Raw genomic sequence first — 111,964 nt, forward strand, 5'->3', positions numbered from 1 at the left:
CACACCGGAGGCACTGGGCCTGCCGCGGACCAATTTCTGGATCTATCCCAGCGCGGACCACGATGGCAACGTGCAACAGTTTCTGGATGACCCGGACAACACCGAGTTCCCGGTGGTCTACATCTCCTTTCCGGCAGCCAAGGATCCGGATTACCAGAACCGCTGGCCTGGCACCTCCACCATCGAGATCGTCGCCCCGACGACCTGGGAGATGTTCGAGCCCTGGCAGGACACCATCTGGGGCAAGCGGGGCGACGACTATGAGGCCCTGAAGCAGAAAATCACCGACCAGTTGCTGGAAGTGATGTACGAGAAACTGCCCCAGCTGCGCGGAAAAGTGGATTACGTGGAAACCTCAACCCCGCTTTCCACCGCCTGGTTCTGCCGTTACGGCCGGGGCGAGCTCTACGGCCTGGACCACAACCCCGAGCGCTTCGAACAGGAGTGGCTGAAACCCAAGACCGACATCCCCGGGCTCTACCTTACCGGCCAGGATATCCTCACCTGCGGTGTCGTGGGCGCAATGATCGGTGGACTGGTCAGCACCCTGGCCATTCAGGGCTGGCGCGGGGCCGGTCTGGCGAAGGGTATTTTCGTGGGGTAACAGGGGTTGCCCAGACCGATTTGCGCCGATTGCGGCATGCATCCGAATATCTGTGTTTGCGAAGCGTGTGCCCCCGTGCGGAACCGCACGGGGGTGACGATACTGCAGCACCCGACCGAGGTCGGCCATGCCAAGGGTACCGTTCGCATCCTCACCCGGTGCCTCGCAAATCTCAGGCTCTTCACGGGCGAAATGCCGCGCGATTTCCATCAGGCCGGGTTTGAGTCCGTCGCCGGCAGTCATCAACCGGCCCTGCTGTTTCCCGGGCCCGGCAGTGAGGCGCTCGAAACCTCAGACGTGCGCCAGTTCGATCACTGGATCATCCTCGACGGCACCTGGCGCAAGGCCGCCAAAATCCTTCACCAGAACCCGGAACTCTCTGCGTTACCGCGTTTCCATTTCGCCAGTCCGCCGGCCTCTGCCTACGCCATCCGAAAGGCGCCCGGAGAACACCGACTGGCCACGGCAGAGGCCGTTGCCTATCTGCTCAATGTGCTTGAGCCAGAGCTGGATACCCGGCCAATCGCCCGTGCAATGCGCACACTGGTAAACAAACAGCTGGCCCAGATCCCGGCCCGGCTGCACAGGCACTACCAATAAACCAGCCGGGTGAGACGACTGGCCAGCTCAAACGTACTCTGGGAACACGTTAGTCAAACAGAGAAACCCCATGTCAGAGCAGTTTGAACCGGCGGACCTCTCCCGCATCATCGAGATGGCGTGGGAGGACCGCACACCCTTCGAGGCCATCGAAGCCCTCTATGGCCTTCGCGAAAAAGATGTTATTCGCCTGATGCGTCGTGAGCTCAAGCCCGGTAGCTTCCGGCTATGGCGCAAGCGGGTAACCGGGCGCAACACCAAACATCGCCAGCTACGACCTGAGGGTGTAGACCGCGGCTATTGTCCGACCCAGTACAAGCACCGATAAACGCCTTGTCATTGGCATTGACGGCGAAGCTGCGCGATCATGAGCACTCAGGCATCAAGCAAGTGAGGAACCCTCTCGATGGCATTGTTCAACCAGAAAAACGCCCGGAAACAACTGGACGCCGAGGCGGGCAAGGTGCATCGGGCGGATCTGGAAACGCTGCTCGACCGCCAGCGCAGTATTGAAGAGAAAGTGAAAGAAAGCGGCAAACTGTCTCGCTTCAGCGCCGACATCAAGCTGATGTTTTCGATGATCCGCGACTACTGGTACGGCAATTACCGGAGCGTTCCGTGGAAAACGATCGCAGCGGTGGCCGGCGCGCTGATCTATGTCATGAACCCCCTCGATGTCATTCCCGACCTGATTTTCGGATTCGGTCTGGTGGACGACGCCGGCGTTGTTGCGCTGTGCCTGAAGCTGGTGGAGTCCGATATTCACCGCTATGCTGCCTGGAAAGAGCAGCAGGAAGAATCTCAAACAGGGCCAGTGCGAATTGATTAATTTCTGAACTGGCGGTATTCTCCCGCCCCTGCTGTTGGGATACCTGAATCAAATCTGGAGTTGTCGTGGATCTAGCCACTCTCATCGGTCTTGCCGGCGCTACACTGCTGATCGCGTCTGCCGTTATTCTCGGTGTTTCACCTGCTGTATTTATCAATCCGGCCTCGCTGTTGATCGTTGTGGGCGGCACCATGTTCGTCGTGCTCGCCAAGTTCAGCGTTTCGCAATTTTTGGGGGCTTTCAAAGCGGCCGCCCGCGCCTTCAAATTCAAACTGCCGGAAACCCAGGCCAGCATTGAGGAGTTGGTGGAGATCGCCAACGTAGCCCGGAAAGAGGGTGTGCTGGGCCTCGAAGGCAGGGAGATCAGCAGCCCTTTTTTGTCCCAGGGCATTCAGATGCTGGTGGACGGACAGGACAGCAAAACCATCAAGGAGCTTCTGAACAAGGAGCGTCTGATGACTCTCGACCACAATCGCTCTGGCGCCAAGGTCTTCACGGCCATGGCGGACGTGGCGCCGGCGATGGGCATGATCGGCACACTGATTGGTCTGGTTCAGATGCTGTCGAACATGGAAGATCCCAAATCCATCGGCCCGGCCATGGCGGTCGCCCTGCTGACCACGCTTTATGGCGCCATGATTGCAACCATGTTTGCAACCCCGATAGCCGACAAGCTTTCTCTGCGAATGACCGAGGAAGCACGCATGCAGTCCCTGTACATTGATGCACTGGTTGCCATCCAGGAAGGGACCAATCCCCGTATCATTGAGCAGATGCTTTCAAGCTACCTGCCACCCAAAGAACGTGAAAAAGTGGCCGAAGCAGAAGGCGCGTAACCATGGACGAGTTACCAGAAGAGGAAAAGCCGGGGATTCCGGCGTGGGTTGTCACCTTCGCCGATCTCATGTCCCTGCTGATGTGCTTCTTTGTTCTGCTGCTGTCCTTTTCCGAGATCGACGCCCAGAAGTTCAAGCAGATTGCCGGTGAGCTGTCCAAAGCCTTTGGCGTCCAGCGGGATGTGCCGGCCCTGGAGATCCCGAAGGGTACCAGCCCCATTTTTGACAAGTTTTCCCCTGCGCCGCCCGAGCCCACGGTGGTCAACGAAGTCAAACAGACCACCACGGACGAAGCGCCGGAGCTCCAGACCCTGAAGAGCCCCACCGACATGGCCGTTGAAGCCGCCATGGAGGAACAGATGCAGGAAACCATGGACGATATCCTGAAAGTCTTGGAGCCGGCGATCGCCGATGGGCGCATCAATGTGAGTGAGGATCAGCGGCGAATCGTGATTCGGGTTGAGGAAAAAGGTTCTTTCCCTTCGGGCTCGGCTCAACTGACCTGGGAGTTCGAGGGCTTGCTGCTGGATATGGCAGAAGTGATTGATGGCATCCCTGGTGACCTGACGATCGAGGGACACACCGACAACGTGCCTATCCGGACCGACCGTTTTTACAGTAACTGGGACCTCTCCGCCGCCCGTTCAGCAGCCGTTGCCAACGTTCTGGTTGCCCGGGACCAGGTGGAACCCACGCGTCTGTCCGTTACCGGTCTGGCGGATACCGAGCCGCGGGTACCCAACACCTCTGCGGAAAACCGCGCCAAGAACCGGCGCGTTGAAATCATCATTGATCTCTCCGGCCCGATGCAGGAGCAGGAAGTACGCCTTCGGGAACTGATCCAGTCCGAATCGGATGATGCCGAATCCAGCCTAGGGATCGAATCCGAATCCGACAGCTCGACACCAAACGAAATCAGTTGGTAAGCGCACTCTATTTTGGTGCGCTACACGCTAAACCGCACAGTATTAGTGCATTATTAGAGTGAAAATAGTACCTCACATTTCTAAAAGCCCCCTCAACTGCCCTTCAGCTCTTGATATGCCTTGTTTTGGAACAGCTCTTGCTTTAGCTGCACCTCAACAATGCACAAGTCAACGTAAACGGTCCGATAGAGGCCGGACACACAACATCAGGAGCGAAAACCCGTGGACATCACGAGTGCAGTACATACCCTGACAGAAAGCGCCAACACGCTGTTCATCCTTATCGGCGCCATTATGGTGCTGGCCATGCATGCCGGCTTTGCCTTCCTGGAAGTGGGCACGGTTCGCCACAAGAACCAGGTCAATGCCCTCGTCAAGATCATGACCGACTTCGGCATCTCCGCCGTGGCCTACTTCTTTATCGGCTATTACATCGCCTACGGCAGCCATTTCATGAGCGGCGCCGCCGAGCTCACTGCTGCCAACGGCTATGATCTGGTGAAGTTTTTCTTCCTGATGACGTTCGCCGCGGCCATTCCCGCCATCGTGTCCGGCGGTATTGCCGAACGCGCCAGGTTCTACCCGATGCTGATTGCCTCAGGCCTGATTGTCGCCTTTATCTATCCCTTCTTTGAGGGGCTGATCTGGAACGGCAACTATGGTTTCCAGGGCTGGCTGGAGAACCAGTTTGGTGCATCCTTCCACGACTTTGCCGGCTCCGTTGTAGTGCACGCGGTGGGCGGCTGGATCGCCCTGGCGGCCGTACTGGTTCTGGGTGCACGAAATGGGCGCTACCGCAACGGCAAGGTGGTGGCCTTTGCCCCCTCCAACATCCCCTTCCTCGCCCTGGGCGCCTGGATTCTGACCGTCGGCTGGTTTGGCTTCAACGTCATGTCGGCCCAGACCCTGGACGGCATCAGCGGCCTGGTGGCCGTGAACAGCCTGATGGCCATGGTCGGCGGCATCCTCGTCTCCATGCTGCTGGGCCGCAAGGACCCGGGCTTTATCCACAACGGCCCGCTAGCGGGACTGGTGGCGGTATGTGCCGGCTCTGACCTGATGCATCCGGTGGGCGCTCTCGTGACTGGCGGCGTAGCAGGCGCCATCTTCGTTTACCTGTTTGAATGGGCGCAGGCCAAGATCGAACGGCTGGACGATGTTCTGGGTGTCTGGCCCCTGCACGGTGTCTGTGGTGTCTGGGGCGCGATTGCCTGCGGCATTTTCGGCCAGCAAGCGCTGGGAGGCCTTGGCGGCGTCAGCCTGATGTCGCAGATCATCGGCTCAGTGGCCGGCGTGGTTGTGGCCTTTGTCGGCGGCCTGATTGTTTATGGCGCAATCAACGCCATCTCCGGCCTGCGCCTGACCGAAGAGGAAGAGTTCAACGGGGCGGATCTGAGCATCCACCGGATTGGGGCGACCGCGGTCGAGTAACACCGGTTGCGGTGCAGTTCACTCGCCGTATCCGGTCAGCTCCATATAGCCCACGCCACCATGGCTGCCGGATACTGACACCGGGCTCTCCCAGTACGGGTAGAGCCCGTTGTTTCGATAGTCCCCCGCTGGCGCAGCCACCTCCAGGTTCAGGCCAAAGTCTGGCACTTCCAGACGCCATGCACGGGGATAACCGTCGCTTTCAGTTAATGGCCTCAGGCTGAGCTGATCGGCGCCAAGGGCGATCGGCTTGCCATCAGCCGGAATCCAGGTTCCGGCACGAAAGCCACCGTCTTCTTCCCTGAGCTGGAAAGCCATCAGTTTGTCGCCCGAATCCAGGTGCAACGCAAACCAGTCCCAGCCCTGCTGGCCGGATTTCAGAAACTGGCTGCTCCACTCCCGGTCAAACCAACCCTTCCCACTTACGTCCAACGTCTGATCGCCCAGGGTGACCCTGCCGTCGATCTGAAGGTCCACCAGGCTGAAATACATGGAACCCTCGCCATCGGCGGATTTGGCGCTGAAACCCTGATCGCCATGGGCTACGGGCTTTCCGGTGATGCTCAGGGTCAAATCGTAGGACCAGTTATCCGCCGCGACCTGCAACCGCCATGAACTCTGCCCGGGTTCAGCCTCAAGCTGCCAGTCGTCCAGCCACACGGCGATCGGCTCTGCCCGGGCTCCGGCGTGGCCAACGTCTCCCCGGGCCAGCTTCTCTGCGAAGTAGTGCCGGGTATCAAAGCTTACTGCGGCGTGAGCCATCCAGGCGGCTTCCAAAGGCCAGTTATTTGCATCCGGAGGCTCAGCGTCTGCCGGCCTCGGCTCGATTGCTTGGCGGAACTGGGTCCATTGCAGGCCAAGGGGCTCGCCATCCTCTGTCTTCAAATTGGCGGTCAGGTACCACCATTCGATCCGGTGCTGCGGGTGGGGGCCATAATCCTCGGGAAACGACAGCCGGTCTCCCGGCCCGGGCTGCAGAAAGGGCACACCGGATTCGTTATCCGCGATGCCGGCCAGTCCGGCAAAGCCTGTCTCTTGCTGTGGCTCCGAACAGCCAGCCAGAACCACGGCGAACCAGAGGAAGATCCAGCGCCTCATCGTTCACCTCCTGCCAGGGCATTGGCGTTTACGGGTGCGACCGTCGGCGATTTCAACTGGCGGCTCATCAGTAAGGCGATGCTGAGACCGATCAGCATGCTGAGCACACCAAGCTCCAGCCAGAACCCCGGATAGACGGCCATGGGCAGGGACCAGCCAAACGCGATGGGATTGATCCGATGCACCAGCACCCAGGTCAGCCAGACACCCAATGGCAGGGCCAGCAGGGCAATGGCACCGGTCAACGACACTGACAACCGGACCAGTTGGGCCGAAGCCTGCCTTCGTGACAGCCCCCACACCACAAGCAGCCGGAAATACCAGGCACGGGTCGAGAAAAAGACCCAGCCCATCATCAGCAGGGCGATGGCCGACAGGATGAGTGTCAGGGTGGTCATGGCCCGGGTCAGCAGAAAGGTCTGGTCGAAAATGGCGGAGGCAAGCTCCTCAATCGCCCGGTTGTCCCGGACCGTCAACGAATCAACCTGCCAGACCTGCTTTAGCCCATTGGTCACCTCCTCGATGGAGAGATTGCCTGGCGATACCGACAGGCTCTGAAAGCCGGTGGTGAAATCCGCCGGCAGAACCGAAGGATGAATCAGGATCTCGCCGGCAGGACGCCCATAATCCGGATAGATAGCCAGCACGGGAAATTCGAAGGACTGGCTTCCGAAAAGTACCGTCAATGTCTGGCCGACCGCTATATCCTGCCGGCGCGCCAGCTGTTCATTCACCATCACGCCCTGGCCCTGTTGCAGTCGCTGCCAGGGCTGCGGCGCTGATTCAAACAACTCCCAACCGGTCACCAGTGGGCCAACGGGACCGATGGCAAAGACGTCTACCCTCGTTTCTTCCTCATCCTCGCCGCCCGGCAGGGTTGCCCGGCCACGAATGACCCGGTGCCACAGCCCGGAAGCAGAGAGCCCCGGCTGTTCAGCGAGCCAGTCGAGAGCCAGGGCAGCATCTGCTGATTCCGGGACTTCGACGTAATAGTCCGCTTCCAGTCTCTGCGCCAGCCACCGGTCAAACGTACTTTCAAAAGTCGTAACCAGTGCCTGCACCGCAAGGACCATCGCCATGGCGAACTGCAGGGCTACCAATGGCAAGGCCAGGCGACGAGCCAGCACGGCAAGCTCCCGATGGCGCCAGCGTGCCTGCAGATCCCTGTCGTGGCCGGACCGCCAGTCTGCAAGCGAGGCAATCAGCCTGGGCGCGAGAATTCCCGCCGCCACGAATACCATGGCCACGGCAATGAAAAGCCAGAGCAGATAGGTGACCCAAACCGTCAAGGCGAGGCCTGCGACCAGAACCAACAACACCAGGCCGCCGTATCGGCGGTTGCCTCCCCCAAGCCCCCGGAAAATTGGCCGGAGGAAATCCGCCAGACAGGCAACCAGAATCACGGCCATCATGGTGACAAGCGGCACCAGCCAGCTCCCGCCCTGGCCTGCGTATAACGGCTGATCGAAGAGCCCTTCAAGCGCCTGCCCGAAGCCGCTGCCCAGACCAGCCGCCAACCAGCGGCCAAGCCAGATTCCGGGCAGGACACAAACCGCAGCCAGCAAGAGGATCTCGACAACCAGCAAGCGGTTCACCCGGCCATGGGGAACGCCAAACCGATGCAACAGGGCAAAGCTGTCGCGACGTTGGGCCAGGCCGAGCAGGTAAACACTTCGCACCAGCAAAGCGGTAATGAGGAGAACCAGGACCCCGAGGGCATCCAGATTCAACAGGAAACTGTCACCCAGTTCACCGGTAGCCGGGCCAACGCTGAACGGCACCAGCTGATAGCCGGGTGGTAGATCGGCCTTGCTGTGGTCATCGGATACCAGCAGCGACAATTCGCTGCCCTGCTCACGGGCCAGCTCCGCCGCTTCACTGATATCGACAAAAGGCCGGCCATCCAGCTCCCCGTCCCAGGGCGACTCCTGCCCGCCGGGGGCCTGGAAGCAGCCCGCTGCCAGAGGGTCGACACCCACGACTCGACCGCCTTCCGGCTCGGAGACCTCCAGCCAGGGCATGACACAAAGCCCGGCTCGACGCAGCTCCACGAAGTCGTCCACAGTTACGGGGCTACCATCTGTGCGAGCCACCTGCTGGCGCTCGGCCACCGCCGACTCGCTCTGGTCGAGACTGGCCCGGGCCTGGCTGGTGAGATGATGGACGCCCGTCCAGAGCATAGTGGCAAGCACAATCATGGCGGCCAGGGCCAGCAACTGGAGAGGATGGCGACGGTAGTGGCTGAACAGGGCGGCCGGAAGAGTCATCGCGGGCTCAGGTTTCCGGGAGATGGCCCAGATCCAGGTGCTGGCTGCAGCGGGTCGCCAGTTCGGGATCGTGGGTGGCGAGGATCAGTCCGCAACCGTGACGGGCCTGCAGCTCGAAAAGCTGCCCGATCACCGCCTCGGCGGTATGCCGGTCAAGACTGCCGGTTGGTTCATCGGCAAGAATCAGGGCCGGCTTCATGGCAAAGACCATGGCAAGCGAGGCACGCTGGCGCTGCCCGCCGGACACCTGATCCGGAAAGCGGTCCGCAAGCTCGCCAATGCCCAGTCGCTCCAGCCAGTCCCGGCAATCGTCCTCGGGTTGACCGGCAAGCCGGGCCCGAAAACGCACATTATCCAGCAGCGACAGGGCAGGCATCAGATTGGCTTCCTGGAACACCACACCGATCTGTTGTCGGCGTAGACCGCCCCAGCGAGCGTCGGCCTTGCTTGCGGCCTCCGTTGACCGGGCATCAAATGTTTCTCCGAGCACCTGAACAGTGCCTGAATCGGGCCTTTCCAGGCCGCACAGGATGTTCAACAGGGTGCTTTTGCCGGACCCCGATCGGCCTGTCAGCGCCAGCGATTCACCCGCACCGAGTTGCAACGAGAAATCGGTAAGCACCGGCACCGGCTCATCGCCGCTGCGAAACTGCTTGTTCAGGCCTCGGGCCGATAGCAAAGAATCCACCATGCTTGTCCTGTCACTCGGGCGCCCCGATCGGCTCTGCCATCTCGCCATGCCGCCGTGCGCGCCATTCCCGGAATTGCTCCAGCCAAGAAAGCAAGGCAGGAACCACCAGCAACACCAGAAGGGTCGAAAGCCCCAGACCAAACGCGATGGACGTGGCCATGGGAATCAGGAACTGGGCCTGCAGGGACGTCTCGAACAACAGGGGCAGCAGACCACCGATCGTTGTCAGCGATGTCAGCATCACTGCCCGAACCCGCTGTACCGCCGCTTCGTTGAGCGCATCCGTGATGTCCAGCCCTTTTTTCCGCTGCTGGTTATAGAAGGCTACGAGGATGATCGCGTTATTGACCACAATCCCGGACAGACCGAACAGGCCAAACAGGGAGAGAATGGTCAGCTGCAGCCCCATCAGCCAGTGGCCCAACAATGCGCCCACCAGGGCAAAGGGAATGATGGCCATGACAATCAGGGGCAGGCTCCAGGACGCAAACACCCAGGCCAGCACCACGTACATAAGCGCCAGACCGATAACCAGGCCGGTTTGCATATCACCCAGGGTTTCCCGCTGGTCGGCCGCCCGGCCCTCGAAGCTGTAACGCACGTTATAACGACTGGCGATGTCGGGGAGGGCCTCGGCCTCAAGGCTGGTGAGGATCTGATCGGTGGTGCTGACCCGGGTGTTCAGCCCGGACGTAACCTCAACGGCCAGTCGCCCTTCAGCGTGTCGCAGGGCCTGAAAACCCTGCCGGTGATCCAGGTTCATAACCTGGGTCAGGGGCACAAAACGACCGTCCGGAACCCGGATCGTGATACGAGACAGGGTCGAAAGCCGCTCGCGCTGATCCTGTGGCAATTGGACACGAACTTCCACTTCATCCCGGCCATCCTGGTAGATCTGGGCAATACGGCCATCAAAGGCCGCCCGGAGCTGGCGACCCAGGTCCGACGTGGTCAGCCCCAATGCTTCACCATAGGCACTCACCTGGTAAATCAGCTGCTCACGCCCCCAGGGCATGTCATCTTCCACATCAAGCACGCCAGGCAGCGTCGACAGGGCCTGGCCCAACTCGTCGGCGGCCTGCTTGAGGCGTTCAGCGTTCTCACCGGTCAGCCGCACGTTAACGTCGCGGCCAGGAGGCCCGGCCTGGCGCTCGGAAATCGTCAGGTTGTCCAGCCCGGCGGGGGTCTCCAGCCGGCTGCGCCACTCGGTGATGAATTCCGGGTTACGCACCGAACGGCGGTCGGAAGGCACCAGTTCGATCATCATTGAGCCCAGTTCGTCACCACTTCGGGAACTGCCCTCGGCGCCCTGGGTTGCACCCCGTGTCGTTACGGCGTGAAGGATGAAATCGCCACCCAGGGCTTCTTCAGTCTCATTGAGCGTCGTCTGCATCTGGGTCAGGAAATCATCCACCGTGCCGCGATCGGTCCCGGCCACAAAGCTTGCGTTGGCATAGAAAACCGAGGGCTCTGGTGTCGGGAAGAAGTTGAAACCCAGCCGACCGCCGGCCAGCAGGCCGATGGTCACGATGGCCAGGGCCAGGGCACTGGCGACCGTGGCGCCTCGATGCTGAAGACTGTATCGGGAGAAGCGCCGGAACCGGCCTTCCCGGAACCGGTCGAACCGCTGTTCAAAGCCCTGCCGGAAACGTTCAATTGGGCCCGGCTTTTTCGGCTCCGACGCCTGAGATTTTTTCTTGCGCCGGGGTACAAAGGCATGGCGCAGGTGCGCGGGCAACACGATAAAACACTCAAGCAGCGAGGCGACCAGAACACAGATCATCACCAGTGGGATATCACCCAGGATATTGCCGATGACTCCGCCCACCACCAACAGGGGCATGAAGGCCGCAACGGTGGTTAACGACGAGGCCAGTACCGGCCAGACCATGCGCTTGGCCGCACCTTCCGAGGCATAAATAGACTCCTCCCCCATCCGGGCATGGGCATCGGCATCCTCGCCCACCACAATGGCATCGTCGACGATCACCCCCAGTGCCATGATCAGTGCAAACAGGGAAATCATGTTGATGGAACCACCGATCAGCCAGAGCACTGCCATGGCCGCCAGAAAGGCAGTGGGGATCCCGACGGCCACCCACAGGGCCACCCGACCCGGCAGAAACAGGTACAACAGACAGATCACCAGCACCAGACCGCCCAGACCGTTTTTCACCAGCAGGGAAATACGATCATCCAGCAGTTGCCAGGTCTCATCGTACACCTCCAGTTCCACCGTTGGCGGCAGCACCGGCCGAGTATCCGTCAGCCAGTTTTCCAGGACTTTGGCCGCTTCCAGCGAATTGCCGTTTTCCGATCGCTGCAACTGCAGCTCAACCGCCGGCTTGCCGTCCTTTTCCAGCGTTACCTGGCTCTCACGGGCCTCCTGACGAATGATGGCGACATCGCCAAGATGGAGCTGAACCCGCTCACCACTGAGCACCGGAATGTTTTCAAATTCCTGCGGGCTGCGTCGCTGCTCAACCGCGCGCAATTCCCGGGTGGCGTCCTGCTGCGCCATCATGCCGGCGGGCAGGTCGCGGGAAATGGCCGCCACACGTTCGGCTATCTGCTCCAGTGAAAGCCCCAGTGTCTCGAGCCGCTCCACCGGTACATCAATGCTGATCTGCTGTTCCGGCAGGCCCCGGATCGACACCCGGTCAATGCCGCGCTGGAGCAGTTCATCTTCAAACCGGTACGCCATCTGCCGCAACTCACTGCGATCGACATCCCCATAAACCAGCAACCGGGCCACCGGTTCATAACGCTCAATCCGGGTGACCTGGGGCTCCTCCGCCTCGGCCGGGAAGTTGGTGAATTCGTCCACCTGCTGGCGCACGTCATCCAGGGCCTGGATCGGGTTGGTGCCCTCCTCGAACTCAAGCGTGATGGACGAGACACTCTGGGCCGAGGTGGAGGTCATTTTCTTCAGACCATCGACGCTTCGCAGTCGCTGCTCAAGGGGGTTCGTGATGCCCTGCTCGACGTCCTCGGCGGAGGCCCCACTCCAGACCACGCGGACACTGACCACGTCCAGGGCAAAGGTCGGGAAAAACTGGATATTCATGCGGGTGAGTGCCAGTACGCCACCCAGTAGCATGACCAGCATCACCAGGTTGGCAGCGACCCGATGGTGAACAAAAAAACCGATGACGCCCTTTTTCCGCCTCATTGTGCCGAAGCTCCAAAATCCGCGACATCCACCTTGAGGCCGGTCACCGCATTGGGCAGGTGTGTGGTGATCAGTTGCGCGCCAGACACCAGGGCTTCGCCAGACACCAGAAGGCGACGCTCGCCATTGCTACCCCGGGCTTCGCCAATGCGCTCGATCCGGGCGCGCTCCATCCGGCCATCTGAGGACATCAGGTAGACGCTGTCGGCACCGTAGAGGGCGCTGAACGGAATCGACACGGTATTGCTGCGGGCGGCCCGCTCCAGGGTCACGGGCAACAGGCCCCCCGGCCGTATTCCCCCGGCCTCGCCCTCAAGTTCAAGAATGGCTTCAGTACCGGAGGCATCGCTGGTGCCGGCGAAGCGGGTGAGCCGGAACCGGTGCTGATCCCCCTCGCTGGTGGCCGTCAGGGTTTCCCCGCGGGCCAGCGCATCCAGGAGCTCGCCACGGAACATCTCCGGGACCCGGGCCCTGAGTTCAAGACCATCCACGGGATAGAGCGACAGCAGCGGTTCGTTTCGGCTTACCTGATCTCCCTCGGCAACCCGGATATCGGTCACCATGCCGTCGAAAGGCGCAACCATACGGGCTCGTTCGGCATCCCGCCGCGTGCTGAGCTGGTTTGCCTCGGCCTGGGCCAATTTTGCTTCGAGGCTCTGCAGCCGAGCCGGGTGCTCTTCAATCGCGCGCTGCCGGGTATTCACCGTCAGCTCGGCTCGTGCGGCAGCATCGGTAGCCGCCTCCAGCGCTTCGCGGGAGGCCAGGTTCCGGCTAACCAGCGATCTGGTGCGCTCGAGCTGTCGGCGGGCGTTCTCGAGAATCGCCTGCTCGCTGGCCAGCGCTGCCTGGTCATTCCGGTAGCGCACCTGCTCTGATCGGATCTGGGCTTTCAGATCGTTTACCTGAGCCTCGGCCTGAGCCAGGGCGGGTTGGATATCGGCCTCATCCAGAGCCACCAGAAGCTCTCCCTGACTGACACGCTGCCCCTCCGTTACCGGTCTGGCACCGATACGGCCCGCCAGGGTGGCGGTCACCGTCAGTTGCTCAGGCGCAAGAACCTCTCCGTAAAGGGGCAAAACCGGCGTGTGGGTACCCGGCTCAATCTGCTGAACCTGAACGCGCCAACTACGCTCGGTGGCACTGACCTCTGCAGGCTCCGGGCGGGTCATCTTGAGAATCATGAAACCGGCGATACCGACGGCGAGAATCAATACGGGAATGAGTCGTTTGGACATTACTTGCAGGCCAGCTAAGGTAAATAAAGCCCTTCGGGCTGTTCGGTTCAGACTACTATACAATCAAGGCTCGTTTTCGGATCGGACAAGCCTGGGTCCTGCGTCAATTTTACGCGGTGTATCCTCCATTCATGGCAACGGAGAGTATCTGTCTTGGCAGTAGAACATCATGTCAATCTCCTGAACGCAACGCTGATCAACGGGTTGATCGTTGCCGTCGTGGTCCTGATCCACCACGAAGTACTGATTAATTTGAGTGGACTCCTGTCGAAAATGCGGCAGAGCCATCGGTTCCGGTTGATTGCCGCCGTATTCGGCGTTCTCGCCGCACACACCCTGCAAGTCTGGATCTTTGCCGGTGCTTTTTATCTCATGCACCATGCCGAGGGCTGGGGCGAACTTGGCGGCAATTTCAGCGGCAGCATCCTGGACTGCGTCTACTTCTCCTTCACCACATTTACCACCGTCGGCTACGGGGATGTCGAACCCTTCGGCATACTGCGTTTCCTCACCGGCATAGAAGCGCTTTCCGGGCTGGTTCTGATCACCTGGAGCGCCTCCTTCCTGTTCGTGGAAATGCAGCGTTACTGGCCCACCCGCTAGACTTTAGTCTAAGATCGACGGTTACTTTGCATAGATTCTGATCTAATACCCGGATCTTGCGGCATGTGCACTGTCTTTGTACATATCGCCCCAGAGCGCCGGACATTCAGACCAGACCCATGGAAAGCTACAGGGAATCACAGAAGCACCTTGCCCGTCCTTACCGCAAAGCGGTACTGAAGACGCTGCTGATCTTTACCGCCATCAGCGGCCTGCTGTTTTTTACCCTCAACGTCCAGAGAGAGAATTACCCCCTGGCCTTTGCCGAGCTTGGCATGGCCTGCTACTCGGTTTTCATCCTCTGGGCCATTGGCAACACGAGACACCTGGAACGCTGGATTCTCGCCTTTATCCTGCCGTTCTGCATCACCATGATGTTCGCACTCACATCACCCCGGGCAACCACCACGGTCTTCGCCTGGGTCCTGTTGATTCCCATCCTTTCCCACCTTCTGATGGGCCGGCGCCTGGGCCTGCTGGTATCTGCCGTGTTCATGGGCACGGCAGCCGTGATCTTCTTTTTCAAATACCAGGATGCTCCGGACATGATACAGCCCCTTCCAATTGCCAATATGGGGCTGATGTCACTGACCATCCTCGCGTTCTCTCACATTTACGAGATCACTCGGGAGCAATCCGAATCACGCCTGCTTAAAATGGCCCAAACTGACGCACTCACCGGCCTCGCCAACCGGGCGCGCCTCAGCGATGTGTTTGAACAGGAGCGCAAACGCAGCCTCCGTAACGGAACCCCACTATCCGTGCTGGTACTGGATCTGGACCATTTCAAACAGGTTAATGATCAGCATGGTCACGAGGCCGGAGACCTGGCGCTCAGGCATGTCGCCAGCACCCTGCGCGCTTCGCTCAGAGCAACCGATCTGGCTACCCGGCTGGGTGGCGAGGAGTTCGCCATTCTGCTCACCAACACGACCGCAGACCAGGCTCATCGGGTGGCAGACAAGATCCGGGGTGCGATTGAATCTCACCCCGTGCCCTATCAGGACCAATCCATTGGCCTGACTATCAGCGGCGGCATTGCCCAGTTTGGTCCGGACGGTGGCGATCTGCGCAGCCTGATCGGCCGGGCCGACCAGCACCTCTATCACGCCAAGGATTCCGGACGTAACCGCATCATCAGCTCCGACAGCGCCCTGATTCCCTGCCAGGCGTAATCAATTTAGCTCACACCCACTTGCAACGCGCCAGTGTGTAATAAAGCAATGGCACCACCAGAACGGTCAACAAGGTGGACATGGCCAGGCCAAATACCAGCGATATCGCCAGGCCGTTAAAAATCGGATCGTTCAGAATAAAGTAAGCACCCACCATCGCCGAGATCGCCGTCAACGCGATGGGTTTGATGCGCACCGCGCCCGCCAGAACCACCGCCTCATCAAGCTCGACACCCTCCTCAATGAGCTGCCGGATAAACACCACCAGCAGGATCGAGTTGCGCACGATGATCCCGGCCAGGGCAATCATGCCAATCATGCTGGTGGCCGTGAACTCGCGCCCCAGCAGCGCATGGCCGGGCATGATGCCGATCAGGGTCAGCGGGATGGGCGCCATGATCACCAGCGGCAGAATATAGGAACGGAACTGCGCCACCAGCAGAACGAAGATCATGAACACACCCACGCTGTAAGCCGCGCCCATGTCCCGGAAGGTTTCGTAGGTAATCTGCCATTCGCCGTCCCATTTGAGCGTGCCCTTTTCCGGCAATGGGGGCTGGTCGATGAAATACTGCTCCGGGGCCCCCGCTTGCTGGTTCAGGCGCTCGACCATGGCAAACATGCCGTACAGCGGCGAATCGATCTCCCCCGCCATGTCTGCTGTCACGTAGGTTACCGGTAGCAGATCCTTGTGGTAGATCGCCCCCATCCAGTCGGCTTCGTGTACGTCCGCAATGCTTGCCAGAGGAACCAGTGCGCCGCTGCGGCTCCGCACCTTCAGCGATAACAGCACCGATGGCTGGGCCTTGTCGCCTTCACCTAGAATCACCCGTATCGGAACAGGGTATTTGGCATGATCATCATGCAGGAAGCTGACCCCGGTTCCCCCCAGGGCGGTCTGCAGGGCACCGACCACTTGGGCCTGGGAAACACCGAGCCGTGCCGCACGGTCCCGATCCACCACCACTTCCCACTGCCGTGTGGGTGCCTCCAGGGTGGTGTCGATATCCACCAGGCCATCGACGCTGGTCATGCCTTCGGCCACTTGCCGGGCCAGCTCTGCCCGGCGGGTTTCATCCACCGCATAGATCTCGGCCACCACGGGTGACAGTACCGGCGGCCCGGGCGGCACTTCGACAATCTTCACACTGGCTCCGTACCGGTCACCGATTTCGGTCAGTGGGTCCCGGAGGGATTGTGCAATCGTATGGGACGACCGGTCCCGACTCTCCTCATCCATGAGATTGATCTGTATATCCCCGTGGTAGGGATCGCCACGCAGGTAATACTGACGAACCAGGCCATTGAAATTGATGGGTGAGGCGGTGCCGGCGAAGGTTTGCCAGTTGGTTACTTCGTCCACCGTTTCCAGGTAGCTGCCCATATCCAGCAACACCCGCTGGGTCTGTTCCATGGGCGTGCGCTCGGGCATGTCGACCACAACCTGCAGTTCCGACTTGTTGTCGAACGGCAGCATCTTCAGGATCACCGCCTGGAACACCGGCAATGACGAAGCCACGAGGGTAAGACCCACCACCCCCAGTGCCAGCAAACGGCGGCGCCAGGGATGATCACCCAGAAATGGCCCGAGCACGGTCCGGAAAATTCGCAGGGATAACGGGCTGACGCCTTCCGCAGAGCTGGACGCCTCCTCGGCTTCGGCAGCCTGCTCCCCCTTCTTGTGTTTGAGAAGCCTGAAGGCCAGCCATGGGGCCACCACGAAGGCGACAATCTGGGACAGCACCATACCCGCGGAGGCATTGATCGGAATCGGGCTCATGTAGGGGCCCATCAGGCCACTGACAAACGCCATCGGGATCAGCGCCGCCATGATGGTGAGACTGGCCATGATGGTAGGCGTGCCCACTTCATCCACGGCCACCGGGATGATGTCCTTGACCGCACGACGGGAGTTCTGGATCCGGCGATTGATGTTCTCGGTGATGACGATGCCGTCGTCCACCAGGATGCCGATGGAGAATATCAGCGCGAACAGGGACACCCGGTTCAGGGTAAATCCCCATGCCCAGGAGAACACCAGGGTCAGCAGCAGGGTAATCAGAACCGCGATGCCGACAATCAGGGCCTGGCGCCAGCCCATGGCCGCCAGCACTAGCAGCACAACGCACAAAGTGGCGGAGATCAGATCGGTAATCAGTTTTCGGGCTTTCTGGGAGGCGGTTACGCCATAGTCCCGGGTGACCAGCACTTCCACCGATTCCGGCAGGGCCCGGTTGCGCAGCTGGTCCAGACGCTCTTCAATGGCCGTGGTGATATTGATGGCGTTCTCGCCCGGCTTCTTGGCGATGGCCAGGGTAACCGCCGGATAAACCTCGCCGGGCTGGCCAGCCACGCCGGCTTCCCGGGCCGGCCCGAATCCGGTCATTACACTCTGGTCCGCCACGGTGCCTCCCCGGCGGACCTGCGCCACGTCCTCCAGGTACACCGCGGAGCCATTGTGCATGCCCACAACAAGGCGCCGGACATCCTCCACGGTTTCCAACAGCGTTCCGGCCTGGACCGGTATCGACAGGTTGTCCCGGGCAATCCGTGCCTCCTGGCTGCTGGTGTTGGCCGCCATCAGGGCGTTCCGGATGTCATCGATGGTGAGGTTGAACCCCGCCAGCAACGCCGGATCGAACCGGATATCGACCCGATCCGGGATCCCGCCGGTGGTATAGACATCCCGGGTGCCGGGGACCCGTTTCAGGGCGACTTCCAGCATGTGCGCCAGGCGAGTCAGTTCCTCCCCCGTATGCCCGTTGACCGGATCATAGAGAGTGAGTGTCATCACCGGGACATCATCAATGCCCTTGGGCTTGACCACCGGCTGGGCAGCGCCCAGGTTGGGCGGCAACCAGTCCTGGTTGGAATACACCTGATTGTAGAGCCTGACCAGGGCTTCCTGCCGCGGGATGCCCACCTCGAACTGCACCGTGATCACCGCCTGGCCCTGGCGGGACACGGAATAGACATGCTCGACGCCCTTGATCTCGCTCATCACCTGTTCGGCCGGCGTGGCGATCGCGCTTTCCACCTCCCGGGTGCTGGCGCCCGGAAACGCCACCATGATATCGGCCATGGTGACGTCAATCTGGGGTTCTTCCTCTTTGGGTGTGACCACCACAGCCAGCACGCCAAGAATGATCGCCAGAATGGCCAGCAACGGTGTCAGGTGGTTGTCCTGGAAGACTCGGGCAATGGCGCCGGAGGGGCCAACAGGCGGCAAATCACGGCTCACGGGTTCGACTCCTCGCCCGTTCTTTCAAGCGGATTCAGGCGCTCGCTGCCCACCAGGACAGACGGGTTTGTAACTACCCGCTCGCCCTCGCTCAGGCCCGCAAGAACCTCCAGCCGGCCATTGTCCCGCACGCCAGTGCGAACCTGCCTCAGCCTGGGCTGATCCTGATCATCGAGCACAAACACCGCCCGGAGCTCGCTGCGCTGGATCAGGCTGCTGAACGGAATCCACAGGGTCTCACGGCTGGCAACCGGCACACTGACCTTCACCAGCATGCCGGGAAACAGCGAGCCATTGGGCTCACTCAGCCGCATCCGCAGACGGAAGGTGTGAGTTTGCGGATCGGCATAGGGGTAGAAGGTCATCTCACCGGTTTCCAGCACCCGGCCATCAGCCAGGGTGACCTGGGCCTGACGCTCCATGCGGGCCAGTTCGGCATACTTCTGGGGAAGATCCACCACAACCCGGAGCTGCTCCAGGGACAAGCCGCTGAGCAGCGGCTGGCCAGGGTTGACGGCTTCTCCGACTTCGACATGTCGTTCGGTAAGAATGCCACCGTAGGGTGCCAGCACACGGGTATAGGAGAGTTGCTCCTGCGCCTCTGAAACCGAAGCCCGGGCGCGTTCGACCCGGGCCCTGGCAGCGGCAAGGTTGTTGCGGGCCTGGTCGAATTCCTGCCGGGACACAAGGCCACGCTCGTGTACCGCTTCAATACGCTCAAAGCGCTGCCCAGCATCCGCCAATGCCGCCTCGGCCTCCTCAAGCCCGGCCTCGGCCTGGCGCAGACGGGACCGCTGTTCACTGTCCTCCAGCTGGACAATCAGGTCGCCGGCAGCCACGGAATCATCAACATCGAAGGGGAGACTCCGGACAGTACCGCTGGTCTGGGCGGACACCGTACTTTGCTGTACCGCTTCGATGACGCCGTCAAGATGCACTGTCTCCTGCAACAGGCTGCGCTCGACCGTTTCTGACATCAACGCCCGTTCACTGCTTTGGGCCTGAGCCATCGCGGACAGCAACGCCAGGGAGACCATCACGCCTGCAGCGACCAGCCGACCCATTGCGCACCTCCAATTCAGGTTATTAGATAATACCTAAAGGTTATCAAAAATGGGAGCCGAGAGCATTCTACGAACTGCTGGAATGCACGACGGATGGCTTCTTGAGGGCCTCAAAGCCAACAATAATGTCCATCAGTTCGTTGGTTATTTCGTCCTGCCGTACCAATCGGAACTGACCGCCCACCTCTTCAAGCCGGTCATCAACCGCCTGCTCCGCCTGTTGCATCAGGGCCAGCCGGGCCGCGTTCTCCGTAACCATCGCTTCGGCCGACGCGCGGAAAACGCTGGCAAATATGTGGTTACGCAGCAGCGCCGCGAACAATGGGGCTGGCGGCATCGTGTAATCGGCAAGGGAGCGGGAGTGCCAGCCAGACGCCCCGGAACCTGACAACAACGCGGGCTCCAGCGGCAGCAACTGGCTTATTTCCGGTTCACGTTGTCCTTTGTCGGCTCGTCGGGTGAACACCAGGGTCACAGCGATCCTGTTATGCACATCGCCACCCCCGATTTCGTCCAGTCGCGTCACTATGTCGCTGGCCAGACGTCCGATGCCATCGGCCGATGCCGGCGGCAGGAAGGTAAACTCCGGGCGGATGCCCTGATCGCCGAGCGCATCGCCCATGCGGGCACCCACGCAAAGAACACGGGCCGGGCTACCGGCCTTCAATGACTCCGACCTTGCGCTTTCTGCGAGTATTTCGTTGTAATTGCCGCACAAACCGTGATCGGAACCGAACACCACCAACAGCCGTTCGGCCTGAGCGACGTCCGGCACCGACACAGGCCCGGTTTTCGCGACAAATGCCCGCAGACCGTCCAGCACGGTCTGGTGATAGGACTCAATGGATCGGGCGGCATGCTCATAGGGCACTGCATTGATCGCAGACATGGTTTTCATGGTATGAACAATGCTGCGAATGCTGCCAAGGGTGTCCGTCCGCCTGGACAGGGTTTCAAGCGTCTGGGCCATGACGATCCTCTCCTGACAGTGCCAGGGCTGTCCTGGCCACCCGCAACAGGCTTTGCTTTTCCGCTTCCTCCAGCGAACGATTCTGTCGAATACGCTCGTCTACATCTTTCAGGGAGTCACCCACACTGTTGCGCATCCTGATCATGGTCTCGGCAACTTCGTTCTCTGAAAGGCCATCGAGCAGCCCTTCCAGGGCAGCCATCAATACCAGAAGCTGCTCGACAGCCGGCATGGGATCCCGCTCGGGCTGCCGCAATGCGGTCCGGACCGCTGCCCCGCGGGTCAGACGGGCCCTGGTGTTGTCGTCCAGGCGGGTTCCGAATCGGGCAAAATCCTCCAGCTCCTCGAACTGGGACAGGGTGACACGTAGATTTCCTGCCACCTCCCGGAACGCCCGATGCTGGGCCTTGCCTCCGACCCTGGACACGGAAAGCCCGATATCCACCGCAGGGAACTGGTTTTTTCGCACCAGCCTGGGGGACAGGTAGATCTGTCCGTCGGTAATCGAAATGAGATTCGTCGGAATGTAGGCGGAGAGATTCTCTGCCTGGGTTTCGACAACCGGCAAGGCGGTAATGGAACCACCCCCGGCTTCTGCGGTGAATTGACCGGCCCGCTCCAGCAATCTGGCATGTACATAGAAGATATCCCCGGGAAAAGCTTCCCGGCCCGGCGGGCGGCGCAGAAGCAGAGACAGTTCCCGATAGGAGCGGGCATGGTGGGTAAGATCGTCGAAAACCACCAGTACATCCCGCCCCTGGTCGGAAAAGTATTCCGCCATCGTCATCGCTGCGTAGGGTGCGACATAGGCCAGCCCGGGCGCGTCCTCATCCCCGGCCGCAACAACAATGGTGCTCGCCAGACGGCCGGCTTTCCGCAGGGTTTCAATAACTCGGGCAACCGCGTCTCCGCGCTGGCCGATTGCACAGTAAATGCTCAGTACGTCTGAGCGGGCCTGGTTGAGAATCGTATCGATAGCAATGGACGTTTTTCCGGTCTGTCGGTCCCCAATGATAAGCTCCCTCTGGCCCAGACCGATCGGGACCGCACCATCAATGACCTTGATACCGGTGGCCAGCGGTCGGTTCACCGGAGCCCGGCTCAGTATGCCGGGCGCGCTGGCCTCCACCGGTCGCTCAGCGGTCGACACTACAGCCCCCTTACCGTCACGCGGGCTTCCGGTGGCATCGAGAATGCGGCCGATAAGGCCCGTGCCCACCGGTACACTGAATACTTTATGGGTTCGCCAGACATCCTCTCCCGAGGTGACCCGATCAGAAGGCCCCAGCAAAATCACGCCCAGTCGATCCGGCTCCAGATCCAGCACCACACCCCGGACACCCGAAGCGAACACCAGCAACTCGTCAGCAAGTGCCCGGGCAAGGCCAGAGACAACAGCAATACCGTCACCAACCTCGGCAACCGTGCCCACTTCGGTCAGCGCAGGGGCAGGCGTCGGGCCGTCCATTAAGGCGCCCAAAAAGTTCCTGGCCGGAGTAAAGGACGGTTTCTCAGCCATGATTTTGCATCCATCCGGTCCCACCCGACGCCAAGCGTTCGGATAACATAGCGGTCAGCTCATCGGTATAACTGTCGACCGTCCAGGCCACCTGAACGCTGCCAATACGCAGGATCAGCCCCGGAGCCTGACCGGGATCCGTTGTGAAACCCAACTCAAGGTCCGGAGCCAGGCCTGCCAACGCCGTTCGAATCTTTTCCTGTGTTCTGTCCGGGAGCGGCTCGTGAGTGGTGGCAACCGCCTGTTCCGCGTTGCCAGCGGCGGAGACCAGCTCCGGCTTCATGGATTTCAGCTTTCCGATCACATGCAGCCCAATACGCTCCTCGAGATCCTCATCCGCCAGATCGCGCAGGGCCCGTCGCACCAGTTGGTAAAGTGTTTCGGCGCTGGCCAGGTGCAACTCACTGATAAATCGGTCCCGCTCTGAATTCAGATGTGCCTGCCATTCCTGTTTTTCCCGTTCCAGGCTCTCCCGCGTGGCGGCGAGCAGAGTGTCTTTCTCTTTTTCCGCCTGCTGACGAATACGCTCCACCTGTTCGGAGTGGTCGACCAGCAGTGCCCGCTTCTGCTCCAGAAACGCAGCTTCGGCCGCTGAGGCCTGCTTCTGCGCTATTTCCGCTTCCCCCATCCGTGCTGCGATCTCGGACTCACGGGCATCGATTCCATTCAGGATGGGCTTGTACAGAAAACGCTTCAGAAGCCAGACCAGCACTAGGAAATTGCCGATCTGGGCAAGCACCGTGACCCAGTCAACAGACATGATTCAACCTGCCGCCGACTGGGCGGCCTGCATTGCCTGATCCCAGAACGGATTGGCAAACAGGACAATCATCGCCACAACAAAACAGTAGATGGCCGTAGACTCGATCATGGCCAGGCTGACGAACAGGGTTCGCGACAAAGTGGAGGCAGAATCCGGCTGCTGGGCAATGGCGGCAAGGGCCGCCGCCGCAGCCCGGCCCTCGCCGAGAGCCGGACCGATTGCACCAAAAGCCACGGACAGGCCGGCGGTCAGAATGGAAACCGCGGCAATCAGGGCAAAGTCACTCATTCGTCTTTCTCCTTGCTTGGAGGCTTTCCAGCGGTGGCTGTCGCCGATGAGATATAAACCGTCGCCAGAATGGCGAATATGTAAGCCTGGATCAGACCCGTCAGCAGCCCGAGCACGTCCATGACCACAGGAAAAAAGAACGGCGCAACGCCCAACAGGATGCCGGCGATCACCGCACCGCTCATGACGTTGCCATACAGGCGTATGGCCAGGGATATACCGCGCGAGAATTCGCTGATGATATTGAACGGCAGCATCACCACAGAGGGCTGCACGTAGGTTTTCAGATAACCGCCGATACCCTGCCGGGTAATCCCGAACAGGGGCACGGCAATCAACACCGATAGAGCCAGAGCCGCCGTGGTGGAAAGCGAGGCCGTTGGGGGCGCGAATCCCGGCACAACGAGCAGGAGGTTCGAAAATGCAATAAACAGGAACAGCGTTCCGGAAAAATAGAGCACATGGCGAGAGGCTCGCGGCGAGATTTCCTCGATCTGGCTCTGAATCGCCGTCACAATCACTTCCAGCGTGGTGCGCCAGCGGTTCGGTGGCACATCCGGACGCAAATTCCGGGTAATAATGATGGAGGTGAGGGTCAGCAGGATCATGACGATCCAGGTAAAGCCCACGGTCTCATTGATATCCAGGCCCCAGACCGTGAAAAGCGTTGTTTCATCGGGCGTCAGCTTCATCAGACTTCCTCCGGGTGCGGTATTCGTGCCAGGAAAGTCGCCAGGTAGCGCACCAGAAAAAACGCCGCCCCGTAGCCTGCGAAAGCCCATGGCAGGGTTCCGCCCCCTGTTACCAACCAACCCACCGCCAGGAGCAGTCCGATGCGCACCACGGCACTGGGTAAAAGCACCGCTGATGGTCTGGAAGAGCCCAGAGCAAAACGCACACTCGCTGCCAGGCCGGCGAAATAAAGAATGCTCACAGCCACGCCGGCACCAAATCCCCAAAGCACATCCGGCCAGTCAATGATCATCATGGTCCTGCTCCTCCTCTTCCTTGCCTTCCCTGCCGATCCACGCCCAGGCAATGAAACCACCCACAGTCACCCCACCCAGAATCAAGGCAAGCACCCAGGGGAAATCCTGCGGCAGGGTGCGATCCAGCCAAAGCCCCAGAAAGGCACCACCGACGGTCGGCACCGCAATGGACCAGCCGATCATCCCGAAGGCCCCCAGACCACGCAGCGGGCTGACACCCGGATTCTCCCTGGCCTTCTTCAAGCGTCGGGCCCGACGCCCTATGTCGTCCTCCGGTGCACCACGCTGCGGATTCATGGCTTGGGCCGTTGCAGGTCGGCGAACCGGCGCACCATGCCAGCCTCCAGCCTGGACAGGGCGGACCGGGCCACGCGTTCGTCTTCATCCACCTCAATAAATTCCTTTCTGACACTCTCCTGAAGGGTGTCCAGATCCTCACCCTTGGCGCCTCGCCGGATCGCAATGTCCACTTTGTGGCCCTGCTTCACGAGAATGCCCTCATCAATGCCGAAGATCTGCTCACGACCATCCTCCAGAGTCAGAATCAGGACCGACGGCACCAGAGAGGTGACAAAATCAATGTGGTTGGGCAGCATCCCGAAAGCTCCGTTTTCGGCAACGGCGAACAGCTTGCGGGCCTTGCCCTGATAGAGCATCCGGGTCGGCAGCCGAAGGCAGACCTCCATTGCTTCAGCCAGGCTCACACCACCACCTCAGGCAGTGCGCCAATCATGTAGTACTCACTCTCGTTCTGTTCGAATTCCGTCTGTTCCAGGATGGTTTCACAGCCTGTGAGTGTCTCCTCAATGGTCACGCGCTTGCCTTCGGCACCGGTAAAAGCGGCCGTGGTGAAAAACGGCTGGGTCAGGAATCGCTCGAGCCGGCGCGCACGGGCAACGGTGAGCCGGTCGGCCGCCGAGAGTTCCTCGATGCCCAGCATGGCAATGATGTCCCGCAACTCTTCGTACTCGGCCAGGGTTCTTCGCACCGCCCGCGCAATGTCGTAATGCCGTTGGCCGACCACCGACGGTGTGAGCATGACCGATGAAGACGCCAGGGGATCAATCGCCGGGTAAAGCCCCTCACTGGCCCGTTTGCGGGACAGCACCACAGAGCCGGACAAGTGCGAGAAGATATGGGCGGCTGCAGGGTCCGTGAAGTCGTCCGCTGGCACATACACCGCCTGAACCGAGGTAATCGCGGCACTGTGGGTGGAGGTGATTCGTTCCTCCAGCTCGGCCAACTCGGTCGCCAGGGTGGGCTGATAGCCAACCCTGGAAGGCATACGCCCAAGCAGCCCGGAGACTTCCGAGCCCGCCTGGACAAAGCGGAAAATATTGTCGATCAGCAAAAGCACATCCCGATGCTGTTCATCGCGGAAATATTCCGCCATGGTCAGAGCGGTCTTGCCGATCAGGAACCGGACCCCTGGAACCTCGTTCATCTGGCCGAACAGCATGACGGTGTTCTCGAGCACGCCAGCCTCACCCATTTCCCGATAAAGCTCCTGCGCTTCCCTGGAACGCTCACCAATGCCGCAAAACAGGCTAACGCCCTTGTGCTGCTGAACGGTGTTATTGATCAGTTCGGTAATCAGCACCGTCTTGCCGACACCGGCACCCCCGAACAGACCGGTTTTGCCGCCACGCTCTATAGGCGATAACAGGTCAATGGCCTTGATGCCGGTTTCGAGGATCTGGCTACGAACCACGCGATCTTCCAGCAGGGGTGGGAGCTGATGAATCGCGCGGCGGTCGCTGGTAGCCGGCACAGGCTGATTGTCGACCGGCGCACCAAACACATTCAGCATCCTTCCGAGAATGGCATCACCCACCGGCACCGTGATCGGTGAGCCGGTTGCCCGAACCGGCATACCCAGGCCGAGCCCCTTTACCGGAGCCAGTGCCATGCAGCGGACCACACCCCGGTCTTCAAGCGCGGCCACCTCAAGCGCAATCTTGCCGGCATAGAGAAGCTCGCGTATCTGGGGTACCGGCTCCGGAAACCTGACGCTCACCACACCACCACGGATGGCCACCACGGTACCTTTACCGGCATCCTGCAAGGTATCCAGAGACTCGTTGTGCCTCATGACAAATGCCTTTTATTTGGCCGACACTCGAGTGCCCGCCGATCCCTCAAGTATAGCCACGGCATCCTGGAGGCGCCCGATGCCGCTGATCCCGCCAGCCTGGGCAAAATCGCAGGCGGCCTGCAGTTTCGGACCCATGGAGCCGGCAGGCATCTCCAGGGCCCGTGCCTCTGACACTGTCAATTCCGAAAGCGCCGTTGACCGGTCGGTCCCGAAATCCCGGTAGACCGCCTCAACATCCGTTAGCAGGAGCAACGCGTCCGCACCCAGTTGCCTGGCCAACAAGGCACTGGCGGCATCCTTGTCGATGACCGCCTCAATGCCGACCATGCTGCCGTCGTCCCTGCGCAGCACCGGTATTCCGCCACCCCCGGCACACACCACAACCACGCCCTGGTCGAGCAGCAACTTCAGTACGCGCATGTCCGGTATTTCCAGGGGCTTAGGAGAAGGCACCACCCGGCGCCATTTGTCGCCGTCCGGCGCAATGCTCCAGCCCGCAGCGGCTGCCCGGCGCTCTGCTTCTTCACGGTCATAGACCGGGCCCACAAACTTGGTGGGCTTTTCAAAAGCCGGGTCTCTGGGATCCACCACGACCTGGGTCAGCAAGGTTGCGACAGGCCGGTCATGTTCCAGGGCGTTCTCCAGCTCCTGTTCGATCATATAGCCGATCATGCCCTCGGTTTCCGCTCCCAGGACATCCAGCGGGTAAGCCTCATCCGGTTTGTAGGAGGCGCCCTGTAAAGCCAGCAGCCCCACCTGGGGCCCGTTGCCATGGGTAACCACCAGGTCGTGGCCGGCCCGGACAACCGCGGCCAGCGATCGGGCCGCAATCTGCACATTGTTGCGCTGAACCTCCGCAGTCAGCGGCTCCCCGCGTTTCAGGAGGGCATTCCCCCCCAACGCTGCCACAACCAGCATGTCAGCCTCCCAGGGTCGCCACGAGGACGGCCTTGATGGTGTGCATGCGGTTCTCGGCCTGATCGAAAACAATCGAAGCGGGGCTTTCGAAAACCTCTTCAGTCACCTCCATGGCGTCAATGCCATAGGTCTCCTGAATCTCCTTGCCCACCACGGTTTCGGTGTTGTGAAAGGCCGGCAGACAGTGCATGAACCGCGCCCGCGGATTGCCGGTCTTGGCCATCAAGGCCGCATTCACCTGGTAAGGCATCAGCAGTTTGATCCGTTCGGCCCATTTTTCCTTTGGCTCGCCCATCGAGACCCAGACATCGGTATAGACGAAATCGACTCCCGCAACGGCGGCGTCAACATCCTCCGTGATGGTGATGCGGGCTCCGGTTTCAGCCGCCAGCGCCTGGGCCTCGTCCTGAACGGCCTGGCCAGGCCAGCAGGCTTTTGGTGCGCACAAGCGCACGTCCATGCCCATCTTGGCGCCACCAATCAGCAGGCTGTCGCCCATGTTGTTGGCGGCATCGCCAATGAACACGTAGGCCACATCCCGCAACGGCTTTTCCACATGCTCCTGCATGGTCAGGAAATCCGCCAATATCTGGGTGGGGTGAAATTCATTGGTGAGCCCGTTGTAGACCGGCACGCCGGCGTACTGTGCCAGCTCTTCCACAACCGATTGTCCGAACCCCCGATACTCAATGGCATCGTAAACCCGGCCAAGAACCCGGGCGGTGTCCTTAACCGATTCCTTATGGCCAATGTGGGTTCCGGTCGGCCCCAGGTAGGTTACCCGCGCCCCCTGGTCGAAGGCGGCAACTTCGAACCCGACCCGGGTACGCGTGGAGTTCTTCTCGAAGATCAGGGCGATGTCCTTGCCTTCGAGCTTGGGCACTTCGGTGCCCGCGTACTTGGCCGTCTTCAGATCCGCAGACAGCTTCAGCAAAAAAGCGATTTCCCTGGGACTGAAATCCCGCAGGGTAAGGAAGTGTCGGTTCTTGAGATTGAATGCCATAGCGTTTCTCCCTGGCTGTCAGATAGCGTCCCGGATGGTCGGGCAACTCATGCACCGACCGCCGCCCCGGCCACGGCCCAGCTCGGCGCCGGGTATTGCCAGAACTTCGATGCCCGCCGCCGAAAGCGCCGCGTTGGTATCGTCGTTGCGGTCGTAACCGACAACAACACCCGGGCTCAGGGCCAGCACATTGTTGCCGTCGTTCCACTGTTCCCGCTCACGTTCTTCCGGGGTATCGCCACCCGTTGCTACAACTTCCAGGGCCGGATAGCCGAGGATTTCCGCGACCACCTCAAACAGATGTCGCGAGTCCTGATTGAACGCCAGTGTTTTTGCTCCCTCACCGGGGCGCAGGTCGTAGCAGATCACGGCATCGGCCACTTCCTTGAAGGCAGTGACCACGTTGCCACCACAGAAGGTAAACACGGTATCCAGGTGCATGGCCGACCGGGTTTTGGGGAGCTGACAGGCGATTACCCGATCCACCATTCCGCCATCAAAGAGTGCTTTTGACAGTTGCCCGATGGCCTGGGGAGAGGATCGCTCGCCCATGCCTACCAGAACCGTTCTGTTCCCCAGCGGCATGATGTCCCCACCCTCCAGGGTGGCCAGGCCATGGTCTTCCAGAGGATCGCCCCAGTGCACGTTCACCTTGCCGGCGAATTTCGGGTGGAATCGGTAGATAGCGGCCATCAGCAGGGTTTCGGGCTTGCGGGCAACCCAGTACATCGGGTTCAGGGTGACCCCGCCATAAACCCAGGCGCTGTTGTCCCGGGTGAACAGGAAATTGGGCAGTGGCGGCAGCACGAATCCGAAACGTCCGAGGTGGTTGCCGAACAGTCCAACGGGATCGAATGGCAGATCCCCTACCTCCAGGCCACCGATCAGGAATTCGGCGAGCGCCTTTTCGGGCAGTTCATCCATCCAGGCGCGCAGGTCCGACACCATGCCCACGCCGATGTGGTTCCAGTTGATCCTGTGATCGAGAATCCAGGCACGTCCCTCGGGAATGGCCAGCGTTTCCGCCAGCAACTCGTTGACATCCAGCACCTCCACGCCCCGACCACGCATCACGCTGGCAAACACGTCATGATCTTTCTGGGCCTGCTTGACCCAGAACACATCATCGAACAACAGGGCATCGCAGTTGGACGGCGTCAACCGCCGGTGCGCCAGCCCCGGCCGGCAGATGATGACCTGGCGCAGAGTCCCGGTCTCAGAGTGCACTCCAAGTGTTTGTTCAGACATGACAAAACTCCTTTTGTCGCAGGGTTACAGCGGGTGTTACAAAAGTGTGCCGACGCTGATAACCACAGTGATAAACACGGTCAGAATGAGCAGTAAGGGCCAGATAAAGGCCAGCCAGCGATCGTAGGACACGCGCCCGATGGCAAGCCCGCCAACCACCACCGCGAAGGTGGGATTGATCAGGTTCACCAGGCCGTTGGCAGACTGGTAGGCAGTTACCACCAGATCCCGCCCGACGTTGGCAAAATCCGCCAGCGGCGCGAGGATCGGCATGGACAGGACGGCCAGGCCAGAGGACGACGGCACGAAGAAACTCATGCCCACCTCGATCCAGAACATCAGGTTGATAAAGGCCAGTTCCGGCAGGCCACCCAGCGAGGTTTCGGCGCTGTGCAGGATGGTATCGGCGATCATGCCCTGTTCCATGATCACCACAATGCCGCGGGCCAGGCCGACCACCAGCGCAACCCCGAGGAGATCCCGGGCACCATCGACAAAACTGCCGGTCAGTTTCTTTTCACCCAGTCGTGCAATGATGCCGATCACAATGGCGGCACCAAAGAACAGAGAGCCCATCCGGGCCATCCACCAGCCCTGGGATGACACACCCCAGATCATCACGGCAAAGGTCAGGGCAAAGATAACCAGTGCAATAATCTGGGTGGTTGTCAGGGTGGCGCTGTGAATCTCCTGGTCACCTCCCTGCAGAAACAGTTTCTTGTGCGCTGCCCATTGCTTTGCCACCACCGAGCGCGAGGGGTCGGTTTTTACGCGATGGGCATATCGCATAACGTAGCCGATACAGATCAACAGGCCGCCGATCAGCAGAATAAAACGCAGCACGATGCCGTCGGTGAACGGTATTCCAGCAGCATTGGCTGCAATCACCGTGGCGAACGGGTTGATGGTTGAACCCAACACGCCGATCCCCGCTCCGATCAGGATGATGGCAACGCCTGTAACGGCGTCGTAGCCGGCCGCAAGTATCACGGGAATCAGAATGGCGTAAAAAGCCAGGGTCTCCTCTGCCATGCCGTAGGTGGTGCCACCGATGGCGAAGAGCACCATCAGTATCGGAATCATCCAGATCTCATGGCCTTTCAGATGCCGCATCGCGCTGCGAATGCCGGTATCAATAGCTCCGGTCGCATTCATCACACCGAGGAAACCACCCAGGAACAGTATAAACATGGCGACATCGATGGCATTGGCAACGTAACTGTCGGGGTCGTAGAACCCGGCTGTGGGTGCCATCAGGACATCAACGAACCCCTGGGGATTCGGATCAACGGTCTGGTAGGTGCCCGGAACCGCCACTTCCCGACCAACCTCTTCATTCATGGCGCGCTCATACTGCCCGGCCGGAATCAGCCAGGTCAGCGCGGCCACCAGAATAATCAGGCCGAAAAGAATCGTGTAGGCGGTGGGGAATCGGGAAGCAAGGTCGGTTTCAGGGTTTTCTGGCAATTTTTCGTCTTCAGTCACGATGCGTCTCCTTTCGTGAATCGCATTGTGCAGACAGGTTCCTTCCGGGAACCTCAAGGAGCCAAACACAGCCTCAGCGGCTGATGGCCACTGGTTCAGATCTGCATGAGGCCAGCATAGTGCAGCCCGCCGCTTCCTGAATTGAGATAGCGCAATTTTTAATCAACCATAAAAAAGCCCCGGGTGGAGGAGTTGTTTCCACTCGGGGCAAGAATGTCACCCGCCGGCTATGAGAAGCGGGTAACCGCCATGCAAGGTCTTACCACCTGGCTGTCAGTGCGGCACGCAGGGTCCTGCCAGGCTCATTAACTCTTACGGCTTCGGGATTGAATGGATCAGTATTGGCCCTGCTAACGTGGGGCGCCCAGGTATTGTCGAACAGGTTATCCACTGCCCAGCTGATGCTCAGATAGTCGGCGAGCGGGTGGCTCCCGGACAGGTTCAGCACGCCGTAGCCTGGCGAGGTGCCGGGATCCTGGCCGGATTCCAGATCCACCCGGTCCTGTCGGCGGGCCAGCACCCACTCCAGTTCAATGCCATGCCCCATGTGCTGCCAGCCAAGAGTCTGAATAAACTGCACCGGCGGAATCTGCGGCAGGGGTTTGTTTTCGTCACGGTTTTCACCTCGTACCGAGGCCAGACTGCTGTTGGTGCTCCAGGTGCCGTTGCTCCACCCAAGCTGAGCCTCAACACCCATCAGCCGCGCATCGATATTGCGGTAGACGCTGACCTGATCCACATTGCGAGTGCGCAGGACGAAGTCATCCACCTGATCCACCCACACGGCCGGGCGCCAGTGCCAGCCGTTGCTCTGGCCAGGCATCGCCACTTCCACCTTGCGATGCGTCTCAGGGTCGAGAGAAGGGTTGCCTACCCAGCGTCTTGCCGGATCCATATTGTTCCAGCTGGCAATGTAGCGTTCAGTCACGCCCGGGCTGCGGACGCTATGGCTTGCCGTAACCACCAGCGACTGGATGGGGGAAAACCGCCAATCGCTGCTTACAAAGCCACTGAAGTTGTCATCGCTCGCATCGGTGTTGGTAGTGCCGTAGATCGCCTCGTAGGCATCGGCGGCAGACATGGCCATCATGCCACTACCAAACACCTGATCGGCGGCCCCAGCGGACATTTCCACGCGATCGTAGCGCACGCCACCACCCAGTTTTAACGCCGGGGTTACCCGGTAGAAGCGCTCAGCGAAGAGGCCGAAACGGTCTCGATCCACGTCGGGCCAGAGTACCGACGTCAGCGTATCCAGATTCGCGCCGCCAAACCGTTCGGCGTGCCAGTTATTGGTCTCGACATCCGCACCAATGGCCCAGTCTGTTCTGGCATCCGGACTCTGATCCAGGGTCAGACGGAGGCCCCGGGTTTCGGTCTCGGAATCGGTCAGCATTTTCATCATGGACTCACGGAGACTGAAATTATCCATGATGTGATCAACATCGGCCTGCCAGGCCAGCAGGTTCCAGTTGCCGTTGGCCACGGGCGAGCCCAGCTCCAGTCGCATGATGTCGGTATCGGTTTTCGGCGCATCCATGCCGGAGCCGGCGTATTTCACGTCCCGCTCCTCCTGACGGCTTACCAGGCCTTTGATATAGAACCCGTTATCCGCCTTCCACGCGGCATCGAGGCGGGCCTCAGAGTTCTTGTAGGCGCTGCGCACTTCGTTGCCATCGCCGTCCTCGTAATCGTCCGCCTCGTCGTAACCGCCTGCGAGCCGAAGCCAGGCACTGTCACTCCCCACTGCGGCACTGCCATTGACCAGTTTGCCATTGCCGTTGTCCGCGCCGCCCACCGTCAAATGACCTGTGGTGGCGGAATCATCGAAGACAGGCGCTGCTGTGGTGGCAATAATCTGGCCACCGGTGATCGGGCCCCAGCGAAGGGTCTGGTTACTGGTGCGCAGCTCGAGCAAGGGCGCCAGTGCCGAACTCAGGCGACTGGTTGGGGGATCCATGCGATTCGGGCAGGCCCCTTCAACGCGAATACCGTCCAGAAGCACATCCACCCGCTCCTGGCTTTGACCACGAATCACCGGTTCCAGGCCGCGACCTCCCATTCGGGAGAGCGACACTGAGGGATCAGAGGACAAACGTTCAACGGGCTCTGAAGCCAACGTACTCGAGGCCTCGTCTATGCTCTGCCCCTCAGTAACATGAATGACCGGCAAGTCGGGAGAACTCTCCTGGGCCAACACTCCGGCGGGCAAAGAAACCAATCCCGCAGCACACAATCCGATGAAACGCGTTCCAATTACCGTCGCCATACAACCTCATCCTGACCAGCTCTGATAGTTGGCGCCAATCATAAACATCAGCCGGCGTCAGCGCCTGAGACCAAATGCCGCATCCCCTCGGAGGTATTACCGCGTATCCCGATGGAAAAAAACGCTAGAATGCCCGCTATGGAATGGCTGACCCACTCACAGACCGGATTTCAACAGACTGCCCGCTATCTGCTGGGCATGCGTCTGGCTATTGTTGCGCTGCAGCTTATTTCGATCGCCGTGGCGGAAACCATGGTAACCCTGGCCCATCGGGCTGAAGCGGTTATCCTGCCCCTAGCCTATGGGGTTATGGCAACCCTGGCCTGGCTCTGGTTTACCCGTCGCCCACCGCGCTCGACACAGGCCGTCAGCCTGGTGCTGATTGTCGATTTGCTTTTGATCGGAGTCTGGCTTTACCTGACGGGCGGCTATACCAACCCCCTGGTTTCTCTGTTGCTGCTGCCTATCGCCGTTGCCATTGTGCTGGTGCCACTGGGCCAGAGCATTGCCGTTACCGTCGCCGGCGTTGCGGTTTATACCTCCCTGGTGATCTGGCATACGCCGGTCACCCATGGACATCACAACGCCAACCTGGCCCAGTTACACCTGGTCGGCATGTGGGTGACCTTCGCCACAACCGCTGCCATCCTGCTGCTGGTTGTCGGTGCCCTGGCACGTCGCCTGCGCCAGCAACAGGCCCAGCTCGCACAGATACGGGAAACCCGGCTGCGAGATGAGCAGATCATCGCCCTCGGACTGTCGGCTGCTGCAGTGGCACATCGCCTGGGGACGCCGCTGAACACCATGACGCTGCTGGTGGAGGAAATGAAATCCGCTGCCCCGGTCGGCGACCCCATCACCGACGACCTCGCACTGATGGAAAGTCAACTGGGCCTGTGCACGACCCACCTGCAACAGCTGTCTTCGGCGGCCGTGCAGGCCAAGACCGCGCAACTGGAAACCCTGCCAGCCCGGGACTGGGTGGCACGTCTTCGGGAATCCGCTACCCTGCTTTGGCCGGGTGCCGCCATTGAATGGCGTCAGCCTGTGCCGGACTGCCCGGTTGCCGTGGACGCCACCCTTGATCAGGCCGTTCTGAATGTGTTGGCCAACGCAGTAACAGCCAGCCCGTCCTGGGTCGCCGTTGCAGCCAGTGAGGGTGCCGATGGCCGGCTGGAGCTGGTTGTCGAGGACCATGGTGATGGCCTGGAATCCACCCCGGAAGGTACGCTCGGGGACAAGGTAGTCAGTTCGGAGAATGGGCTCGGAGTTGGCCTTTTCCTTTCCAACGCCACCATCCAGCGTCTTGGAGGCACACTGAAAGCCCGGGGTAGTGCGGACGGTACCACCATCATCATAGAGCTGCCGATAACGGCAGCGACCAACGGCCTAGCGGGAGAACAGGCGTGAGCAAACAACAGGCGTGGCTGCTTATTGATGACGATGACGCCTTTCTGCAGGTGCTTCAGCGCTCACTCGGACGCCAGGGCATCGAAGCGAAGCTTGCCCACGGGCATCAGGAAGCAAAAACCGCCCTGCTGGAGGGAACCTTTCACCGGTGCGTACTGGATCTGAACCTGGCAGGCGAAAGCGGCCTGCAGCTTCTGCCAGAGATTCTGGACATGCATCCGGATCTGGAAATCCTGGTGCTGACCGGTTACGGCAGTATCGCCACGGCGGTCGAAGCCATGCGCCGCGGCGCGGTGAACTATCTGTGCAAACCGGTAACGGTCAACCAGCTGCTGGCCGGATTCGAGCCGATTGATGCGCCGCCGGATCTCCGGGCGGAGCCGCCCTCGGTCGAGGAAATGGAGTGGGAGCACATCCAGCGGGTTCTCAACGAAAACGAGGGCAACGTCTCTGCCACCGCCCGCGCCCTGAACATGCATCGACGTACCCTGCAACGAAAGCTCCAGAAGCACTCGCGCTGGCGCTGACCGATACCCATAGGTATTTGGCGCAAAACTGACATTTATCAATTCACCTAGACCATTTACCCATGGTTTTTCAGAGCTATTCCGGTAGCATGCCCGACATTTGCGACAGGTCTCACGGGAGGAGAGTTCGTAAATTTACACACCGGAGTACACGTTACTGACTCTCATGCCCAGATCCCCCACGACGGTACACCACCCTCAGACATCGACCCCAAGCGCCTGGCCATGGTTGCGGCGGTTACGCCCAATTTTCTGGTGATGCTGGATGATGCCGGCCGCATTGAATGGGTTAACCCCAGCTTTGAGGAACACACGGGGTATCAGCTTGAGGAGGTGCGCGGATGCCTCCCAAAGGAAGTGCTTTACGGGCCGGACACCGACCCCGAAACCATCAAGCGCATTAACCAGAAGCTGCATCGGGCCGAAATCATTGAAGAAGACATTCTTCACTACACCAAAGCCGGACAGCCCTACTGGGTGCATACCTATTGCGTTCCGATAGGTACAGAGCAGGGCGTTGACCCTGGTTATATCGCCATTCAGAACAACATCTCCGACAGGAAGAACAGCGAGCGGGGCCTGCGGATCGCGGCCAGCGTGTTCGACCGCAGCCACGAAGCCATCCTGATCACCGACCAGTCGAACCGGATCCTGGATGTGAATCCTGCGTTTTCGCGGATTACCGGCTATAGCCGGCAGGAGGTTCTGGGCCTCAACCCGGCGATTCTCAGCTCCGGCCGACATTCCGGGGAATACTACCGGTCCATGTGGCGTACCATCGAGAAAACCGACCACTGGCGGGGCGAAATCTGGAACCGCCGGAAAAACGGTGAAGAGTTTGTGGAACTGCTATCCATCAGCCGCGTGCATCTGGAAGAACCCGGGCAGTATTACCATGTGGCGGCCTTCTCGGACATCACCGCACTCAAGAACCATGCGCGCGAACTCGACCGGGCGGCCAACTACGACGATCTGACCGGCCTGCCCAACCGCCAGTTGCTGGAAGAGCGACTGCGCACAGCCCGCAGCCACGCCGACCGGCAACATCGCAGCGTGTCGGTGTGCTATCTGGACCTCGACGGCTTCAAGGGTATCAATGACAAATGGGGGCAGTCGGCCGGTGACCAGACCCTGCGCACCCTGGCCGAGCGACTGACCCGTGCGCTGCGCAGCGGCGACACCGTTGCCCGGATCGGTGGCGACGAATTTGTCCTCCTGCTGCAGGGCGATGACAACCACGAAGCGGTTTATCAGCGCATTCTGGCCACCGTCGGCGATCCGGTAACGGTGGGCGATCAGAATGTTTCACTCACGGCCAGCCTCGGCATTACCCGCTACCCGGAAGATGGATCAGACGCCGAAGGTCTGATTCGGCATGCCGATCAGGCCATGTACTCCGCCAAGGAAAAAGGCCGCAATCAGTATCACTTGTTCGATCCCGGCCTGGACGAGCATCGCCGGAACCGGCGCAATCAGTTGATGGAAATCTCCAGGGCCCTGGAAAACGAGGAATTCGAGCTGTTTTTCCAGCCCCAGATCCGTGTCACCGATTGCGAGCTTTTCGGTTTTGAGGCGCTGATCCGCTGGAACCACCCCCAGAAAGGGCTGGTTTCACCGGGCGAATTTCTGCCGATTGTCGAGAACAGTCACCTTGAAGTACCACTGGGACAGTGGGTATTGAAAGAAGCCATTCACCAGATGAACGCCTGGAAGGAAGCGGGAGAGAATCTGGCGATCAGCATTAACATCAGCGCTCCGCACCTGATGGACCGCTCATTTGCCGACTACCTGGAGAGTTACCTGCACAGCCACCCGGAGGTGGCACCCGGCCATATCACGCTGGAGGTTCTTGAATCGACTGCACTGGAGGACACCCAGCGAGCCAGCAACGTTCTGGCGCGCTGCCAGAGCCTCGGCCTTCAGGTGGCGCTGGACGATTTTGGCACCGGTTTCTCATCCCTGACCTACCTGCGTACGCTTCCGGTGGACATCATCAAGATCGACCAGAGTTTTGTTCGCAACATGCTTGAGGATGCCGGCGACCGCGCCATCGTTGAGAGCGTGATCTTCCTGGCCCAGCGGTTCGCCCACCCGGTTCTGGCCGAAGGCGTTGAAACCATGGAACACGCCCGGACACTCAGGCAGATGGGATGCAATTTCGTGCAGGGCTACGGGATCGCCCGCCCCATGCCGGCAACCGAGGTGCTGGGCTGGGCAAGGAAATGGCAGCATAGGGCCCGTTCCGGCAAGGCCGGCGACCTGCTCAGCACCGCCGTCGCCAGTGGCAAGGGCCTCTGAGCCGGAAAGCTCTACCGGTAGCGTCTCTGGTCCAGCGTGGTCAACCGGTCCGGATGGAAGACCATGAGGCCAGTCACAAAAGTGCCGTTCACGAACCCTTCGGGAATCATGAACAACGGCAGGTAACGGATGTACTCATGCACCAGTTGGTCAAACGTGTAGACGCCACTGCTCCATAGCATGAGGCACATGACACCACCGGCGGCTGCCACGGAAATGCCGGCCCCGAAGAACCCGCAGAAGAAGATATAGGCGAAGAAATTCCGGAAATCCCGCCGGCGTTCCCAGAGCATGATTCCGTGGCTGACAATGGCAGGCACCATCACGGTAATCAGCCCGTTGGCCGCAAACATGATCAGGGGTTCTCGTCCGGTAATGACCGTGATCACCAGCGCCAGCAATCCCGCCAGCACCGCAAGCGCCCACCCCAGCATCAGCGTTATCACCGTGATCCCGAAAATGTGGATGGCCAGGCCGGGAGAAATGCCTGCCCTCAACTGCCAGACGAATCCGAGCACCACGGCCGCGCCGAAGAACGAATGCTGGAGCGCGTTGTCCTTTCGTAAGGCTGGCCAGTCAATGGAGCGCACCGCCCGGACAAGAATTACCAGAAAAAGCAGCAGCGTGATGATCCACTGGCTGGTGGATAGCAGATTTTCAGTCATGCCCATAGTGAACGTACCGCAGTAACGGGGTCGGGTATGACATCTTAGCGGCTCGCCCCACCCCCGGTGCAAGCGAGCCCAGATAGATCAGGCGACCTGTCTCTCTTGCTTGCCAAGGTCGGTGAGGCGCTGCCAGGCTTCAAAGGTGCTGAGGAAAACCTCGCCACCCAGGTGGGAAAGCAGTTCCGTGCCTTTCAGTTTGTCCATGACGGGGCCTTTCACTTCCGCCAGATGCAACCTCACTCCTGCATCCTTCATACGCTCGTTAATCGCCTCCAGACTTTCGAGGGCCGAGGCGTCCACCAGATTCACGGCCGGACACATCAGCACCAGGTCCTTAAGCTCCGGCTCCCGTATCATCAGGTCCATAACCGTTTCCTCAAGGAAGCGTGCGTTGGCGAAGTACAGGCTCTCGTCTACCCGCAGGAAGGTCACCTTCGGGCACAGCTCCACGTCATGGCGAAGCACGTTGCGGAAGTGCTCGGTTCCCGGTACCCGACCAACCACCGCGCTGTGGGGGCGGCTGGTTCGATACAGAAACAGGCCTATCGAAAGCGCCACCCCGGCGATAATGCCGGCCTCGACACTGTGCACCAGAGTCAGCACGATGGTGGCGAGCATGGCGCCAAAGTCCGTGCGGGAGTAGCGCCAGGTGCGACCCAGGGCCGGAAGGTCGATCAGCGTGGCCACGGCGACGATGATGGTCGCCGCCAGGGTCGCCTGGGGCAGATAGGCAATGGCTGGCGTCAGGAATAACGTTGCCATGGCGATACCCACAGCCGCATAGGCGCCGGCGGCGGGAGTCTCGGCCCCAGCGTCAAAGTTGACCACGGAACGGGAGAAGCCACCGGTGACCGGCATGCCGCCGGAAAAACCGGCGCCCAGGTTGGCAGTACCCAGGCCAATCAGCTCCTGGTCCGGATCAATACGCTGGCGACGTTTCGCGGCCAGGGTCTGGCCAACAGACACCGACTCCACGAAACCCACAACACTGATCAGCAACGCGCTGACCGCCAGCTGCTGCCACAAGCCCATGTCCAGGCTCGGCATGGTGAAATCGGGCAGTCCACGGGGCACATCCCCGACCAAACGCACACCCTGGCCATCAAGCTGGAACTGCCAGGCCACCAGGGTGGTGACCAGAACCGCCAGAATCGGCGCGGTTTTGGTAAGAATATCCGCCATTCTCGGGGCCAACCCCATTGCCATCAGAAGCGGCTTCAGGCGTTTGCGGGCCAGCATCAGGAAAATCAGCGCTCCGGCACCGACCCCCAACGTTGCCAGGTTGGTGTCACCGATGGATCCCAACAGCGAGTGAGCAATTTCCAGAAGGTTGTGACCCGAGGCCTGGATTCCGAAGATATGCTTCAGCTGACTGGCAGCAATCACAATGCCGGAGGCCGTGATAAAGCCCGAAATCACCGGATGGCTGAGAAAATTGGCCAGGAAACCCAGCCTGAGGACACCCATCAGGGTCAGCATCAACCCAGACATGACCGCCAGCAAAACGGCACCAGCCACGTATTCCGGTGTACCGGACTCCGCAAGGGGTGCCAGGGCCGCTGCGGTCATCAGGGAAGCCACAGCAACCGGGCCCACCGACAGTGTTCGGCTGGTGCCGAAGACAGCGTAAATAACCAGGGGCAGGATACTGGCGTACAGACCCACCTGGGCAGGCAACCCGGCCAGCAGGGCATAGGCCAGCGACTGGGGGATGAGCATGACGGTAACGATGATCGCGGCCACCAGATCACTGGTGGCCTGTTCCCGGCCATATTTTGGGGCCCAATCCAGAATGGGCAGATAGCGTTTAAGATTCATCGGGAATCTCAGAACAGGTTAACCGGTACTTTCAGGTAAACCTGACCATTGTCTTCAGCCGGAGGCATATGGCCTGCCCGCATGTTGACCTGGACCGAAGGCAGAATCAGCCGTGGCATATCCAGGGTCGCGTCCCGTTCGGTCCGCATCTTCACGAACTCTTCCTCGGAAACACCTTCGTGGACATGGATGTTCGCTTCCCGCTGCTCGGCCACCGTGGTCATATGCTGATACTCGTCACGGCCGGGCGCCTTGTAGTCGTGACACAGGAAGATACGGGTTTCTGCCGGCAGAGACAGTACCTTCTGGATAGACTGGTACAGGGTGCGGGCATCGCCACCCGGGAAATCACAGCGGGCGGTGCCGAAATCCGGCATAAACAGGGTGTCACCCACGAAGGCGGCATCGCCAACCACATAGGTCAGGCAGGCAGGGGTGTGCCCCGGGGTATGCAATACGCGCCCCTCAAGACCACCGATGGCGAATGTGTCGCCCTCTCTGAACAGCTGATCGAACTGGCTGCCGTCGCGCTGGAATTCGGTGCCGGCGTTAAACGCCTTGCCAAATATTTCCTGTACGTCTCGGATGTGCGCACCAATGCCGGTCTTGCCGCCCAACTTCTCATGCAGGTAAGGCGCGGCCGACAAGTGATCCGCGTGTACGTGGGTCTCCAGAATCCACTCGACCTTCAGATCGTTGCTGCGGATGTACTCGATAATCTCGTCTGCAGAACGCACGTCGGTGGTGCCAGCGGCGTAATCAAAATCCAGGACCGAATCGAGAATGGCACAGGCCTGGCTGTCCGGGTCGCGCACCACATAACTGAAGGTATTGGTGGGTTCATCAAAAAAATGCTGAACGATCGGGTTGCTCATGGCAGTCACCTCTGGAGTATCCGAATATCAAATTTAATATAAGCATATACTATTTCGTAATATGAGGTGAAATGATCTTTTTTTATATGCGCAATGTTCCTGATGCATCAACAAGGCAGTCCCGCCCTGCCTGCTTGGCCATATAGAGCCGATCATCTGCCCGGGCAATCAAGGCATCGGGAGTCGCTGGCTGGTCAACGAACTCTTCGATCCCCGCCACACCCGCACTGACGGTCACCGGAATGTCCGTGTCATTGAACACAAACCTTTCCTCATGCACAGCTTCGAGAATTCGCTGCACAAACTGCCTCACGTCCCCGTGTTCCACGGCGCTGAAAACAACAATGAACTCCTCGCCACCGAAACGGGCAACCACATCCATGGAGCGGGTCTGGCTCACCAGGATGTCAGCAAAGCGCTGGAGGATATAATCGCCCCCGAGGTGTCCGATGGAGTCGTTGATCGTCTTGAAGTGATCGATGTCGAAGATCGCCAGGGCGAAACGTTCTCCCCGACGGTTACTCCGGCCCAGCATTTCATCCAGCCTTGGCATCAGGTAGCGGCGATTATGCAGACCGGTCAGCGGATCACGAATGGACTGGTTAAGCAGCTCTTCTTCCAGGCGATTGCGCTCAAGAGCACCCGACAACAGGCCGGAGACGATGATCAACAGATCGGCCTGATCCAGACGCCAGCTTCGTCGACGCAGGGAGTCAACGCCGAAAAACCCGGTGACCCGTCCACGCACCCGGATGGGCACACAGAACATGGAAGATACGCCCTGCTCCTGAAGCAGAGCCCGCTCGGGTGCGGCCTCCCGCGGCAGTCGATCGACATCTTCGATGAACACCACGCGGCTGCCACTGACCATGCCCTCGATCTGTTCCTGCCACCAGTGAAAATCCTCGATCGGTACCTCTTGCTGGGTCTCAATCAGGGCAGGGACACCGTCCCTGCACCATTCATGGGTATTGGTCATTACGGCGTAATCGTCGGTAAAGCAGTACAGGTAGGCCCGGTCTACCTTGAAAAACAGGCCGATGGATCGCAGGAGCTCATCAATGCACTGATCAATGGTGCCAAAGCCCAGATTGATGAATTCGGTGGAAAGGCGGGCAATGAGCCTCTGGAAACCAGCCTGGAAGGAAAACTCCGCCTCGCTCTCTCGGAGGCTCTGCTCCAGGTTTTTGTAATGCTGGATGTTATGGAACTGACCGTACCAGAGGGTACTGCCATCGGGTTGCCGCTCCGGCTCGGAGCTCACCTCGAACCACTCGTAGTCGCCATTCTGCAGTCTGAGCCGCGCGCGATACGACCAGGTTTTCAGGGTATCCGCAGAGAAACGGATACTCTCCATGACGGACTCAACGTCGTCGGGGTGGATCATCGCAAAAATCGGATCCGCGTTGTCATTCAGATCCGACGGGGCTATGCCAAAAAGTGCCTGAACACGTTCACTGATGAAGGGGCATCGATGGGACTCCCGATCTGCACCCAGCCAATAGATGAAAAGGACGCCAGGCACCCCTGAGGCCAGTTTCTGGAAAAAACGGGCAGACAAACCGGTTTGCTGCCCGTTGCCGGACCTTGACGCCTTGGACACCCTGTCCTCCCAACGGACGAATCACCCTGCTCATAAAAGAGTGTAGCGCACGCTGACAGGAAGCAAACCGATTCCGGAGACGACGAATCAGAGCGAGTCCAGGCGGTTCCTGGCTTCTTCCCGCCGACCGGCATCAGCGACGTCGCGGCCCGCCCTGTCGGGTGCTTCGAGGACTTTCTGCAGATAGCTCCGGGCTCGTTCAGGCTCGCCCTGGTCCAGCAGAAAATCGCCAAAGAAGAAATTGGCATCCATACCATCAGGATTGATCGCCAATGCTTTCTGCAAATACTGACGGGCCTTGTCGTCATCACCGAAGCCCAGTGGCCAGCCAGGGACCTGGTAATAAAGGCTGCCAAGGGATGTGTAAGCCGAGCCATCGAGCGCATCGGGATCGATTGCCAGGGCCGCTTCCAGGGATTTCCGGGCGTCCTTGACCAGGCCCAGGGCACCCAGACCACCTTTGGCACCGGCGTAGGTGCTCAACACAATACCCTGCCAGATCAGCGGCTCTGCCCGGTCCGGATAATGGGCAACAAACTGTTCCGCCTCGCCAGCCAGGCCCTCGAAGGCTTTCTCTTTTTCGTCCTCCGGTACCTGGTACTGGATCTCGGCCCAGCGATGCTGGATGTCGGCCAGCTCGGTCTCAAGAGCAGCTGCCCAAAGCGGCTGGGCAGCCAGACACAAGACCATCAATAAAACACGTTTCATGACAACACTCCCGGATTCAGAAACCGCCGGATCACCGGCAGTTGCTTCAGCATCGCCTTATCGACAATTTTGGGCAGGATGCCGTTGATGACCACGAACAACTTCTCGGGCCAGCCCAGAAAACGCCGGCGATCGTCATTTTCCATAGCAGCCAGAATCTGCGCCGCCACCGCTTCAGGTGCGTCCATGGCGTTGCCAAGTGCCCGGTTCAGCTCGTTCACGGCCTTCGGATTCATGTCCGTGGCAGTGGCGCGGGGGGCCACATAGATCACCTGAACCGGAGTATCGGCCAGTTCCCTGCGCAGGGCTTCGCTGAAACCGCGCAGACCAAACTTGCTGGCGCAGTATGCGGTGTAGCCGGGGAAACCGATGCTGCCAAAGGTGGACCCCACGAACACCAGCGCTCCCTGTTCGGCTTTTTCAAACCTTGGTGCAAAATGCCTGGCGACAATCATCGCTGACCGGAGATTGACGGCAATCTGGGCGTCCAGTTCATTGACTGTCATATTGCCCAGGCTGGCAAAGCAGTTCTGGCCGGCACAGTGGATAACGCCATCAATATCCGGATAGGCATCGCCGAGCCGAACCAGCTGCTGGTCGAGGTCCGGCGCCGCAAGATCCAGATGTACGAGCGAGACACCCTCCCGATGTTCGAGCTTTTCCGGGTGCCGGGAAGCGATAATCACCCGAGCACCTGCCCTGACCAACGGCTCTACGAGCGCCTTTCCTATACCGCCGGTGCCACCCAGAAGCAGGAACACCCGATCATGCAGCCTCATGGCGCCGCTCCTTGCGATTCTCGGGCACGGGAATGCTGTGCAGCATGTCGCCGTAAAGCCGGTAGACCATACGGGCCGCCTCGATAATGGCCTGCTGGTCATCCGGATCGGTGATTTCGTTCATCAGGTTCCGGAAGAACTCGAAATGCTCCTGGTCCAGAGCACCATGGGAGTAGAGGTAGCTGAACGCTTCTTTGGGCAGGCCAAGCTGTTTCTGGATGGCTTCACCGAGCGGCGTCGCCAGCTCGATCGACGTTCCCTCAAGCACCTGAACCATGCCGAAAAAGGCGGCCGGGTTACCGCGGTTAATGCGGTCATAGAGGTAGGCGACCATCAGCTCGATAGAGGTATCCGGGCTGCCATGACGAATGGCTTCCTTGTCCTCTCCGCAGGCCGCAAGATCGTTGAGGATCCACTCATGGTGGCCATACTCCTCCTCGATGTATTCCACCAACGCCTTTCGCACAAATTCCAGACGCTCGGGTAAGCGGCCACCGCAGGCCATCATCAGGGGCACGGTGTGTTTCACGTGGTGATACGCCTGGGTGAGAAACCAGGTATAGCCATTCAGGTCAAACCGGCCCTCGCGGATGGCCTCAATAACAGGCGCACCGGTTACGTGGGCGCGGGCTTGTGCAGTTTCGGACTGCAGTCGATCGAAAAATGCCATGAAAGATCCTCCTGGCGGGTTTGAAAGTTCAGAATTGGATATCGAAAGATTCATGAAAATCGGAAATGCGCCGGCCAGCAGCGTTGGCAGATCCGCCTGAATCTGTTGGCGAACAGGCCGGCCGTTTGCAGTCAGGTAGCCCTCGGCCTGGCTCAATGGCTGACGGCGGATATAGACACCGGACAAACGAGCGTAGTCCGGCAAATTGTTGTTCAGAACGTCCAGCTGCGAGCGCAACGCATCGGGTGAGCGGCCATCCTGCACAACAACGAGGGCGGAAGGGCGGGGATCGCCATCACCAAACACCACCGCCTGGCGGGCACCTATCGCCTGGATGAGTTCACTCTCCAGCCATTCCGGGCTGATGTTGCGACCAAAGCTGGTAATCAGAAGGTTCTTCGCGCGACCGCTCACCGACAGGAAACCCCCGGCATCCCGGGAACCCAGGTCACCGGTATCCAGCCATTCATCCCCTGCCGGTTCATCCCCCAGGTAACCCAGGTGGGTGTTCCCGGCCACCAGAATGTGTCCGCGGTCATCCACCCGTACCCGAACATGGGAGAGCGGTTTACCCACCGCACCTTCGCGTTCGGTTCCAGGCACGTTCAATGCAACCACGGAACTGCACTCGGAAAGCCCATAACCCTCATAAAGCGGCAGGCCGACCGCGCGGCCCCTGGCAAGCAGGTCGGACGAAACCCGTCCGCCACCAACCGCCAGAAACCGGAAAGAATTACTGTCCAGCTGTTTCTGTTCGGCCGCAGACACCAGCGCCATAGCCAGTTCCGGCACCAGAATCAGGGACTGCGGCTGGTGTTCGTTGATGCCCTGCACCAGCCGGCCGATGTCCAGCCCACTGCTTCCGGTCATGCCCAGATCCTGCAAGGGTGCGACCATTACCGTACTGCCCATAAGCAATGGCAGATAAACCCCGGCAATGTTCTCCAGCAATGTGGCCAGTGGCAGGATGCACAGGTGCCGCTCAAGGTCGACGCCCTCAAGACGCTCCTGCAAGGCCAGCGTGGTGGCCGTCATCTGGGCCACCGACAGGCAGACGCCCTTCGGGTTGCCTGTACTGCCGGACGTAAAGGTTATCTTCGCGGTCTGCTCCGGCATCCAGGCGGCTGCCGCTGTTACCGGCAAATGCCTTAGCCAGACACCATGGCCAATGTGCTCACCGCCATTGCTTGCGCCCCCTGACAACAGGCAATCAAGGCCAGCTCGTTCAGTCAGGTGTTCCGTCTGAGTCCGTGAAAAAAACACCGGCACGGGGACACACACCACGCCGGCAAGCAAACAGGCCAGATCGGCAAGAATCCACGCCACGGAGTTGTCGCCACACAGGCCGGCCCGGCGCACACCAAGGCGGGTCAACTGGTCGGCGAGAGCCTCGGCCGCCTGCATCATCTGAGCATAAGTGAAGGCCGACTCCGGCCCCTGGAGCGCCGTTTGTGAGGGTTGGACGGCCGCCTGGCGTTGCAGAAGTTCAGGCAATGTGGCCATAGGAACCTCCTGCCATCGCTTCTTCCCCGGGGGCTTCAGACTCAACCGGCTGAATCAACCGGAGCAAACCGGCGGTCCGCAGTGCCGACATACCATCGGCGACACGAATGGCCATCACCACCGGATGATGGTCGTAATAACGCCCCCAGCCGGCACCGCCATCGGGCAACGTGGCGGGATCGGCAGTCGCCAGGACCTGAGTGGCAATGCCCAGGCGATGAAAACTGTTGCGTAGCTGATCCGTGCCGGTGCACACCACCCAGTCATAACCGGCCCCATCCAGCCAAACCGACAACGAGGCAAACAGAAAACGGCTGACGCCGGCTTCAACGCCCGCCAGATGGGCAATCTCAGCGATCCGATGTCGCTCGATGCCCGCAACCGGCATCACCGACTCCACCGGCACCGACAAGTAGTCTTCCAGAAACAGCTTTTCCAGCGCGGCGTTGCGAACACCGACCGCCGCCAGAAGGCTGCCTTGAGCCGTGGTCAGGGCCAGGAGCGCCGGTATGCGCAGAGAAGGCTCTGCGCCATAGGCATGCAGGAAGCGGCGGCGAATAAAACCCGCAACCGTCTCGGCCATTGCCGTGTCTGGACGGATCTCGTTAAACCAGCGACCGGCACAACGGATGACCGGAACCACCTCCTCGGAATCCGGGGGACAACATGTGGACATCATCAGCGGGTCTGTCATATGGGCTCTCCAGTTTCGCTCCCCGTGGGCGCTTTGATCACGGGTACCAGATTAGGAGTAAAGCCTTAAACCAGGCTTAAGGACGGCCGGGAGAAACCTTAAGGCCGGCTTAAGGTTTTTCAGAGGTCGCGGTTAAGGCTTGCTTAAGGATGGCCCGGTAACGTGCCGGCCATCATTCGGATTCTTCCGATAACGCCCGGGTTCTTAAGTGAGGCTGTATGAGATTCCCGTTATTGCGGCCAAATGGCTGGGGCAAATTGCCACGATTCCTGCTGGCCGGTGGCGTCGCCACCCTGCTGCATTGGCTGACCATGCTGGTCTTGATCGGTTGGGGACTGAACGCCGTTCTCGCAACCGCCACCGGTGCCACGGCTGGATTGCTGGCAAATTATGTTGGCCAGCATCGCTACGCTTTTTGTTCCAACCTGCCCCATAGAATTGCGTTCCCGCGATATCTCACGGGGGCTGCATTGGGCTGGGCCCTTAATTTAGCGGGCTTTTCGCTACTCCTGGTTACGGGTCTCAGCGTCGCCCCCTCGCAACTAATCACGACCGGCCTGGTTGCCTTTGCCAATTATCTCTTTGCACAGAGGTTTGTTTTCCATGAAGAACAGACAATCAACGTTCAGTAATCCGATGCTGAGCATCATTATCCCGGTTCACAACGAAGCCGATGTGATTCCAACCCTGTTGAAACGGCTGGATCTGGTCTGCCGCCAACTGCCGGGCCAGGTTGAGCTGTTGTTCGTGGACGATGGCAGCCGGGACGATTCTGTTGCACAGCTGCTACGGGCCAGGGACCGTTACTCCGGAATCCGTGTCGTTCAGCTCTCCCGGAACTTTGGCAAGGAAGCGGCCGTTACCGCGGGCCTTGAGAGTGCCCGTGGCGATGCCGTGGTACTGATGGACGCCGATCTCCAGGATCCCCCGGAGTTGATCCCGAGGATGGTTCAGGCATGGCAGCAGGGGGCAGACGTCGTTCTGATGAAACGGCGATCAAGGGCCGGTGAAAGCTGGCTGAAACGCACCACTGCGAGCATTTTCTATCGTCTGATCAACCACATAAGTGACGCATCGATACCGGTGGATACTGGCGACTTCCGACTGATGAGCCGGCGCACCGTAGATGCCCTCAACCGGTTACCCGAACGCAACCGCTACCTGAAAGGCATGTTCGCGTGGGTTGGCATGCCAACGGTCACTCTCGAATTTGACCGCGATCCACGTCTTGCAGGCAAAACCAAGTGGAACTATCTGAAGCTCATGCATCTGGCGATGGAAGGAATTACCTCGTTCTCCACGCGCCCACTGCGGATTGCCCTGATCCTCGGCCTCTTTGCGGCCGGCGCCGGAGGCCTTTTCGGCACCTGGGAAGTTATCCGGGCACTGGTTTTCGGCATATCCACACCGGGTTACGCCTCCATGATTGCCATGATCACGTTCCTCTCAGGGGTTCAGCTGCTATGCGTTGGCCTGTTGGGGGAGTACGTCGGTCGGATCTATATGGAGACCAAACAGCGCCCGGTGTTTATTGTTGCGGAAGACAGCGACGACATTGCCCAGCCGGTTCTCACCCAACTGCGAGTAGCCGGTAATGACCAGAAACATTAACACCCTGCTCTGGCTCCTGTTTGCCGTGCTTGCCGCACGGCTCGGACTGGCGGCGATACTGCCGCTAGCGGACACTACCGAACCGCGCTATGCCGAAATTGCCCGCATAATGGCCCACACCGGAGATTGGATAACCCCATGGTTCGACTACGGAGTGCCGTTCTGGGGCAAGCCACCACTGTCGTTCTGGGCGCAGGCACTGTCGTTCAAATTGCTGGGTGTTTCTGAATTCGCGGGCAGGCTGCCCTCCTGGCTGGCCAATGTCATTATCGTCTACCTGGTCTTCACCCTGCGTCGTTACCTGCATCCCGAACGCGACAGCGAAGCGGCAACGTCGGCCGGCCTCTGGGCCGCCCTGATTTACGCCACCACGGCCCTGGGCTTCCTGACGGCGGGCACGGTGATGACTGATTCGTTCCTTGCCCTCGGCTCAACGCTGGTACTGACCAGTCTTGTGGTTCGTCTTCAGGGCGGCCCCATGGTGTGGGGCTGGCTCTTCTTTATCGGTCTTGCCATCGGCCTGCTCGCCAAGGGCCCGCTGATTCTGGTTCTGACCGGGCTGCCGGTTTTTCTCTGGGTTGCGACGACCCGACGCTGGCTGGTCCTGTGGCAGCAACTGCCCTGGCTACGCGGTTCACTTTTGATGATGGCCATTGCAGCCCCCTGGTACGTTCTCGCCGAGCTCAAGACACCCGGTTTTCTCGATTACTTCATCGTGGGAGAACACATCAAGCGATTCCTTGTCAGTAGCTGGCAGGGTGATCTTTATGGCAACGCACACGAGTTTACCCGGGGCACCATCTGGCTGTACCTGGTTGCCGCCAGTTTCCCCTGGGGTCTGATCGCGATTGTTGCTTTTGGCGTTAGCCGCTGGCACCGTCAACCTGCACCACAACAGTGGCAGCCCGTTGAAAAAGGCGTGGGCGGGCTGGTTCTGGCATCCGCGCTGAGTCCTGCCGTCTTTTTCACCCTCTCCGGCAACATTCTCTGGACCTACGTGCTTCCCGGTTTGCCGTTTCTTGCCGTGCTGGCATCCAGCCTCTGGCCGAGGGAACTTTCCGATCGGATACCGGCCTCCAGCCTGGCTGCAGTGCTGACAATCCCCATGATGGGGATCGCCGCCGCAGGCTGGCTTACCCTGCACCCGGAGCAACTGAAAACCGAGCGGGATCTGGTCGCGCAAATCGAACAACTCCCCGGCATGAGCGCAGACAATCTGTTTTACCTAGGCAAGGCCCCGTTCTCAGCACGCTTCTACAGCCGTGGCGATGCTCATGCCATTGCCCAGGAAGACGTTATCGATCGCATTGAATCGGGCAACCTGCAGGAACCCATGGCTCTGGCTGTAGAGAAGGGCAACACCGCAATGATCAGGCGCCTTGAAGACCTCACCAGACCGATTGAGGAAAACCGTCGCTACCGGCTTTTCCTGTTGAAGCCATCCTCGGGAAATACCGCGACCAGCTTTCAGGAAAAAAGCAAAACCGGCGGTATCGATTACAATGCATCCAACGATCACCCGCTTAGCTGAAAACCAACCGGATTCCTGCTGTATGCGAATATTGCTGATTGAAGATGATCATCTTTTGGCCAACACCATGCTGGGTATGTTGCGTGACGAGCAGAACACCGTTGACTGGCTGGATGACGGCCAGCAGGCGCTCAATGCACTCCTGAACGACAACTTCGATCTGGCTATCCTGGATCTGACGCTGCCCCGCGTGGACGGGCTGGATATCGTGAAAAAGGTACGCAGCCAGGGTATCGAGACGCCGGTCATCATCCTCACCGCCCGCGGCGATCTGGACGAAAAACTTCAGGGCCTCAATGCGGGCGCTGACGACTACCTGACGAAGCCCTTCGCCATGGCGGAACTGAAAGCTCGAATTCGGGCCGTTACGCGGCGCGGAGCCGGTGTCCGGACAGGCGGTCTGCAGGTGGGCAGGCTGATTCTGGACCCCGATTCAGGCCAGCTCAAGCTGGGGACCGAAACGGCGGCTCTTCCGCGCAGCGAGTTCCAGATTCTGCACTACCTGATGCGCCACCCCGACCAGGTGGCAACCCGCCGTCGGCTGGAAGAGCAGCTGTATGGTTGGGAGCAGGGCGCAGAGAGTAATGCCCTTGAGGTGCATGTCCATCATTTGCGCCGGCGCGTTGGCAAACAGACCATTCGCACCGTCCGTGGCGTTGGCTACATGCTGGACAGCAAGGCCGCTGCGGAGGTTTCTCCCGAATGAGCCTGACCCGAAAACTGATCCTTCTGATCACCAGCACGGTGTTCTTCATCACTCTGATTGCTGCCGGCTGGGGCTTCTACGTCAGCGACCATCAACTGGAAGAGCTTTTCGACGCGGAGCTGGCCCAGAGCACCCGCATTGTCCAGGGCCTGGTTGAGCATCTCTCTTCCACACAATCAATGGAGCAGATCAGTCATACCCTGGAGAAGACGCTCCAACTGCCAGACGGCGTGTACCAGGGCGACGAGGAGGAAAATGAAATCCTGCCCGGCGGCGCGGGCCACAATTACGAACGGAAGCTGGCCTTTGAGGTCTGGTCGCCGGACCGGGAGCCGATTCTGGACACCCTGCGCGCCAACGATTCGCAGGGCCTGGAGCGTGGCTTCGGATGGCAGGAAGTAGCCGGATATCAATGGCGAACCTTCACCCTTGAAGATCCGGCGACCGGTTTCTGGATCCGCACGGCCCAGCGTGAAGATGTCCGGGATGAACTCAGCCAGGAAATCGCTCTCGGCAACGTACTGCCTTTCCTGATCGTTTTGCCCGTGCTGGCTCTGGCAGTGCTGGTGTCGATCCAGGTGGGCTTCCAGCCACTGAGAAAGCTCGAGAAGCCCGTACGCAACATGGCCCCGGAAAATATACACCCACTGGACGACCGGCAGGCGCCCAAGGAAGTCGCCGGTCTGGTGCAGGCGGTGAATGGTCTGCTCCGGCGCCTCAACCAGGCCCTGGAACGGGAGAGGCGGTTTTCTGCCGATGCCGCCCACGAACTGAGGACACCGCTTACGGCCCTGCGCCTGAATTTGGAAAAAGTCTACGAGAACGACCCGGAGCAATACGGCGATCTGATCCAGTCCGTGGACCGCATGGTGCACCTGGTTGAGCAGATGCTGCTGCTCAACCGCGTCGACTCTGGTGCCGATTTCACCCCGGAATACCACAACCTGTCTGCCATCGTGGAACAGAGCATTGCCGATGTGGCACCGCTGGCCCTGAAAAAGGACATCGACCCCGTGCTGCAGGACGATGCCGGTCAGGCCCTGGTCTCCTGCCACAGCGCCTTGATCAACACGCTCATGCGCTCCCTGCTGGCGAACGCCATCCAGTACAGCCCCGAACACACAAGCATCGAAACACACCTCACGCCTGCCGGTGAGGGATACCATATAACCGTGTGCGACCAGGGCCCCGGCATCCCAGCCGAGGCACGTGAGCGGGCTTTGAGCCGTTTTGTCCGGCTGGACCAGCGACTCGGTGGTGGCGCGGGTCTCGGGCTGGCCATCGCCAGGCGCATCGCTGAACTTCATGGTGGCCAGCTCACCCTGGGCGACCGGCCGGATGGCAACTCGGGCCTGTGCGTCAGCATCTGGCTCCCGGCCCGTGCCACCTCTCGTCTCAAGAAGGTTTAAGATTGTTTTAAGGTTTGAGGAGGATACTCCGGCCCAATTGAACAGGGCCGACAGACGGCCCGGTTGATATTCCGTTTTCGAGGATGTCTTTACATGGGTCAGGAAAGAACTCTTTCGCTGGTTATACCGGCCAAGGATGAAGAAGCCAACATCGCTACCCTGCTGACCGAGGCCTATGGGGTAATGCGTGACTATCACGGCTTTGAGGTGGTGCTGGTGGATGATGGCAGCACAGACAGCACGCTGGACACAGCCGTTCGGACAGCCCGGGCCCTCGGCGGCCGGTTGTTGACCATTCGCCACGAGCGCAGCATCGGCCAGAGCGGTGCCCTGGCATCGGGTATCCGACAGGCCCGGAGCAGGTTGATTGTTACCATGGATGGCGATGGCCAGAACGATCCGGCCGACATTCCCGCCATGCTGCAGAAAGCCAACACCATGCGGAACCCGGACTTCTGTATTGCCGGCTATCGCAAGAATCGCAAGGACACTGCGTGGAAGCGCTTCCAGTCCCGCCTGGCCAATCGCGTGCGGGATGCACTGCTTCATGATGGCGTGCCCGATACCGGTTGCGGCCTGAAGCTGTTTCCCCGGGAAACCTTCCTCAAACTCCCCTGGTTCGATCACGGACACCGATTCATCCCGGCGCTGGTACGCGGGATCGGCGGTGACATTGCCATCGTGGAGGTAAACCACCGCCCACGCACCGCCGGGATTTCCAAATACAACGCCTGGAACCGGACCTGGGCCGGCATCCTGGACCTGCTCGGTGTACTCTGGTTGCTGCACCGCACCCGGGTTCCTGTTATCAGCAGTGCCGGTCAGGCCGATCCACAGGGATCGGTGGCGGAGCGCTCCTGACATGATCAACGGTTCCCGCTGGCTGGCCTTCGCCGCCCTGGTGCTGGTTGGCTATCTGACCATCCACAACGGCTGGCTCGACTTCATTGCCGACCAGAATGAAGTGGCGAACTATCTCCACAGCCATGGTGTCGGCGGATTGGTGGTGATTACCCTCGCCGGCGCATTGTTTACCGGCCTCGGCGCTCCACGCCAGTTGCTCGCCTTCGTGCTGGGTTTTGCGCTGGGCGGGTTCAACGGGACACTGCTGTCGACCCTGGCCGCCGCCATCGGGGCCACCGGCTGTTTCCTGACCGCCCGCTGGCTGCTGCGAACGCCATTGAGCCGGCGGTTCAGCCATCGCATGCAGCAGTTTGATCGCCTGTTCCGGGAGCAGACGCTGTTGAAGGTTCTCATGGTGCGTTTGCTGCCGGTGGGCAGTAACCTGGTGACCAACCTTGTCGCAGGCTGCTCCGGGATCCGTTTCTCACCGTTCCTGTTCGGCAGCACCCTTGGCTACCTGCCCCAGATGCTGGTGTTTGCCCTGGCCGGTGCCGGTATCGGCAATGCTAATGCCTATCAGCTTGCCGTGAGCATCGGCTTTTTCATTCTCGCCTCGCTGATTGGTGCTTTTCTCTATCACAACCAGAGGGCCAGGACGCTGGCCGATTCCGTTTCCGACTCTCTCTGAGACCGAACCATGCCTGCATCACCCTTCGTCCGCCACCTGCCGGACACCGTGTTTAACCTTTCCCGCAATCAACTCCTGCTGTTACTGCTGGCCTTTGCCGCAGTCGTGATTTTTACCGGGATCGGACTACGTTCCCCCTGGCCTGCCGACGAACCGAGGTTCGCGGAAGTGGCCCGCGAAATGGTCGCCTCCGGGCAATGGCTGATCCCCATGCGGGGTGGTGAGTTCTACCCGGACAAGCCACCGGTGTTCATGTGGAGTATTGCCTTCTTTTACTGGCTGACCGGCAACCTGAAGATTGCATTCCTGCTGCCCAATGCGCTGTGTAGCCTGCTGACACTGGGACTGGTCTTTGATCTGGGCACCCGCCTGTGGAACCAGCGAACCGGTGCCATCGCGGTGATGTTGCTGATGCTCGCGCCACAGTTCGTGATCCAGGCCCAGAAAGCCCAGATCGATGCCATGGTTGCCTGCTGGATTGCCGTCGCCTGCTACGGTCTGATCCGACACTTTTTCACCGGGCCCGCCTGGGGCTGGTACTTTGTCGGCTGGGCGTTTATGGGGCTTGGAATCATCACCAAAGGGGTCGGATTTCTGCCGGCCCTGATGCTCATTCCCATTTTGGTCATGAAGCTTCGCGATCGCGCACTGTTCAGGGGTACACTAACCTGGCGCTGCGCACTGGGCCCGCTGGCCATGCTGGCAGTGGTTGCCGCCTGGCTGATTCCCATGGTGCTTTACGTTAACAATCTCGGCACCGAAGAGGCCCTGGCTTATCGGAACAATATCCTGTTCAAGCAGACCGGCGAGCGCTATGCCGACTCATGGGGCCATATCCAGCCCTGGTACTATTACCTCACCAGCGTCATCCCCTCGCTCTGGTTTCCTCTTCCGCTGTTGCTCCTGGCCTTGATCCGGCCCTTGTCTGAAACCGCCCGGTACCGGCCGATTATTCCTGTACTTCTGGGCTGGATTGCCCTGGTCATCGTGTTTTTCAGCCTCAGCCCCGGCAAGCGCGGTGTTTACCTGTTGCCAGCATTGCCCATGCTGGCCCTGATTCTCGCCCCGCTGCTCAGCAGCCAGAAACCGGCGGGGTGGTTTCCGCCGCTCCTGACAGGTGTGCAGTTCCTGCTCGGTATCGCGTTGATGGCGGTTGGCGTCCTGGCCTGGAACGACCACCCCAGGCTGGTTGAAAAAGTGGCCGACTACAGCACCGACCCGGCCAAACTGCACGAGGCGGGGACGTTCGTCTTCGTCATAGGACTGGCCTGGCTGATCACCCTGTTCGGGTTCTGGCGCTCCCGTGCGTTGGGGCGTCTGTTCCTGGCCATGATGATCACCTGGCTGCTGCTGGGCACCTGGGGCTATCGAATTCTTGAGCCGCTTCGAACTCCTCGCAACGTTCTGGCCGCCGCAGAACAGCATATCCCGCCCGGCGGGCAGCTCGGCATGATCGACTTCCGGGAACAGTTCCTGCTGTTTTCCAAACGCGACTTTACCCATTTCAGCTTCTTTACCGGTCGGGAACAGGAAAATCGCAATGCCTGGTTGTGGATGAGCGAAACCGAGGACAGCTATCTCCTCGTCGCCGATCAGATTGAGTTACCCTGCTTCACCAAAGAGGGTGCCATTCCCGTGGGCACGGCCCACCGGGACAGCTACCTATTATTGACTGATGAACAAATGAACCCCAGCTGCGCACCACCAGACAAGGTCAAACGGTTTACCACGCCTGAGCCCGGCAGTTGGCAGGATTGAGCTGGCGAGGGATTAAGAGAAGAAGAAACGATGAAAAAGCATGAAATTAAAGCCCGTCGGGAAGAAAACCGTGTTGATTCCGTGAAAATCGTACGATCCCCCTCGAATGCGCACGAATGGGTCATACTTTTTAAGGATATTGAAGGAAAGACCTTTTTCCTGATATCCGACGACGATCATGTTTGCAGCTACGCAAACCTGGATGCGACCGTCGAGGCACTCGACGCTCTGGGATTTGCCCGTGCCGAAGTGCTGTTCTGACAGGCCCTACCTGGTTTTGGGCAAAGTCACAGAAACCTGCAGGCCCTGACCTCCCGGGCCAGCATCCAGCCGGATATCGCCACCCATCCCCCGAATCAGGGTACGGGCAATAGCCAGGCCCAGGCCTGCGCCACCGGTTTCGCGGCTGCGTGAGTGTTCCAGCCGATAGAAGGGTTCAAAAACCCGTTCCCGGTCCGCCTCCAGAATACCCGGCCCCTGATCAACAATCGTGACAACCGCTTCTGTGTCTGTGGTTGCCAGTGTTACTTCCGCCTGCTCGCCATAATTAACCGCGTTCTCAATCAAATTACGCAGGGCACGTTTGACGGCTTCGGGCTGCCCCTGGAGTACACATCTCGGGCTGTCATCGCAGTGCACCGCCAAGCCCATTTCCTGGAGATCACCACACAGGCTGTCCAGCAGGGTCGCCAGATCATAGCGACGGTGCTGTTCGGTGGTGGTGCCCCGGATGAAATCGAGGGTGGCTTCGGCAAGATGCTGCATTTCCCTGAGGGAATCGAGAAGACGGTCCCTGTCCTCACCTTCCGGCAGCATTTCCACCCGCAGCCGCATGGAGGTAATGGGTGTCCTGAGGTCGTGAGCGAGAGCCGCCAGCAGCCTTGCCCGGTCTTCCTGGGCGCGGCCAACCTGATCCTGCATCTGGTTGAAGGCGCGGGTAACCTCACGAACATCCTCCGGTCCCTTTTCAGGAATCCGGACTTTCTCCCCCCGCCCGAACGCGTGGGCCGCCTGGCTCAACTCGTTTATTGGCCGCAGGATTCGACGAACCGCCAGCAACAAGGTCAGCGTGAGCAGCACTGCGGTAATGCCAACGCTGGTGAGCGTCGCCTTTAACCACAGCCAGGAGGGCGCCGGTGGCAGTGCCCGGGCATTGAACCACTGGCCGGAAGACAACGCCAGGGAAACACCCAGCACCGGCGGGCATTCCTGCCGTTCATCGTGATGGTCGTCATCATCACGGTGTTCTTCATACTCGTGGTGTTCATCATCCTCATCGTCATGCCGCTCACGGTCCCGATGATCATCGCGATCCCGCAGGCAGTCGTCTCCATCAGCCTCCATGGCCGTTCGAACCTGCGCCACGGGCAGACCCAGCTCCTCGGCCAGCCGGCGCCTCATGTCGGAGGACTGATCCTCGGTCAGATAGGGCGCGGGATCAATGGAAAGCCGCAGGGTCGGGCTGGAGAGTGCCCGGAGGATGCGCTCCTGCCGTTCCGGATCGGTAGTATCGGCCAGGGTATAGCCATCGGCCACCCGCTGGAGGACGTGTTCCAGACTGGCACTGCGCAACGCTCCCTGGCGCTCACCCGCCAGAATAACGATGGTGATAACCTGGGCCACCAGCAGCACCAGAATCAATAACAGCGCCAGCTGCCCACCGGCGCGCCGTGGCCACAGTCTCATTGTTCAGCCCCTTCGACCGCAGCAATCCACTGGTAGCCACCGCCCCAGATTGTCTTGATCAGCCTGGGGCTGCGGGCATCCGGGTCGATCTTTCGGCGCAGGCGGCTGACATGATTATCAATGCTTCGATCAAAGGCATCCGCCTCTCTGCCGAGGGTCAGGTCCATCAGCTGATCACGGGACAACACGCGGCCGGCGTGCTCAAGGAAGGCGAGCAGAAGCTTGTACTCGGCGGTACTCAACGACACCTCGACACCTTCCGGATCGATGAGTTGATGGCGGTCGACGTCCAGCGTCCAGCCCTCGAACGTCAGGGACTGCCCGGCCATGGGGCTGCGTTGCGGTGGCAGCGCTGTGGTACGGCGCAGAACTGCTTTTATGCGGGCCAACAACTCCCGGGGGTTAAAGGGTTTGGTGAGGTAATCGTCGGCGCCCATTTCGAGGCCGACAATGCGATCGGTTTCCTCGCTCATGGCTGTAAGCAGAATAACAGGCAACTCGGTGTGCTCACGAAGGTAACGGCAGAGCGTGAGGCCATCGTCCCCGGGCATCATGATGTCCAGCACAACCAGGTCGATGGAGTGCTGTCGCAACTGGCGCTTCAAGGCATCGCCGCCATCCGCCAGCAGCACGCGCAGGCCATGCTCCTGCAAATAGCGGCCGACCAGATCTCGAATGTCCCGGTGGTCATCGACCACCAGGATTGTGGGAGAGTCGCTCACTCGTTACTCCGTTGAATTACCGTCTGCCCTGATTATAGGGGAGTCGACTTCCCGCTTGGGCGCGATCTTGTCAAAAACCGTCGCAAATCCCTGCCTTGCGACAAGTTGCGACAAAGTCGGTGGGTCACCGAGACAATTCTGCGACGTTTCCTTGATGGAATAACTCCCGACCAACAATGACATTCCGTCATGGGTTTAACCAACCAAGGAGTTCGACCATGAAGAAAACGACCACCATTGCTGCTCTCTCCATCGCCGCGATACTCGGCGCCACGCCACTGCTTGCGTCTGCCGATGACGACTACGGGCGAGGTGACTGTGACGATCGTTACGAGAATCGCCACCACGGCAAATCCATGGGTTCCGATCTGAAGCAATACAGCACCGACGAAATGCGCATCATGGCTTACGGCCAGGCGCTAAGACGCTTCGGCCCGGGCGTGGATGTGTCCGTTGAGGAAACGTCGGATGGCACATACCGGGTCCAACTGCGAGATGCCGAGCAGAATCTGATCCGGGAGCAGGAGTTCAACCAGTACGGTGCCCCGGTTCGCGGCGGACACCGGAGCTGACTACCAACAGCCAGCGCGGGGCCCGAGAGGTGCCCCGCCAGCCTTTGATCAAGGAGAATCGCGATGACACTGATGGACGCTGACAACCGCTATGGTGCCGTTTCCCGGGCTGTGCACTGGATAATGGCGGTTTTGTTGCTGGTAATGCTTGCCAGCGAAGTCTGGTTTGAAGCCCTGGAGCACACACTCTCTGATGCGTCGCTTATGGCCTGGCACCAGACCCTGGGCCTGACCATTTTCGGGCTGGTTATCTTTCGCGGTCTCTGGCGCTGGCTTAACCGCGCACGTATAACACCACCGGCTCAATGGGCGACCATGGCCAAGCTCGGGCACATTGCGCTCTATGCCCTGATGATCCTGATGCCGCTGTCAGGGCTCGCATCCTCCCTCGGTGAAGGCGATCCTGTTACCTTTTTCGGCTGGACAGTCTTTGGCTACGGCCCGGAAATCGAGTGGCTGGAAGACAGCGGGGAAGAGGTTCATGAAGTGCTGGCCAACGTGTTGTGGCTCATGATTGGCGTACACGTAGCAGCTGCCCTGGCGCATCAGTACCTGCTGGGAGACCGGATCATGAAGCGCATGGCCTGACGGCCAAGATACAGGAAAACCCTCGGGCTCAAGCCACCGGCAGCGAATCGTCGCTGCCCCAGTCCGCCCAGGAACCATCGTAAAGAGAGAGCTGGTCATACCCGGCCAGCTCGGCCGCCAGCAGAATGATGCAGGCGGTGATGCCGGAACCGCAGGAAAACACCAGTTGATGCCCGTCTCCGGGCTGAAGGTTCGTACCGAGATGCCTGAACTTTGCCTCCAGCTCACTGACCGGCTTAAACCGGTAACCATCCAGCACCTCGGTAAACGGAAGACTGAGTGAGTTCGGAATATGGCCGCCGCGCACTCCCGGGCGGGGTTCCGGGGCCTGAGCCAGGAACCGCGCCCGGGATCTCGCATCAATCACCGAAACTCGCTCGTCGTCCAGATGCTGTAGCACGAAGGCGGAATCCCGAACCCGTCCGCGGTCCAGACGGCCCGCCACGTTCCCGGCGGAAGCCGCACTATTAATCGGGGCCGACACCGTCTCACGCCCCTCTGCCAACCACTGTGGCAGGCCACCATCGAGCACGAAAACCTGTTCGAGGCCCATCGACCGCAGAATCCACCAGGCCCGGGGAGCGGAATAGATTCCCTGGTTGTCGTAAAGCACCACCAGTCTTTCAGGCGTTATGCCCAGCCTGCGAACTTCCTGAGTGAACTGTTCCTCGGTAGGAAACGCATGGAGCTGGGACGATTCCGTATTGCAGAGCGTTCCCTCCAGATCAATCTGGAAGCTCCCCGGTATCCACACCGGGTGATCATAAACGATCGGCTCCTTGCCAATAACCGTGGCCATACTCGCGTCGATAAGAACCAACCGTTCGTTATCGAGGTTTTCCTGCAACCAGTCGGTGGTTACGAGTGGGGACGCCATGGTGTGCTCCTGTTCCTACCAGAAATAAACGGCCGACTTCTCAGGCCGACAAATCGCCAGACCTTCCCGGCTGCCGTCAGGACGTTGCGGCAATCACCGAGATTTCCACCAGCAACTCCGGCGACGCCATCTGAGCCTGAACGCAGGCCCGGGCCGGCGCCGTACCTTCAGGCACTCAGTTGTCCCACACCTCGTTCAGGGCTTTGAAATCGGCCATGTCTGCCAGGTAAATGGTTGCCGAAAGGATTCGATCGCGGCTGGAGCCGGCGGTCTCGAGCAGCTCGTCCACTTTCTCCAGCATCCCGGTTACCTGGGTATGAATATCGGCGTTACGGTCCTTGGCAACCTGACCGCAAAGGTAAGCAGTGCCGTTGTGTTTTACGATCTTGCTCATTCGGCTGTTGGTGGAAATACGTTCAATGGTCATGGTGATGGCCTTGTTGGGGATTTGAGTGACTATATAACCAATAACGGGCTCGAGGATAAAGCCTCACACTTCAGCCCGGCACAAACACCGGAAAACCATCCAGTTCGGCAGATAGCAAACGCTGGCCAAACAGGCTTTCGAGTGCAGAAGTCACCAGCATGTCGCGGGCCGGTCCCCAGCAGGCCTGACCGTCGGGGTACAGAAGGAGGATCTGGTCGCACCATCGCGCAGCCAGGTTGAGGTCGTGGAGGCACATGAACACGCCCCGGTCGCACGCTGCCTGCTGGCGCAGCAGCTTCATAACGGCGGTCTGGTGCTGTAAATCCAGGTGATTGGTGGGTTCGTCCAGGAGCCAGATTTCGGGGCTTTGGGTCATGAGGGTAGCAATGGCTACCCGCTGGCGTTCACCGCCGGAGAGGGTGTTTACCAGGCGATCTTTCAGGTGGATCACGTCCAGCTCTATCAGAGCCCTTTCAGCAATCGCGAGGTCATCACCACTCTCCATCTGCCAAGGCGATAACCAGGGGTGGCGGCCGATCAGGGCGGTTTCCAGTGCCGTTGCCGGGAATCCATCCTGCCGGTCCTGAAATACCAGGCCCATGCGTTGCGATACGGTCTTGCGGCGGATGCCGTCCAACGGCGTTCCATCAAGCAGCAGCTTTCCGCTTCTGGGCTCCCGCAATCCTGCGAGAGTATGGAGCAAGGTGGTTTTACCCACACCGTTAGGGCCCAGCACGCCCCAGACCTGTCCCGGTTCGATGGCCAGATTCAGGGGAACGCCTGAGCTGCGGCCCGGAATGTCGATAATCAGCGCTTCGGTTGCCAGGCGTGTCATCATCGGCTCCTATACAGCAGGTACAGGAAGGTCGGGACGCCGATCAGCGCGGTGATCACCCCAACCGGCAACTGCTCCGGCGCAATCACCACCCGCGCCAGGGTATCCGCCAGCACCAGCAGCGTACCGCCCGCCAGTGCGCAGGCCGGCAGAATCAGGCGCTGGTCGTTGCCCAGCACCAGCCGCAACATGTGCGGTACCACCAGGCCAACGAAACCAACCGAACCGGCCATGGTGACGGCGGCTGCGGTCAGCAGGCTGGCCATCAGGTAGATCGACCATTCCAGTGGCCGCACCGAAACGCCCAGCGCCGCCGCCTGCAGGGAGCCCCGTGCCAGCACGTTCAGGGCCCGGCCGAGCGGAAACACCATCAGGCATACGAGCACAAGAATGATCAGTCCCGGCCACGGAGTGGCGGCGTGGGAAAGATCGCCCATCAACCAATACAGCATGCCCGGCAATCGGCTGGCCGGGGTCATCGAGAGGATCAGGGTAATCATGGCGCCCCAGCCGGCGGCGACCACCACACCGGTAAGCAACAGCCGCGATGGGGTCCAGCTGCCACTGCCGTGAGCCAGACCAAACACCAGCAGGGTGGCCAGCATGGCACCTGCAAACGCGGAGCCGGATATCAGAAAACCGGCAGCGCCGGCCAGCATGGCCAATAACGCACCCACTGCCGCGCCACCAGAAAGCCCCAACACATAAGGATCGGCCAGGGGATTTCGCAACAATACCTGCATCAGTGCCCCGGCCACGGCCAGCAATCCGCCAGTTGCGAACGCGCTCAGGGTGCGAGGCAGGCGCAGCTCCAGAATCAGCGTTTGCTGCAACTCGGTGCCACTGCCGGTGATCACCCTCAGAGTGTCACCAAAACCGATGGACGTACTGCCAATGCTGACGGAGAGCAGTGCCGCCAGAAAGCCCGCCAGCAGCAGAATGAGGAGAGGTTTGTAAGGGCTAGAGATAGGCACGGGCCTGCTCCAGGGTCTGGCACAGGTGCCTGGCGCCGTCTGCCATACGTAGCGTGGGGCGCGCCAGAAGGTCCGGCGGTTCGAGGAAGAGGTTGCCGGCGGCTACCGCTGCCAGGCCCGGAAACTCGCGCCAGGCTTCCAGCCACTGCCTGTCGTCCGACGACCCGGCGGTAATAATGACTTCAGGGTTGGCTTCGAGAACCGCCTCCCGGCTGATCCGGGGCACCAGCCGTGGCAGCCCGCCAAACACATTCACTCCGCCGCACAGGGTTATGGCCTTGCTGATCAGCTCGTCCCGGTTCACGGTCATCAGTGGCTGGTCCCATATCTGGTAGAACACCTTAACCGGTCTGGCATCGGCATACTGAGCTTTAAGTTTGACTATTTCTGCACGAAACGCTTCGGCCCGCTCATTGCCGAGATCCGGTGAACCCGTCAGCAACGCCAGATCCGATACCGCCGCGGCAATGTCGTCAAACGTTCGCGGGGCTAGCCAGAATACGGAAATACCAAGGTCAGACAGCCGTTCCAATTGGCTGCGGGAATTGCCATCCACCCAGGCCACCACCAGGTCCGGTGCCAGCGAAACAATGGCTTCCAGGTCCAGGCGATTGCTGTCGCCCACCTGCGGTAAGTTCTCCGCCTCTGGCGGGTAGTCGCTCCAGGCACTCACCGCAACGACCTTTTCGTCGGCACCGGCGGAGAACAACAGCTCAGTGGCACCCGGTGACAAAGAAACAATACGCTGCGCTGGCTCGGCCAGGCATACCTTCTGGTTCAGTGCATCGCGTACGCAGGGTCCCTGGGCCTGCGCCAACGAGGGCGCAAGCAGAGACAGTACACACAGTGCAGCGAGCCATAGGTGCCTCATAGAGGGCGGGAGCCTCTCAGATCAATGAATTTACTGTTGGAAATCATAGCGCACCGAGGCCATGAAGGTTCGTCCGGCGGCCAGATAATCAAAGGGCGCGAAGGTCGCACTGTCATATCCGATGCTGGTGGCATACCGACGATCCAGCATGTTATCGACCTTGAATGAGGCCGACCAGCCAGGCTGGAAATTCCAGGCCGCTCTCAGGTCTACCGTGCCATAGCCCGGCAGCAGACTGGTATTTGCCGCATCGTTATAGCGGTCACTCTCGGCAATAAAGCTGGCGCCCACCGACCACTGGGAGAACAGGCGATCAATATCCAGACGCACGTTTTTTTCCGCGCGGCGTGGTAAACGGGCGCCGGTATCGCGATTCTCGGTATCCGCGTAGGTTACTGCTGCCGCCAGATTCCAGTCAGCCGTCTCGATACCGGAAGAAACCTCAACGCCACGGATTCTGGCCGTCTCGACGTTTTCCATGGTGCCCTCAAAGGTCACCGGGTCCGACACGTAGGTAATCAGGTCTTTCACGTCGTTCTGATAAAGCGCAATGTCCCAGTACCACCGGTCATATCGCCCGGAGAAACCGGCTTCGACCATCTGCCCCTCTTCCGCATCGAGGTCAGGATTACCGGTGTAGAACGGCACCGTCAGGTAAAGGTCATTAAAGGTGGGTGCCCGGAACGATGTCGCATAGCTGAGGCGAAAGCGATGGGCGCGGTCCAGCTGGTGACCGAAGGCCACACCGCCAGTCTCCTCTTTGCCATAGGCCTCGTTGTCATCCAGACGCAGACTGAGCATCAGATCGGTGGCATCAAAGTTCAAACGGCCCTGACCGAAAACCGCGCTGTTGGTCCGGCTGTCTTCTGTGAAATTGCTGGTGCCATCCACTTCGTCAAGCATGACCTCCGTACCCAGAACCAGCTCATGAACACCGGCCGTCAGGGTGTTTTCCCAGCGCGCGGAGCGAGACAGGGTGTCGAACGTGCTGGGATTGGCTCCGAAGGTATCCTGTTCGTCGCGAGCTTCCGAGAACTGGATACGTGTACGCCAGTAGTCACTGGCAACCGCTTCCAGATGCAGCCCCATGGCACGAATCAGGAAATCGGTATCACCGCCTTCAAACTCGGTATTACCTTCAGACTGGAAAACCGTCAGTCCTGCGCCGCCGCCCTGGTCAAAACTGTGGCTCAGTTTGGCCAGGCCACCAGCGTTCCGGAATCCTTTGTCCTCGCCGCCAGCACGCAGGTTCGTGCCATCGGTATCCGAATAAACGCCACCGGCCAGGAACGACGAACGGCCTTCCCGGCCAGCCAGCCCGGCCGTTGCCTCACGGGTTTCATGGGAACCGCCTTTCAGCTCGCCCCAACCCTGGCGCCCGGCCCCCGGTTCCAGGGTGAACGCCTGGATGACACCACCCACCGCATCGGCACCGTAGAGGGAACTCTTCGCACCTCGCACCAGCTCAACCCGTTCCATCAATTCGGGAGGCAAAAACTGCCAGGGTGGGATACCCGCAGAGGCCGAGCGCAGGCGGATACCATCGAGAAGCAGCACGGTACCTGAGCTGCCAGCGCCACGCAGGAATACGCTGGTAGTCTTGCCGTAACTGCCGTCCGACACCACGTTGATCCCCGGCTGGGCGCGCAGCAGGTCGCGGAATTCCGCGGGCTGTTGCCGATCAATATCCTCCTTCTCGATGACCGTAACCGAAGACAGGCTCTCCCCAACGGTCTTCGGCCCCAGTGTCGCGGTAACCACGATGGGATCCAGGGCATCGGATTCAGGGGCAGACTGGGCCGAAACGGCCAGAGGCAGGGCGGCCATGGCAACGCCGGCCAGTAAAACAGGGCTTTGAATTCTGAACATGAAACTTGCTCCGCACTCCGCGCGCACCCGCACGGGAATCTGGGTTTTGTTGCGGAACAGGGAATGGGGGCAGGCGGTAGACTGGTGTCAGGAATGCGGAACCGGCATATCACCCACCCAGGTTGCCCACCGCAACATCGGGTGTTTTTCCAGGCCGGTCTCCGGGCTGGCAGGCGGAACTCTGGGTTCCCGGGCAATCACCTTCCCATGTCTTGGCGACACAGTGGCGCACAGATTGCCGTTGTCCTGCTTACCGTTGCGGGGGCAGCATCGGACTTGCACTGGCGTGACCAGGCTCACCGATTTCCCGTTTCACCCGTCGCGCTTTGCGACGGGCACCTGAAAAAAGTGTGGCAAGGCTAGCAACACCGGGGTAAGCGGTCAATGAAATCCATCAAAGGTCGACATGGTCGCAGGCCTCTGCCACTGCTATATTCCATGACTGACAATCATTTTTTCTTCGCCAAAACAGGGAGTTTTATGCAGGCCGAGCTGGTCGACATCCGCAATCACATGGCTCAATACTCGCCGTTTGACGAGATGACCGAGGAGCTGCTCGACAGGGTGGTGGGCGGTATTGAGGTAGTCTACTTCAAGGCCGGCAGCCAGATCCTGGAATTCGGCGAGCCCAGCAACTGGCTGTATTACGTGCGCAGTGGCGCGGTAGAAATCTATCGGCGTTCGGGTGAACTGTATAACCGCATCAGCGAAGGCGAAATATTCGGCCAGTTTGGCCTCCTGATGAACCGGAAAGTGCGATTTCCGGCAAAAGCCCTTGAAGACACACTGGTCTACAAGATTCCGGGAGAAATCTTCCAGTACCTGTGGGAAAGTGACGACAACTTCGCCGATTTCGTCGAGATTGAAGACCGAAGCCGCCTGCGCTCTGCCGTTTCCCGCCGGGAAAAATCCAACGAGCTGATGACTTCCAAGGTCACGCGGCTGATATCCCGGGAACCGGTTACGGCACCACGCACTGTCCGGCTTCAGGAAGCCGCCCGGATCATGACTGAAAACGGTGTGTCCGCGTTGCTATTGATGGATGAGGAAGGTGAAAAGCCTCGGCTCAAGGGCATCATCACCGACCGCGACCTGCGTACCCGGGCACTCAGCGAAGCACTGGCCTCGGAAACCCCCATCAGCGAGATCATGTCGGAAGACCTTATCACCATTCGCTCGAATCTGTTCATATTCGAAGCCATGCTTACCATGCTGCACAACAACGTGCACCATCTTCCGGTGATGGACGGAGAGGAGGTTCGTGGTGTCATTGCGCTGTCTGACATCGTGAAATACGAGAGCCAGAGTAGCCTGTACCTGGTCAGCAATATCTATCACCAGCAGGATGTAAAAGGCCTCAAGAAAATCAGTCTGGATGTGCGCGACAGCTTCGTGCGTATGGTGAACGAGGATGCCAACTCCCACATGATCGGCAGCGCCATGGCCGGCATCGGGCGCAGCTTTACCCAGCGCCTGCTGGAACTGGGCGAAGAAAAGTTTGGACCACCGCCGGTGCCCTACTGTTTCATGGCACTTGGCTCCATGGCCCGGGACGAGCAGCTGGTGGTCACGGACCAGGATAACGCCATGATCCTGGACGACAGCTTTGTGCCGGAAGAACACGACGAATACTTCCTGGCGCTGGCGAAATTTGTCAGCGATGGCCTTGCGGAGTGCGGCTATACCTACTGCACCGGCGACATCATGGCCACCAACCAGAAATGGCGGCAGCCACTGCGCGTCTGGAAGGACTACTTCACCGACTGGATTGATAATCCGAAAGCCGAGGCTCTGTTAAACAGCAATATTTTCTTTGATCTGGATGGCATCTACGGCGAGACCGACTTTGCCGAACAGCTCAAGACACTGGTGGCGGACAAAGCCAGCAACAGCCAGCGGTTCCTGGCAATGCTGGCGCGCAACGCCCTGAACCGCACGCCGCCGATCGGCTTTTTCCGGACTTTCGTGCTGGAAGAGGATGGCAAGCACCAGAAGACCTTCAACCTGAAACGTCGCGGAACAGCGCCCCTGTCGGATCTGATCCGGGTTCATGCCCTGGCCTGCGGCTCCCGTGCACAGAACTCGTTCGAACGACTGAAAGCCATTGGCAACACCAAGCTCCTGCTGGACGACGATCTGGGCAACCTGAGGGATGCGCTTGAGTTTATCTCCATCGTTCGTATCCGACACCAGGCCCTGGCAATCGAGGCTGACCGGCAGCCGGACAACAACGTACGGCCCGAAGACCTTTCACCGTTTGAGCGCAGCCATCTCAAGGATGCGTTCCAGGTAGTCAGCGGTGCCCAGAAGTTCCTGAAATTCCGGTATCACGCCGGGGTGGCCCGTAATGTCTAGTGAGGAGCAGGCCGAGAATTCTGTTACACGCCTGCCATGGCCCGAGCAATTCAAGGCCCTGGCGGAGCAGAGCAAGTCCCCGATTCTTAAAGCCTATTACGAGAGTGGGTGTGTGTCGCCGGAGACGCCCTTATCCGAGGTGCCCTTTGTCGCGCTCGATTTCGAGACCACCGGGTTGGACGCCAATCAACATTCGATTGTCAGTATCGGTCTGGTGCCGTTTACGCTCGACGGCATCCAGCTGGGCAAAGCCCGCCACTGGATCGTGCGGCCCAAGCTCCCGCTACACCAGACCTCGATTACTATCCACGGCATTACCCACAGTGATATCGACCAGGCCCCGGATTTGAACGATATCCTGAAGGATCTGTTTGCCAGCCTGAATGGGCGTATCCCCGTGGTTCACTACCGCAACATCGAGAGATCGTTCTTCGACGTTGCCCTGCAATGGCGCTTGGGGGAAGGAATCCGGTTTCCGTTGATCGATACCATGGCCATTGAGGCTCACCTGCACCCGGACCGAAACCCGTCACGCTGGCAACAACTGCTGGGGAAGAAGCCCGTGTCGATTCGCTTGGCTGATAGCCGGCTGCGTTATGGGCTGCCTCACTATGCCGCCCACAACGCCCTGATTGATGCGGTTGCCACGGCTGAACTCCTGCAGGCCCAGGTGTTGCACCATTTCAGCCGGGACACCCGGGTGGCGGATTTGTGGTTGTGAGTCAGGCGTCGCTCTCTGGTCTGACGTCATCAACCCATTTGCCATAACCGGCCTCTTCCATCTTCTCCAGCGGGATAAAGTCCATAGACGCGGAGTTCATGCAGTAGCGTAGTCCGGTTGGCGCAGGGCCATCGTTGAAGACATGGCCAAGGTGGGAATCCGCGTGGCTGCTGCGGATTTCCGTACGGGTCATGAAGAACGAGTTGTCCTCACGTTCCACCACCGCGTCTGGTGTGATCGGCCGGGTAAAGCTGGGCCAGCCGGTACCGGATTTGTACTTGTCCCGTGAAGAAAACAGCGGCTCGCCGGAGACAATATCCACGTAGAGTCCTGGCTTCTTGTTGTCCCAGTATTTGTTGTTAAACGCCGGCTCGGTGCCGTCTTCCTGGGTCACCTCGTACTGCATATCCGTCAGGCGCTGCTTCAGGACATCCTGAGCCGGCTTTTCAAAGCTTGCCGGATCGAAGCCAACGCCCATCTGGCCGGGCTCTGTGCTGGCGCTTTCATCGCCCACCAGATCGTCACTGGCGTCCACTGTGGCATTCTCCTGGAACCGGGTGTAATCGAGCTCGTAATCTTCGCCATACACCTTCTCGATAAACTGATAGCGTCCAGAGTTGAAGGTGTAGAAGTTGTAGCGCACCGGGTTTTTGTCGTAATAATCCTGGTGGTATTCCTCCGCCGGGTAAAATTTCTCAAACGGCACGATTTCGATCACCACGGGTTTCTCGTAAACTCCGGATGCCTCCAATTCTGCAACGGCCGCCTCGGCCAGGCGCTTCTGCTCAGCGTTATGGTAGAAAATAGCAGGACGATACTGCTGGCCGCGGTCCACAAACTGACCCTGATTATCGGTCGGGTCCATCATCCGCCAGAGCGCCTGCAACAAGCCCTCGTATGTCATTTCGTTGGGGTCGTAATAGACCTGTACCGCTTCGGTATGGCCAGTCTGCCCCGAGGCAACCTGCTTGTAGGAGGGGCTTGCCTCTTTCCCACCAGAATAGCCCGAGACTACTTCCACCACGCCCGGCACCCGCTTTTCGTACCCGGCCTCAACACACCAGAAACAACCGCCAGCAAAGGTCGCCACGGCCAGACCCGGTTGATCCGGTGCGTATTTGCTCATCTGCGACTCCGACTTTTCGGCAACCGCGTAGGTGGTGAACAGACCAACTGCAGAGACAAATGCCACTGCGGAAAACAGACCCATGATCTTGCGTTTCATCAGATATCTCCTTCACGTGATTCCATACCTACAGCGTAGGGCGGTGGATTCACGAAAACGTTCACCAGGTATTACGAATTCATAACGCTGTGGATTTTTCGCCGCCCGCGACCGAGCTGTCGCGGGCCAGGGGCAGCCAGACACTGAAAACGGCGCCATCGGCATTGCGTACCGAGAGTTTTCCCTGCTGCAGCGTCACCATTCGCTGGGCAATCGCGAGCCCCAGACCGGCATGGCCCGTCCTGGACGCACCTGCGGCCTGATAAAAGGGTTCGAAGACGTGCTCCAGGTCCTCATCATCGATACCGGGGCCAGCGTCGGCGACGGTAATTTGCGCACCCCCGGCCTGTTCGACAACGCCCAGTGTGATCTCCGTATCTTTCGGCGAATGGCTGAGGGCGTTGCTGATCAGGTTATCCAATACCCGCTCGGTCATGGCGATATCCGCCAGCACCTGGACCGGAGCGACGGAAACAATCGACAGGGCAACGCCTGCGCGCTCCGCCTCGGGTTGGTGCTTCTGCACCACGTCATGCAGCAGTTCGGCAACCACAAACGGTTCCGTCTTCGGCTGTTTCTCCCGGGCATCCAGTGCGGCAAGTTCAAACAGTTCCTCCACAAGACGACCAAGCCGGTGGCTTTCGGTCAGGGCCACATCCAGGAAACGTGCCCGCTCCTCGGCGGCGAGCGTGTCCTGTTTCATGCGCAATGCTTCGATATAACCCTGGATGGATGCCAGTGGCGTTCTAAGGTCGTGGGAGACCTGGGCAACCAGCTGCCGGCGCTGGGCATCCTTGTGTTTCAGAAGGTCCAGCTGGGCAACAATTCGCTGGGCCATCTGATCGAACCGGGCGGCCAGGTAATCAATGTCATCGCCTTTGCCCGCCACCGCGGCGGCGCGCTCCGGAGACATGCCGCGCTCGAAGGATTCCACCCGCTCGGTCAGCCGCGACAGCCGACGCGTCAGCAACCGGAAGAACACCAGCCCGGCCAGCAAGCCGACGAACAGGCTCACCGCCAGCGCGCCCGCGCCTAACTGGAGGAGCCGGTTACTGTGCACCATGCTCTCGGCCAGGTCGTACTCCTCGCCGCGCAGAACCACGTACAGATAACCCGTTGGATCCGCAGCCGAAGGCACCGGCGTTACCGAGAAGACCTTCCGCCGGTCATGACTGCGCGGATCATCGCCGGGCAGTGGGTAAGCGCCCGGGTTTTCAAGCAGCGTGCGTACCGGTTCCAGGGATACCCGGTTGCGCTTGATCTTGTTCGGGTCGGCGGAGTAGGAAAGGATATTACCTTCGGTATCCAGCAGGTAGATTTCGATACTGGGGTTGATGGTCATGTACAGCTCGAAGAGCTGCTTCAGGGCATCGCGGTTGAGCTTGCCATCGGTAACCAGGTTGCGGTCAGACACCAGGTTACGGGCGAGGTCGCGGTTCAGCTGCTGGTTGACCGCAGCCGAGTATTCCCTCACCGAAGCCAGACTCAGAAAGGTAAAGAGCCCACCCACCACGAGCAGCAGCAGGAACAGACCGATCGCCAGCCGGGCATAAAGGGTGCGGAAGACAGACAGGGCCATCGCTAATCCATGAACCGATAGCCAACACCCCAGACCGTCTGGACGTATCGTGGGTCGGCGGGATCGGCTTCAATCTTGTTGCGCAGGCGGTTGATGTGGGTGTTCACGGTATGCTCGTAGCCCTCATGGTTGTAACCCCACACAGAATCGAGCAATTGCGCCCGGCTGAACACCCGGCCCCGATGGGAGGCAAAGTGCCAGAGCAGGTCGAACTCGCGGGCGGTCAGGTCCACTTCCCGATCATCCACAAACACTCGCCGGCGAACCGGATCAATCCGAAGCCCGTCCACCTCAATCTCATCAGCCTGACCGCCGGCAGGCGCTGCCTGAGAGAGTGCGTCTACCCGTCGGAAAAGCGCTTTGACGCGCGCTGCCAGCTCCGCCACGCTGAACGGCTTCGTCAGGTAATCGTCCGCGCCCATCTCCAGGCCCAGGACCCGATCCAGCTCTGTGCTCTTTGCCGTCAACATCAGAACCGGCACATAGCCCGGGCAGGCACGAATCTCGCGGCACACCGCCAAACCATCCAGGCCAGGCAACATCAGATCCAGAATAACCAGATCGACGCCGCCCTCACGGAACCTTTCCAGGCCGGTGTCCCCCCGGTCCACGAGCACGGGCTTCATTCCCAGATCTGAAACCTGCATACGGACCAGCTCACCGATGCCGGGGTTGTCTTCAATAATCAGTACCGTTCGCGTCATGGTGATGGGCTTCGCTGAATTTGCCGGAGGCTTTCGATGCTTTCATGGCAGAGTGTAGGCGGAAAAGTTCACAAAACCATCACAAGCCGTCAGAACCGCGCGCATAGCCGGCTCCGGGTTTAGCCGTTAAAATGAATCCAAATTCGGGCATGAGGTTTCAGTGGCAGACAAAACCGTAACCAGGGCAACACCGGCCGAGGCGTTCAAGCGAGCACGTCGCATGTGGCTCAAGGGTGAGCGCATTCACTTGGCGCCGCTGGCTGATGAGCTCGGAATTGGCCGCGCCACCCTGTTTCGCTGGGTCGGCAACAAGGATCTGCTGATCGGCGAGATTCTCTGGTCCCTGTACGAACCCCTTTGGCGACAGGCCATGGCCGAAACGCCCGGCACTGGCGTGGACTACATTGTCGGCGTGTACCGCCGCACCAACTCCGCGATCCTGCACTTCGAGCCGCTGCGGCGATTCATCAACCAGGACCCGGAATATGCCCTGAAGATCCTCACCTCGTCCCAGTCGATCCTGCACACTCGCACGGTCGAAACCAACACGCGGATGCTGAAAGACCAGGTAGCGGCCGGGCATATCAAGCCACCAATGAACATCTTCAGCCTGTCTTACTTCATGATTAGACTGGCAGAGTCCTGCCTTTACAGCGACATCATCGCCGGACGCGAACCCAGGGAAGCAGAATTGGAGGATGCCTGTACGGCCGTGCGGATTTTGCTTGGGGGGAAGGCCTAGGGCTTACAGGCTTTGGGGGCTGGCCCCGAGGCGAGGGTGTCTTTTCTTCTGGGAAAAACAACTCGCTTCGCTCAGACATTTTTTCCCGGCAGAAAAGACACCCCCACCCCGTGGCCGATCTAACTCTCAGGGCCACCGATCGGCAGCCCAGCCTATCGGCATTTACAGCTGCAAAGACCGGATTTCCAGAAACTCCTCCAGTCCCCACTTGCCAAATTCGCGGCCGATACCGGAATGGCCGAAGCCGCCAAACGGTGCCATCGGGTTAAACGCACCACCGTTCACGAATACCTGGCCAGTGCGCAGCTTGCTGGCAATTTTCTTGGCCTTGGCGTCGTCGCCGGACCAGACTGCACCGGAAAGGCCGTACTGGGTGCCGTTGGCGATTTTCACCGCTTCTGCTTCGTCGTTGTACGGGATCACGCACAGCACCGGCCCGAAAATTTCCTCCTGGGCGATGCGGCTGTCCGGTTTTACGTTGCCGAAGACGGTCGCCTTGACGAAGTAACCTTTCTCGCATCCCTCGGGCGCTTCCGGCCCACCGGCGATGAGCTTGGCACCTTCCTGGATACCCAGTTTGATGTAGTCGATCACCTTGTCACGCTGCTGGGCAGACGACAGCGGGCCCAACCGTGTGGTTTCTTCCAGCGGGTTACCCGGGGTCATTTTAGCCACGGCAGCGGCGGCCAGTTCACAGGCCTCGTCGTGCTTGTCGGCCGGAACCAGCATGCGGGTGAGTGCGGTGCAGGTCTGGCCGGAGTTCAGCAGGCAGTTGTTGATGGTACCTTTAACAGCAGCCGCCAGGTCGGCGTCCGGGAGGATCACGGAGGCGGATTTGCCGCCCATCTCCAGAGCAAAGCGTTTGAAGTCATCGGCTGCGGCGTGGGCGATCAGGTTGCCGGTGCGGGTGGAGCCGGTGAAGGACACCATGCGCACATCCGGATGCTTGATCAGGGTATCACCCACGGTATGACCATAGCCGCACACCATGTTGAACACGCCCTTGGGCAGGTCTGTGCCATCGAGGATCTCGGCAAGGATAAACGCCGTCTGGGGGGCGATCTCCGAAGGCTTGAGCACCACGGTGCAACCGGCCGCAATCGCCGGAACGATTTTCAGGATCACCTGGTGCAACGGGTAGTTCCAGGGGGTAATGCAACCAACCACACCGACCGGCGCATATTGCACCTCGGAGTTGCCGGACTGTTCGGTAAACGGGAAGTCGGGCAGCAGTTTCAGGTAGCTCTTGGTCACGGCTGCCGGCATACCAGCCTGGATCGGCGTGGCCAGCTTGATGGGCATGCCCACTTCCCGGCAGACGGTCTCGGCGATTTCCGGCGCGCGCTCTTTCAGGCCCGCGTGCAGCTGTTCCAGCACCTTGATCCGTTCTTCCAGGGTGCTTTCCGACCAGCTTTCAAACGCCGCATCGGCGGCGGCAATGGCCTGTTCCATTTCATCCGCGCCGGCGGCGGGAACGCGGGCAATCACGTCACCGGTGCCAGCTTCGTGAACGTCGATCATGTCACCGGCCCAGCTAACCCATTGGCCGTTGATGTAGTTCCTGTTCAGCTCGTTCATGCTTCCCCCTTCATTCAAATACGATAACGCCACGGGCGTTCTTGCCTGCCACCATATCATCGAACGCCTGTGCGGCTTCTTCTATGGTGTAGGTACGGGTAACCAGTTCATCCAGTTTGAGTTTACCAGCCTTGTAAAGACCCAGGATCCTGGGGAAATCGTGCTGCGGCCTTGCCGAACCCAGCCAGCTGCCTTTCAAGGTTCGCTCGTCCGCCGGCAGGGTGAGGGTGGTCAGCGAGGTCTTGTCCTTCGGATCTGCCACACCCACGACCACGGCGGTACCGCCACGGCCCAGACTCTTGTAGGCCTGTTCCACCACCGGCCCGGCACCGACGCATTCGAAGGCGTAGTCAACGCCGCCGGTCATTTTCTTCACAGCCTTGGCGGCGTCCTCCACCTCGTTGATATTCACGGTGTGGGTGGCACCAAACTCTTTCGCCATCGCCAGCTTGGCGGGGTTGCTGTCCACCGCCACGATCATCTCGGCGCCGGCGGTCACGCAGCCCTGGATCGCGTTGAGGCCAACGCCACCGATGCCAAACACGGCGGCTCGGGAGCCGGGCTCCAGCTTTGCCGTATTGAAGACAGCGCCGACACCGGTCATCACAGCGCAACCCACCAGGGCGGCGTTCTGCATCGGCACGGTTTCGTCCACTTTCACGCAGTTGTCCACGTGCATGGTGGCGAACTCGGCCATCACGCCGCAGGCGCCGAAGACGTTCAGGGGCTCGCCGTCCGCGCCTTTGGTTCTGACCGTGCCATCCGGCAGGTTGAACATGGCCTTGCGGGCGTTCTCACAGAGCACCGGGCGGCCACGAACACACTGGCTGCATTTGCCGCACATGGATATGAAGGTACTCACCACATGGTCGCCTTCCTTGAAGGCCGTGACGCCCTCACCGACTTCGACAACCACGCCTGCGGCTTCGTGCCCCAATACAAGGGGAGGCGGGTAGGGAATCTTACCCGTGGTGGCGGACAGATCGCTGTGGCAAACGCCGCAGGCCGCGATCTTGATGGTGATTTCATCCCGCTTGGGACCTTCCACCGTGATGGTTTCCACCTGAACAGGCTGCCCCCATTCCCGGCAGACGACGGCTTTTGCTTGTCTGTCCATGCATTTCCCCTTTTGGTCAACAAGGGGTCGAAAGAAAGCATTCTTCTGACCCCGATCTCATACAGGCCGGCTTCAAACCACCTCGAACAGGCCAGCAGCACCCTGGCCACCGCCGATGCACATGGTGATCACCACGTATTTCGCCCCACGGCGCTTGCCTTCGATCAGGGCGTGGCCTGTCTGGCGGGCGCCGGTAACACCAAAGGGGTGGCCGATGGAAATTGAGCCGCCGTTTACATTCAGCTTCTCCATGGGAATGCCCAGGCGGTCACGACAGTAAATCACCTGCGACGCGAAGGCTTCGTTCAGTTCCCACAGATCAATGTCATCCATGGTCAGACCATTGCGCTCAAGCAGGCGCGGAATCGCATACACCGGGCCGATGCCCATCTCATCCGGCTCACAACCCGCCACAGCGAAGCCACGGAAAATACCCATGGGTTCAATGTTGTGCTTCTCGGCATAGGTGCTGTTCATCACCGTGCAAACGGAGGCGCCGTCCGACAGCTGGCTGGCGTTGCCCGCCGTGATGAACTGCTCCGGACCACGCACCGGCTCCAGACCCGCCAGGCCCTCAAGGGTCGTATTCGGGCGATTACACTCGTCACCTTTCAGGGTCACCTGCTTTTCACTGACCTCACCGGTTTCCTTGTCCTTGACCAGCATGGTGGCATCGAAAGGCACGATCTCATCGTCAAACTTGCTAGCCTGCTGGGCCGCCGCCGTGCGCTGCTGGGAGATCAGCGAATACTCATCCTGGGCTTCACGGCTGACGTTGTAGCGCTTGGCGACAATATCCGCCGTCTCAATCATCGAAAGGTACAGCTCGGGCTTGTTCTTCATCAGCCACTCGTTGGTGGCGTGGAAGCTATTGATCTTCTCGTTCTGCACCAGGGAAATGGACTCAACGCCCCCGGCCACCATGGCGGGTACTTTCTCGGACACCACCCGCTGTGCCGCCAGGGCAATGGACTGCAACCCCGAGCTGCAGAACCGGTTAATGGAGAACCCGGCAGTGGTCACCGGAAGACCGGCGCGGATGGCCGCCAGACGGGCAATATTCCGGCCCTGGGCGCCCTCCTGGTAGGCCGCGCCCATGATCACATCCTCAACAATAGACGGATCAATACCTGCGCGCTCAACAGCATGCTTGATAACGTGACCTGCCATATCCACGCTGTGCGTGTTGTTCAAAGAGCCCCGGTAGGATTTCGCAAGGCCGGTGCGCGCGGTGGAGACGATTACTGCATCAGACATAACAATGCCCTCAATTTTTGAAACATGTAGGTCGGGTTAGCCTAAACACTCAGCTAAGCCGGTCGTGGGGCGGGGTGTCTTTTCCGCCGGGAAAAGATGTCTGAGCAAAGCGAGTTGCTTTTCCCAAAGGAAAAGACACCCCGCCCCGCGACCCGCCCGCCAAGTTACAGGTCAGCGAACTTACGGCCTTCAGCAACCAGCTTCTCGAGCAGAGCCGCCGGCTCCCACTGCTCGCCACCAACGGTATCCTGGTACTTCTTAACCGCTGAGAGAATGGTGTCCAGACCTTCCTGATCGGCCCAGAACATGGGGCCACCGCGATAGGCCGGGAAGCCATAGCCGTAGATCCAGACAATGTCGATATCCAGAGGACGATCGGCGATGCCTTCTTCCAGGATCTTCGCGCCCTCATTGATCATCACATACACGCAGCGCTCGAGGATTTCCTGGTCGGTAATCTCCCGGGGCGTAATCCCCTGTTCCTTGCGGAACTGCTCGATCAGCTGCTCCACTTCCGGGTCGGGAATCGGCTTGCGGCTACCTTCCTCATACTTGTATACACCTGCCTGGGTCTTCTGACCAAGGCGGTCCTGTTCGGCAAGCTTATCCATCCAGCTGGCGGAAATGTCTTCACCGGCCTTGCGGCGCTCTTCGCGAATCCGGTAACCCACATCGATCCCGGCCAGATCGGACATCGCAAACTGCCCCATGGGGAAGCCGAGATCGGTCAGCACCTTGTCGACCTGCTGCGGGGTGGCGCCCTCGTCCACCAGGGACATGGCTTCAGTACCACGCTTGTGGAGCATCCGGTTGCCGACAAAGCCGTAGCAGTTGCCCACCATGACCCCCACTTTCTTGATCTTCTTGGCGACCGCCATCACCGTGGCTTTTACCTCGTCGGAGGTCTTGCTGCCACGCACGTTCTCCAGCAGCTTCATCACGTTAGCCGGGCTGAAGAAGTGCATACCCACCACATCTTCCGGGCGCTTGGTGGCAGACGCAATCTCGTCGATATCCAGGGTGGACGTGTTGGACGCCAGGATCGCACCCGGCTTGCAGACCTCATCAAGCTTGGCAAAGATTTCTTTCTTGATGGCCATGTTCTCGAACACCGCCTCGATGACCAGGTCAACGTCCCGGAAATCGTCGTAGGTCAGGCTCGGGGTGATCAGCGCCATCCGCTGTTCCACCTGCTCCTGTGTCAATTTGCCCTTCTTCGCGGAGTTCTCATAGTTGCGGCGGATGATGGCCAGGCCCTTGTCGAGAGCCTCCTGTTTCACTTCAACGATGGTGACCGGAATCCCCACGTTGACGAAGTTCATGGCAATACCGCCACCCATGGTCCCGGCACCAATTATGCCAACGCTCTTCACGTCACGAACCGGCGTATCCTTCGGCAGTCCCTTGACCTTGGAGACTTCACGCTCCCCAAAGAACGAATGGATCAGACCGGCGCGCTGGGGCGACTCCATGCATTCCATGAACAGTTCCCGCTCGCGCTTCATGCCTTCGTCGAAAGGCAGATTGAACGCCGCTTCCACAGCGTCGACACACTTGAACGGGGAGAAAAGACCCCGGGCCCGCTTCTTCAGCTCGTCACGGAACTGGTCGAAGACATCGCTGCCCTTGTCAGCCTCGATCTTGTCGGTGATATCGCGAACACGACGCACCGGCTTGCCTTCATCGACTACTTTCTGCGCGTAGGCCATGCCGATAGCGCGGATATTGTCGCCTTCTTCCACGGCATCGAGAATGCCCAGGGCCAGAGCATCCTTGGCACCGACAAATTCACCGGTGGTGATCATTTCCAGTGCTTTCTGAGCACCGGTCAGGCGCGGAAGCCGCTGGGTACCGCCGGCGCCGGGCAGCAGGCCCAGCTTCACTTCCGGCAGACCCACCTTGGCACTGCTCACCGCAACCCGGTAGTGACAGCTCAGAGCGGTTTCCAGACCACCACCCAGAGCCGTTCCGTGGATCGCGGCAACCAGCGGTTTGTCGCTGTTTTCAAAGGTGTTGACCAGTGTCGGCAAGGTGGGCTCCTGCATGGGCTTGCCGAATTCACGAATGTCGGCGCCGGCAATGAACGTGCGCCCTTCGCAAACCAGCAGAAGCGCCTTGGCCTCGGCATCTTTCTGGCCCTGCTCCAGGGCTGCGAGCAGACCAGAACGAACAGCCTGGCCGAGGGCGTTTACCGGCGGGTAATTCACGGTAATAACGCCGATGTTGCCTTCCCGGTTATAGCTAACGACCTCAGACATGATTTCTCCTCGCATTCTTTCTGAAATATGGTTTTAACTAGCGAAACATGCGTACGATTTAATACAAGTTCTTTGGTGGTTTCAACCACCCATTAAACTACAGGCACAAAAAAACCGCAGGGGTTCTTCTGCGGTTTCTTGGTTTGGAGTTTGTCGGGAGGTGGCGAGTAGGCCCTACAGAAACACGCTGTGAATACATCCTTGTACGCTCGGCTCCGCCATCCATGGCTCCGCACGGTTTCTGTAGGGCCTACTCGCTACCTCCCTTCGTTACTTCACGGCTGTTATCAAACACCCAAAGATTCTATATCGCCTGCCAGCATGGCCAGCTGGTGGGCAATGGAACCCCGAAGCTTTTCCGCCGGCACCAGATAGGACGGCGCAGCGCAGGTCAGGGCCATGATGGTGCCATCCTGCAAGTGAATGGGCACGCCAGCAGAGTTGATGTTCCGGTCCCATTCGCCAATGGACAGGCAAAAGCCGTGCTCCTTGTAGTCCTTCATGGCCTGGTCGAGGCCCTGCTTCTTCTCTGGCCAGGCATCACCATATTTCGCGGCCATGGCGTCGTCGATCACCAGGCGGGCCTTGTCGCTGACGGCGCAGTAGTAGGCGCGGCCGGCGGAGGTACTGGCCATCGGCAGTTTCAGGCCGATATCCATGCGCAACAGGGAGGCTTCCGGTGGCAGACGGTTTTCCACGTAGATCATGTGCAACCGGTCCCGGCAGGTGAGGCCAACGGACATGTTGGTCTGGCGGGCGAACTCGTCCATGTAGGGCTTGGCCAGCTGACGCACCTTGAGATTGGACACGTAGGCATAGCCAAGCGCCAGCACCCCGGAGCTCAGCTGGTATTTCTCCAGTTGGGTGTTGTAGCTGAGGTATCCCAGCTTGGTGAGGGTATAGGTCATCCGCGACACGGTCGGCTTGGGCAATCCGGTGATACGGGCAATGTCCTGGTTTCCCAGGATGACAGGACCCTGGCTGAAGGCCCGGAGCACGTCCAGGCCGCGGGACAGGGCCTCGACAAACTTGCGGTCTTTTTCCGGCTTCACGGGCTCACCGTCAGTGGATGCCACTTTCAGTTCGGGTGAGATCTGCTTCTTTCCTGCCATAATGGGACGTCCTCCAACCGCGTCGCCCGCTCCGGTAACCGGTGTATTAATATGGTGAATAACAAAGGATTCATGATTTTAATCGCTGCAGAAATCAAGTACCAGAAAGTCTTTTCAAAATCCGCACCAAATATGAAACACTTATCAATTATGTTTCAAAATCAGAATCGCATGGCGGTATCGAATACCGACTTTCAACGTTTTCGCGGATACCTTATTCTGCATTGCAAAACAAATTAGCAGCCAATGAACCCCGTGGCGACCCCCGGAGGCAAAATGAAAATTCTATTTGTGGCAGGCGACCCCAAACCAGAACGCTGGACGGTACCGATCCTGGAGCAATTACCGGACGCCGAGGTTTATGTCTGGAACCCAAACGGCCCAGCCATCGATGCGGATTACGCCATTGTCTGGCAACCGCCCGAGGCGCTGTTCGAACGGGAAAAGCATCTCAAGGCGGTATTCAATCTCGGGGCGGGCATTGATGGCCTGCTCAAAGTGCCCAACCTGCCGGCCGACCTTCCGGTGGTGCGCCTGGAGGATGCCGGCATGTCGGCGCAGATGGCAGAGTACGTGCTGCACCAGTTGCTGGAGGCAAGCCGCGAGATGGAAACCTATCGGGAGCAGCAACGCCAGGGTATCTGGAAGATCCATCGCCCGATCAAACGCAGCGAATGGCCGGTGGGTGTCATGGGACTTGGCCACATTGGTAAGCGTGTGGCCCGCACTCTGTCCAATCTGGATTATCGGGTGAGCGGCTGGGCCCGCGGGGACCATAGCCTGGAAGGAGTCAATACCTACGCCGGTCCGGATCAGCTCGGCGACTTTCTGAAAACCACCCGGGTTCTGGTCAACACCCTGCCGCTGACTGATGAGACCCGGAACATCATCGACTATGAATTACTTAGCCAGCTCCAGCCGGGCGCCGTACTGATCAACGTTGGCCGGGGTGAACACCTGGTTGAGGAAGATCTGCTTCGGACGCTGGACGAGGGCAAACTGTTGCGCGCCTCGCTCGACGTGTTCCGGAAGGAACCGTTACCGGAGGAGCACCCATTCTGGCAACGAAAAGAAATCACCATCACCCCTCACATCTCGGCCCGGACCCTTCGGGATGCCACCATTGAGCAGATTACCGGCAAGATCCGGGACCATGCCGCCGGGCGCGCTATTTCAGGGATTGTGGATACCGACCGGGGCTACTAACCCGGCGCCAGCCAGGCCACCAGCGCTGTCAGCACCAAAAGTACTGGCAGCGTTATTAGCGCAAACAGACCATTCCATCGAAACGCCACAACCCAACGGGGAATCTGCCCGAACCGGGACAACAACATAACCGAAGGGCCAAAAGGCGACAGCATCATGGCCAGGGAAAAGCCAATCACCAGGGCCACCGCAACCGGAAGCAGCTCCATTCCCTCGGCCACCAATTGGGGCAGCAAACCGGCCTGAACACTCAGAACCGTGATGGGAATGATGCCGATCATGGAGAACATGGGCAGCATCAGCATGCCAACAACTGCAACCAGGAAAACGCCTCCGCCAGTGGCGACAAGACCCGCAAGCGCATCTGCCGGGATGACCGCAGACAGGGCAACACCAAGAATGGCCGAGCCGGCGAAAATGGCCATTTCATTCTGCATACCCCATACCTGGCCAGCACCTTCCTTGAGAACCGGCATCAGCCCCCGTTCCTGCCACAGCATGTAAACCAGTGTCACGGTCGGCACCGACAGCATGGCTGCCACCGACACCTTAAAGCCGGTCGTCGCCACCAGGCCCGCCATAACCGTGAATACCAGCAAGATAAGGAACAGCAGACGCCCGGTGCCCGGGAGCCAGCCTTCTACGGCGATGCGTTCACTACTGACCTTGCGGAACCGTCGCTGTTCCAGCACCCAGCCAATCAGCACCATCAGAAGGGCCGCAACCACTCCGAACGGCAGCAGCTGAGACCAGCTCAACTGGGGCAGTTCCCGGGTAAGAATGGCGACAGCCACGCTGGTGGGCGCCACCAGAGGCACCAGGGCAAACCCTCTCAGGGCGCTGATCAGAACACTGCGCAACCACTGGAGACGGGACTCGCCGGTAATCCCGCGCTCACGCAGGGTTTCGGAGAGACTTCCACACAGAAGGTTCATCATGCCAAAGCTCAGAACCGTGGCAACACCACAACTGACCAGGGCGTACTTGGGATAGAGCAGAATGGGCTTGCCGCCCAGCAACACATCGTGAATCCGCCGCAAGACTTCGAACCGTCGCACCAGGCACTGCATCATGCCCAGGCTGCCCAAAAACGCGGAATAGAAAGCCGCGTCGGACGCAGCCTTCAGAAGCTGCCCGTTGCCCAGAGAACCAAGCCAGGCGAGGCCCGCCAGCACCACAAGGGCGACAACCAGGAGCATTCGGGCATACCCCTGCAGGCGCCCGGCACCCACCAGAAAGGCGGTAACGAACATCAGGCCCGCCAGCGCACTCAGTTGCCGGTGTTCCAGGCAGATGGCCACCAGCTCTGTAACGACGGCCAGGGAGACCAGCCACTGCAGCATGCCGCTCACAACAGGGTCGCCTGGTCAGGTTTGAACACTGCTTGCATTTCCACAACACCCGGATTAGTCTTTCAGTAGCAAATTACAAAACTGTGTTTCGCTTAATGAAACACAGTTAGCACAAAGATAGCACAGATTGGTCCGGCAGCCCTAGAACCGGACTTTCGATATTCGCTTTCAGGAGAGTACAAAATGGCTTCCGCACCCTGGAATGATCTGCTCGGTTTCGATTCCCAACTGGATGAAACCGAGCGTCAGGTTCGAGACAGCATCCGCAGCTTCTGTGATGAGCAACTGATGCCTGGCATCACCGAGGCCAACCGCCATGAAACGTTCGATCGCACCATCTTTAACCAGATGGGTGAACTCGGCATGCTGGGCGCGACCCTACCGGAAGAATACGGTGGGCCCGGGCTGAACCATGTCTGCTACGGCCTGATTGCCCGGGAAGTGGAGAGGGTGGACTCGGCCTACCGCTCGGCCCTGAGCGTTCAGTCTTCCCTGGTCATGTACCCGATCTATTCCTACGGTAAGGAAGCGATGAAAAAACGCATCCTGCCCAAGCTGGCCTCCGGCGAGTACGTTGGCTGCTTTGGTCTGACCGAACCCAATCACGGGTCCGACCCCAGCGGCATGGAAACCCGAGCCAAAAAGGTCGACGGCGGGTACCTGCTGAGCGGTTCAAAAACCTGGATCACCAACTCTCCGATTGCAGATGTCTGCGTGGTCTGGGCCAAACTGGACGGAAAGGTGAACGGCTTTGTGATTGAGCGCGAGGGCGCCAAAGGTCTGGACACGCCAAAGATCCAGGGAAAATTCTCCCTGCGCGCATCGGAAACCGGCTCCATCTTTATGGACGAGGTGTTCGTTCCGGAAGAGAACCACCTGGAAGTGGAAGGGTTAAAAGGCCCGTTCAGCTGCCTCAACAAAGCCCGCTTCGGCATCAGCTGGGGCTCACTGGGCGCCGCCGAGTTCTGCTGGCACGCGGCCCGCAACTACACCCTGGAGCGCAAGCAGTTCGGCAAGCCCCTGGCGGCCAACCAGCTTATCCAGAAAAAGCTGGTGGATATGCAGACCGAGATCACCATCGGCCTTCAGTCGGTTCTTCAACTCGGCCGCATGATGGATGCCGGCACGGCAACGCCGGATGCCATTTCACTGCTCAAGCGCAACAACTGTGGCAAAGCCCTGGACATCGCCCGGGTTGCCAGGGACATGCACGGCGGCAACGGCATTTCCGACGAGTACCACGTGATCCGCCACGTGATGAACCTCGAAGCCGTAAATACCTATGAAGGTACGCACGATGTCCACGCCCTGATTCTGGGGCGGGGCCAGACCGGTATTCCGGCTTTCAGTTGATCTCGCCCGGTTAACCCCCAAACGAAAACGGCCCCTCAAAATGAGGGGCCGTTCTGCATCACGCTCTGGCGAACCTAATCGATCTCGACCAGAACTTCTCCGGGCACCACACGATCACCCTTGGCAATAAACACGCCGGAAACCTTTCCGGCCGTGGTCGCCTTTACTTCGGTTTCCATCTTCATGGCCTCGATGATCAGCACCGGATCGCCGGCCTGAACCTCGTCACCTTCCTTCACCAGCACATCCACGATGTTGCCGGGCATGCTTGTGGTTACATGACCTTCCTTGGTGGCGGTGGCCCGGCCACCACTGGACCGCGCACCCTCGCCGTCTTCGCCCAGCGAAGCCAGGTGGATTTCCTCCGGCACCCCATCGACGGTCATGTAGAAACGACGCTCATTCTCACCGGAGGGGTTGGCGCCGGTGACGTGGATATCGTAGCTCTCACCATGAACCGTGATCTTGAATTTGCTGGAGACCGAGCCGCCAGAAGAACCGGTGGGAATCGGCTCCAGGGGCTCCGGCTGCAGCGTGCCGTCACGCCGCTGCTCAAGATACGCCTTGGCCTGATCCGGGAACATGGCGTACGTGAGCACGTCCTCTTCGCTGGTGGCCAGATCGCCCACCTGTTTGCGCAGCTCGTCCAGCTCCCGGGGGATCAGGTTAGCCGGGCGCTCTTCAATAAGATCTTCCTTGCCGACGGCGCGCTGCTGGAGTGCCGTGTCGACCGCGGCAGGCGCCTTGCCGTACCAGCCCTGGAGGTACTTCTTCACCTCGTTCGTGATGGACTCGTAGCGCTTGCCGGCAAGCACGTTGATCACCGCCTGGGTACCCACAATCTGGGAGGTGGGTGTTACCAGCGGCGGGTAACCAAGATCCTTTCGAACCCGCGGAATTTCCTCGAATACGTCCTGGATGCGATCCAGCGCGCCCTGCTCCTTCAACTGGTTGGCGAGATTGGACATCATGCCACCGGGCACCTGGGACAGGAGCACCGAGGTATCAACACCGTTATAGGCACTCTCGAACTGGTGATACTTCTTGCGCACTTCCCGGAAATGGCGCGTGGCCTTGTCCAGCAGCTCCAGGTTCAGCCCGGTCTCCAGACCGGCATCGTGCAGCGCCGCCACCAGTGATTCCGTGGGCGGATGACTGGTGCCGCCGGCAAAGGCCGACAGCGCGGTATCAATATGGTCAACGCCTGCTTCCATGGCCGCCCACTGACACATGGGCGCCATGCCCGAGGTGGCGTGGGAGTGCAGGAAAACGGGCAGATTGAGGGTCTGCTTCAGCTTACCGACCAGCTCAGCGGTTACCGCCGGCGTCAGCAGCCCTGCCATGTCCTTGATCGCGATGCTGTCCGCGCCCATGTCAGCCATGGCCCTGGCCTGCTCCAGATAGGCATCAGTGCCATGTACCGGACTCACGGTGTAGCAGATGGTGCCCTGTGCATGCTTGCCAGCCTTCTTGACCGCCTTGATGCTGGTTTCGAGATTGCGCACATCGTTCAGGGCATCAAAAATGCGGAACACATCCATGCCATTTTCGGCAGCCTTGGCCACGAATGCCTCAACCACGTCATCGCCATAATGGCGATAGCCCAGCAGGTTCTGGCCGCGCAGCAACATCTGCAGGCGGGTATTGGGCAGGGCCTTTCTCAGGGTCCGCAGGCGCTCCCAGGGATCTTCCTTCAGGAAACGCACACAGGCGTCAAACGTGGCACCCCCCCAGCACTCCAGGGACCAGTAGCCGGCCTGGTCCAGCCACTCGCAGGCCGGAAGCATGTCTTCCGTGCGCATCCGGGTGGCGATCAGAGATTGGTGGGCGTCCCTGAGAATAACGTCGGTAATATGAATCTTGCGCTTGGTCATTGGGATCTCTCCGATGTTCTTTTACAGGCCCGCCTGCGCCGCAATGGCTGCGCCAATGGCTGTGGCGATGGATTCCGGGCGGGTTTTGCTGCTGTACTCAAGCAATTGGGGGTTACGTTCCACAAAGCCGGTATTGAAGTCAGCGGCCTGGAAATCCGGGTGCTCGAGAATCTGCTTGTAATAGGGGATGGTGGTTTGGACGCCGTAAATGCCCATATCGCCGAGAGCACGGCGGGAGCGGGCAATCAGCTCGTCCCAGTCCATGGCCCAGACAATCAGCTTGGCGCACATGGAGTCGTAATACGGGGGAATCTCGTAACCGGTATACATATTGGCATCGGTGCGCACGCCCGGACCGCCGGCGGAATAGTAGCGGCTGATGCGGCCGAAACTCGGCAGAAAGCCGTTCTTCGGATCTTCGGCGTTGATGCGGAACTGGGCAGCAAAGCCCCGGTAGGAGATGTCTTCCTGCTTGAGGCCCAGTGGTTCGCCGGCGGCGATCCGTATCTGCGCCTTGATGATATCCACCCCGGTGATCTCCTCGGTGATGGTGTGCTCAACTTGAACCCGGGTATTCATTTCCATGAAATAAAAGCTGCCATCGTGGTCCAGCAGGAACTCGACAGTGCCGGCATTTACGTAACCACACTGCTTCGCCACCCGTTTGGCCAGATCGCCGATGTATTCGCGCTGACTTTCCTCAAGCTGCGGCGACGGCGCCAGCTCAATCAGCTTCTGGTTGCGGCGCTGGATCGAACAGTCCCGCTCGTACAGATGCACCACGTTGCCGTGGATGTCAGCCAGGATCTGGACCTCGATGTGACGGGGCTCGATGATGCACTTCTCAAGGAACACCTCGGCACTGCCAAAGGCTTTGGTGGCCTCGGAGATTACCCGCTCGAAGTTCTGGCGAAGCTCTTTTTCATTATCGCACCGGCGAATGCCTCGCCCACCCCCACCGGAGGTGGCCTTCAGCATCACCGGATAGCCGATATCGGCGGCCTGGGCGACGGCATCCTCGACATCGGCAAGGTTGCCTTCAGAACCCGGCGTTACCGGGACCCCCGCGGCAAGGGCCGTCTGGCGGGCCTGGGTTTTGTCGCCCATGGATGAAATAGCATTCGCCGACGGTCCCACGAACGTAATACCTCGCTGCTCACAAATCGCAGCCAGTTCCGCATTCTCCGACAGGAAACCATAGCCGGGATGCAGTGCATCGCAGCCGGTTTCCACCGCCATATTCACAATATGGTGGGGGTTAAGGTATCCCGACAGGGGGTCCTTGCTGATCTGATAAGCTTCGTCGGCTTTTTTGACGTGCAGGGAGTACTCGTCAGCCTCCGAATGAATAGCGACCGAGCGGATGCCCAGTTCGCTGCAGGCCCGGGCAATCCTGACCGCAATCTCTCCGCGATTGGCGATCAGCAGCTTCCGAATAGCCATGGAAAATCCTCCAGGTGATGGAAGTCGTTTAAATCGAAAGGTTGGTTCGAAGGGCAGGCACGCCCTTCAGTCAGCAAAAGCTCAGATGCCAGGTGGCGCCTGCGGCAGGACCGGAAAGCTGGCGCAATGCACCACGCCCGAATAGCCCCTGATGCCCGGAAGGACACCGGCCGGGTGAAGACTGAAATCCCGCATGCGGTTGCCATGGGAAAGCCCTCCCTCCTGACCACCGTCGCTTGTCACATCCGACAATAACGGGCAGAAAGCCGCATCACAGGACAGGGGGGCTGGCGCAGAGTCCGAAGAATGGGTAGGCAATGAAACCAGGCCCAATGCCAGAATTATGAAGAGGCTTAACGCCTGCGTCCGGCATTTTTGTTGGGCGTCCTGCATGGGCGTCCTTTGATGTGACTAAAGTCGTAGAGAGTGTCACGTGATTACGGCATCGGTTCAATACGGTTTTCTGGGTAATAAACATCGTTTTTTTCGATGCTTTCCCGGTTCCATGGGAATCATCGGCGCCCCGGGGAGCGCCGATGGCAGCTGCCAGACTAGAAGCCGCCTTTCACCACGTGGACGATCTCATAGAACTTGGTTGCCCGATGCTCCAGATCGATCGCCAGGTCCAGCCGCTGCAGAAGCTCTTCGGCACAGACCAGTCCCCGGAGATAGGAACGGGAAGGCTGATGCCGGTCGTCATCCAGCACAAGCAGATAGCCTTCATGAACCTCACGGAATGTGCTGACCAGGTCGCCCACGGTTGCCGCCCGCAAATCCTGATAATGGATAGCCGGCAGCTCACTTATCGGGCGCATGATATCGCGGACCCGAACGTCCTTGAGGGGCACTCCTTGTCGATGGGCGACACTCATGGCCTTCTCGCCGTTCACATCTTCGATGGCCAGAATGCCCAGACAATCCCCCGCCTGGTTTTCCACCACCTTGAAAGACGTATCGGCAAGTCTCATCCACAACCTCGCCTCCGAAACGGACATATCGGAACTCAAAACGGACAGGCGCTGCTCGGAGAAGTCTGTCAGCAGGTGGACTGCCGAATCCTCGCTTCCTATATGAGACAGGGGTTTGGCGGTGGGTAACGCGCCGGTGCGTCCCAGATCCTGTACTGGCAATGCGTTGAATACACTGTTCATGGTAAACCTCGTGAATCTGAATTCAGGTTGGAGTTCCCTGTGTCCACAGGGACAAATCCGTAATGGTCAGAGTTAAACGAGGCTGGGCGGGCCCTGAGGCAGCACCGGGTAGCTAAGCAGCCGGAGCGGTGGCTGAATGAAATCGAGGCTGGCCGAGAAGACAGCCCGGAATCCTCCTCCGGGGAACAGAAGAGGTGAGGTGATCGAGACGGATGCATCCGGCGACGAGGGATCGCCTGTCCCGTCAACTGATATCAGCGTGGGCGTTAAGTGATCGTCTAGCTGTGGATCCAGTGCCGGGTGAGACGAACCGTTGAGAAAAACCACAAACAGACCCGCAACCAACACAGCCAGGAGGCTGAGCTTCAGAGTGCTTCTGTTGATGGAGCAACTCGACATAGTGAGGCTCTGCTATCGTTATTTGAACGGCTCGTCCCTTTCAAACATATAGCCTTTTGAGGGCAATGCAAGCTCCCGACAAGGTTAAAACTGCGCAATGTGCACCGGCGATGGGGGCAGGCTGCCCTGCCGAATGGCCCGATGCCGAGCCAAACCGGATGGATTGACTTTTTCCGGGGCCAGGTGTTTAAGCACTAAAATTTAATCAATTTCGCCTAGCGGTACAGGCTTTTACATTATTGTTGACAGAAGCCATCACAATCTTCGATCATTGGCACATTCTGCTATGCGGTACGTATTTTCGCTTTTCAGCAAACGAGGTTGCCCATGAACTTGAACTACACTGCTGAGGAACTCGCCTTCCGTGATGAAGTCCGGGCCTTTCTGGATGAGAAACTACCCGCGGATATTGCCGCCAAGGTAAAGGGGTTCCGCCGCCTATCCAAACAGGATCATCAACGCTGGCAAAAGATTCTCAGCGAAAAGGGCTGGTACGCCACCCACTGGCCAGAAGTTTATGGCGGCGTTAACTGGGGTCCTGTCCAGAAACACATTTGGGATGAAGAGTCTGCCCGTTACGGAGCACCGCGCTCGGTGCCCTTCGGTGTCAACATGGTGGCGCCGGTGATTATCAAATTCGGCACCGAAGAGCAGAAACAGCGCTACCTGCCGCGAATCCTTAGCGGTGAGGACTGGTGGTGCCAGGGCTATTCAGAGCCAGGGGCCGGCTCCGACCTGGCGTCCCTGAAAACCCGCGCCGTTCGCGAGGGTGATCATTACATAGTCAATGGTCAGAAAACCTGGACCACCCTGGGCCAACACGCCAACATGATTTTCTGCCTGGTGCGCACCAACACAGAAGTGAAGGCCCAGGAAGGCATTTCATTCCTGCTGATCGACATGAACACTCCGGGCATTACCGTACGTCCGATCATCACCCTGGACGGTGAGCACGAAGTAAACGAGGTGTTTTTCGAAGACGTTAAAGTCCCCGTGGAAAATCTGGTAGGCGAGGAAGACAAGGGTTGGACCTATGCCAAGTACCTGCTGACCTATGAACGCACCGGCCTCGCCGGCATCGGCATTTCCAAGGCGGCACTCCAGCACCTCAAGGAGCTGGCCAGCCGCCGCCTCAAGAATGGTCGACCGCTGATCGAAGATGCCTCGTTCAGCCAGCGTATCGCCCAGGTCGAGATTGACCTGATGGCCGCCGCCATCAGCAACCTGCGCATTATTGCCTCAGTGGAAGGCGGCGGCGTACCGGGCGCAGAAAGCTCGATGCTGAAAGTCCGCGGCACCGAAATCCGCCAGGCGATCAATGACCTGGCGCGTCGGGCCATTGGACCGTACGCCATTCCATTTGTGGAAGAGGAACTGGACCTGGATTACGACGGCGATTTCCTCTCCGACGAAAACGCCGCACCACTGTCTGCCCAATACTTCAACAACCGCAAGCTGTCGATTTTCGGCGGGTCCAACGAGATCCAGAAGAACATCGTGTCGAAAATGATTCTCGGGCTTTAAGGAGGCGACCATGGATTTCCGACTCAACGAAGAACAGCAGATGCTGCAGGACACCGTGGCCCGCCTGGTGCGCGGTGAATACAGTTTTGAAAAGCGGCTCGAATACAGCGAATCGGAGCTCGGCTTCAGCGCCGACTTCTGGAAACAGCTGGGTGAACTGGGCCTCACTGCAGTGCCCTTCCCCGAGGAACTCGGTGGTTTTGGCGGCAGTGGCGTGGAAGTGCAGAGCGTGATGACCGAACTGGGTCGCGGCCTGTGCATTGAGCCCTACTTGCAGTCTGTCGTCTTGAGCGGCGGGCTGATCAGCCAAGCCGGCAACGCCGTACAGCATGAGCAGTGGCTCGGCGGTATCGCCAGCGGCGAGATGCGCGCGGCTGCAGGACTTCAGGAGCCCCAGAGTTTTTACAACCTGAACGATGTCGAAACCCGGGCTGAGAAATCCGGTGACGGCTACGTGCTGAACGGTCGCAAGGCCGTAGTCATTGGTGGGCACTGCGCCGACGTGCTGGTGGTCTCGGCCCGCACTTCGGGTGAAAGCAACGATTCTGACGGCATCAGTCTGTTCCTGGTCGCACCGGAGACCGAGGGCGTCGAACGCCGCACTTACCCGACTATTGATGGCTCCAAGGGCTGCGACCTGTTCCTGAACAACGTCAGGCTGGGCCCGGACGCCTTGCTCGGACAGGAAGGCAAGGCTGCTGATGTCATCGAGTATCAGGCAGGACGTGCCATTGCCGCTCTGTGTGGTGAAGCCGTCGGTGCCATGGAGATCGCTTGCGAGCTGACACTGGAGTACCTGAAACAGCGTAAGCAGTTTGGCGTGCCCATCGGCAAGTTCCAGGTGCTGCAGCACCGAATGGTGGACATGATGTCGGAGCTGGAACAGGCCCGTTCCATGGCAATACTGGCCGCCAGCGTGGCGGACGAGCCCCAGAGTGACGAGCGCCGCCGGATCCTGGCCGCCGCCAAGAATGTGATTGGCCGCAGTGGCCAGTTCATTTCCGAGCAGGGCATCCAGTCCCACGGCGGTATCGGTATGACCTGGGAGTACAACTTTGCCCACTACGCCAAGCGGCTGGTGATGATCAACCATCAACTGGGCGACGACGACTTCCATCTGGAGCGCTTTGCGGCCCTGCTGAAGTAAGGGTCCGCAAAAAATGAAGTTTTGGGCCCGAAGAGATCAATAATGACAACAAATGAACCGTCAACGGAACAGGATCTCAGGAAAGCCGAGGGGCAGGTCCGCACCGAGTTGGCCGCCGCCTATCGGCTGGTGGCCCTGTTCGGCTGGGATGATCTGGTGTTCACCCATCTATCGGCCCGGGTACCCGGGCCGGATCACCACTTCCTGATAAACCCTTACGGGCTGCTGTTTCACGAGATTACCGCCTCGTCGCTGGTCAAGGTCGACCAGGAAGGCAAAGTGGTGGAAGCTGCCGGCCTGGGACGCGTCAATCCCGCCGGTTTCACCATTCACAGCGCGGTGCATATGGGCCGGGACGATGCCGGCGCAGTGATGCATCTGCACGCGCCCGATGGCGTGGCGGTCTCGGCCCACCGGGACGGCCTGCTGCCCCTGAGCCAGACCGCGATGCTGTGTCTCGACCACCTCTGCTATCACGAGTACGAAGGCGTGGCACTCAATCTGGAGGAACGCGATCGGCTGATCCGGGACCTGGGGAACCGGTCCATGATGATACTGCGCAACCACGGCGTGCTGACCGCAGGCAAGGATGTACCGGAAACCTTCACCTACCTGTATTTCCTCATGAAAGCCTGCGAGATCCAGGTCAAGGCCCAGAGCTGTGGCCCCACCCACCTACCCTCGGAACAGGCCATTCGCACCACCGCCGAGCAGTCGCAACAATTGGGCATGGCAGCGAAACTGACCTGGCCGGCACTGATTCGACTTCTGGACAGCAAGAATCCGGGTTATGCGGTCTGACGCCCAGCGGGGACTGCGACTATGCTGACAGTGCAACTGGACGATCTGGCCCATCACAAGAACTCGGTGATTGGCCACAGTCCCTGGAAAACCATCAGCCAGGAAATGATACAGGCCTTCGCCGATGCCACTGGCGATCATCAATGGATACATCTTGATGTGGAGAGAGCCAGGCGAGAGTCTCCCTGGAAGAGCACCGTGGCGCACGGATTTCTTACAGCATCACTGATTCCCCTGTTGAATCAACAGGTCATCAATGTGCAAGGCAAGAGCGCCAGTATCAATTACGGGCTTAACAAGCTGCGCTTCCCGGCAGCGGTAAAGGCCGGCGCGCAGATCCGAAGCAAAATGGAGCTGCTGGACGTGACCAGGGTAGATGAGCAGCGGACGCTGGCCACCTATCGCACCACCCTGGAAATCCGAGGCGGGGAAAAGCCCGCCTGTGTCGCCGAACATCTCGCCATGTATGTGCGGAGCTGAGTCGCTCAGGACTTCGCTTCCCACTCCTCTTCCTGCAGCGCCCGCCACATCAGCTTGCCGGTTGGCGACTTTGGCAACTGGTCGACAAAATCGATCAGGGTAGGAATCTTGTAGGCAGCCATCTGCTCCTTGCACCAGGCGATGATGTCCTCTTCGCTCGTTTTTCCCTCCGCCTCCGGAGTCAGCACGATGCAGGCCTTCACGGTCTCACCGCGCTTCGGATCCGGCGAGGAAATAATGCAGACCTCATGAATCCCGGGATGGCGGTACATCAGGCCCTCCACCTCGGACGGCCAGACCTTGTAACCGGATGCGTTGATCATCCGCTTGACCCGGTCGACCATGAAGAAATAGCCCTCCTCATCGTAGTAACCCAGATCGCCGGTGCGGAAAAACTGCTTGCCATCGATCTCCACAAACGCAGCTTCGGTTTCCGCGGGCCGGTTCCAGTACCCGATGGTAACCTGCGGCCCGCTGGAGACAATCTCACCGGTCTCGCCAGGGCCTTTTTCCTGAAGGGTGTCGACATCAACGATCCGGCTGTCGACATCAAACACCGGGATCCCGAGGCACTGGGGCTTCGGGCGGTTCGAGGGGTTGATGTGGGTGGCTGCCATGGTTTCTGACAGGCCATACCCCTCAATATAATCAAGACCGGTCATGGTCTTGAGCTTGGCGGCCACGGCCTCTGGCATCGCTGCCCCACCCCCGCCGATGGTGGTGAGACTCGACAGGTCGTACCGGCCGATGTCGGGGTTGGAGAGGAAGTCCACCGCCATAGTGACAATGTTGGTCCAGCCAGTGACTTTATACCGCTCGATCAGCCGCGCCGCAGTGGTCCGCTCCCAGCGAGTCATGATCACTGTAGTGGAGCCGCTGTAGATGGGGCTGTTCATGGAACCGGTCATGCCGGTGACGTGGAAGAATGGCAAGGTGGCCAGCTGCACCGTACTCGCGGTGCTCAGGTTCCAGAAGGCCCGGTGCACGGCGGTAGCCATCACGCTGCGATGAGTATGCATGCAACCCTTCGGGGCGCCAGTGGTGCCGGAACTGTAGGGAATCACGGCGAGATCGGACGGGCCGGCGGTGTGCGCGGAGGGCGCATGGCCTTCCGCCAGCGCCTGTTCCCAGCTGACCATGCCGGCCAGTTCCTGCGACCAGACCGGAGCAGCGACTTCCGCTGGCAAGGCCAGGTCGGTGTCCGGGGCGATGTAGCTGTTGTAGGAAGCTACCACGATGTGGTTGAGATCGGTGGTCTCCAACAACGGGGCAATAAAGCCGGCCAGTTCCTGACCTACAAGGCAGACGTTGGCACCGGTATCAGCAATAAAGTGCTCCAGTTCTGCCGCTCGGTTCATCGGATTGACAGGGATTACCACGGCATCCGCCCGCAGAATGGCGTAATAAGCAATGACGTATTGCGGGGAGTTCTGCATGTACAGCAACACCCGATCACCTTTAGCGACGCCCTGGGCTTGCAGGTAGCCGGCCATGGCCTCGACTTCCCGGAACAGCTGGCGGTAGGTCATGGGTGCATCGTAGAAAACAATGGCGTTACGGTCCGGATAGCGCCGCGCTGAAATCTCAAGGTTGGTAAACACGCTGGTTCGTGGCAAGGCCAGGCTTTTGGGCAATTCCCTCGGCCACACGGCGTAATGGCGGGTAAATGACATTGTTGTGATCCCCTTTTTCGGTTCAGTGGGCCGCTGACGCGGCCAAATCAAAATCGTCAGCGCCGCCGGGCAGGCGGTCCTGGTGGCGTAATGGCGTAATGGCGATGGCTTTGTCCCGCAGCACGCTGGCGTCTTCATCGGGCGCCACAATGTGCCGGGAGCTGCGATCAAACCCCAGCCACCAGTACGGCAGGCTGCGGGCATCCTGGCCCGCCAGCAGAAGGGCGCGCTGTATCGAGCCATTGGACTCCCGGCACCAGCGAGCCTGGGTGATGGCAGCCGCCTCGCAGGCCGGAAAATTCACGTTCCAGGCCCGATTCAGGCCTGGCTGCCACAACCGCCTGATGACGGCTTCGCCATAAATGGAAACCGGCGACCAGTCCACGCCTTCGCGACTCAGAAACGCCTGGCTCAGTGCCATGGCAGGTATGCCCATGTGTTCGGCACTCAGCACCGCGCCGACAGTGCCGGAATACTGCACGGAATCGCTGATATTGGCGCCGCAGTTCACCCCGGAAAGCACCAGATCCGGCGGGGTTTCCCCGAACCACCGGGCCAGTGAATAGAGCACACAGTCCGCCGGGGTACCGGAGACCGCATAGCGCCTGTCATCCTGTTCATAAACGCGCAAAGGATCATGAATGGAGATACTCTGGCCGGCACCGCTGCGGTCATGCTCCGGCGCCACCACCCAGACCTCCTCCGCGAGGTTGCGGGCGATCTGCTCGAGCACTTTCAGGCCTGGTGCGTTGATGCCGTCATCATTGGTGATCAGGATGCGTTTGACGATGGGTTCGTTCATGACGATGGACCCTCACTGGCAATCCGCCAGCCGACGTCAGCCAGCAGGCTCGCGCGCCGGCCCACGTCCAGGGCATTGGCATTGGCCGCATTGCCATCCAGCGCTCGTTTGTAGACGCCCTGAAGAATAGACGCCAGCCGGAACAGGGAAAACGCCAGGAACACGTGCCAGTCAGCAATGCCATCCCGGCCGGTCTGCCGGCAGTACCGGGCTATGGTTTCCTGCTCATCGGGAATACCCAATGCTTCCAGATCTTCCCCCTGCAGTCCGCGCATGCCTTCCAGATCCGACGGCAGGTAATACGGCAGACAATAGTAGGCCAGGTCCGCCAGTGGGTGGCCAAGGGTGGAGAGTTCCCAGTCGAGGATTGCAATTACCTCGGGCCGGTCCGGCGCCAGCATCAGGTTGCCAAACCGGTAATCGCCATGGGCAATGGCGCACTCGTCGGTGGAGGGCAGATTCTCGGGCAGCCAGGCCATGAGTTTGTCCATCGCCGGCAGGTCGTCGGTTTTTGATGCCAGGTACTGTTTGCTCCACCGGGCAACCTGCCGGGCGACATAGCCTTCCGGACGGCCAAAATCGCCGAGGCCAACCGCATTCACATCCACCGAATGCAGTTGCGCCAAGGTGTCGATGGCGGAGTGATGGGCCGGTAACCGTTCGTGACGATCCAGCGCCCGCAGGGCAGAGTGGCTGACGATGCGGCCCTCAAGATAGTTCATGACATAGAACGGCGTACCGATGACATTACTGTCTTCACACAGGGTCCGGGTGGCCGGCACCGGGACACTGGTATGCTCGGACAGGGCACGCATGACTTTGTACTCTCGTTCTACCATGTGGGCGGAGGGAAGGGTTTTGCCAGGCGGCTTTTTGCGCAGCACGTATCGGCCGCTGTCGGTGTCCAGCAGGAACGTGGGGTTGGACTGCCCACCCTGAAACTGCCGGACATCAAGCCTTGTACCGAAACCGGGTATGGCTTCCTGCAGCCAGCTCAGAAGGCTGGCCTCATCGAATTTGTGGGCCGGGAGGACTTCTACCAGCTCTGGGGTGATGCTCATTTTTTGTTTTGCCTTCAGTTTTGGGGCGTCGGCCCCTAACAAATCGTTTCGCCGCCGTCGGCTACGATGACCTGGCCGGTGATGTAGGCGCTGGCTCGGGTGGAAAGAAACACCGCCAGGCCGGCGATATCGACCGGGTCGCCAATTCTGCGAAGCGGCGTTTTGTCTTCGGCGCGTTTGACCCGTACCGGGTCTTCCCACAGCGCCCGGGCAAAGTCGGTTTTGATCAGGCCGGGGGCGATGCTGTTAATCCGGATACCTTTCGGGCCCCACTCCACTGCCAGGTTCCGCGCCAGGGCAGCTTCTGCGGCCTTGGAAACGCCGTAGGTTCCAATGGTGGTGTTGCCCCGGATACCGGCGATGCTGGACAGCAGCACCACAGCGCCTTCGCCTTTTTCCGCCATCTGCGGCAGCACCATGTTGGTCAGCCAGAAGGTGCCCTTGACGTTGGTGTCCATGATCTTGTCCCAGGCGTCGTCGGTCATTTCAGCGGTGGTGCCGTACACAGGGTTGGTGGCGGCGTTACATACCAGCACATCGATAGTGCCCCAGGCCTCGTTGGTTTTATCCACCAGGTTCTGCAGCTGGTCTTTTTTACCGACATGGCAGGGAATGGCTATGGCCTCGTAGCCCTGGGCTTTCAGTTCACTGGCCACCTGCTCACAGGCCTCGGCCTTTCGGCTGGAGATCACGACTTTGGCACCCAGGCGGGCCATTTCTTCGGCAATGGCGCGGCCGATGCCTTTGGTGGAGCCTGTAATCAGGGCGACCTTGCCGGTCATATCAAAAAGCGGGTTAGTCATCGTTCCGTCCTCATACTCAAAGCTTTGGGAACGAACGGGGAGGAACCTGTCGGGACTGTGAAAAACATGGATGTTTTGCTCAAGCCTACAGGGACGTATTTACGGCGTGTCCCGGCAGGTTCCTCCCCGTTCATTCAAGCGCCCGACTCAGCGGGCCGGACAATCAGCGATATTGGCGAAGCTCAATCTTGGCGACAGAATCCAGATGCACCTCATCGGGCCCGTCTGCCAATCGCAGAGTCCGTACCTTGGCCCAGGCTTCGGCCAGGAAGGTGTCCTGGGAAACACCGGCGCCGCCGTGCACCTGAATCGCCCGGTCCAGCACCTTCAGCGCCATGCTCGGTGCAATAACCTTGATCATCGCGATTTCCTGACGGGCCACCTTGTTGCCGACGGTGTCCATCATATGTGCCGCCTTCAGAGTCATCAGCCTTGCCTGCTCGATCTCGATGCGACTGCGTGCAATGTCCTTGCGGATGGAATCAAAACTGGACAGCGGCTTGCCAAAGGCCTCCCGGGCATTGGCACGCTTGCACATCAGCTCCAGAGCCCGCTCGGCGACGCCGATCGTGCGCATGCAGTGATGGATACGGCCAGGCCCAAGGCGGCCCTGGGCAATCTCGAACCCCCGGCCCTCGCCCAGCAGGATGTTGCTCACCGGCACCCGCACGTTTTCGTAGTGAATCTCCGCATGGCCATGGGGAGCGTGGTCATAGCCGAACACCGTAAGGGGGCGAATCATTTTCACGCCCGGCGCATCCAGCGGCACCAGAATCATCGACTGTTGCTTGTGCTTCTCGGCCTGAGGGTCGGTCTTGCCCATCACGATGGCGATCTTCGAGGTGGTGGTCATGGCACCGGAGGACCACCACTTTTTGCCGTTGATTACGTACTCGTCACCCTCGCGGCGGATTTCACAGGCAATATTGGTGGCATCCGACGACGCGACATCCGGCTCGGTCATTGAGAAACAGGAACGGATCTCGCCATTCAGCAGAGGCTTCAGCCATTGCTCCTGCTGTTCTTTATTGCCATAGCGGGCGATGGTTTCCATGTTGCCTGTATCAGGAGCGGAACAGTTGAACACCTCGGGGGCCATGGCCGAGCGACCCATCACTTCACACAAGTGGGCGTATTCGTAGTTGGTCAGCCCGGCGCCGAATTCGCTTTCCGGCAGGAACAGGTTCCATAGGCCGGCGGATTTGGCCTTGTGTTTCAGCTCCTCAATAATCGGAACCGGCGCCCAGCGGTCTTGTGCCTGCTCTATCTGCTCATGATGCTTGTGCTCGTTCGGGTAGATATAGGCATCCATGAACTCGTTCAGCTGGTTCTGCAGCTGTTTCGCCTTGTCAGACAGTTCAAACATGTCCGCTTCCTCTTGGTGTTGTTGGCATTAAGTCGGTAACCGTTCCGTCAGATCGGAACGCCCTCTGGTTTGTCGCTGCCGGACCGGATCCGGAATGTACCTTCGGCGATGGCCAGCAAGCTGCCCTTGTCGTCATGAACCTCACCCGTACTGTTGAAAATCCGGGTGCCTCCGGCGCGCTTACGCCCGGTCACCCTGATCGTACCTCCGGAGCACTGCCCGGTGAATGTGGTGGTCAGGGACAGGGTGATGGCCTTACGCATCCGCCCCGGGTAGGGGCAATAGGTGCCTGCCTGGGCCAGCACAATATCCAGCAGGGAGGTAAGCACGCCCCCATGGATCACCCCTCCCAGGTTCAAGTGCCGGGGCTGCAGTTCCAGCTCAAGCACTGCCTCGTCTTCTTCCCAGGACACCTGACGATAACCCAGCAGGCTGTGAAAGCCGGGCAGGTCCTTACCGTCGGCAAACAGGGGCTCTTGATCATTCATTACACTTTCATTCCTGGCAGGTTAAGGGATGCGGTATTGCCGCCGTCCACAGGCAAGGACTGGCCGGTGATGTAGCTGGCATCGTCGCTGGCCAGAAACAGGATTGCCGCGGCGATTTCTTCCGGATTACCGTACCGGCGCAGCTCACAGCGGGCGCCGAGCTTATGAGCTTTTTCATTGGCCCTAGCGTAGTCGAAAATCGCCCGGGTCATGCCGGTTTCCACCAGACCGGGACACACTGCATTTACCCGCACGTTGTCGCCGCCCAGGTCACAGGCGGCGGTCATAGTCAGATTGATGACGCCGGCTTTGGAGGCACTGTAGGCGTTGCCGCCCGCGCCGGATCGGATACCTGCCACCGAAGCAGTATTGACGATAGCGCCGAGCTTGCGGGCCTGCATGTGGGGCGCCACGTGCTTGATCAGCAGCATGGTGCCTGTCAGGTTCACCGATAGCACCTGGTCCCACTCGGCACGGTCGTTGTCGGTCACCGGCGGATGGCCCTGACCGGTACTGGCAATGCCGGCGATATTGCATAGCACGTCTATCTGACCGAAGCTGGCGATAGCCTCGTTGACCAACGCATCTACCTGGGCTTCGTTGGCCACATCCACCAGCCGTCGGAGGCGCTGGGCTTGCTCGGGCAACTGGTTTTCAGTTTCCACCAGACCGGCCTCAGAGGTATCCGCCAGGATCACGGACGCACCCTCCCGAGCGAGTCGCACAGCCGTCGCCCGACCAATGCCGCTGCCGGCGCCGGTGACAATGGCTACCCGTTGATCAAACCGTCCCATATGCCGATGCTCCCCGTTCTGTCTCATTGTTGTTGCTGGTGCTGGGGTCTTTCCATTCAGTTAATTTGTCACGCCTGTTGGTTTTGAGTCAATATAATCGGAAGTTAATTTCACTAGATAAAACACGGTAACGCTTGAGGGGCAAAAAATGGAAAGTGGCAAGCGAGACATGACGGTCTATGCGCCAATCGATCCCGGTGAGTCCATGGACGCAATCGGAAATCGTATCCAGCAACACGCCCAGATCCGTGGCAGCCACCGGGCCCTGATTGACGAACAGGGAGCCCTGGACTGGCGAAGCCTTGTCGACCAGGTTAACCGTATTGCCAACCGGTTACGCGAGGCCGGTCTGCGACCGGGCGAGTCTGTGGCTGCCTTGTCAGGAAACAGCCGGAACGATGTCGCCCTGTACCTTGGAACTCTGGTGGCCGGGGGCTGTATGGTGCCACTGTCTGGCATGGCCAGTACCGAAGCACTTGCCCTGATGGTGGCGGATTGCGAGGCACGCTTTCTGTTCATTTCCGGCCAACAGCGGGAGCTGTTTGGCCGCCTTCGAGCACTGCTGACCAAGGTACCCGGCGAGCGCATCATCAGCCTGGCCGGCGCCCTGGACGGAGCCGATTACTCCCTGGTTGACTGGCTGGCGCAGACCGCGGCCACCGCCCGGCCCGAGCCGGTCACCCTCAACGATCCGTTCAATATCATTTACAGCTCCGGCACCACAGGCACGCCCAAAGGGATCCTGCACGATTACCGCTTCCGCCAGCGTCAGATGGTCAGAATGAGCCGCTATGGGCTGGACGGCGAGGCTATCAACCTCGTATCAACGCCACTTTATTCCAACACCACCCTGGTTTCAGTGTTACCCACGCTCTACCACGGCGGCACTCTGGTGCTGATGGCGAAATTTGATGCCCACAGGTTCCTGCAACTTGCCGAAACCCACCGTGTTACGCACGCCATGCTGGTACCGGTGCAATACCAACGGATCCTGGCGCAGCCGGATTTTGACCGGTTTGACCTCTCCAGCTTCAAGCTGAAGCTCTGCACCAGTGCCCCGTTGCGGTCGGCGGTGATTGCCGATGCCATGGCACGCTGGCCCGGCAACCTCAGGGAGGTCTATGGCCTTACCGAAGGCGGTATATCCACCAGCCTCGACTGCGCTGCCCACCCGGACAAATGGGACTCGGTTGGTGTACCCACCCAGGGCGCGGAGGTGCGAGTAATTGGCGAGGATGACCGTGAGCTGCCCCGGGGCGCCACTGGCGAGATCGTGGGCCGCGCCATTTCCATGATGCGCGGCTATGTGAATCGCCCGGAGCTGACCCGGGAGATTCTCTGGACGAGCCCGGAGGGTGAGGTGTATTACCGCAGTGGTGACATGGGACGAATCGACGAGGACGGTTTTATCTACATCCTTGATCGACGGAAGGATATGATCATTTCCGGCGGCTTTAACATCTATCCGGTGGATCTGGAAAAAGTACTGCTGTCGCATCCGGCGGTAGCCGACGCCACGATCATCGGTATTCCCAGCGAACAATGGGGGGAAACGCCCCTGGGCCTGGTGGTTCTCAAGCCCGATCGTGATGAGACCGAACACGGGATACTGGAGTGGGCCAACACACAGTTGGGAAAATCCCAGCGTCTGGCGGCCATTGAATTCCGTGCCACGTTGCCCCGCTCTGCCATTGGCAAGGTGCTGAAACGGGAACTTCGCGCGCCTTACTGGCCCGGAACCTGAGGCGGCGCGAGACAGATAGGCCGTCGGAACTGTTGACGTTCAACCCATGAACTATCCTTTTATGAATTCTGTAATCAAAGACCGATCAACCGCCTATTGCAAAAAACAAGACATGTGTTAGATTCAGAAAACTATGATTCACCATGCAGTCGCCAATTCTGCACAGTGAAACAAAGAAAGATCCATTGGTCATAACTAAACAGTCATTTAATGCACAAGTACAACAACGAAAGAGGCCTATCATGACTCTAGTTAACAACGCTCGAAGAAAACTGACCGTCTTTGCCTCGGCACTGACCCTTGGTTTGTCAGCCGCGCTGGCTGCCACGCCGGCCGCTGCGCAAGACACCGTAACCTGGAAGGTCCAGTCCCACTGGCCCGGCTCCAGCAGCTCCTACACAGACAGCCTTGGTCGCATCAAACGCGTTCTGGAAGAGCGCACTGATGGCCGTCTTAAGCTGCAGCTTTACGAGGCCGGCGCCCTGTTCAAGGCCAAGGACACATTCAACGCCGTCAGCCGTGGCATCCTGGAAATGGGCACCATCTCCCCATCGTATGCCCAGGACAAGGTTTCACTTGCCGGTATCGCCTCAGGTCTGCCGTTTGCCTTCCGTAATGTCTGGGAAGCCGCCTACTTCCACCAGAACATGGGATTCGAACAGATGCTCCGTGACGAAGCTGCAGAGCACGGTGTCTACTGGGCCACGGACAAGGTTTACCCGACGGAGATGGTCGTGAAAGAGCCGATCGAAAGCTGGGACGACTTCACCAGCCTCAAGATCCGTTCGTCCGGCGCTCTCCAAAGCTTCCTGACCGAAGCCGGCGCCGCCGCCTCCTATATTCCGGGCAGCGAACTCTACTCGGCGCTGGATTCCGGCATTGTCGACGGTGCCCACTGGGGCGCGGCCCAGGGCGCCTACAGCATGGGCCTGTATGAAGTAGCCAAATATCATGTACAGCCTGCCCTGAACATTGCCGGCACCGACGTGATCATCGTCAGCCAGAAGGCTTTGGACAAGCTGCCTGAAGACATGCAGAACATCGTCAAGGACGCCTTGAACGAACAGTTCTGGATCCGTACCAACGAGTACCAGTACAAAGAGCGCATCACCCTCGCCAAGGCCATCGAAGAACAGGGCGTGCAGCTCAATGTGTTGCCGGACGAAGTCCAGGACAAGCTGGTTGCCACGGCCCAGGCCATGTGGGATGAGGAAGGCAAGCGCAGCGAAAACGCCAAGAAGGCATTGGACATGCTGAAAGGCTACCTGGCCGACCTCGGTTACCTCTGATCAGCCGTTGCTCCGACCAAGGCCGGGGTTCCTGACCCCGGCCTTTCTGTCCCTGAACCAAACCAGTATCCCGTGGGAGATTGCCGTGAGTGTGATGATCGCCGCATTCATGAGAGGGGTTACCCGTCTCAATGATGTTATCGGCCGGTGGGTAGCCCTTCTGATCTTCGCGATGTTCGCGTTCCTGTTGCTGGAAGTGGGTTTCCGCTACCTGTTCAATTCCCCCACGGTCTGGACCAATGAACTGACCCAGATGCTCTTCGGTATCTATGCGGTGATGTCGGGCGGCTACATCATGGCCCACCGGGGCCACGTGAACGTGGACCTGCTGCATTCCCATCTGAGACCACGCAAGCGCGCGGCCCTCGATATTGCGACCTCCCTGGTGTTCTTTATTTTCACCCTGGCCCTGCTGTGGTTCGGGATCGACATGGCCCAGGAATCCATGTCCAGCTGGGAAACCTCCTACTCCGCCTGGAATCCACCCATCTGGCCGGTGAAGCTGGCCATTCCCATCGGCACCGCGCTGCTGGTTCTGCAAGGGCTGGTCAAACTGCTTGAAGACATCGCCGTGGCGTTCAACCTGGATTACTACATGCCCGAACAGTCCGAATCTGAAGGAGATCAGCTGTGAGCATTGAAGCCCTGACGCTCCTGTTCTTCGGTTCACTGCTGTTTTTCCTGCTTCTGGGCCTACCACTGGCGTTCGTGCTCGGCGGCGTCTCGGTGGTGTTCCTGTATTTCACCTGGGGTTTTGATTCCTTCTACATGGTTGCCTCTCAGATCTGGGGCACCATGGAAAGCTTTACCCTGGTCGCCATCCCTTTGTTCGTGTTCATGGCCATGATTCTGGAGCGCACTGGTGTGGCCCGGGATCTGTACCGGATGATGCACCTTTGGTGCGGCGGCCTGAGAGGCGGGCTTGCCCTCGGTACCCTTGGCATCTGCGCAGTGTTTGCCGCTATGGTCGGTATCAGTGGCGCTGCAGTGGTTGCCATGGGCACCATCGCCCTGCCGTCCATGCTGGAGCGAGGCTACGACAAGAGCATGGCCCTGGGCGTAATCAATACCGGCGGTGGCTGGGGCATCCTGATTCCGCCCAGCATCCTGATGATTCTCTACGCATTGATCACCGGAGTGTCTGTCGGCCAGATGTTCGCCGCCGGCATCATGCCCGGCGTTCTTCTGATGGTATTGACCGCCATCTACATCATTGTGCGCTGCCACCTGCAGCCGGAACTGGCCCCGGCGCTGCCAAAAGAAGACCGGGGCACCTGGCCGGAAAAACTCCGTGCCCTGCGTGCTGTGCTGCTCCCAATCGGCGTTGTCGTTATGGTGCTGGGCTCCATCATCGGCGGTATCACTACCCCGACTGAGGCCGCTGCCATGGGCGTTCTGGGCGCCCTGATATCGGCGGCAGTGTACCGGCAGTTCAAGTGGAGCATTCTGAAGGAAGCCGCCATCCGCACGTTCAAGCTTACCGGCATGATCATGTGGATCCTGTTTGCCGCCCATGCCTTCAGCGCCGCCTACCAGAGCATGGGCGCCCAGGAGCTGATCGAAGGCCTGATGAACATGGTCCCCGGTGGCCCGTGGGGCATCATCATCGCCATGATGGTGATCGTGTTCCTGCTGGCCATGGTGCTGGATCCGGTAGGCATCATGCTGATCACCCTGCCGGTGTTCATGCCGATTGTTGAGTCCCTGGGCTTCGACCCGATCTGGTTCGGCATCCTGTTCGTGATCAACATGGAAATCGGATACATGACGCCGCCCTTCGGCTTCAACCTGTTCTATCTGAAGGGCATCGTGCCGCCGTCAATCACCATGAAAGACATCTACAAGTCGATCATTCCCTTCGTAATTGTGGAGATCATCGGCATCATCCTAATCATGATCTTCCCGGAAATCGCCACATGGCTGCCGGATATGTTTTTCTGAACCTGACCTGAAAGGAAAGTTGCCAGCCAAAGCGGGTGAGCGCTAATCTCGTGCGACTTCCGGACAAAGGAACCGGAAGCCCACACAAGGAGAACAGCCATGCATAACCCGCAACGAGAGCCGATGCTGGCGTTGACCAGCGCCATCCTCACAGTCTTTTTCTTCCTGCTTCCGTTACTCCCTGCCCAAAGCCAGGCCGACACCCTTTCCGATCAGCGAGTGGCCTCGTTTATCGAAAGCGTTCGGGCTGCACAAACACTGGCACCGGAATTCGAGGAGCTGGAGCGTCAGATGGACAACCAGAACGAAAGCACCATGCCGGATTTCTCCCGGATCGTGTCGGAATCCCTGGAGCAGATGAAGGGCCATGAAGCCTATGGCCGCCTCGAAGACGTGGTGCAGGATCACGGCTTCGACAGCCTGGAATCCTGGGGTGCCACCGGAGACCGGGTTTTCCAGGCCTGGATGGCCATCGAAATGGCAGAGCAGAAGCCGGCCGCCAGGCAGGAGATGGAAGCCGCGCTCGCCGAGATGGAAAACAGCCCTCATATGACGGCCGAACAGAAAGCCCAGATGCGCGCCATGATGGAGGGTGCGATGGGCGCAATGCAAAGCGCGAGCAACGCTCCGGCGGCAGATATCGAGGCGGTGCGTCCCCATGTAGAGGCGCTGAGACAGCTAGGCGAGGAGTAGGAAGCAGCCACCGGAAAACAGAAAGCCCGGCAAGTGATCTTGCCGGGCTTTCTCATTGCCAGGTTTCATTCAACCGTGATGTGGATACCTTTGCTCAGGACATCAGGTTGTAGAAAAAGACAATTGCAACTGCGATGGGAGTCACGAACCGGATCAGGTTGTACCAGAGGGTAAAGGCTCCTCCCTGAAGGGCCAGATCGGATTTCAGCGACTCTTTGGCCACGAACCAGCCGACAAATACCGCCGTCAGCAAACCGGAGAGCGGCAGCAGCACGTTGGCTGTGAAGAAGTCCAGAAGGTCAAAGATGGTCTTGCCTTCGAAGCGCTCAAACATGGCGAGCGGCGCGACGTCGGCCCAGACATTCAGCGACAGAATCGAAGCAATGCCCAGCGCCCAGCAGAGCACACCGACAAGGATGGAACTGCCTGTACGGGCCAGGCTGGTTTTTTCCTCAACCCACTCAACTACCGGCTCCAGCAGGGAAATACCGGAGGTCCAGGCGGCGAACAACAGCAGGATAAAGAACAGGGTGCCAAACAGGCCGCCCATGGGCATATTGCCAAAGGCCAGCGGCAGGGTCTGGAAAATCAGTCCGGGACCGGCACCGGCTTCCAGACCGTTGGCAAACACCACCGGGAAAATGGCCAGACCGGCCAGGAGTGCGATGACGGTATCCATGATGGCCACGCTGACAGCGGTGCGACCAATGGACACATCCCGACCCAGATAGGAACCGTAGGCCATCATGATGGCCATACCGAGGCTCAGGGTAAAGAAGGCGTGGCCAAGGGCGATCAGAACCCCGTTGATGGTCAGGGCACCAAAATCCGGCATAAACAGGAAGCTGACGGCCTCACCAAAATGGCCTGTCGTGGTGGCATAACCTACCGCCACCAGCAGCAACAGAAACAGGGCCGGCATCAGGATGGTAACGGCCCGTTCCAGGCCTCCTTTCAGTCCCTGAGACACCACCAGAATAACCAGCGCCATGAAGATCGTGTGCCAGAGCAGCAGCTGCCCGGGGCTGGCCAGCAGGCCGCCGAACAACTCACCGATGGAGTCTGCGGTGCCACCGGTAAAGTCGCCCATGGCGGCATGTCCCACATAGGACGCTGCCCAGCCGCCGATCACCGAGTAGAAAGAGAGGATCACAAAGGCCGCGATCATCCCGATGATGGCCGAGATCCGCCAGCCCGGCGCGCTGAGGTTGCGCTCTGCCACCAGCCGCATGCTGGTGATGGGGTTATGTCGGCCATTCCGGCCGATAAACACTTCCGCCATCATGATGGGGATACCGATCACTGCGATACACAGCAGATAAACCAGCACGAAGGCGCCACCACCGTTTTCGCCAGTAACGTAGGGGAACTTCCAGATATTACCGAGACCGACGGCCGAACCGGTTGCCGCCAGAATAAACGCCAACCGGGAAGACCAGAGACCACGGGCGGCCCCTGAACCGTTGCCCGAAACCGAGTTGGACTGAGTCATGTTGTGTTCCTGTGCTTTTGGCTGAGGAATGTCTTCAAAAAGGGATAGCCACGGCGTTGCCGGGGCAATTGGGGCGGGATTCTGCCAGCACTGGCGCGTCGATGCCAGTGCTGGCGCACTCCCGGTCCGGATTGGTCCGGCGGGAGGAAAAGGAAGCTAAAGCTAACTAGCCGTTTTTGCTGATAAACCTGGCTATCAGGTCTTTCAGGCCACGGGACATGGCGCTGAGCCGGTCACTGCTCTGCTTGGCGGAGTCGGCCTGGGCATCACTATGATCGGCCAGCTCGGCAATATTGGTAATCTGGCGATTGATCTCGTCGGACACCTGGCTCTGCTCCTCAAAGGCCGCAGACATACTGATAAAGCTGTCGGAAATGGTCTGGATCGAGGTCACGATATCGCGCAGCGAGTTCTCGGCCTCCCGCACCTTTTCAAGGCCCTGACCGGCAACAGCCTCACCGTCCCGGGTTGCCTGGACCGCCGAGTCCACCTGCTGACGGAAATCATCGATCACGTTCTGGATCCGCACGGTGGATTCCCGAGTCCGGCGGGCCAGTGAGCGCACCTCATCCGCTACCACTGCAAACCCCCGGCCCTGCTCACCGGCACGCGCCGCTTCGATAGCCGCGTTCAATGCCAGAAGGTTGGTTTGCTCGGCAATCTCGGAAATCAGGTTGGCGGCTTCACCGATGCTGTTGGTGGACTCACCCAGCTTGCTGATCGTCGAACCAATACCATTTACGCGGGTTACCAGCTCTTCAATCGCAACCAGCGCTTCGGCGCTCCGGTCGCTGCCCACACCCGCAAGACGATTGGCCTCCTCGGCTTCACGGGCGTTACTGGTCACCGACTCGGCCACTTCCTGGATTGAGGCGGTCATTTCATTGATGGCCGAGGCAGTCTGATCGGTTTCCGCCCGCTGCCGGGCGATCGCCGCCGCGCCATCGCTGATATAGCCGTGAGAAGCCCGCGCCTGCTCGTAGAGCAGTTCTGCCTGGTCATCAATCCGCGCCAGGGCCGTCCGAACCCGGGCCTCTTCACTGACCAGCAACAGCGACAGCTGCGAGAACAGTCCGCGTTCGTCGCTGTAGGTACGGGCAACAATGGGATCCCGGAAGGCATCTGGGCGAAGGTCCAGCAGCTTGCGCAAGCGAGCGGCCAGGGAGTTGAACACGAGGCCGAACCCTAGCGCGTGACCCACAACAATCAGGCCTGCTGCCAACCAGGGTTGGTTGATCTTGAGGGCACCAAGGCTGAGTACCAGCGACACCAGGAATGGCCAGCCGGAACGGAGCATCGACAAGGCACGATTGCTGAAGGATGAGGTCATCTTCCCGGCAGAGATCTTGGAATACAGCCGCTCGGCCCTGGCGATCTGCTCGCGGGTCGGCTCGACCCGAACCGACTCGAAGCCCACCATCTGGCCGTTCTCACGGATCGGCGTAACGTAAGCACTTACCCAGTAATGGTCTCCGCTCTTGGCGCGGTTCTTGACCACACCCATCCAGGCCTTGCCGGCCTTCAGGTAATCCCACATATCCTTGAATACGGCCTGGGGCATGTCCGGATGGCGGATGATGTTGTGAGCCTGGCCAATCAGTTCTTCCCGGGAGAAACCGCTGATTTCCACAAACTCTTCGTTGCAGTAAGTAATTACCCCTTTAAGGTCCGTGGTCGTAATCAAACGCCCGCCTTTCCGCATTTTGATTTCACGCTGGGTGACAGGGAGATTCTTACGCATAAACAGACCTTCTGACTCGGAACTGACCACGGGAATAAGTATGAGCGAACAGGGGAAACCTCCGATGGACATCATTAATGTTCATCAAAGACTACCCTGCGCATGAAAAGCATATCGGCAGCGTTAAACGGAACCTTAGTCCGTGCACTTACTTATGTTGCAGCGGCCAACCTGGCTCGGGGATGGAAACGGGCATTCACCCAGAGGGAGAAGGCAATGACCCCGCCACCGATGGCCAACCTCAACAAATCGGCATCACGATTCCAGATCAGCAGGTTGACTAGCAGGCCTGCAGGCACCAGCGCATTGTTCATGATAGCCAGGGTGCCGGCGTCAACCACACAGGCACCCCGGTTCCACAGGAACAGCCCCAGGCCGGAGGCAGCAAGCCCCAGCCATGCCAGGATGCCCCACTGTACCGGTGTGGTCGGCAGCTTCTCGGCATTGCCGAATATCAGGAAGGACGGCAACGCAATAATCAGGGCGCCAAAGAAGAAATAGCCGAAGGTTCGGTAGGCAGGCATGTCGGTGGCGTAGTGCTGCATCACATGCTTGTAACCCACCTGGCCGGCGGCAAAGGTAAAATTCGCCACCTGCAGCAAAAGGAAACCGGTAATGAAGTCCTCACTGAGCCCGTCGTAGCGTATGATACCCGCCCCGACAGTTGCGATGGCTGCAGCCAGAAGCGCCACCGGTGAAAACCGGCGAAACAGGGCGTCATCCAGCAGAGTCACATACAGCGGCGTGAAAATCGTGAACAGCAGGACTTCCGGGACGGTCAGGTAGCTAAAGGACCGGTACAGACAGAGGTAGGTAATCCCGAACTGCAGCATGCCGGTAACCAGAATACCCAGCTTCTGTCCGGAAGCCACGCCCCGCCAACGGGTGAACGGCAGAAAGACCAGGGCACCGAGCAGCACTCGGCTGAGCACCGCAAAATCGCTGTCCACCTGGCCGGCCAGAAATTCGCCGATCAGACTGAATGAAAACGCCCACAGAACGGTAACAAAAACCAGAAGTCCCATCGCCACTGCCATCTGTTGTGATCAAGGCGCGTACTTTAACGGTTTTCGGAGAAACTTGCAGTGCAGAAACACGGGATAAAACCCCATGGATGAGATCCACCAGCCATTACCGGAACCCCGCCAGCCGCTGGTCACCAGAACACTGACAGAGTGGCGAACCCTCGCGATTCTGGGCGGGCCGATCCTGATCGCCCAACTGGCCCAGATGGCCAACGGCGTGATCGATACCATCATGGCCGGCCACGCGAGCGCCGAGGATCTTGCGGCAGTGGGTATTGGTAGCAGCCTGTGGATGCCCCTGTTCCTGTTTTTCATGGGCATGCTGGGGGCACTGCAGCCCATTATTTCCGGCTACAACGGTGCCCGGGAGGTGGGGAAAATCATGCCTGCAACCTGGCAGGGGCTGTACCTGGCCGCCGCCGGATCCGTGATCATGATCCTGCTGCTGACACACGTGCACCCGGTGCTGGCGCTTCTGAACCTGGAAGCCAATACCGCACGCATCACCCAGGGCTACCTCAACGCCTTCGCCTGGGGCATCCCGGCGCTGCTGTTAATGACGGCACTACGGGGCCTGACCGATGGCCTCGGGCACACCCGCGTGATCATGGCATTCTCTGTACTCAGCACACTGATCAATCTGCCGATGAACTACATCTTCATCTACGGCAAGCTGGGGCTGCCTGCGATGGGTGGTGTTGGTTGTGGCTGGGCCACGTCAATTTCCAACGGCGTCGCGGCAGCGGCATTGCTGGTGTACCTGAACCGCAGCCGGGTTTACCGTCAGTTCCACCTGATTGCCGACTGGGTAAAGCCGGATCTGGCAGGCATTCGCTACATCCTCGGCATCGGCGTGCCCATCGGCTTTACCATCTTCGTTGAGGCAAGTCTGTTCTCGGTGATCGCCCTGTTTCTCGCGCCCCTTGGCCCGGTTGTGGTCGCCGGCCACCAGATTGCCCTGAACGTGGTGTCTTTGCTGTTCATGCTGCCGTTGAGCATAGGCATGGCGCTGACTCTGCGAGTCAGCTTCCTGATGGGCGCCCAGGCGCCCAACACCGCGCGGCTGATCTCCCGCAGTTCGCTGATCCTCGCGGCGGCCACGGCACTGATCTTCGCAATACTGCTGTTCGTGTTCTCCCCGGAGATCGCAGCACTCTACACCAATGATACCGAGGTTCAGGCGGTCACCGTCAGGCTCCTGATGTTCGCGGCTCTGTTCCAGATTGCCGACGTGATCCAGGTAACCTGCATCAGCGCCCTGCGCGGCTACAAGGACACCCGCATTCCCATGTTCATCATGCTGTTTTCATTCTGGGGCGTGGGCATGCCGCTGGGGTATGTGCTGACCTTCACGGACTGGCTGCTGCCGGCCATGGGAGCCGCCGGCTTCTGGGTAGGTCTGACGGGCGGGCTGGCATCGGCCAGCATTCTGCTGGGCTGGAGACTATTCCTCTATGCCCCTGAGGGCATTCGGGCAGCACCGGCTGCAGGCTCCGGCCCCGGCTGATCATCAGAAAACACAACCCGGTCCCGGCCAGTTTCCTTGGCTTCATAAAGCGCGGCATCCGCCCGGGCCAGCCAGCTGTCAACACCTTCTCCGTGTCCTAGCAGCGCCACGCCAAACGAGGCAGTGACCGTACCGCCGGGGTGCTTCATGTACTTGCGCAGAACCTGCTGCAGGTTGTTCATGACGGCCTTCAGGCCAATGCCATCAACTCCCGGCAAAAGCAGCACAAACTCTTCACCACCATAACGGAACAGCTGGTCTGATTTGCGCGTATTCTGCTTCAGCAGGGCAACCAGGTCCGTCAGCACATCATCACCAACACCATGGCCATGTTCATCGTTGATCTTCTTGAAATGATCGATATCCAGCAGAACCAGGGCATAGGGCAACCCGGTACGCTCGGCATTCGCCGCAGCCAGATCCAGCTCCTGATCCATTGACCGCCGGTTCTTGATACCCGTGAGCGGATCAATGGTCGCCAGGTGCTCCAGGCGCTCTCGCTGATCATGGTTCCTGTGGGCAAAGACATAGGCGCAGGCACTGACCACGAAAGCCGTAGAGGCAAAAGACCACATCTGAACGTCAGAGCGGAAAGCACCGCCATGAACCATCAGGGCAACGACCGAGGCAATGTTCAGCGCTACCGCAATCCTAGGGTTTACAAGAAAGAAGGTAGTGACAAGGCACGGGTACAACCAGAACAAACCCGGCTCGCCTACCACAATTCCGACGACGACCGCACCGCCACAGGCAATACTGGCCACAACCACGCCACTTCTCCGCGTGTCCCCGGTTACCCATGCATAGACCAGCGCCGAGCAGATACCGAGAAGAATCGTTGTATCCACCAGTCCGGCCAATAGATTTCCCTGCAGGTAGCGCATCACGGCAAATGGAGTAATCCCCAGGAACGCGCTCACCCCCAGAAGGGTGATGATCGATAATCGGAAATCGGTCTTAAGGCGATGGAGCATTTAGGGAGGCTCTGAATAAGTCTCCAAAATCAGCGATAATACGGCCATCGTCAATCGCATAGGATCGTTGCCAGCATGGATCAGATCACCTTCTCCGAAGCCGAATACCAGACCAAGAAGCGCAAGACCCGTCGCGAGATCTTTCTGGAACGGATGGACAAGCTGATTCCGTGGAAGCAGTTGGAGAAGAAGGTAGCCCGTTATTACCCGAAGGGCCGGAACGGACGGCCCCCTTATCCGCTGCCTGCCATGCTGCGGGTTCACTGCATGCAGTTGTTCTATAACTTGAGCGATCCGGCCATGGAAGACGCGCTGTACGAGATCGAATCCATGCGGCACTTCGCGGGTCTGAAG

At 59.6% G+C, this 111,964-nt stretch carries 100 protein-coding genes, 1 pseudogene and 1 riboswitch (1 of these 102 running past the window's edge); of the genes and pseudogenes, 39 read left to right on the plus strand and 62 right to left on the minus strand.

The window, feature by feature from the left end; translation table 11 throughout:
• From BM035_RS08980 to BM035_RS09010, 7 genes are all read left to right on the plus strand, one after another.
• Positions 1 to 604, plus strand: the 3' end of a protein-coding gene (locus BM035_RS08980) for a phytoene desaturase family protein (RefSeq protein ID WP_092031235.1). The gene continues 1,058 nt to the left of window position 1, outside the view; 604 of the gene's 1,662 nt are visible here — the last part of the coding sequence; the start codon falls outside the window, past its left edge; it ends in the stop codon at positions 602 to 604.
• A 6-nt stretch (positions 605 to 610) separates the two neighbouring features.
• Positions 611 to 1,204 carry a tRNA-uridine aminocarboxypropyltransferase gene (locus BM035_RS08985; RefSeq protein ID WP_302848262.1) on the plus strand — a complete coding sequence of 198 codons (594 nt, stop codon included), beginning with the start codon at positions 611 to 613 and terminating at the stop codon, positions 1,202 to 1,204.
• Between the two features lie 70 nt (positions 1,205 to 1,274).
• Positions 1,275 to 1,532, plus strand: coding sequence for a TIGR03643 family protein (locus tag BM035_RS08990; protein ID WP_008177157.1), 258 nt, complete (start codon positions 1,275 to 1,277; stop codon positions 1,530 to 1,532).
• Positions 1,533 to 1,610: 78 nt separating this feature from the next.
• Positions 1,611 to 2,033, plus strand: coding sequence for a YkvA family protein (locus BM035_RS08995; RefSeq protein ID WP_008177156.1), 423 nt, complete (start codon positions 1,611 to 1,613; stop codon positions 2,031 to 2,033).
• A 65-nt stretch (positions 2,034 to 2,098) separates the two neighbouring features.
• Entirely contained in the window at positions 2,099 to 2,869 is a 771-nt protein-coding gene (pomA, locus tag BM035_RS09000) for a flagellar motor protein PomA (protein WP_092031238.1), read from the plus strand.
• 2 nt (positions 2,870 to 2,871) lie between these two features.
• Complete coding sequence (locus BM035_RS09005; RefSeq protein WP_092031240.1) at positions 2,872 to 3,795, plus strand: flagellar motor protein MotB; 924 nt, start codon at positions 2,872 to 2,874, stop codon at positions 3,793 to 3,795.
• Between the two features lie 222 nt (positions 3,796 to 4,017).
• Positions 4,018 to 5,226 (plus strand): ammonium transporter, encoded by a 1,209-nt coding sequence (locus BM035_RS09010; RefSeq protein WP_092031241.1) that lies wholly within the window; start codon positions 4,018 to 4,020, stop codon positions 5,224 to 5,226.
• Between the two features lie 18 nt (positions 5,227 to 5,244).
• Here BM035_RS09010 and BM035_RS09015 read toward each other — a convergent pair whose 3' ends face one another.
• From BM035_RS09015 to BM035_RS09035, 5 genes are read right to left on the minus strand one after another with little or no spacing between them, the layout of a single operon-like run.
• Positions 5,245 to 6,324: a lipocalin-like domain-containing protein gene (locus BM035_RS09015; RefSeq protein ID WP_092031243.1), complete on the minus strand. Its 1,080-nt coding sequence runs from the start codon at positions 6,322 to 6,324 to the stop codon at positions 5,245 to 5,247.
• The gene (locus BM035_RS09020) at positions 6,321 to 8,591 is read right to left on the minus strand and encodes an FtsX-like permease family protein (protein WP_092031244.1); all 2,271 of its coding nucleotides are present in this window, start codon (positions 8,589 to 8,591) and stop codon (positions 6,321 to 6,323) included. The genes BM035_RS09015 and BM035_RS09020 overlap by 4 nt, the downstream gene beginning before the upstream one ends.
• Before the next feature lie 7 nt (positions 8,592 to 8,598).
• Entirely contained in the window at positions 8,599 to 9,282 is a 684-nt protein-coding gene (locus tag BM035_RS09025) for an ABC transporter ATP-binding protein (RefSeq protein ID WP_092031246.1), read from the minus strand.
• A gap of 10 nt (positions 9,283 to 9,292) precedes the next feature.
• A complete protein-coding gene (locus BM035_RS09030) occupies positions 9,293 to 12,454 on the minus strand; it encodes an efflux RND transporter permease subunit (protein ID WP_092031247.1) in 3,162 nt (1,053 codons plus the stop codon).
• Positions 12,451 to 13,689: an efflux RND transporter periplasmic adaptor subunit gene (locus tag BM035_RS09035; protein WP_092031249.1), complete on the minus strand. Its 1,239-nt coding sequence runs from the start codon at positions 13,687 to 13,689 to the stop codon at positions 12,451 to 12,453. Before BM035_RS09035 ends, BM035_RS09030 begins: the two co-directional genes overlap by 4 nt.
• 153 nt (positions 13,690 to 13,842) lie before the next feature.
• On the opposite strand from BM035_RS09035, the gene BM035_RS09040 reads away from it, so the two are divergent.
• Positions 13,843 to 14,292, plus strand: coding sequence for a potassium channel family protein (locus tag BM035_RS09040; RefSeq protein ID WP_014579117.1), 450 nt, complete (start codon positions 13,843 to 13,845; stop codon positions 14,290 to 14,292).
• A 119-nt stretch (positions 14,293 to 14,411) separates the two neighbouring features.
• Complete coding sequence (locus tag BM035_RS09045; protein ID WP_092031250.1) at positions 14,412 to 15,467, plus strand: GGDEF domain-containing protein; 1,056 nt, start codon at positions 14,412 to 14,414, stop codon at positions 15,465 to 15,467.
• Between the two features lie 10 nt (positions 15,468 to 15,477).
• On the opposite strand, the gene BM035_RS09050 is transcribed toward BM035_RS09045, so the two are convergent.
• From BM035_RS09050 to BM035_RS09125, 16 genes are all read right to left on the minus strand, one after another.
• The gene (locus BM035_RS09050) at positions 15,478 to 18,708 is read right to left on the minus strand and encodes an efflux RND transporter permease subunit (RefSeq protein ID WP_092031252.1); all 3,231 of its coding nucleotides are present in this window, start codon (positions 18,706 to 18,708) and stop codon (positions 15,478 to 15,480) included.
• A complete protein-coding gene (locus BM035_RS09055) occupies positions 18,705 to 19,772 on the minus strand; it encodes an efflux RND transporter periplasmic adaptor subunit (protein WP_092031253.1) in 1,068 nt (355 codons plus the stop codon). The genes BM035_RS09050 and BM035_RS09055 overlap by 4 nt, the downstream gene beginning before the upstream one ends.
• Before the next feature lie 67 nt (positions 19,773 to 19,839).
• Complete coding sequence (locus BM035_RS09060) at positions 19,840 to 20,742, minus strand: F0F1 ATP synthase subunit gamma (RefSeq protein WP_092031255.1); 903 nt, start codon at positions 20,740 to 20,742, stop codon at positions 19,840 to 19,842.
• The gene (locus BM035_RS09065; protein WP_092031256.1) at positions 20,726 to 22,261 is read right to left on the minus strand and encodes a F0F1 ATP synthase subunit alpha; all 1,536 of its coding nucleotides are present in this window, start codon (positions 22,259 to 22,261) and stop codon (positions 20,726 to 20,728) included. Before BM035_RS09065 ends, BM035_RS09060 begins: the two co-directional genes overlap by 17 nt.
• A complete protein-coding gene (locus BM035_RS09070) occupies positions 22,254 to 23,021 on the minus strand; it encodes a F0F1 ATP synthase subunit B family protein (RefSeq protein WP_092031258.1) in 768 nt (255 codons plus the stop codon). The genes BM035_RS09065 and BM035_RS09070 overlap by 8 nt, the downstream gene beginning before the upstream one ends.
• Before the next feature lie 3 nt (positions 23,022 to 23,024).
• Positions 23,025 to 23,312, minus strand: a complete 288-nt coding sequence (locus BM035_RS09075) for a F0F1 ATP synthase subunit C (RefSeq protein ID WP_064229208.1) — start codon at positions 23,310 to 23,312, stop codon at positions 23,025 to 23,027.
• Positions 23,309 to 24,004 (minus strand): F0F1 ATP synthase subunit A, encoded by a 696-nt coding sequence (locus BM035_RS09080; protein WP_092031260.1) that lies wholly within the window; start codon positions 24,002 to 24,004, stop codon positions 23,309 to 23,311. Before BM035_RS09080 ends, BM035_RS09075 begins: the two co-directional genes overlap by 4 nt.
• Complete coding sequence (locus BM035_RS09085; RefSeq protein WP_254775446.1) at positions 24,004 to 24,300, minus strand: ATP synthase subunit I; 297 nt, start codon at positions 24,298 to 24,300, stop codon at positions 24,004 to 24,006. Before BM035_RS09085 ends, BM035_RS09080 begins: the two co-directional genes overlap by 1 nt.
• The gene (locus tag BM035_RS09090) at positions 24,287 to 24,598 is read right to left on the minus strand and encodes an AtpZ/AtpI family protein (RefSeq protein ID WP_092031263.1); all 312 of its coding nucleotides are present in this window, start codon (positions 24,596 to 24,598) and stop codon (positions 24,287 to 24,289) included. The genes BM035_RS09085 and BM035_RS09090 overlap by 14 nt, the downstream gene beginning before the upstream one ends.
• Entirely contained in the window at positions 24,595 to 25,005 is a 411-nt protein-coding gene (locus BM035_RS09095) for an ATPase (protein ID WP_092031265.1), read from the minus strand. Before BM035_RS09095 ends, BM035_RS09090 begins: the two co-directional genes overlap by 4 nt.
• The gene (gene atpD, locus BM035_RS09100; RefSeq protein WP_092031268.1) at positions 25,002 to 26,393 is read right to left on the minus strand and encodes a F0F1 ATP synthase subunit beta; all 1,392 of its coding nucleotides are present in this window, start codon (positions 26,391 to 26,393) and stop codon (positions 25,002 to 25,004) included. Before atpD ends, BM035_RS09095 begins: the two co-directional genes overlap by 4 nt.
• 12 nt (positions 26,394 to 26,405) lie before the next feature.
• On the minus strand, positions 26,406 to 27,314 hold the full coding sequence (arcC, locus tag BM035_RS09105; protein WP_092031271.1) for a carbamate kinase: 909 nt from the start codon (positions 27,312 to 27,314) through the stop codon (positions 26,406 to 26,408).
• A gap of 1 nt (position 27,315) precedes the next feature.
• Positions 27,316 to 28,317: an ornithine carbamoyltransferase gene (locus BM035_RS09110; protein WP_092031274.1), complete on the minus strand. Its 1,002-nt coding sequence runs from the start codon at positions 28,315 to 28,317 to the stop codon at positions 27,316 to 27,318.
• An 18-nt stretch (positions 28,318 to 28,335) separates the two neighbouring features.
• Complete coding sequence (locus tag BM035_RS09115) at positions 28,336 to 29,565, minus strand: arginine deiminase (RefSeq protein WP_008177134.1); 1,230 nt, start codon at positions 29,563 to 29,565, stop codon at positions 28,336 to 28,338.
• A 36-nt stretch (positions 29,566 to 29,601) separates the two neighbouring features.
• Positions 29,602 to 31,050, minus strand: coding sequence for a YfcC family protein (locus BM035_RS09120; protein WP_008177132.1), 1,449 nt, complete (start codon positions 31,048 to 31,050; stop codon positions 29,602 to 29,604).
• A 259-nt stretch (positions 31,051 to 31,309) separates the two neighbouring features.
• A complete protein-coding gene (locus BM035_RS09125; RefSeq protein ID WP_254775447.1) occupies positions 31,310 to 33,319 on the minus strand; it encodes a TonB-dependent receptor domain-containing protein in 2,010 nt (669 codons plus the stop codon).
• Between the two features lie 138 nt (positions 33,320 to 33,457).
• On the opposite strand from BM035_RS09125, the gene BM035_RS09130 reads away from it, so the two are divergent.
• The 3 genes from BM035_RS09130 (at position 33,458) to BM035_RS09140 (ending at position 37,554) form a co-directional block, all read left to right on the plus strand.
• Positions 33,458 to 34,729, plus strand: coding sequence for a sensor histidine kinase (locus tag BM035_RS09130; protein ID WP_092031276.1), 1,272 nt, complete (start codon positions 33,458 to 33,460; stop codon positions 34,727 to 34,729).
• Complete coding sequence (locus BM035_RS09135) at positions 34,726 to 35,256, plus strand: response regulator transcription factor (protein ID WP_014579097.1); 531 nt, start codon at positions 34,726 to 34,728, stop codon at positions 35,254 to 35,256. Before BM035_RS09130 ends, BM035_RS09135 begins: the two co-directional genes overlap by 4 nt.
• A 225-nt stretch (positions 35,257 to 35,481) precedes the next feature.
• Positions 35,482 to 37,554, plus strand: a complete 2,073-nt coding sequence (locus tag BM035_RS09140; protein ID WP_092031279.1) for a GGDEF and EAL domain-containing protein — start codon at positions 35,482 to 35,484, stop codon at positions 37,552 to 37,554.
• Between the two features lie 11 nt (positions 37,555 to 37,565).
• Here BM035_RS09140 and BM035_RS09145 read toward each other — a convergent pair whose 3' ends face one another.
• The 8 genes from BM035_RS09145 to BM035_RS09180 all read right to left on the minus strand — a co-directional run bounded on the left by BM035_RS09145 (position 37,566) and on the right by BM035_RS09180 (position 46,872).
• Positions 37,566 to 38,225 (minus strand): energy-coupling factor ABC transporter permease, encoded by a 660-nt coding sequence (locus tag BM035_RS09145; protein ID WP_008177124.1) that lies wholly within the window; start codon positions 38,223 to 38,225, stop codon positions 37,566 to 37,568.
• A gap of 81 nt (positions 38,226 to 38,306) precedes the next feature.
• Complete coding sequence (locus BM035_RS09150) at positions 38,307 to 40,040, minus strand: SulP family inorganic anion transporter (protein ID WP_014579095.1); 1,734 nt, start codon at positions 40,038 to 40,040, stop codon at positions 38,307 to 38,309.
• A gap of 8 nt (positions 40,041 to 40,048) precedes the next feature.
• Positions 40,049 to 40,915 carry an MBL fold metallo-hydrolase gene (locus tag BM035_RS09155; RefSeq protein WP_008177122.1) on the minus strand — a complete coding sequence of 289 codons (867 nt, stop codon included), beginning with the start codon at positions 40,913 to 40,915 and terminating at the stop codon, positions 40,049 to 40,051.
• An 82-nt stretch (positions 40,916 to 40,997) separates the two neighbouring features.
• Positions 40,998 to 42,518: a sensor domain-containing diguanylate cyclase gene (locus tag BM035_RS09160; RefSeq protein ID WP_092031282.1), complete on the minus strand. Its 1,521-nt coding sequence runs from the start codon at positions 42,516 to 42,518 to the stop codon at positions 40,998 to 41,000.
• Positions 42,519 to 42,605: 87 nt separating this feature from the next.
• Complete coding sequence (locus tag BM035_RS09165; RefSeq protein ID WP_014579092.1) at positions 42,606 to 43,226, minus strand: tetratricopeptide repeat protein; 621 nt, start codon at positions 43,224 to 43,226, stop codon at positions 42,606 to 42,608.
• Positions 43,223 to 44,005 carry an SDR family oxidoreductase gene (locus tag BM035_RS09170; RefSeq protein WP_092031285.1) on the minus strand — a complete coding sequence of 261 codons (783 nt, stop codon included), beginning with the start codon at positions 44,003 to 44,005 and terminating at the stop codon, positions 43,223 to 43,225. The genes BM035_RS09165 and BM035_RS09170 overlap by 4 nt, the downstream gene beginning before the upstream one ends.
• The gene (locus BM035_RS09175; RefSeq protein ID WP_092031288.1) at positions 43,992 to 46,178 is read right to left on the minus strand and encodes an AMP-binding protein; all 2,187 of its coding nucleotides are present in this window, start codon (positions 46,176 to 46,178) and stop codon (positions 43,992 to 43,994) included. Before BM035_RS09175 ends, BM035_RS09170 begins: the two co-directional genes overlap by 14 nt.
• Complete coding sequence (locus BM035_RS09180) at positions 46,162 to 46,872, minus strand: thermostable hemolysin (RefSeq protein WP_175497372.1); 711 nt, start codon at positions 46,870 to 46,872, stop codon at positions 46,162 to 46,164. The genes BM035_RS09175 and BM035_RS09180 overlap by 17 nt, the downstream gene beginning before the upstream one ends.
• 218 nt (positions 46,873 to 47,090) lie before the next feature.
• Between BM035_RS09180 and BM035_RS09185 the strand changes: the two genes are divergently transcribed.
• The 9 genes from BM035_RS09185 (at position 47,091) to BM035_RS09225 (ending at position 55,679) form a co-directional block, all read left to right on the plus strand.
• On the plus strand, positions 47,091 to 47,504 hold the full coding sequence (locus tag BM035_RS09185) for a GtrA family protein (RefSeq protein WP_092031291.1): 414 nt from the start codon (positions 47,091 to 47,093) through the stop codon (positions 47,502 to 47,504).
• Positions 47,476 to 48,483, plus strand: coding sequence for a glycosyltransferase family 2 protein (locus BM035_RS09190; RefSeq protein ID WP_228743887.1), 1,008 nt, complete (start codon positions 47,476 to 47,478; stop codon positions 48,481 to 48,483). Before BM035_RS09185 ends, BM035_RS09190 begins: the two co-directional genes overlap by 29 nt.
• Positions 48,467 to 50,014 (plus strand): ArnT family glycosyltransferase, encoded by a 1,548-nt coding sequence (locus BM035_RS09195; RefSeq protein WP_092031296.1) that lies wholly within the window; start codon positions 48,467 to 48,469, stop codon positions 50,012 to 50,014. Before BM035_RS09190 ends, BM035_RS09195 begins: the two co-directional genes overlap by 17 nt.
• Before the next feature lie 22 nt (positions 50,015 to 50,036).
• Positions 50,037 to 50,720, plus strand: coding sequence for a response regulator transcription factor (locus BM035_RS09200; RefSeq protein WP_092031298.1), 684 nt, complete (start codon positions 50,037 to 50,039; stop codon positions 50,718 to 50,720).
• Complete coding sequence (locus tag BM035_RS09205) at positions 50,717 to 52,129, plus strand: ATP-binding protein (RefSeq protein WP_092031301.1); 1,413 nt, start codon at positions 50,717 to 50,719, stop codon at positions 52,127 to 52,129. Before BM035_RS09200 ends, BM035_RS09205 begins: the two co-directional genes overlap by 4 nt.
• A 93-nt stretch (positions 52,130 to 52,222) precedes the next feature.
• Positions 52,223 to 52,990, plus strand: a complete 768-nt coding sequence (locus BM035_RS09210) for a glycosyltransferase family 2 protein (RefSeq protein WP_092031305.1) — start codon at positions 52,223 to 52,225, stop codon at positions 52,988 to 52,990.
• A gap of 1 nt (position 52,991) precedes the next feature.
• Entirely contained in the window at positions 52,992 to 53,660 is a 669-nt protein-coding gene (locus BM035_RS09215) for a TVP38/TMEM64 family protein (RefSeq protein WP_008177101.1), read from the plus strand.
• Positions 53,661 to 53,669: 9 nt separating this feature from the next.
• Complete coding sequence (locus BM035_RS09220; RefSeq protein ID WP_053113689.1) at positions 53,670 to 55,418, plus strand: ArnT family glycosyltransferase; 1,749 nt, start codon at positions 53,670 to 53,672, stop codon at positions 55,416 to 55,418.
• 30 nt (positions 55,419 to 55,448) lie between these two features.
• The gene (locus BM035_RS09225; RefSeq protein WP_014579080.1) at positions 55,449 to 55,679 is read left to right on the plus strand and encodes a hypothetical protein; all 231 of its coding nucleotides are present in this window, start codon (positions 55,449 to 55,451) and stop codon (positions 55,677 to 55,679) included.
• A gap of 6 nt (positions 55,680 to 55,685) precedes the next feature.
• On the opposite strand, the gene BM035_RS09230 is transcribed toward BM035_RS09225, so the two are convergent.
• A complete protein-coding gene (locus BM035_RS09230) occupies positions 55,686 to 57,104 on the minus strand; it encodes a sensor histidine kinase (protein WP_053113686.1) in 1,419 nt (472 codons plus the stop codon).
• Entirely contained in the window at positions 57,101 to 57,826 is a 726-nt protein-coding gene (locus BM035_RS09235; RefSeq protein WP_008177094.1) for a response regulator, read from the minus strand. Before BM035_RS09235 ends, BM035_RS09230 begins: the two co-directional genes overlap by 4 nt.
• Before the next feature lie 218 nt (positions 57,827 to 58,044).
• Here BM035_RS09235 and BM035_RS09240 point away from each other — a divergent pair, with 218 nt between their 5' ends.
• Positions 58,045 to 58,398 (plus strand): hypothetical protein, encoded by a 354-nt coding sequence (locus BM035_RS09240; RefSeq protein ID WP_008177093.1) that lies wholly within the window; start codon positions 58,045 to 58,047, stop codon positions 58,396 to 58,398.
• Between the two features lie 63 nt (positions 58,399 to 58,461).
• Entirely contained in the window at positions 58,462 to 58,986 is a 525-nt protein-coding gene (locus BM035_RS09245; protein WP_008177091.1) for a cytochrome b, read from the plus strand.
• Between the two features lie 28 nt (positions 58,987 to 59,014).
• Here the strand turns inward: BM035_RS09245 and BM035_RS09250 are convergent, their stop codons facing one another.
• The 6 genes and pseudogenes from BM035_RS09250 to BM035_RS09275 all read right to left on the minus strand — a co-directional run bounded on the left by BM035_RS09250 (position 59,015) and on the right by BM035_RS09275 (position 64,839).
• Positions 59,015 to 59,863 carry a sulfurtransferase gene (locus tag BM035_RS09250; protein WP_008177089.1) on the minus strand — a complete coding sequence of 283 codons (849 nt, stop codon included), beginning with the start codon at positions 59,861 to 59,863 and terminating at the stop codon, positions 59,015 to 59,017.
• Positions 59,864 to 59,939: 76 nt separating this feature from the next.
• A pseudogene (locus BM035_RS09255) lies at positions 59,940 to 60,290 on the minus strand (RidA family protein).
• A 70-nt stretch (positions 60,291 to 60,360) separates the two neighbouring features.
• Positions 60,361 to 61,125 (minus strand): ABC transporter ATP-binding protein, encoded by a 765-nt coding sequence (locus BM035_RS09260; protein ID WP_041645928.1) that lies wholly within the window; start codon positions 61,123 to 61,125, stop codon positions 60,361 to 60,363.
• On the minus strand, positions 61,125 to 62,099 hold the full coding sequence (locus tag BM035_RS09265) for a FecCD family ABC transporter permease (RefSeq protein WP_092031308.1): 975 nt from the start codon (positions 62,097 to 62,099) through the stop codon (positions 61,125 to 61,127). Before BM035_RS09265 ends, BM035_RS09260 begins: the two co-directional genes overlap by 1 nt.
• Positions 62,086 to 62,970 (minus strand): cobalamin-binding protein, encoded by an 885-nt coding sequence (locus BM035_RS09270; protein ID WP_092031310.1) that lies wholly within the window; start codon positions 62,968 to 62,970, stop codon positions 62,086 to 62,088. Before BM035_RS09270 ends, BM035_RS09265 begins: the two co-directional genes overlap by 14 nt.
• A 30-nt stretch (positions 62,971 to 63,000) precedes the next feature.
• Complete coding sequence (locus BM035_RS09275) at positions 63,001 to 64,839, minus strand: TonB-dependent receptor plug domain-containing protein (protein ID WP_092031312.1); 1,839 nt, start codon at positions 64,837 to 64,839, stop codon at positions 63,001 to 63,003.
• Between the two features lie 135 nt (positions 64,840 to 64,974).
• Positions 64,975 to 65,197, minus strand: a riboswitch (cobalamin riboswitch).
• A gap of 122 nt (positions 65,198 to 65,319) precedes the next feature.
• Between BM035_RS09275 and BM035_RS09280 the strand changes: the two genes are divergently transcribed.
• Positions 65,320 to 67,194 (plus strand): putative nucleotidyltransferase substrate binding domain-containing protein, encoded by a 1,875-nt coding sequence (locus BM035_RS09280; RefSeq protein ID WP_092031313.1) that lies wholly within the window; start codon positions 65,320 to 65,322, stop codon positions 67,192 to 67,194.
• Positions 67,187 to 67,915, plus strand: a complete 729-nt coding sequence (locus BM035_RS09285) for a 3'-5' exonuclease (RefSeq protein ID WP_008177073.1) — start codon at positions 67,187 to 67,189, stop codon at positions 67,913 to 67,915. Before BM035_RS09280 ends, BM035_RS09285 begins: the two co-directional genes overlap by 8 nt.
• 1 nt (position 67,916) lies before the next feature.
• On the opposite strand, the gene msrB is transcribed toward BM035_RS09285, so the two are convergent.
• The 3 genes from msrB to BM035_RS09300 form a co-directional block, all read right to left on the minus strand.
• A complete protein-coding gene (gene msrB / locus BM035_RS09290) occupies positions 67,917 to 69,140 on the minus strand; it encodes a peptide-methionine (R)-S-oxide reductase MsrB (RefSeq protein ID WP_008177071.1) in 1,224 nt (407 codons plus the stop codon).
• A gap of 79 nt (positions 69,141 to 69,219) precedes the next feature.
• Complete coding sequence (locus BM035_RS09295; protein ID WP_092031316.1) at positions 69,220 to 70,719, minus strand: sensor histidine kinase; 1,500 nt, start codon at positions 70,717 to 70,719, stop codon at positions 69,220 to 69,222.
• A gap of 2 nt (positions 70,720 to 70,721) precedes the next feature.
• A complete protein-coding gene (locus tag BM035_RS09300) occupies positions 70,722 to 71,423 on the minus strand; it encodes a response regulator transcription factor (protein WP_092031318.1) in 702 nt (233 codons plus the stop codon).
• Positions 71,424 to 71,583: 160 nt separating this feature from the next.
• Between BM035_RS09300 and BM035_RS09305 the strand changes: the two genes are divergently transcribed.
• Positions 71,584 to 72,165, plus strand: coding sequence for a QsdR family transcriptional regulator (locus BM035_RS09305; protein ID WP_014579065.1), 582 nt, complete (start codon positions 71,584 to 71,586; stop codon positions 72,163 to 72,165).
• Positions 72,166 to 72,327: 162 nt separating this feature from the next.
• Here BM035_RS09305 and BM035_RS09310 read toward each other — a convergent pair whose 3' ends face one another.
• From BM035_RS09310 to BM035_RS09330, 5 genes are all read right to left on the minus strand, one after another.
• The gene (locus BM035_RS09310) at positions 72,328 to 73,743 is read right to left on the minus strand and encodes an aldehyde dehydrogenase family protein (RefSeq protein WP_008177061.1); all 1,416 of its coding nucleotides are present in this window, start codon (positions 73,741 to 73,743) and stop codon (positions 72,328 to 72,330) included.
• Between the two features lie 10 nt (positions 73,744 to 73,753).
• Entirely contained in the window at positions 73,754 to 74,860 is a 1,107-nt protein-coding gene (locus BM035_RS09315; protein WP_008177059.1) for a zinc-binding dehydrogenase, read from the minus strand.
• Between the two features lie 72 nt (positions 74,861 to 74,932).
• The gene (locus BM035_RS09320) at positions 74,933 to 76,117 is read right to left on the minus strand and encodes an acetyl-CoA C-acyltransferase (RefSeq protein WP_053113658.1); all 1,185 of its coding nucleotides are present in this window, start codon (positions 76,115 to 76,117) and stop codon (positions 74,933 to 74,935) included.
• Positions 76,118 to 76,281: 164 nt separating this feature from the next.
• A complete protein-coding gene (locus BM035_RS09325; RefSeq protein WP_092031321.1) occupies positions 76,282 to 78,375 on the minus strand; it encodes a 3-hydroxyacyl-CoA dehydrogenase NAD-binding domain-containing protein in 2,094 nt (697 codons plus the stop codon).
• A 287-nt stretch (positions 78,376 to 78,662) separates the two neighbouring features.
• A complete protein-coding gene (locus tag BM035_RS09330; RefSeq protein ID WP_088826290.1) occupies positions 78,663 to 79,487 on the minus strand; it encodes an IclR family transcriptional regulator in 825 nt (274 codons plus the stop codon).
• Positions 79,488 to 79,763: 276 nt separating this feature from the next.
• On the opposite strand from BM035_RS09330, the gene BM035_RS09340 reads away from it, so the two are divergent.
• On the plus strand, positions 79,764 to 80,693 hold the full coding sequence (locus BM035_RS09340) for a 2-hydroxyacid dehydrogenase (protein ID WP_092031324.1): 930 nt from the start codon (positions 79,764 to 79,766) through the stop codon (positions 80,691 to 80,693).
• Here BM035_RS09340 and BM035_RS09345 read toward each other — a convergent pair.
• The gene (locus tag BM035_RS09345; RefSeq protein ID WP_175497375.1) at positions 80,690 to 82,036 is read right to left on the minus strand and encodes a hypothetical protein; all 1,347 of its coding nucleotides are present in this window, start codon (positions 82,034 to 82,036) and stop codon (positions 80,690 to 80,692) included. The genes BM035_RS09340 and BM035_RS09345 overlap by 4 nt on opposite strands.
• 192 nt (positions 82,037 to 82,228) lie before the next feature.
• Here BM035_RS09345 and BM035_RS09350 point away from each other — a divergent pair, with 192 nt between their 5' ends.
• Positions 82,229 to 83,398, plus strand: coding sequence for an acyl-CoA dehydrogenase (locus BM035_RS09350; RefSeq protein WP_092031329.1), 1,170 nt, complete (start codon positions 82,229 to 82,231; stop codon positions 83,396 to 83,398).
• 74 nt (positions 83,399 to 83,472) lie between these two features.
• On the opposite strand, the gene oadA is transcribed toward BM035_RS09350, so the two are convergent.
• The 5 genes from oadA to BM035_RS09370 all read right to left on the minus strand — a co-directional run bounded on the left by oadA (position 83,473) and on the right by BM035_RS09370 (position 88,265).
• Entirely contained in the window at positions 83,473 to 85,272 is a 1,800-nt protein-coding gene (gene oadA, locus BM035_RS09355) for a sodium-extruding oxaloacetate decarboxylase subunit alpha (protein WP_092031332.1), read from the minus strand.
• 21 nt (positions 85,273 to 85,293) lie between these two features.
• The gene (locus tag BM035_RS09360; protein ID WP_092031335.1) at positions 85,294 to 86,715 is read right to left on the minus strand and encodes an acetyl-CoA carboxylase biotin carboxylase subunit; all 1,422 of its coding nucleotides are present in this window, start codon (positions 86,713 to 86,715) and stop codon (positions 85,294 to 85,296) included.
• A gap of 81 nt (positions 86,716 to 86,796) precedes the next feature.
• A complete protein-coding gene (locus BM035_RS22770) occupies positions 86,797 to 87,108 on the minus strand; it encodes a hypothetical protein (RefSeq protein WP_139216029.1) in 312 nt (103 codons plus the stop codon).
• Positions 87,109 to 87,266: 158 nt separating this feature from the next.
• Positions 87,267 to 87,866: a hypothetical protein gene (locus BM035_RS09365; protein ID WP_014579051.1), complete on the minus strand. Its 600-nt coding sequence runs from the start codon at positions 87,864 to 87,866 to the stop codon at positions 87,267 to 87,269.
• Between the two features lie 72 nt (positions 87,867 to 87,938).
• Complete coding sequence (locus BM035_RS09370; protein ID WP_053113645.1) at positions 87,939 to 88,265, minus strand: hypothetical protein; 327 nt, start codon at positions 88,263 to 88,265, stop codon at positions 87,939 to 87,941.
• 327 nt (positions 88,266 to 88,592) lie between these two features.
• Between BM035_RS09370 and BM035_RS09375 the strand changes: the two genes are divergently transcribed.
• The 4 genes from BM035_RS09375 to BM035_RS09390 are packed head-to-tail and all read left to right on the plus strand — an operon-like array spanning position 88,593 to position 92,217.
• Complete coding sequence (locus tag BM035_RS09375) at positions 88,593 to 89,789, plus strand: acyl-CoA dehydrogenase family protein (RefSeq protein ID WP_092031337.1); 1,197 nt, start codon at positions 88,593 to 88,595, stop codon at positions 89,787 to 89,789.
• Positions 89,790 to 89,799: 10 nt separating this feature from the next.
• Positions 89,800 to 90,936: an acyl-CoA dehydrogenase family protein gene (locus BM035_RS09380; RefSeq protein ID WP_092031340.1), complete on the plus strand. Its 1,137-nt coding sequence runs from the start codon at positions 89,800 to 89,802 to the stop codon at positions 90,934 to 90,936.
• Positions 90,937 to 90,978: 42 nt separating this feature from the next.
• Positions 90,979 to 91,737, plus strand: coding sequence for a class II aldolase/adducin family protein (locus tag BM035_RS09385; protein ID WP_175497373.1), 759 nt, complete (start codon positions 90,979 to 90,981; stop codon positions 91,735 to 91,737).
• Positions 91,738 to 91,758: 21 nt separating this feature from the next.
• On the plus strand, positions 91,759 to 92,217 hold the full coding sequence (locus BM035_RS09390) for a MaoC family dehydratase (protein WP_092031342.1): 459 nt from the start codon (positions 91,759 to 91,761) through the stop codon (positions 92,215 to 92,217).
• 5 nt (positions 92,218 to 92,222) lie between these two features.
• Here the strand turns inward: BM035_RS09390 and BM035_RS09395 are convergent, their stop codons facing one another.
• The 7 genes from BM035_RS09395 to BM035_RS09425 all read right to left on the minus strand — a co-directional run bounded on the left by BM035_RS09395 (position 92,223) and on the right by BM035_RS09425 (position 99,204).
• Positions 92,223 to 93,890, minus strand: coding sequence for a long-chain fatty acid--CoA ligase (locus tag BM035_RS09395; RefSeq protein ID WP_092031347.1), 1,668 nt, complete (start codon positions 93,888 to 93,890; stop codon positions 92,223 to 92,225).
• A 22-nt stretch (positions 93,891 to 93,912) separates the two neighbouring features.
• A complete protein-coding gene (gene surE / locus BM035_RS09400; protein WP_092031349.1) occupies positions 93,913 to 94,692 on the minus strand; it encodes a 5'/3'-nucleotidase SurE in 780 nt (259 codons plus the stop codon).
• Positions 94,689 to 95,753, minus strand: a complete 1,065-nt coding sequence (locus BM035_RS09405) for a phosphotransferase (protein ID WP_092031352.1) — start codon at positions 95,751 to 95,753, stop codon at positions 94,689 to 94,691. Before BM035_RS09405 ends, surE begins: the two co-directional genes overlap by 4 nt.
• Before the next feature lie 35 nt (positions 95,754 to 95,788).
• Positions 95,789 to 96,556, minus strand: coding sequence for an SDR family NAD(P)-dependent oxidoreductase (locus BM035_RS09410; protein ID WP_092031354.1), 768 nt, complete (start codon positions 96,554 to 96,556; stop codon positions 95,789 to 95,791).
• A 163-nt stretch (positions 96,557 to 96,719) separates the two neighbouring features.
• Positions 96,720 to 97,922, minus strand: a complete 1,203-nt coding sequence (locus BM035_RS09415) for an acyl-CoA dehydrogenase family protein (protein WP_092031357.1) — start codon at positions 97,920 to 97,922, stop codon at positions 96,720 to 96,722.
• Positions 97,923 to 97,969: 47 nt separating this feature from the next.
• Complete coding sequence (locus BM035_RS09420) at positions 97,970 to 98,410, minus strand: PaaI family thioesterase (protein ID WP_092031359.1); 441 nt, start codon at positions 98,408 to 98,410, stop codon at positions 97,970 to 97,972.
• Positions 98,410 to 99,204, minus strand: a complete 795-nt coding sequence (locus BM035_RS09425; protein ID WP_092031362.1) for an SDR family NAD(P)-dependent oxidoreductase — start codon at positions 99,202 to 99,204, stop codon at positions 98,410 to 98,412. The genes BM035_RS09420 and BM035_RS09425 overlap by 1 nt, the downstream gene beginning before the upstream one ends.
• A gap of 148 nt (positions 99,205 to 99,352) precedes the next feature.
• On the opposite strand from BM035_RS09425, the gene BM035_RS09430 reads away from it, so the two are divergent.
• From BM035_RS09430 to BM035_RS09450, 5 genes are all read left to right on the plus strand, one after another.
• A complete protein-coding gene (locus tag BM035_RS09430) occupies positions 99,353 to 100,948 on the plus strand; it encodes a class I adenylate-forming enzyme family protein (protein ID WP_092031365.1) in 1,596 nt (531 codons plus the stop codon).
• 242 nt (positions 100,949 to 101,190) lie between these two features.
• A complete protein-coding gene (gene dctP / locus BM035_RS09435) occupies positions 101,191 to 102,237 on the plus strand; it encodes a TRAP transporter substrate-binding protein DctP (protein WP_092031367.1) in 1,047 nt (348 codons plus the stop codon).
• A gap of 94 nt (positions 102,238 to 102,331) precedes the next feature.
• Positions 102,332 to 102,871 carry a TRAP transporter small permease subunit gene (locus BM035_RS09440; protein WP_092031398.1) on the plus strand — a complete coding sequence of 180 codons (540 nt, stop codon included), beginning with the start codon at positions 102,332 to 102,334 and terminating at the stop codon, positions 102,869 to 102,871.
• The gene (locus BM035_RS09445) at positions 102,868 to 104,178 is read left to right on the plus strand and encodes a TRAP transporter large permease (RefSeq protein WP_092031370.1); all 1,311 of its coding nucleotides are present in this window, start codon (positions 102,868 to 102,870) and stop codon (positions 104,176 to 104,178) included. Before BM035_RS09440 ends, BM035_RS09445 begins: the two co-directional genes overlap by 4 nt.
• 99 nt (positions 104,179 to 104,277) lie before the next feature.
• On the plus strand, positions 104,278 to 104,871 hold the full coding sequence (locus BM035_RS09450) for a hypothetical protein (RefSeq protein WP_254775448.1): 594 nt from the start codon (positions 104,278 to 104,280) through the stop codon (positions 104,869 to 104,871).
• A 94-nt stretch (positions 104,872 to 104,965) separates the two neighbouring features.
• Here the strand turns inward: BM035_RS09450 and BM035_RS09455 are convergent, their stop codons facing one another.
• The 3 genes from BM035_RS09455 to BM035_RS09465 all read right to left on the minus strand — a co-directional run bounded on the left by BM035_RS09455 (position 104,966) and on the right by BM035_RS09465 (position 109,129).
• Positions 104,966 to 106,363, minus strand: a complete 1,398-nt coding sequence (locus BM035_RS09455; protein ID WP_092031375.1) for a sodium-dependent transporter — start codon at positions 106,361 to 106,363, stop codon at positions 104,966 to 104,968.
• A 166-nt stretch (positions 106,364 to 106,529) separates the two neighbouring features.
• Positions 106,530 to 108,104, minus strand: coding sequence for a methyl-accepting chemotaxis protein (locus tag BM035_RS09460; RefSeq protein WP_092031401.1), 1,575 nt, complete (start codon positions 108,102 to 108,104; stop codon positions 106,530 to 106,532).
• A 152-nt stretch (positions 108,105 to 108,256) separates the two neighbouring features.
• A complete protein-coding gene (locus tag BM035_RS09465) occupies positions 108,257 to 109,129 on the minus strand; it encodes a carboxylate/amino acid/amine transporter (protein WP_092031377.1) in 873 nt (290 codons plus the stop codon).
• Between the two features lie 85 nt (positions 109,130 to 109,214).
• On the opposite strand from BM035_RS09465, the gene BM035_RS09470 reads away from it, so the two are divergent.
• Complete coding sequence (locus BM035_RS09470; RefSeq protein ID WP_092031380.1) at positions 109,215 to 110,636, plus strand: MATE family efflux transporter; 1,422 nt, start codon at positions 109,215 to 109,217, stop codon at positions 110,634 to 110,636.
• On the opposite strand, the gene BM035_RS09475 is transcribed toward BM035_RS09470, so the two are convergent.
• Complete coding sequence (locus BM035_RS09475; protein ID WP_092031383.1) at positions 110,582 to 111,610, minus strand: GGDEF domain-containing protein; 1,029 nt, start codon at positions 111,608 to 111,610, stop codon at positions 110,582 to 110,584. The two genes, BM035_RS09470 and BM035_RS09475, sit on opposite strands and share 55 nt — an antisense overlap.
• Before the next feature lie 75 nt (positions 111,611 to 111,685).
• Between BM035_RS09475 and BM035_RS09480 the strand changes: the two genes are divergently transcribed.
• Positions 111,686 to 111,964, plus strand: a 279-nt coding sequence (locus BM035_RS09480) for a transposase (protein WP_139216030.1), incomplete at its 3' end; no start/stop codon positions are given.

Origin of the sequence: Marinobacter sp. DSM 26671 (assembly GCF_900112835.1) — a bacterium.
GTDB classification, from domain to species: Bacteria; Pseudomonadota; Gammaproteobacteria; order Pseudomonadales; family Oleiphilaceae; genus Marinobacter; species Marinobacter flavimaris.

Coding starts and splice junctions, on each gene's coding strand:
- BM035_RS08990 (WP_008177157.1), top strand. CDS start 1,275: ATGTCAGAGCAGTTTGAACCGGCGGACCTCTCCCGCATCATCGAGATG.
- BM035_RS08995 (WP_008177156.1), top strand. CDS start 1,611: ATGGCATTGTTCAACCAGAAAAACGCCCGGAAACAACTGGACGCCGAG.
- BM035_RS09005 (WP_092031240.1), top strand. CDS start 2,872: ATGGACGAGTTACCAGAAGAGGAAAAGCCGGGGATTCCGGCGTGGGTT.
- BM035_RS09015 (WP_092031243.1), bottom strand. CDS start 6,324: ATGAGGCGCTGGATCTTCCTCTGGTTCGCCGTGGTTCTGGCTGGCTGT.
- BM035_RS09020 (WP_092031244.1), bottom strand. CDS start 8,591: ATGACTCTTCCGGCCGCCCTGTTCAGCCACTACCGTCGCCATCCTCTC.
- BM035_RS09025 (WP_092031246.1), bottom strand. CDS start 9,282: ATGGTGGATTCTTTGCTATCGGCCCGAGGCCTGAACAAGCAGTTTCGC.
- BM035_RS09030 (WP_092031247.1), bottom strand. CDS start 12,454: ATGAGGCGGAAAAAGGGCGTCATCGGTTTTTTTGTTCACCATCGGGTC.
- BM035_RS09035 (WP_092031249.1), bottom strand. CDS start 13,689: ATGTCCAAACGACTCATTCCCGTATTGATTCTCGCCGTCGGTATCGCC.
- BM035_RS09045 (WP_092031250.1), top strand. CDS start 14,412: ATGGAAAGCTACAGGGAATCACAGAAGCACCTTGCCCGTCCTTACCGC.
- BM035_RS09055 (WP_092031253.1), bottom strand. CDS start 19,772: ATGGGTCGGCTGGTCGCTGCAGGCGTGATGGTCTCCCTGGCGTTGCTG.
- BM035_RS09060 (WP_092031255.1), bottom strand. CDS start 20,742: ATGGCCCAGACGCTTGAAACCCTGTCCAGGCGGACGGACACCCTTGGC.
- BM035_RS09065 (WP_092031256.1), bottom strand. CDS start 22,261: ATGGCTGAGAAACCGTCCTTTACTCCGGCCAGGAACTTTTTGGGCGCC.
- BM035_RS09070 (WP_092031258.1), bottom strand. CDS start 23,021: ATGTCTGTTGACTGGGTCACGGTGCTTGCCCAGATCGGCAATTTCCTA.
- BM035_RS09075 (WP_064229208.1), bottom strand. CDS start 23,312: ATGAGTGACTTTGCCCTGATTGCCGCGGTTTCCATTCTGACCGCCGGC.
- BM035_RS09080 (WP_092031260.1), bottom strand. CDS start 24,004: ATGAAGCTGACGCCCGATGAAACAACGCTTTTCACGGTCTGGGGCCTG.
- BM035_RS09085 (WP_254775446.1), bottom strand. CDS start 24,300: ATGATGATCATTGACTGGCCGGATGTGCTTTGGGGATTTGGTGCCGGC.
- BM035_RS09090 (WP_092031263.1), bottom strand. CDS start 24,598: ATGAATCCGCAGCGTGGTGCACCGGAGGACGACATAGGGCGTCGGGCC.
- atpD (WP_092031268.1), bottom strand. CDS start 26,393: ATGAGGCACAACGAGTCTCTGGATACCTTGCAGGATGCCGGTAAAGGT.
- arcC (WP_092031271.1), bottom strand. CDS start 27,314: ATGCTGGTTGTGGCAGCGTTGGGGGGGAATGCCCTCCTGAAACGCGGG.
- BM035_RS09110 (WP_092031274.1), bottom strand. CDS start 28,317: ATGGCATTCAATCTCAAGAACCGACACTTCCTTACCCTGCGGGATTTC.
- BM035_RS09115 (WP_008177134.1), bottom strand. CDS start 29,565: ATGTCTGAACAAACACTTGGAGTGCACTCTGAGACCGGGACTCTGCGC.
- BM035_RS09125 (WP_254775447.1), bottom strand. CDS start 33,319: ATGGCGACGGTAATTGGAACGCGTTTCATCGGATTGTGTGCTGCGGGA.
- BM035_RS09130 (WP_092031276.1), top strand. CDS start 33,458: ATGGAATGGCTGACCCACTCACAGACCGGATTTCAACAGACTGCCCGC.
- BM035_RS09140 (WP_092031279.1), top strand. CDS start 35,482: ATGGTTGCGGCGGTTACGCCCAATTTTCTGGTGATGCTGGATGATGCC.
- BM035_RS09145 (WP_008177124.1), bottom strand. CDS start 38,225: ATGGGCATGACTGAAAATCTGCTATCCACCAGCCAGTGGATCATCACG.
- BM035_RS09150 (WP_014579095.1), bottom strand. CDS start 40,040: ATGAATCTTAAACGCTATCTGCCCATTCTGGATTGGGCCCCAAAATAT.
- BM035_RS09155 (WP_008177122.1), bottom strand. CDS start 40,915: ATGAGCAACCCGATCGTTCAGCATTTTTTTGATGAACCCACCAATACC.
- BM035_RS09165 (WP_014579092.1), bottom strand. CDS start 43,226: ATGAAACGTGTTTTATTGATGGTCTTGTGTCTGGCTGCCCAGCCGCTT.
- BM035_RS09170 (WP_092031285.1), bottom strand. CDS start 44,005: ATGAGGCTGCATGATCGGGTGTTCCTGCTTCTGGGTGGCACCGGCGGT.
- BM035_RS09175 (WP_092031288.1), bottom strand. CDS start 46,178: ATGGCCACATTGCCTGAACTTCTGCAACGCCAGGCGGCCGTCCAACCC.
- BM035_RS09180 (WP_175497372.1), bottom strand. CDS start 46,872: ATGACAGACCCGCTGATGATGTCCACATGTTGTCCCCCGGATTCCGAG.
- BM035_RS09185 (WP_092031291.1), top strand. CDS start 47,091: ATGAGATTCCCGTTATTGCGGCCAAATGGCTGGGGCAAATTGCCACGA.
- BM035_RS09190 (WP_228743887.1), top strand. CDS start 47,476: ATGAAGAACAGACAATCAACGTTCAGTAATCCGATGCTGAGCATCATT.
- BM035_RS09195 (WP_092031296.1), top strand. CDS start 48,467: ATGACCAGAAACATTAACACCCTGCTCTGGCTCCTGTTTGCCGTGCTT.
- BM035_RS09200 (WP_092031298.1), top strand. CDS start 50,037: ATGCGAATATTGCTGATTGAAGATGATCATCTTTTGGCCAACACCATG.
- BM035_RS09205 (WP_092031301.1), top strand. CDS start 50,717: ATGAGCCTGACCCGAAAACTGATCCTTCTGATCACCAGCACGGTGTTC.
- BM035_RS09210 (WP_092031305.1), top strand. CDS start 52,223: ATGGGTCAGGAAAGAACTCTTTCGCTGGTTATACCGGCCAAGGATGAA.
- BM035_RS09215 (WP_008177101.1), top strand. CDS start 52,992: ATGATCAACGGTTCCCGCTGGCTGGCCTTCGCCGCCCTGGTGCTGGTT.
- BM035_RS09220 (WP_053113689.1), top strand. CDS start 53,670: ATGCCTGCATCACCCTTCGTCCGCCACCTGCCGGACACCGTGTTTAAC.
- BM035_RS09225 (WP_014579080.1), top strand. CDS start 55,449: ATGAAAAAGCATGAAATTAAAGCCCGTCGGGAAGAAAACCGTGTTGAT.
- BM035_RS09230 (WP_053113686.1), bottom strand. CDS start 57,104: ATGAGACTGTGGCCACGGCGCGCCGGTGGGCAGCTGGCGCTGTTATTG.
- BM035_RS09240 (WP_008177093.1), top strand. CDS start 58,045: ATGAAGAAAACGACCACCATTGCTGCTCTCTCCATCGCCGCGATACTC.
- BM035_RS09245 (WP_008177091.1), top strand. CDS start 58,462: ATGACACTGATGGACGCTGACAACCGCTATGGTGCCGTTTCCCGGGCT.
- BM035_RS09250 (WP_008177089.1), bottom strand. CDS start 59,863: ATGGCGTCCCCACTCGTAACCACCGACTGGTTGCAGGAAAACCTCGAT.
- BM035_RS09260 (WP_041645928.1), bottom strand. CDS start 61,125: ATGACACGCCTGGCAACCGAAGCGCTGATTATCGACATTCCGGGCCGC.
- BM035_RS09270 (WP_092031310.1), bottom strand. CDS start 62,970: ATGAGGCACCTATGGCTCGCTGCACTGTGTGTACTGTCTCTGCTTGCG.
- BM035_RS09275 (WP_092031312.1), bottom strand. CDS start 64,839: ATGTTCAGAATTCAAAGCCCTGTTTTACTGGCCGGCGTTGCCATGGCC.
- BM035_RS09280 (WP_092031313.1), top strand. CDS start 65,320: ATGCAGGCCGAGCTGGTCGACATCCGCAATCACATGGCTCAATACTCG.
- BM035_RS09285 (WP_008177073.1), top strand. CDS start 67,187: ATGTCTAGTGAGGAGCAGGCCGAGAATTCTGTTACACGCCTGCCATGG.
- msrB (WP_008177071.1), bottom strand. CDS start 69,140: ATGAAACGCAAGATCATGGGTCTGTTTTCCGCAGTGGCATTTGTCTCT.
- BM035_RS09295 (WP_092031316.1), bottom strand. CDS start 70,719: ATGGCCCTGTCTGTCTTCCGCACCCTTTATGCCCGGCTGGCGATCGGT.
- BM035_RS09300 (WP_092031318.1), bottom strand. CDS start 71,423: ATGACGCGAACGGTACTGATTATTGAAGACAACCCCGGCATCGGTGAG.
- BM035_RS09310 (WP_008177061.1), bottom strand. CDS start 73,743: ATGAACGAGCTGAACAGGAACTACATCAACGGCCAATGGGTTAGCTGG.
- BM035_RS09315 (WP_008177059.1), bottom strand. CDS start 74,860: ATGGACAGACAAGCAAAAGCCGTCGTCTGCCGGGAATGGGGGCAGCCT.
- BM035_RS09320 (WP_053113658.1), bottom strand. CDS start 76,117: ATGTCTGATGCAGTAATCGTCTCCACCGCGCGCACCGGCCTTGCGAAA.
- BM035_RS09325 (WP_092031321.1), bottom strand. CDS start 78,375: ATGTCTGAGGTCGTTAGCTATAACCGGGAAGGCAACATCGGCGTTATT.
- BM035_RS09330 (WP_088826290.1), bottom strand. CDS start 79,487: ATGGCAGGAAAGAAGCAGATCTCACCCGAACTGAAAGTGGCATCCACT.
- BM035_RS09340 (WP_092031324.1), top strand. CDS start 79,764: ATGAAAATTCTATTTGTGGCAGGCGACCCCAAACCAGAACGCTGGACG.
- BM035_RS09345 (WP_175497375.1), bottom strand. CDS start 82,036: ATGCTGCAGTGGCTGGTCTCCCTGGCCGTCGTTACAGAGCTGGTGGCC.
- BM035_RS09350 (WP_092031329.1), top strand. CDS start 82,229: ATGGCTTCCGCACCCTGGAATGATCTGCTCGGTTTCGATTCCCAACTG.
- oadA (WP_092031332.1), bottom strand. CDS start 85,272: ATGACCAAGCGCAAGATTCATATTACCGACGTTATTCTCAGGGACGCC.
- BM035_RS09360 (WP_092031335.1), bottom strand. CDS start 86,715: ATGGCTATTCGGAAGCTGCTGATCGCCAATCGCGGAGAGATTGCGGTC.
- BM035_RS22770 (WP_139216029.1), bottom strand. CDS start 87,108: ATGCAGGACGCCCAACAAAAATGCCGGACGCAGGCGTTAAGCCTCTTC.
- BM035_RS09365 (WP_014579051.1), bottom strand. CDS start 87,866: ATGAACAGTGTATTCAACGCATTGCCAGTACAGGATCTGGGACGCACC.
- BM035_RS09370 (WP_053113645.1), bottom strand. CDS start 88,265: ATGTCGAGTTGCTCCATCAACAGAAGCACTCTGAAGCTCAGCCTCCTG.
- BM035_RS09375 (WP_092031337.1), top strand. CDS start 88,593: ATGAACTTGAACTACACTGCTGAGGAACTCGCCTTCCGTGATGAAGTC.
- BM035_RS09380 (WP_092031340.1), top strand. CDS start 89,800: ATGGATTTCCGACTCAACGAAGAACAGCAGATGCTGCAGGACACCGTG.
- BM035_RS09385 (WP_175497373.1), top strand. CDS start 90,979: ATGACAACAAATGAACCGTCAACGGAACAGGATCTCAGGAAAGCCGAG.
- BM035_RS09390 (WP_092031342.1), top strand. CDS start 91,759: ATGCTGACAGTGCAACTGGACGATCTGGCCCATCACAAGAACTCGGTG.
- BM035_RS09395 (WP_092031347.1), bottom strand. CDS start 93,890: ATGTCATTTACCCGCCATTACGCCGTGTGGCCGAGGGAATTGCCCAAA.
- surE (WP_092031349.1), bottom strand. CDS start 94,692: ATGAACGAACCCATCGTCAAACGCATCCTGATCACCAATGATGACGGC.
- BM035_RS09405 (WP_092031352.1), bottom strand. CDS start 95,753: ATGAGCATCACCCCAGAGCTGGTAGAAGTCCTCCCGGCCCACAAATTC.
- BM035_RS09410 (WP_092031354.1), bottom strand. CDS start 96,556: ATGACTAACCCGCTTTTTGATATGACCGGCAAGGTCGCCCTGATTACA.
- BM035_RS09415 (WP_092031357.1), bottom strand. CDS start 97,922: ATGTTTGAACTGTCTGACAAGGCGAAACAGCTGCAGAACCAGCTGAAC.
- BM035_RS09420 (WP_092031359.1), bottom strand. CDS start 98,410: ATGAATGATCAAGAGCCCCTGTTTGCCGACGGTAAGGACCTGCCCGGC.
- BM035_RS09425 (WP_092031362.1), bottom strand. CDS start 99,204: ATGGGACGGTTTGATCAACGGGTAGCCATTGTCACCGGCGCCGGCAGC.
- BM035_RS09430 (WP_092031365.1), top strand. CDS start 99,353: ATGGAAAGTGGCAAGCGAGACATGACGGTCTATGCGCCAATCGATCCC.
- dctP (WP_092031367.1), top strand. CDS start 101,191: ATGACTCTAGTTAACAACGCTCGAAGAAAACTGACCGTCTTTGCCTCG.
- BM035_RS09440 (WP_092031398.1), top strand. CDS start 102,332: ATGATCGCCGCATTCATGAGAGGGGTTACCCGTCTCAATGATGTTATC.
- BM035_RS09450 (WP_254775448.1), top strand. CDS start 104,278: ATGCATAACCCGCAACGAGAGCCGATGCTGGCGTTGACCAGCGCCATC.
- BM035_RS09455 (WP_092031375.1), bottom strand. CDS start 106,363: ATGACTCAGTCCAACTCGGTTTCGGGCAACGGTTCAGGGGCCGCCCGT.
- BM035_RS09460 (WP_092031401.1), bottom strand. CDS start 108,104: ATGCGTAAGAATCTCCCTGTCACCCAGCGTGAAATCAAAATGCGGAAA.
- BM035_RS09465 (WP_092031377.1), bottom strand. CDS start 109,129: ATGGGACTTCTGGTTTTTGTTACCGTTCTGTGGGCGTTTTCATTCAGT.
- BM035_RS09470 (WP_092031380.1), top strand. CDS start 109,215: ATGGATGAGATCCACCAGCCATTACCGGAACCCCGCCAGCCGCTGGTC.
- BM035_RS09475 (WP_092031383.1), bottom strand. CDS start 111,610: ATGCTCCATCGCCTTAAGACCGATTTCCGATTATCGATCATCACCCTT.